The organism is Rhodopseudomonas palustris HaA2, from assembly GCF_000013365.1.
GTDB classification, from domain to species: Bacteria; Pseudomonadota; Alphaproteobacteria; order Rhizobiales; family Xanthobacteraceae; genus Rhodopseudomonas; species Rhodopseudomonas palustris_J.
The window spans coordinates 5219999-5331656 of record NC_007778.1 but is presented as its reverse complement, the minus strand read 5'-3'; the positions used below and the strand labels follow the sequence as shown (position 1 = coordinate 5331656).

The following is a 111658-nucleotide window of genomic DNA, read 5'->3' as shown; positions in this document are numbered from 1 at the left end:
GCGCGATTAGGCAGAGGCTCATCGTGACAATGGCAAGATTTTGAATCTGTGCACAGATTCGACGAGTGAACCGTGCGTGACAAATCCATCGCACGCCTAAAAGTTTTTCATGAATCCTTTACCTTTGAGCGCTGCGCGACCGCCTTTTCCAAGTGCTCGCTGCCGCTTTGTCGATAAGTGTCTCGCTGGCCGGGTTTTTTTGTGAGCGTTCCGACAGGGTAGCCGACGCGAAGTTGGTACTGCGTAGACTCCCGAGGCGCGGTCGCGCGTGTCGGTGCGATCGTTGTCGGGCAACGAGTTCCGGTTGTGCCGCAGGGCTTTTCTAAAACACGTCCAGATCGCTTGACAATGCGCGCAATGCGTCTCGCGCGTACCGCATCGCGCGAGCTCGCGCTGTCGACGGCGAGCATCGGCAACGCGTGCGCTGCGTTGACCGTGCTGCACGACATGCGTGGTGATTGTTTCGCGTCGCGTCGCGTCGCCGAGCGAAGCAGGCGGCCGTGGCGTTCGGCCCGATGTCGTCGCATCGCGTCACGTGTCATCGCATGCTGCGCAACCGCGCCGGCAAAGGATGCGATGCGTGTGCAACCGGCCGTGCCGGGTAAAAACAAGCGGTCGTGCCGGCAAAAAAAATGCCCGGCTGAGCCGGGCATCTGATTCTGTTCTGAACTTGAGAATTACTTCCCGAGTTGCGCGATCCGATGCGCGAGGCGCGACACCTTCCGGCTCGCCGCGTTCTTGTGAACGATGTTGCGCTGGGCGGCGCGCATCAGCGCCGGCTCGGCATTCGCCATCGCCTTCAGCGCGGCCTCGCGGTCGCCGCTGGCGATCGCTTCTTCGACGGTCCGAACCGAACCGCGCATCTGGGTGCGGCGCGACTTGTTGACCGCGGTGCGCCGGGCAATCTTGCGAGTCGCTTTCTTCGCCGAAGACGTATTGGCCATGTTCTCTCAAATCCTGCGGCGGCCTCCGCTGCGGAGGGCCGGGCTGATGACGGAGCCACGAATGATCGGAGCCTCGCCGTGTGTTCCGGATGTTCTGAAGCTTGTTCCTGGAGCCGGCGGGCCGAATACGCGACGCCGCTTCAAAGAACAGCGGCGGCAGGGAGACCCCACCGCCAATGCCGGCCTTATAAAGCCACAGCTTTCCAGCGTCAACGGCCGTGGCGGCCCAATGTCGGTTCCGGCCGGCTCCCTGTCGGCGGGCGGATGCGGCGCGCTGCCGCCCGGCGGGCCGGGACAAGTCGCTGGCGAGGTTGTCTTTTGCCCGCCCGCCCGGTAGATGCGGCCCTGGAGCTTGTCCGGTTCTGATCGAATCAGAGCCGGAGCTCCTGATTGTCGATTTGACGCGTTTTCGTCACGCGAACCGGTCTCCACGTCGCTCGAAAACGCGATAGGGGCGGTCAATTCCATCGGGGTGGACGATGATCCGCGGGTTCTTTCGACTGATCGGCTTGCTGCTGCTGACCGGAGGATTCATCTTCCTGGTCTATGACGGCGCCCGCTCGGTCGCCGACAGCTCCTTGCAATGGACCCGGCTCGGGGAATTTTGGAACGACGTCCATCAGTCCAGCCAGCAGACCTTCCGGGTCTGGATCGAGCAGGCCGCGCCCTGGGTCTGGACCCATGTCGTCAAGCTGCTGCTGGCGCAGCCGACCTTCGCGGTGCTCGGCGTCGCCGGCCTGGTGTTGCTGCTGCTGTTCCGGCGGCGCAAACCGCTGATCGGCTACGCCCGCTGAGGGCCGCTGCGCCTGGTTCGGCGTAACAACCCTGTCGGTTGGCGCGTAGCATCCTATATCCAGATTTCAGTCGAGAGAAGGTGGCGGCAGCGTTCGGCTGCCCGCCAGCATCATCCAGCAAACGGGCGCCCGGGCGAGCTTGACCGCCGCGGCGCGCCGGGAGGTGTCTATGTTCTTCACGCGCAAATCCGCCGCGATGCCGAGCGCCAGCGAAGCGCTGCCGGGCCGCGCCACGCCGATCCCGACCGCGCGCAGCCATTTCGTCAACGGCGCTCGCATTCAGCCGCCTTATCCCGAGGGGCTGCAGCAGGCGGTGTTCGGTCTCGGCTGTTTCTGGGGCGCGGAGCGCAAGTTCTGGGAACTCGGCGACGGGGTCTACACCACCGCGGTCGGCTATGCCGGCGGCCACACGCCGAACCCGACCTATGAGGAAACCTGCTCCGGCCGCACCGGCCACACCGAGGCGGTACTGGTGGTGTTCGATCCGACGAAGATCTCCTACGAGGCGCTGCTGAAGACGTTCTGGGAAAGTCACGACCCGACCCAGGGCATGCGCCAGGGCAACGATGTCGGCTCGCAATATCGCTCGGCGATCTACACCTTCGGCGACGCGCAGGCACGCGCCGCCGAGGCGTCGCGCGAGGCCTATCAGCAGGCACTCGGCGCCAGGCGCTTCGGACCGATCACCACCGAGATCGCGCCGGCCGGCGCGTTCTATTTCGCCGAGGACTATCACCAGCAATATCTCGCCAAGAATCCCGGCGGCTATTGCGGGCTCGGCGGAACCGGGGTGTCGTGCCCGGTCGGTATCGGTGTCACGGCCTGATCCGCCTGCGATCCGGCACGGCGCAACCTCTCCCGCTTGCGGGGGAGGTCGGATCGCGTCAGCGATCCGGGTGGGGGAAGAGCTCTCCGCGATGAGCAGGCTCAGTGCCCGGCTCGCCCTCACCCCAGCCCTCTCCCGCAGGCGGGAGAGGGGGCGGGCTGCGCGAGGCCCTGCCGCTGCGCCCTCGCGGAACTACGCACCGCGAACAATTTGTTAACCCTAACAGGGCATAAACGGAGCCGTCTCGTGGAGAGGGAATGGCTCCAGTGCGTTTGGACCACGCGTTTCGATTGTCGATGATTGCCGTAACGGCAGCGCTCGCGCTCGGCGGCTGCATGCGGCGGTCGGGGCCGGTCGCGATCCAGCCGTCCAACACCCTCGACAGCATGGCCTATGGTGGCGGCCCTGCCGGACCGGGTCCGGCTGCCTATGCGTCCGCGCCGATGCCCGGCCCCCGAACGGAATATCGTCTCGATGCCGGCGACCGGCTGCGGATCGTGGTCTACGGCCAGGAAGGTCTCACCAACAGCTACGCGATCGATGCCTCCGGCGCGATCACCATGCCGCTGATCGGCAGCGTGCCGGCGCGCGGCCGCACGCCGGCCGAACTCGCCGCCGCGATCTCCGCGCGGCTGCGCAACGGCTTCATTCGTGAGCCGTCGGTGGCGGTCGAAGTCGAATCCTATCGGCCGTTCTATATTCTCGGCGAAGTGCTGGCGCCCGGCCAATATCCCTATGTGCCGAACATGACGGTCGAAAGCGCGATCGCGATCGCCGGCGGTTTCTCGCCGCGCGCCCGCCGCGACAGCGCGACGCTGACGCATCCCGAGGGCGGCGCGATGGTGCGTGCCGTCGTCCCGCTCGGCACGCCGCTCAGCCCCGGCGACACCGTGATGGTCAGCGAACGCTGGTTCTGAAACTCACCCCGGCCTCGACCGTGATCGTGCGGCCTACGGCCACATCCAGTTGCGGCCCCAGTCGCCCTTCCAGCCGGTCAGCCGGCCGCGGCGGAATTGCAGATACAGCCGGTCGCGGCGGTTGAAGAATCCGCTGCCGCCGTGGGTGCGGATCGCCAGGAAGATCTCGTCGCCGGGCCGGCCGCTGACGTAGTTCAGCGGCATGCCGAGTGCGCGTTCCGCTTGCAGCGCGTCCATTCCGAACGCCAGCGGTGTGGTGTTGGACAGCGTCGCGATGAACGGCGGCGCGACGATGACCGCCGCCGGTTGCTGCGCCGAGGCCGGCCGCGCCAATGACGAGGCCGCGATCAGCATGACCAGCACGGCCATCGCGCGCCGCGCGGTGCCGGAGCCGCACGGCGCCTGCGGCCTGCCGTTGCGCTTGATCTTGGTCAGCGAGGGCTGTGGCATCGTCGTCCTTTCGATCCTCGGCTCATCGACGCGGCGTGGTCCCGAGCCCGGCGCGCGGCCGCGCGCTTCTGTACAATATCAGTCAAATCGAGGCGGAAAAAACATCGATCGTTAAGAACGCCCATTAAGCAGTGGGAACCGATTTCTCGGTTACGGGTGGCGGAGGCGTATGTCATTTCCAATCCGGTGATCCATGAACTCATTAGCCCGACAATCGGCGCCCCAGACCGAACCGCGGCGACGGCTGATCCTGGCGTCCGACCGCCGCGATCAGAGCGCGGATCTCGCGCGCATCCTCGCCGGCGTCGCCGAGGTCCAGATCGTCTCGACCGCGGAATTGCCGGAAGCCCCGTCGCGTGACCTGTCCGGGATCGTCGTCGATATCAATTTGCGCTCCGCCGACAGCGTGCAGCGCGTCAAACAACGGTTGCTCGGCGGCGGTTACCAGCCCTTCCCCCGGCTGTTCGTGCTGGCCGACGAACTGCATCACGGCTCGATGCAGGCCTGGGCGCTCGGCGCCACCGACACCATCGCCCGCCCGTTCGATTCGCGTGATCTGCTGGCGCGCATCCGCGCCGCGTTTCCGGATGCGTCGGAGATCACCGCCGACGCCCGCGCCGAGGCGATGAGCCAGGGCATCGCGGCCGCGCACGGCGTGCTGGTCAAGATGTTCGATCGGCTGCCGGCCGGCAAGCCGCTGACCTATCAGGACGTGCTCCGGGCCGAAGGACCGATCCTCAAGGCGATCCGGCGCAGCTCGCTGCGCGAATGGCTCGCCGCGGTCGGCCGCCACCACAACGAGAGCTATCGGCTCGCGCTGTTCGCGACCGGCTATGCGGTCGCCTTCGCCCAGCATCTCGGGATGCGCGAGGAAGACCAGCGCCGCCTGACCCGCGCCGCGCTGCTGTTCGACGTCGGCAAGGCGTTCGTCGACGTCGCCCTGCTCGACAATGTCGACGCCCTGCAGGGCGAACGGCTGCGCAAATTCCGCGAGCATCCGCGGCTCGGCTACGATGCGCTGGCCTCCGAGGGCAGCTTCCCGCGCGAGACCCTCGACGTCGTGCTGCATCACCACGAACTGCTCGACGGCTCGGGCTATCCCGACGCGCTGCACGGCGACCAGATCAGCGACATCGTCCGCATCACCACCATCGTCGACATCTTCACGTCGCAGGTGGCGCAGCGCAAGAACCACATCCCGTTGATGCCGCTGCGGGCGTTCTGCCAGATGGAGGAGATGGGCGACAAGATCGACCAGCGCCTGCTGCAGGCGTTCCGCCCGGTGGCGATGGGCGGTTAGTTTCCCCGGTCATTCCGGGTTCACGCGCGTTGCGCGGGTCCCGGAATGACGAGAAGGCCGCGACTACTCCGCCAGCATCTTGCGCAATTCCGCCTTCGCCACCTTCTCCAGCGTCGAGCGCGGCATGTCGTCGACCAGGCGCACTTCGCGCGGGCGCTTGAAATCGGCGAGCGACCGGCTGCACGCCGCCAGGATCTGATCGGCGAGGTCGGGCGCCGCCTTGTCGACGCCGGCCGCCGGGATCACGAACACCACCGGCACCTCGTCGAGCATCGGGTGCTTCTTCGCCACCACCGCGGCCTCGCGCACGCCCGGCACGGTGATCACCACCTGCTCGATCTCGGACGCCGCTACGTTCTCGCCGCCGACCTTGAGCATGTCCTTGGCGCGGTCGCCGAACCGGATCGCGCCGTGCTCCAGCAGCGTGACGCGGTCGCCGGTGATGAAGTAGCCGTGCTCGTCGAAGCTGTCGCGGGTGGCCTGCTCGTTGTGCAGATACTCCGCGAACAGCGACAGGCCCGGCACGCCCTTGATCAGCAGATTGCCGGTGTCGCCGACGGCCGTCGGCGCGCCGTCCTCGCCGACGATGCGGATCGCATATTCGGGCGCGGCGCGGCCGATCGACATCGGCGTGTTGGGCTGGTCGGCCTCGGCGATGATGCCGTGGGTGATGGTCTCGGTCATGCCCCACCAGCCGATGATCTTGATGCCGAACCCGGCGAAGACCGGCGGTTCGGCGACCGCGGTGCCCCACAGACGGAACGAGTGATCCTTCGGCGTCTCCTGATCCATCAGCGCCTTCAGGCAGAACGCGATGTTGGAATTCCAGGTGCAGCGGTGCTCCAGCGCCACCTTCCAGAACCGGCTCGACGAGAACCGCGGCTGCACCACGCAGGTGCCGCCGACCCACAGGCTCGCCAGCATCGAATAGGCCAGCGCGTTGGTGTGGAACAGCGGCAGGTAAGCGAGGTGGACGTCGTCGGCGCGCAGCGTCTGGTGGGCGGCGTTGATCTTGGCGCCCCACAGCGCGTTGGCGTGGGTCCACAGCACCGCCTTCGGCCGCGACGTGGTGCCCGAAGTGTACTGCACGCTGCACGGCGCGAACGGGTCGGTCGGCCGCCGCGGCCGGTTGGCGCTGTCGCCGAACAGGCTGTCGAACGACTCCGCCTTCGCCACCGGCTGCGCCGGCAGCGGCGAGCCGGGATCGTGCGAGATCACCGCGATCCAGCGCAGCTTCTTGCAGTTCGCCGCGACCAGTTCGGCATAGGCCGGCTGGGTGATGGCGGCGACGGCGTTGCAGTGGTCGGCGAAGTAATCGATCTCGGCCGCCGCCGAGCGGGTGTTGGTGGTCACCGCGAGCGCGCCGAGCTCGACGCAGGCGAACCAGGCGAGCAGGAATTCGGCGCAATTGTCGAGATGGATCAGCACCGCGTCGCCGGGCCGGACGCCGCGCGCGACCAGGCCGGCGGCGAGCGCGCCGACGCGGTCGTGGAATTCGCCGTAGCGCCAGACCCGCGCCGGGGCGTCGAACGGCGCCCAGATCACGAAGGGATGTTCGGGCCGCGCCTGCGCGTGCAGCCGCAGCAGCCATGGCACGTCCATGCCGGCGAACGGACTGACAATCCCCGGCGCTTCTCTGGGTTGCGGCATGGTTTCTCCCCTTTGTGCTGCGCTTTCCGCGCGTTCGTGCGCTTTCCGTGCGACGGCAATTGCCGCTGCATGGCGCGCATCCCTTTTGTTTCCGTCCCGCGCTTGTGCCACCGCCCGCTTCATCGCGCAATTCGGGCGGCGAATGTCCGGCATGCGCACGACTGCGACAACGCTCTCGGCCCGGCCGTCGGAACGTTGCCGGGAGTGCATCGTTGGTTGGACATGACGGCACTGTGACGTGCCGATGTCGAACACCGAAGGGAGAACCCGCGATGAAGACTCTGGCTCTGGCCGCAATGGCGCTCGGCGCGCTCGGCGCGACTCAATTGATCACCGCGAAGCCCGCCGCGGCGCAGGTCGAATACCCCTACTGCAAGCAGGGTGCTCACCAGGGCTATCCCGGCAACTGCAATTTCGTCAGCTTCGAATCCTGCCGCTACTCGGCGCAGGGCACCGGCGGCAATTGCGTGGCGAACCCGCGCTACAGCGCCTCGGGTGGCGGTTACGGCAATGCCTACGGCTACGCGCCGGCCTACGGTCAGTCGGACTACTGACAGGCGATCAGAGGCCGCGCTCTTTGCGGCTGAAATTCGACAGATGGCCCTCGCGCGCGGCCCGCGCGCGGGCGGCCTTGACCACGCCCTTGCTGCGGCCGGGCGGAGCCGGGCGCGAGATCAGTCGCTCCATCTTGCGGCTGCCGCAGGACGGACAGCGCGGCTTGTCGGCAAACCCGACCAGTAGCTCGCTGTCCTTGTCGCAATCCGTACAATGAAATCCGTAGAGCGGCATTGACGCATCTCCTGATAGGCGATCTGGCCATAAACTAAGCGTTTCCGCCGCGTCGGCCGTTCGGCTGAACCGATTGTCGGCGGCGATGCAGGAATTGAACCAGTCGCCGAAATTCGGGTGCGGGTCGCAGCGTCATGACGCCGCCTGGCACCGTGATACTCCTTCGCGGCCAGAGCCGGGGCCCCGGTGATCGGCGCAAAGCGGGGGCAGGGTTTCTGCGGAGCAGCACTGCGTGCTGCGCCGCGCCCGGGACGCGGATGCTGAGTGGCCGATGGCCGGCTAGCGCTTCAGCGCGGCGGGCGGATCGGCGCCGATTTCGGGATTGATCGTGAGCTTCGCCCCGGCGCTGCCGCCGGCCTCATAGGCCGTCATCGACACCGTCCGGCCGGTGCCGCGCGACGCGCGGAGCTTGAGGTCGAGCTTGCAGAACTCCTCGTCGACCACCGCGGATTTCAGCACCACGAGGCCGCGGCCGGCGCCGTCATTGACCTTGTCGCGCGCGGCCTTCATCGCCATCAGCTTGTCGCCGATCGACACCACCATGCCGAAGCTGAAGGAGGCGTTGGCGAGATGACGGTCCTGGTGGCGGAACCGGCGATAATCCGCACTGGTCTTGTAGCGGCCGAGTTCGGCGCGCACCGCGGCGTCGATCAGCTCGGTCAGATAATGCGCGACCTCGATGTCGGAACGCAGCCCGAAATACACGTAGCGGTTCTCGCCGGTGGGATTCTTCTCGCGCCAGACCCGGCAATCGCAAAAATGCGCGATCGCGCCGACGCAATCGTCGAGCGGAATCCGCTTCTTGCGAAACGTCTCGAAGCTGATCTGCTCGCACGGGGTCTCGCGGATCTCGACGTCGCTCAGCGACAGATCGTGCCGATCGAGCAGCTCGGCGACCTTGGCGGCCGCCGACAGGGCCTCCTCCTCGGTACAGCCATTGGCGATGGTCTTGCCGCGCAACGCCTGGATCCGGGTCTTGAGCTTGTCGAGTGCGGCAAGATGGGATGGGCTGGACACCGATACCCTTTCTCTGACAATCCGTGATCGCGGCGAGCGTCCGCGCGGCAGCCGGTTCAGCTGCCTGAGGCATTTACCAGGGCCAGCAATTCCTGGCCATAATGCTCCAGCTTCTTGTCGCCGATCCCGGGAATGCCGCGCAGTTCGTCGAGCGAGCGTGGGCGCACTGCGGCGATACCGTCCATGGTGGCGTCGTGCAGCACCACATAGGCCGGCACGCCGCGGCTCTTCGCCACCTCGGAGCGCCACGCCTTCAGCGCCGCGAACAGATCCGGATCGCCGGTCGATTCGCGCGGCGCGCCGCCGACCAGATCGCCGCGGCGGGATTTCGCCCGCGGCGGCCGGCCGCCGGTCTGCTCGCGCAGCATCACCTGCGCGTCGCCCTTCAGCACCGCGCGCGAACTCTCGGTGAGTTTCAGCGCGCCGAACGCCTCGCTGTCCGGCGCGAGGTGCCCGAGCGACACCAATTGCCGGATCACCGCCCGCCATTGCTTCTCGTTGAATTCGCCGCCGATGCCGAACACCGAGAGCTTGTCGTGGCCGAACTGGCCGACGCGCTCGGTCAGGCGGCCGAGCAGCACGTCGATCAGATGCTGGGCGCCGAACCGCTGCCCGGTGCGATAGGCGCAGGACAGCAGCTTCTGCGCCGCCACGGTGCCGTCGATCACCTTGGGCGGCGACAGACAATTATCGCAATTGCCGCACTGCGGCTCGAGCGCCGTCTCGCCGAAATAGCCGAGCAGCCGGGTGCGGCGGCAGGCGGTGGATTCACACAGGCCGACCAGCGCATCGAGCTTGCCCATCGACACCCGCTTGAAGGCGTCGGAGCCGGAGGATTCGTCGATCATCCGCCGCTGCTGCACGATGTCGGAAAGGCCGTAGGCCATCCAGGCATCCGACGGCTTGCCGTCGCGGCCGGCGCGGCCGGTCTCCTGATAATAGGCCTCGATGCTCTTGGGCAGGTCGAGATGCGCGACGAAGCGCACGTCGGGCTTGTCGATGCCCATGCCGAACGCGATGGTGGCGACGATCACCACGCCGTCCTCGTTGATGAAGCGGTCCTGATTGCGCGCGCGGATCTCCGCCGGCAGACCGGCGTGATAGGGCAGCGCGTCGATGCCGGCCTTGCACAGCGTGTCGGCGATGTCCTCGACCTTGGCGCGCGACAGGCAATACACCACGCCGGAATGGCCCATATGCTTGTCGGCGATGAACGCCTTGAGCTGCGCCGGCGCATTCTGCTTGTCGACGATGGCGTAGCGGATGTTCGGCCGGTCGAAGCTCGACACGAAGCAGGGCGCGTCGGTGAGGCCGAGCCGCTCGCTGATCTCGCGCCGCGTCAGTGCGTCGGCGGTCGCGGTCAGGGCGATCCGCGGCACGTTGGGGAATTTCTCGGCGATGGCGGAGAGGCCGACATATTCCGGCCGGAAGTCGTGGCCCCATTGCGACACGCAATGCGCCTCGTCGATCGCGAACAGCGCGATTTTCGCCCGCGCCAGCATCGCCAGGCAACGCGGTGTCAGCAGGCGTTCGGGGGCGACGTATAAAAGGTCGAGTTCGCCGGCGAGCAGCTGCCGCTCGATCGCGTCGGCCTCGGCGTAGCTTAGGCTGGAATTCAGCGCCGCGGCGCGCACGCCGGCCTCCAGCAGCCCCGCCACCTGGTCGCGCATCAGCGCGATCAGCGGCGACACCACGATGCCGCAGCCGTCTCTCAACAGGGCGGGCAACTGGTAGCACAGCGACTTGCCGCCCCCGGTCGGCATCAGCACCAGACAATCGCCGCCATGCGCGACATGGCGGATGATCGCTTCCTGATGGCCGCGAAAGCCGGGCAGGCCGAACACGTGATTCAGCGTCGACAGCGCGCGGGCATCGAGGTCGTCGGAGGCGTGGCGCGAGGCGGAGAGGGTCATGCGGATCGGTGGGCGAAGAAGAGCATGCGTACGGACATGTGAAGCCTATAGCCCAACGCGGCCGATTCTTCTCGGTCTTGCATCAGAATGTTTGCCGCAGAGGTTCCGCGCCCTCTGGAGCCCCGCAGCGCGCTCCCTCTCCCGCTTGCGGGAGAGGGTTGGGGTGAGGGCGAGCCGAGCACTGACGATGCGTTCGCGGAGGGGAGTTCCCTCACCCGGATCGCTGCGCGATCCGACCTCTCCCGCAAGCGGGAGAGGTTGCGCAGTGCGCGTTGCGCCGCTCACACGATCCGCGTTTCCTTGTTGCCCCAATATTTGTCCCGCAGCAGCCGCTTGTAGAGTTTGCCGGTCGGCAGCCGCGGCAGTTCCTCGAGAAAGTCGATCGAGCGCGGCACCTTCTGGCGGGACAGCGACTGCCCGCAGAACGCGATCAGTTCCTGCGCCAGGTCGACGTCCGGGTCGACGCCGGGGATCGGCTGGATCACCGCCTTGACCTCTTCACCCAGATCCTCGTTCGGCACGCCGAACACCGCGGCGTCGGCGACCTTGGGGTGGGTGATCAGCAGATTCTCGCATTCCTGCGGATAGATGTTCACGCCGCCGGAGATGATCATGAAGGTGGCGCGGTCGGTGAGGTGCAGAAAACCGTCGTCGTCGACATAGCCGACGTCGCCGACCGTGCTCATGCTGCCGTCGGCCGAGCGCGCCTCATTGGTCTTGCCCGGATCGTTGAAATATTCGAACGGCGTCGCGGTCTTGAACCAGATCTGCCCCGGCGTGCCCTTGGGGCAGGGCTGCATCCGGTCGTCGAGAATGTGCAGGTCGCCGAACATCACCTTGCCGACGGTGCCGCGATGCGCCAGCCATTCCTCGCTGTTGCAGGCGGTGAAGCCGAGGCCTTCGGTGGCGCCGTAATATTCGTGGATGATCGGCCCCCACCAGGCGATCATCTGTTCCTTGACCTGCGGCGGGCAGGGCGCGGCGGCGTGGATCGCGACTTCCAGCGTCGAGAGGTCGTATTTGTTGCGCACCTCCTCGGGCAGCTTCAGCATCCGCGAGAACATCGTCGGCACCAGCTGGCTGTGCGTCACCTTGTACTTCTCGATCAGCGCCAGATAGTGCTCGGGATCGAAATGCTCCATGATGATCACGGTGCCGCCGTCGCGGATGGCGAGGCCGACCGCGGCCTGCGGCGCGGAGTGATACAGCGGCGCCGGCGACAGATAGATCATGTCGTTGCGATACTTCCACAGCATGTTGAGGAAGTGGAACAGCGGCAGCGGCTGCGACGGCGGCTGCTCCGGCAGCGGCCGCAGGATGCCTTTCGGTCGGCCGGTGGTGCCGGACGAATAGAGCATCGCGGTGCCGAGGCTCTCGTCGGCGACCGGCGTGTCGGGCAGGCCTTTGGTGGCCTCGGCGAGCCCGACGATGCGCTCGCTTTCGCCGTCGCCGTCGGCCACTACGCACAGCGTCACGTTGGGGCACTGTTTCAGCGCCTCGCGGGCGATGTCGAGCTTGGCGGTCGAGGTGATCAGCGCCTTGGAGTCGCTGTTGGTCAGGATGTAGACCAGCTCAGGCGCGGTAAGATACGAGTTGACGCATGTATAGTAGGAGCCGGTGCGCTCGCCGGCGCCGCAGGCTTCGAGGTAGCGGTCGTTGTTCTCCATGAAGATCGAGAAATGATCGAGCCGCTTCAGCCCGTGCCGGCGCAGCAGATGCGCGAGGCGGTTGCTGCGCGCCTCGAGCTCCGCATAGCTCACGGCGGCGCCGGTCGAGGCCATGATGAAAGCGGGGCGGTCGGGATGGGTGTTCGCGAACTGTCCGGTGTACATCGTGTCCCTCGTGCTGATGCGTGCCTGAGTTGCTGATTGTCGAAGTCGATCCGTCCTCCACCGTCATTGCGAGCCGAAGGCGAAGCAATCCAGAGGCGCGTTGCACTGAGCTTCTGGATTGCTTCGCTGCGCTCGCAATGACGGAGTCATCGTTGTTCGTCCCGAGGGGAGCATGCGCGCGTCGCTTACGCCGCCAGCTCCAGGATCTCGCGCACCTGCGCGGGACCGTCGATCTTGCGGGGGTTGCGCGGCACCCATGGCGTGCCCATCGCCTGATCGGCGATGCGCTCGAAATGTTCGGGGCCGACATTCACCTCGCGGAGGCTGCGCGGCATCCCGAGCACGCGGATCAGCGCGTCGAGCACGTCGCCAGCGTCCTTGCCGGGGTGGCCCATCGCGGCCGCGACCAGCGCCTGGCGCTCGCGGTTGACCGACTTGTTCCAGCGCATCACCGCCGGCAGCATCACGCAGGAGGTGTGGCCGTGCGGCACGTCGAACACCGCGCCGAGCACGTAGCCGATGCCGTGGCTGGCGCCCATCGGCACGCCGGACGACAGCGCGCCCATCGACAGCCAAGTGCCGATCTGGCAGTCGAGCCGGGCGTCGAGATCGGTCGCGTCGGCTTTCACCCGCGGTAGTGCGCTGGCCAGCATCGCCAGCCCATGCAGCGCCTGCGCATCGCCGTAAGGATGCGCCTCGCCCGAACAGATCGCCTCGACGCAGTGATCGACCGCACGGATTCCGGTCGACAGGAACAGCCATTCGGGCGTGTGCACGGTGATCGCCGGATCGAGGATCGCGGCGCGCGGCATCACCAGCGGATGCGCGAATTTCTCCTTGACCCGCGTCGCCTCGTTGGTGACTCCGGCCATCGCGCTGAACTCGCCGCCGGAGATCGTGGTCGGCACGCTGATCTGCCGCACGATGGGCGCCACCGGCGACGGCCGGTTGGCGACGCGGTCCATCTCCGCCACGGTGCCGATGTCGTTGGCGAGGCAGATCTGCACCGCCTTGGCGCCGTCGGTGATCGAGCCGCCGCCGACCGTGACGAGCAGGTCGGCGCCGACGGCGCGGGCCTGATTCGCCGCGGCGATCACCGCCGAGCGCGGCGAATGCGCCGGCATCGCGTCGAACACCCCGGCGCAGCGCGGTCCGATTGCGTCGCGGATCTTGGCGATCTCGTCGGTGGTGCGGTTGAGGGTGCCGGAGACCATCAGCAGCGCGCGCTGCGCGCCGATCCGGTCGATCTGGGCGGCGATCGCTGCCGCCGCCGGCTGCCCGTAAACGACTTCCTCCATGGCGCCGAACACGACGCGTCCCGTTTGCACGTTTCTTCACTCCCCTTGGCCGCTTTTGCGAGGCCTTGGCGATGATCCTAGCAGCCGCGCGGCGATCGGGAACAAGAAAAATCGTCGCGCGTCGGGCCGCGGCTGGCGCGCGCCGTCGGTAAAATGAGACGTTTGTCGGATACGCCTGATATGGGGGTTGTCGGGCCACCGCGCGCATGTTGAATGCGCTCGGAACGACGCGGGAGACAGGGCATGACCAGGGCGGTACTCGGCATCATCGGCGGATCCGGCATCTATGATTTGCCGGGGCTGGAGGACGTCCGCGAGGAGGCGATCGCGAGCCCGTGGGGCGAGCCGTCCTCGGCGGTGCGGCGCGGCAACATCGCCGGCCTGCCGATCGTGTTCCTGCCGCGCCACGACAAGGGCCACCGGCTGTCGCCCTCCGACATCAACTACCGCGCCAATATCGACGTGCTGAAACGCGCCGGTGTCACCGACCTGATCTCGCTGTCGGCCTGCGGCTCGTTCAAGGAAGAGCTGCCGCCCGGCACCTTCGTGCTGGTCGACCAGTTCGTCGATCGCACCTACAAGCGCGAGAGTTCGTTCTTCGGCCGTGGCTGCGTCGCCCACGTCTCGATGGCGCATCCGGTGAGCCCGCGGCTGCGCATCCATCTCGCCGCCGCCGCCGAGGCCGAAGGCATCGCGTTCGCGCGCGGCGGCACCTACCTCTGCATGGAAGGCCCGCAATTCTCCAGCTACGCCGAGAGCGTCACCTACAAGCAGCTCGGCTATTCGGTGATCGGCATGACCAACATGCCGGAGGCCAAGCTCGCCCGCGAGGCCGAGATCTGCTACGCCACCGTGGCGATGGTGACCGATTTCGACTGCTGGCACCCCGACCACGACGCCGTCACGGTGCAGGACATCATCCGGGTGCTGACCACCAATGCCGAAAAGGCCAAGAGCCTGGTGGCGCGGCTGGCGCAGGACTTCCCGCGCGAGCACGAAGACTGCCCGATCGGCTCCGACCGCGCGCTGGACACCGCTCTGATCACCCAGCCCGACGCGCGCGATCCGGAACTGCTGAAGAAGCTGGATGCGGTGGCGGGGCGGATTTTGAAGGGTTAGTCACCACCGCCGTCATTGCCGGGCTCGACCCGGCAATCCATCCTCTTCAATGATGGATGCCCGGGTCAAGCCCGGGCATGACGAGTTGAGAAGTTGCGGTCTCATTGTCAGGCTAGTTGTTCTGAGGTGGCAAGATGAAAGTCGACGGCATTCATACCCGCTCCATCTGGCTCGAGCCCGACGGCTGGACCGTCGCGGCGATCGATCAGCGCCGGCTGCCGCATGAATATGTCGTGGCGCGGCTGACCAATTGCGACCGCGCGGCGGACGCGATCCGCGCGATGCTGGTGCGCGGCGCGCCGCTGATCGGGGCGACGGCGGCCTACGGCGTGGCGCTGGCGATGCGCGAGGACGCCTCCGATGCGGCGCTGGCCATCGCCTACAATAAGCTGATCGCGACGCGGCCGACTGCGATCAATCTGAAATGGGCGCTCGACGAGATGCGCCGTGCGCTCGCCCCGGTGAAGCCGGCCGACCGCGTCGCCGCCGCTTATCAGCGCGCCGCCGAAATCGCCGACGAGGACGTCGCCATCAACCAGGCGATCGGCGCCCACGGGCTGAAGCTGATCGAAGCCATCGCGGCCAGGAAGAAGCCCGGCGAGCGCGTCAACGTGCTGACGCATTGCAATGCCGGCTGGCTCGCCACCGTCGACTGGGGCACCGCGACTGCGCCGATCTATCAGGCGTTCGACAAGGGCATTGCGATCCACGTCTATGCCGACGAGACCCGGCCGCGCAATCAGGGCGCCTCGCTCACCGCCTGGGAGCTCGGCCATCACGGCGTCGATCATACGGTCATCCCGGACAACACCGGCGGCCATCTGATGCAGCACGGCATGGTCGACCTCTGCATCGTCGGCACCGACCGCGTCACCGCCGACGGCGACGTCTGCAACAAGATCGGCACCTACCTCAAGGCGCTCGCCGCGCGCGACAACAACGTGCCCTTCTACGTGGCATTGCCGTCGCCGACCATCGACTTCACCATCCACGACGGCGTGAAGGAGATCCCGATCGAGCAGCGCGACGCCGCCGAGGTCACCGACATGACCGGCCGCACCCATGACGGCCGGATCGAGACCGTACGGATCGTGCCGCAGGGTTCGAAGGTCGCCAATTACGGCTTCGACGTCACGCCCTCGCGCCTCGTCACCGGCCTGATCACCGAGCGCGGCGTGCTGAAACCCGACCGGGCGTCGCTGGCGGCGGCGTTCCCGGAGCGGGTGGCGCGCGAGCAGGAACCGTTGCCGGCGTCGTGAGTTCATCTCACGAACCCAGAAGAACCGCAGCCCGATACCTGTTGTGACGCCCGTCGCCCTCGCGCGGCCGAAGGTCACGCGCGGTTCTGACGAAACCACTCGCTCCCGTCGCCCAAGCGGCTATTCTCGGCGCTCGTGCCAGGGCAGCGACCCCGGCGCGCAAGGACGTTGCCCATGACCGACCAACCCAAACAGCCGGAGCAGCCGCGCTTCGAGCCCGAGATCATTCCGCCCGGCGAGTCGCACGACCCGCGCGGCACCCGGGTGTTCATCGACCAGACCACCACCGAGCAGATCTATGTCGGCAAGATCGGCCCGTTCGGCCTGTTCATGCTGGCGCTCGGGATCGGCGCGGTGATCGCCGTGGTGCTGGTGCTGTTGCTCGGCGCCTTCCTGCTGTGGATCCCGATCGTCGGCCTGTTGATCGCCGCCGGCCTGGTCGCCGGCGTGTTGCGGCCGCTGTTCGCGGGCAAGGGCCGCTGACGGCCGGACCCCGGCTTGAGCGATGTCAGCGAGCCGTCAGCCGCCCGGGCCGATGCTGCGCGATCGAACCTGTCTTTCAAACCCCTCGGAGTGGCGATGGTGCGGTTTCGTCCGCTGGTGGCCGGGCTGATGCTGGCGGCGATGGCCGGCGGCGCGCTGGCGCACGACCACGGCCACGATCACGGCCGCCACGATCACGACGAGGCGCGGCTCGCGGTGCAGCGCGGCGAGATTCGCCCGCTCGCCGAATTGTTGACCATGGTGCGTGACAAGCTCCCCGGCGAAATCACCGGCGTCGAAATCGAACGCCGGCACGGCCTATGGCTGTACGAATTCATCGTGGTCGACAAGAATGGGCGGCTGTTCGAGGTCTATGTCGATCCGCAGAGCGGCGAGATCCGGAAGACCAGGGAAAAATAGACCGATGCGGGTGCTGGTGGCCGAGGACGACAGCCGGATCGCGGCGGATCTCGCGCGCGGGCTCACCGAAGCCGGCTACATCGCCGAATGCGTCGCCGACGGCGAGGAGGCTTGGTTTCGCGGCGATACCGAGGACTACGCCGCGATCATTCTCGATCTCGGCCTGCCGCGGCTCGACGGGCTGACCATCCTCAAGCGCTGGCGCGAAGCCGGCCGCCGCACGCCGGTGCTGATCCTGACCGCGCGCGGCAGCTGGGCCGAGCGGGTCGACGGCATCGACGCCGGCGCCGACGATTATCTGCCGAAGCCGTTCCAGATGGAGGAGCTGCTGGCGCGGCTGCGCTCGATCGTGCGCCGCTCCGCCGGCCACGCGTCTTCGGTGGTCTGCATCGGTGACCTCACCCTCGACGAGCGCCAGATGCAGGTCAGCCTGCGCGGCCAGAAGGTGGCGCTGTCGCCGCTGGAATATCGGCTGGCGTCGTATCTGGTGCTGCATCGCGGCCGGGTGGTGTCGCAGTTCGAGCTCAACGAGAACATCTACGGCCAGGACGACGCGCATGATTCCAACGCCATCGAGGTGCTGGTCGGCCGTGTCCGCAAGAAGCTCGGCCCCGAGCTGATCGAGACCAGGCGCGGCTTCGGCTACATCGTGCCCGGGGACGGCACGTGACGCGACATTCGCTGCGGCTGCGGCTGATCGCCGGCGGCGCCGCGGCGATCCTGGTCGCGCTCAGCATCGCCGGCATCGCGCTCATCATCCTGTTCGAGCGTCACGTCACCCGCACCATCGCCGACGACCTCGACGTCTCGCTGAAGCAGTTGATCGCCGGCGTCGAGGCCGGGCCGGACGGCCGCCTGGTGCTGGCGCGGTCGCCGACCGATCCGCGCTTCTCCGAGCCGCTGTCCGGTCTGTACTGGCAGGTCGGCGACGACCACGACCGGCTGCTGCGGTCGCGCTCGCTGTGGGACGACCGGCTGAGCGTGCCGATCGACCAGCCCGGCCCGGGCGAGATGCATCATCACGACATCGCCGGCCCCGCCGGCGCGCGGCTGTCGATCGTCGAGCGCCAGGTGCTTCTCACCATCGCCGGCAAGCCGGTGCCGATCCGCGCCGCGGTCGCGGTCGATCTGGCCCGGGTCAGCGCCGCCGGCCGGGCCTTCGCGCGCGATCTGATGATCGCGCTCGGTCTTCTCGGCGCGGTGCTGGCGCTCGCCACGTCGGTGCAGGTGATGCTCGGGCTGCGACCGCTCGGTGCGTTGCGCGACGGCGTCGCCGAGATCCGCTCCGGCCGGCGGCATCGCCTGCCCGACGCGGTGCCGGACGAGGTGCAGCCGCTGGTCGAGGAGGTCAACGCGCTGCTCGACGCCCAGGCGCGCGAGATCGCCCGCTCGCGCGACCGCGCCGCCGATCTTGCCCATGGCCTGAAGACGCCACTCGCAGCTTTGGCCGCCGACGCCGCGCGGCTGCGCGAGCGCGGCGAGGACAAGCTCGCCCGCGACATCGAGGCGGTCGGCAGCGCGATGAGCCGCCATGTCGATCGCGAGCTGGCGCGCGCCCGGCTGCGCGGCGACGCCCGCCGCGGCGAAAGCGTCACCGTCGATCTGGCGCCGCTGGTGCGCTCGCTGGTGACGATCCAGTCGCGCACCCCGGCCGGCCGGCGCATCGCGTTCGACGCGCAGATCGCCGACTACGTCTCGGTGCCGCTCGACCGCGCCGATCTGGCCGAGGTGCTCGGCAATCTGCTCGACAACGCGGTGCGCCACGCCCGCAGTCGCGTCCGCATCGGCACCGCCTGCGATTCGGACGGCTTCCGCATCGCGATCGAGGACGACGGCGACGGCCTCGACGAGGCCGCTTGCGCCACGGTGCTCGGACGCGGCATCCGCCTCGACCAGCGCGGCGAAGGCGCCGGCCTCGGCCTCGCCATCGTGCAGGACGTGCTCGAGGCCTATGGCTGGACGCTGCATCTGTCCCGCTCCGACCTCGGCGGCCTGAAAGCGAGCTGCTGCACGGCGGTGGCGTAGTTGGTCGGACGTCTCGACGCTGCGCAGCGATGCGTCTCTCGTTCGTCATGCGCGGGCTTGACCCGCGCATCCATCGCGCGCAAAGCGCGCCGAATAAAGCGGTGTCGCGAAGAAGATGGATTGCCGGGTCAAGCCCGGCAATGACGGTGAGACAGGATCGCCGGATGCAGCGGCATCGACGCGAGAGGCAAATCACTCTTGACAATAATCCTAATATGATTATAGTCCGCGTCGTCCTGTCCGTGAGGGGCGCTTCGCGAGGCGTCGTACAAGCGGGACAGATCGACGGGTTGGGTAACCAGCCCGGAACGATGGTTCGATGAAGCCGGCGCTGTGCCGGTGGAATCGGATGGACGCGGCGTCCTGCGCGCTGTGCCTCGCAAGCACGCGTCCGGGAGGCTTCGGGGACCCGTCCGGGCCTACTACGAGGCTCCGCGACTTGTTAGTTCGCTGCACGGGGGCAGGTGAAGGCGGCGTAATCCGCCGGACCGTGGGGTTTCATTACCCTTGCCTGTCAACGGAAGCACGGGCCCGAAGACAAAAAAGCGCCGCGGTGGGCGCGCCGGAAGGCGATGCGCGATGGTTCGCAAAGCCATCGCGAGAACCACCACCAACCCGCGCCGACCGGCGCGCCCCCACCCCTCGCTGTGAAGCGACGGGTGCACAACTCGGACGCTTCGGCGCCGCGAGAGCAATTCGCCGTGGCTGTTCCGCAGGGCTGTTTGAAATTCGAATCTGTCGCGGCGTCCAGGTTCTCGACTTGCACTCCGTCATCCTGAGGTGCGAGCGCAGCGAGCCTCGAAGGATGGGCCGCACGCACGGTCCACGTATCCGCATCCTTCGAGGCTCGCCCTGCGGGCGAGCACCTCAGGATGACGGCACCGGGATGGTCGCAGCGCTCGTCTCATTGTCAGCCGTCATCGCCCGGCTCGACCGGGCGACCCAGTATTGCAGAGCGCTGGTTCGTTCGCTGGGCGTCGCCACAAGCACTCTGCAATACTGGATCCGCCGCTTTCGCGGGGGATGACAGCTACTAATGCTGCACCACGCATCCTCATAAACAGGCGTCATGCGCGGGCTTGACCCGCGCATCCATCGCGCGCGTAGCGCGCTGGTCCAAGTGCTTCTCGACGAAGAGGATGGATTGCCGGGTCGAGCCGGCAATGACGGTTCGGGTCGGCCGCGCCGTCCTGGCGCGCTGATTTGGAGGCAATCACCGTCTTGCCATCGTGCGCCCGCGCGCTATATCCGAGCTTTCCCCCTTCACCCTTGTTCAGGATCGAGCGTTCCTCATGACCACGATTGATACCGCCAGCGAGACGAAGCCGTTCCAGGCCGAAGTGGCCGAGCTTTTGAACCTGATGGTGCACTCGGTCTATTCCGAGACCGACATCTTCCTGCGCGAGCTGATCTCCAACGCCTCCGACGCGCTCGACAAGCTGCGCTACGAATCGATCGCCAATCCGGCGCTGATGGCGGACGGCGGCGAGCCGAAGATCCGGATCGTGCCGAAGAAAGCCCCGGATACGCTGACCGTGATCGACAACGGCATCGGCATGGACCGCCAGGAGCTGATCGACAATCTCGGCACCATTGCCAAATCCGGCACCAAATCGTTTCTGACCAAATTGACCGAGGCCAAGGACGGTGCCGGCCTGATCGGCCAGTTCGGCGTCGGCTTCTACGCCGCCTTCATGGTCGCCGACAGCATCACCGTCACCAGCCGCCGCGCCGGCTCGGCCGAGGCCTGGACCTGGTCGTCGTCGGGCGGCGCCGGCTTCGAGATCGCGCCGGCCTCCGAAGAGGCCGCGGCCCGTATCGAGCGCGGCACCGAGATCGTGCTGCATCTGAAGCCGGATGCGGCGAAATATCTCGAGGCCTATCAGATCGAGCGGATCGTCAGCGAGTACTCCGACAACATCCAGTTCCCGATCGAGCTGGTGCCCGAAGACGGCGAGCCGCGCCAGATCAATTCGGCCAGCGCGTTGTGGCAGCGCTCGAAGTCCGAACTGACCGAAGAGGACTACAAGCAGGCCTACAAGCAGGTCGCCGGCGCCTTCGACGAGCCGGCGATGACGCTGCATTATCGCGCCGAAGGCCGGCAGTCCTATGCGGTGCTGCTGTTCGCACCCTCGACGAAGCCGTTCGATCTGTTCGAGCCGGAGCGCAAGGGCCGCGTCAAGCTGTATGTCCGCCGCGTCTTCATCACCGCGGATGCCGATCTGTTGCCGCCTTATCTGCGCTTCCTGCGCGGCGTGATCGATTCGGAGGACCTGCCGCTGAATCTGTCGCGCGAGATGCTGCAGAACAATCCGCAGCTGGCGCAGATCCGCAAGGCGGTCACCGGCAAGGTGATCGGCGAACTCGACAGCCTCGCCGACAAGCAGCCCGAGCAATTCGCCAAGATCTGGGACGCGTTCGGCCCGGTGATCAAGGAAGGTCTCTACGAGGATTACGAGCGCCGCGAGAAGCTGCTGTCGCTGGCGCGCTTCACCACCACCGCCGGCGAGAAGCGCTCGCTCGCGCAATATGTCGAGGCGATGAAGGAGAACCAGACCGAGATCTACTATCTGGTCGGCGATTCGCTGGACCGCCTGAAGGCGAACCCGAAGCTCGAATCGGCCGCCGCGCGCGGCATCGAGGTGCTGCTGCTGACCGACGCGGTCGATGCGTTCTGGACTTCGGGCGGGCTCGATTTCGGCGGCAAGCCACTGAAGTCGCTGAGCCAGGGCGAGGTGAATTTCGACCTGATCCCGAAGCTCGACGCCGACAAGGCCGAGGACAAGCCGGACGAGGCCAAGGCCGACGAAGCCACCGTGATCGCCGTGATCAAGGATGCGCTCGGCGATCGCGTCAGCGACGTGAAGGCGTCGCAGCGGCTGACCGCGAGCGCGTCCTGCCTGGTCGCCGGCGGCTTCGGGCCCGATCGCGAGCTGGAGAAGATGCTGGCGCGCGCCAACAAGGGCGCCGCCACCAAGCCGGTGCTCGAGATCAATCTCGGCCACCCGCTGGTCGCAGCGTTGGCGGATACCAAAGCCGACAAGGCCGACGCCACCGACCTGTCGTTCCTGCTGCTGGAACAGGCGCAGATCCTCGACGGCGAATTGCCCGAAGACCCCGCCGCCTTCGCCGGCCGCCTCAACCGGCTGGTGCTGCGCGGCGTTGTTGCGCATGGTTAGCGCCTGACTAACAAACAGGGTTACCGGATTTTTAATCCCTGGGTTGCACACTGGCCGGCATCTGACGCCGACCAGTTGTGTGAACCCCATGCGTCTTTTCGCTTCGACCACGGCCATGCTGATACTGGCCGCCACAACCGCAGCCGCCGCCGATCTGCCGCGGTTGCCTTTGTCCCCGGCCGCGCCAGTGCAGTGGAGCTGGACCGGCCTGTATTGGGGCGCGCATCTCGGCGGCAGCTTCGGGCAGACCAGCTTCAGCGATCCCGCCGGTCCCGGCCTCTATGGCGGCCAGGTCCGCAGCCCGGCGGCGCTTGCCGGCATTCAGCTCGGCTACAATTATCAACCCAACAGGAACTGGCTGATCGGTGTCGAGGCCGATGTCAGCGCGATGAACGGCAACGGCACGCAGAGCTGCCTGGTCTCCTCCGGCCTGTTCATCTCGGCGAACTGCCGCGTCCGCCAGGACGCACTGGCCACGCTCACGGGCCGCGCCGGCTTCGTGACCGGCCCCGGCGGCCGAACGTTGCTCTACGCCAAAGCCGGCGCCGCCTTTCTCAGTGAACGGCTCGACATCACCATCGGCAATCCGATCGGATCGTCGACCGAGAGCACTGACGGCCGCTGGGGCTGGACCGCGGGCGCCGGCATCGAGCGGGCGCTGGCGCCGGCCTGGTCCGTCAAGTTCGAATACGACTACGCGAATTTCGGCAGCCGCGACATGGCGACGCCGTCGAGCTACCGGCTGGTGCCGGGCGTCGACTATTTCGCCACGCCGCAGGGCGTCAGCAAGGTCAGCCAGGACCTGCACGCCGTGAAGGTCGGCCTCAATCTCAAATTCGGCGGCGACGTCGACGCCCGCTTCGACGACTATCATCTGCGCGGCACGCAGGCGGCGGACGATCGTGTCGAGCGCGGCGCGGTCGAGGTCGGCGGCCGGGTCTGGTACTCTTCGGGCCGGTTCCAGAAAGACCTCGGCGCGACCGTCAATCAGGGCCAGCAGAACATCCTGATCTCGCGGCTGACCTATCAGAGCACGGCGGCGTCGGGCGAAATGTTCGGCCGCGTCGACGGACCCTACGACACCTTCCTCAAGGGCTTCGCCGGCGGCGGTACGCTCGTGAGCGGCAACATGCATGACGAGGACTGGATCGCCAATGACGGCATCCCGTATTCGAACACGCTGCACGACCCGGTGAAGGGCAGCATCGCCTATGCGACGCTCGACGTCGGCTACAATCTGCTGCGCGGGTCGGACTACAAATTCGGCGGCTTCGTCGGCTACAACTACTATCGCGAGAACAAATCGGCCTATGGCTGCGTGCAGACCGCCGGCGCGACCGCGTCCCAGATCTGCGGCTCGCCGATCTCGAATGCCGTTCTCGCCATGACCGAAAACGACACCTGGCATTCGCTGCGGGTCGGCTTCAACGGCGAGCTCGGACTCGGCCGCGGATCGAAACTCTCCGCCGACGCGGCCTATCTGCCCTATGTGAAGATGTTCGGAACCGACAATCACGTGATGCGCACCGACGTCACCGACACCGTCTCGCCGGAACAGGGAACCGGGCAGGGCGTGCAGCTCGAGGCGATCCTGTCGTATCAGGTCACGAACGCCTTCAGCGTCGGCGCCGGCGCGCGCTACTGGGCGATGTGGGCGACCACCAACGCCTACACCAACATCTTCGGCTCGGAGTGTCCCTGCCAGACCCTGCCGACGCGTACCGAACGCTACGGAACCTTCCTGCAGGCGGCCTACAAGTTCGATGCGCCGCGATAGCGACGATGCGGGGCGGCACGTAGTCCTGTCACAAAATCCCAAGAAAAATACACTGGGCAGTCGTCGGCTTCTTGAATAGTGTGCCGCCAACCAAGAAATTCCGGGAGGTCCACGATGAACGTCAAGCTGTTGTCCGCCGCGCTGGCGACCAGCGCCCTGTTCGCCATTGCTCCGGCGTCGGCGCAGGGCGTCAAGATCGGCATCCTCAACGATCAGTCCGGCGTCTATGCCGATTACGGCGGCAAGTGGTCGCTCGAAGCCGCCAAGATGGCGGTGGAGGATTTCGGCGGCGAGGTGCTCGGCCAGAAGATCGAGATCGTTTCGGCCGACCATCAGAACAAGCCCGACACGGCGGTTGCGATCGCGCGGAAGTGGTACGACGTCGACGGCGTCGACATGATCACCGAGCTGACCACCTCGTCGGTGGCGCTGGCGATCCAGGACCTGTCGAGGGAAAAGAAGAAGATCGACATTGTGGTCGGCGCCGCGACCTCGCGCATCACCGGCGACGCCTGCCAGCCTTACGGCTTCCATTGGGCCTATGATACGCACGCGCTCGCGGTCGGCACCGGCGGCGCGCTGGTGAAGGCGGGCGGTGATTCCTGGTTCTTCCTCACCGCGGACTACGCCTTTGGATATGCGTTGGAAAAGGACACCAGCGAAGTCGTCAAGGCGAACGGCGGCAAGGTGCTCGGCTCGGTCCGGCATCCGCTGAATTCGTCGGACTTCTCCTCGTTCCTGCTGCAGGCGCAGAGCTCGAAGGCGAAGATCATCGGCCTTGCCAATGCCGGCCTCGACACCGCCAATTCGATCAAGCAGGCCTCCGAATTCGGCATCGTCGCCGGCGGCCAGAAACTCGCCGGGCTGCTGCTCACGCTCGCCGAGGTGCACGGCCTCGGTCTCAAGGCGGCGCAGGGGCTGGTGCTGACCGAGGCGTATTACTGGGACCGCGACGACAAGTCCCGCGAGTTCGCCGAGCGCTTCTTCAAGCGGACCAGCCGGATGCCGAACATGATCCAGGCCGGCACCTATTCGGCGACGCTGTCCTATCTCAAGGCGGTGAAGGCCGCCGGCACCAAGGACACCGAAGCGGTGGCGGCGAAGCTCAAGAAGCTCCCGGTCGACGACGCCTTCGCCAAGGGCAAGGTGCTGGCCAACGGCCGCTTCGTCCACGATCTGTATCTGTTCGAGGTGAAGAAGCCGGAAGAGTCCAAGAAGCCGTGGGACTATTACAAGCTGATCTCGACGGTCGAGGGCTACATGGCGTTTCCGAGTGCCGCCGAGAGCGGCTGCCCGTTGACCAGGTAAGTCACCCGCCGCGTGCCGAGGCCGGCGTTCCGTGAGGCGCCGGCCTTCATGCGTGTGAACGGCGTCCAGCGGGAGCCGTCATTGCGAGGAGCGAAGCGACGAAGCAATCCAATGCAGCACATGCGGCCTCTGGATTGCTTCGCTTCGCTCGCAATGACGTGCAGAGGTTTTTACTTCCCCAGCATCTGATGCACGACGCCGTAGACCGCGCCGCCCCACAAGGCCGCGGCGGCGACCATCTGCACCGCGAAACCGGCGCCGCGCTTCGGCGCCGCATCCGCATAGCCGATCATGTACATCACCCGGCCGATGATCCAGACGCCGCCGATCGCGGCGGCGAAGGCGTCGCTGAGATAATACGCGAACAGCCACAGCGACGGCAGGAAGATCGGCATCCATTCCAGCGTGTTGGCCTGCACCCGGAAGACGCGTTCGAAATCGGGATGGCCGGAGATCGCCGGCGCCTTGACGCCGTAGAGCATTCGCGCGCGGGCGACGTTCACCGAAGTGTAGAAATAGAACATCAACGCCAGCAGGGTCGCGATCGTGGTGTAGTGAAACATCCCAGGGCTCCCAACGATATGATTCATTCTGTCCGGCTGAAGCCGCCGGTTGCCGCCAGCTTGAACTCAATAGCCGGTCATCTCAAGATATCCGTTGCCGCTCTGGCTACCGCTGAACGAAATCGGCCCCTCCCAATAGGGAAAGCTGGTGCCCATCCAGGCGTTCGGGTTGAGCGGTGCGGTCTCGATCGCAAGACCGCGCACCGGCACACGGACACGCCAGGATGTCGGCAGTTTGCGGCCGGCGGTGTCGGTGAAGCCGATCGGATCGAGCACGATGGCGTCCGGCGCGAGCTGTTCGGACCGCCCGTCGAGCCCGATCCAGTTGCCGGCGAAATAGGCGTTGCCGTCGCTCTGGCGCAGCCGGAACAGCATCACTTTCTCGCCGGAGGCGAGATGCAGCGAGAACCAGTCCCAGCCGGTCTGGTCCGACGCCAGCGGCTGGCTGGAGAATTCGCGGTCCATCCAGGCGGTGCCGCTGACCTCGATCGGCCGGCCGTCCAACGTCAGCGTCCCGCGCGCGGCGAAATAGGGCTGACTGTAATAATACGAGGCCTGCCCGCGCTCGGATTTGCGCGAATAGCCGGCGTCGCCCTGCAGCACCAGCGGCCGCTCGGCGGTGAGGCGCAGCCGGTAGCCGAAATCCGCACCGGTCGCGGTGACGTCGAGCGGCGACAGCGTCGCCGCGTCCATCGCGTCGCCGCCGGTCATCTGCCAGTCGTCGATGAAGGCGCGAAACGGCGCGGCGGACACGCCGGCCTGACCGATGCCGCCGCGGGAAAATTTCTCGGCGAAGCGATGCGTCTCGGCGCTGGAGAGCGCCGCATGCGCCATCCAGACCTGCTGATTGGCCCAGCCTTCGCGCTGCGGTCCCGGCGTCATCGCCTGCCGGAACAGCGTCCACTGCACGCCGTAGGGCTTGCCGTCCGCGCCCTGCAGATTCGCCGTCAGGTACCACCATTCGATGCGGAAATCCGGGTGGGCGCCGTGGTCGGCCGGGAAGCTCAGCACCCGTCCGGGAACGACGGGGGCGAATTCGCCGGCCTCGCTGCCGAGCCCCGCGAAGCCTTGCGCGAGCGCGCGCGATCCGCCGAGGCTGAGCGCGAGCAGGCCGCCGGCGACCGCACGGCGTGAGATCGGGTGGCTAGCGCTCATCGGCGAACACCTTCACCAGTTGCGCCGGCTGCATCCGCAGCAGCTTGAGGATCGGCAGCGCCGCCGCGATCAGCGATGCCAGCAGCGCGACGCCGAGCAGTTTCAGAAGCTCCCATGGAAACACCTCGAACGGCAGCCGCCAGCCGAACGCCTTGACGTTGACCACCGCGATCAGACACCACGCCACCAGCAGGCCGAGCGGCAGCGCCAGCAGCGCGGTCAGCGCCGCCATCGACAGCGTCTTCATCAATTCAATGAAGGCGAGTCGTCGGCGGGTGATGCCGATCGCCCACAACGGCGCGACCTGCGGCAGCCGCGAATTGCCGAGCGTCAGGAGACTCGTCAGCAGCGCCACGCCGGCGATGCCGAGCGTGAAAGCGTTGAGCGCCGCGGTGACCGCGAAGGTGCGGTTGAAGATCCGCTTCGATTCGGTTTTCAGCGTCGCCTGATCGGCGAGGCTGCGATTGTCGAGCTTGAACGTCGCGCGCAGATCGTCGACCAGCGCCGGCACGCGGGAAGGATCGACCCGCAGCCCGAACCGGGTCTGCGCCACCTCCGGAAAGCGCGCGATCAGCGCCCCATAGGCGACGCCGATCTGGCCGCGCGGATTGCCGTAATCGGCGTAGATCGCCGCGACGGTGAGCGGCCACGGGCCGTTGCCGGTCGGCACCGCGATGCGATCGCCGAGGCTGAGCTTCATCCGCCGTGACAATTGCTCGCTGATCAGCGCAGCGTCGCCGCGCGCGACCGCGTCCCAGACATCGCGGCTCTGTTCGAGCAACGGCCAGTGGTCGCGATAGGTCGGATCATCCGCAAAGCCGATGATCTCGGCCGGCCAGCCGTCGAGCTTCACCTCGGCGCGGGCGCCGGGCAGCAGCGCGGTGACTTCGGGGCGCTGCTTCACCCACGCCTTGATCTCGGTCGCCTGCGCATCATTGGCGGCGTTGAGATAGACTTCGGCCGTCAGCCGTCCGTCGAGCCAGCGCACGAAGGTGCGGCTGAAGCTCTCCACCATGGTGCCGACGCCGATATTGACGCCGAGCGCCAGCAGCAGCGCCATCAAAGCGAGCGATAGGCCGGAGAGCTGCAGCCGGTTGTCGGCCCAGAACCATTTGATCAGCGGACGCCGCGCGCCGCGTTCGCCGAGCGCGAGTATCAGGCCGAGCACGGCGGGCAGACCGAGCGCTGCGCCGAGCAGGATGGCGGCGAGCACCGCAAAGCCGGAGACCAGCGAATCGCCGAACCACAGCAAGCCGGCCGCGGCGGCGAACACCAGAACCGCGACGCTGCCCTGGATCAGCAGCCAGCGCTGCTGCGCCTGTTGCCAGGCGAACGCCTGCGCGGCGGCGAGCACCGGCATTCGCGCCGCCTTGATCAGGCTCGCGGCGGCGGCCGCCAGCGCGCCGAGGATGCTGATGGCGATGCCGGCCAGCCACCATTGCGGCCGCAGCGACAATTCGCCGGGAATCTGCGCGCCATACAGACCGCGGAGACTCGCGGCGACGTCGGGCAGCAGCGTCGCGGCGATCAGATAGCCGCAGACCAGCCCGATCAGTCCGGCGACCAGCGCGATCAGCGTCAGCTCGATCACCATCACGCTGTTGAGCATCCGCGCGGACGCGCCGCAGGCGCGCAGCGTCCGCAGCATCGGCCGCCGCTGTTCGAAGGCGAGCCCGATCGCCGAATTGACGATGAACAGCCCGACCAGGAACGACAGCAGGCCGAACGCCGTGAGGTTGAGATGGAAGCTGTCTGTGAGACGTTCGAGGTCGGTCTCGGTGTCGGGCTCGACCCGCTTGAGCTTGTCGCCGACGACGTCTTGCAGCGGCGTTCGCGAAGCCACGACCTTGCTGCCGATCAGGAGGCGCGACACCTGATCGGGCAGTCCGAGCAGCTTCTGCGCGATGCCGATGTCGACCACCAGCACGCCGGGTGCGACTTCGGCTTGCGGCTTCAGCGGCGGCAACTGGCCGCCATTGCTGATATACGGCGTGGCACCGTCGGCGAGCTTCAACGCGCCGAGCGTGTCGGGCGACAGCAGCGTCTGGCCGGGCGGCAGAATGAAGCCCTGCAGATTGGCGGTGCCGATCGCCGGCGCGGCGCTGGCTTCGACCGGCATCGACAGCGGCTCGATCCCGAGCAGCCGCAGGGTGCGTCCGCCGACCCGGACTTGGCCTTCGATCACCGGCGAGACCTGCCAGCCGGCGCGGCGCAGCTCGACGAACAAAGCTTGCGGAAAATGCTCGGCGTCCGGCGCGACCAGCGTCGCGGTGCGGGCGCCGCCGAGCGTCGCCGCGGCACGGTCGTAGCTGGTGCGCGCCTGCGCGTTCAGCGCCTGCACGCCGCTCCACAGCGCGGTCGCCGAGATCAGTCCGATCAGCAAAGTGGCGAGTTGCAGCGGATGGCGACGCCAATGGCTCAGCAGCACTGCGAGGATCCACAGCGCGCGCCTCAATGGATCAGCCCCGCATGCAGATTGACCCTGCGGTCGAGCATGGCGGCGAGCCGTTCGCTGTGCGTCACCATCAGAAAGCCGCAGCCGGTGCGGCGCACCAGATCTCGGGCGAGCGCCAGCACGTCGTCGGCGGTGGCCTCGTCGAGATTGCCGGTCGGCTCGTCGGCGAGCAGCAGGACGGGCTTCACCGCCAGCGCGCGGCCGATCGCGACGCGCTGCTGCTGGCCGCCGGAGAGTTGCTCCGGATAGCGCTTCTGCAGCGCGCCGAGGCCGAGCCGCTCGATCAGTTCGGCGTGCCATTGCGCGTCGTGGCGACCCGCCAGCCGCGACTGGAACGACAGATTGTCGGCGACGGTCAGGCTCGGGATCAGATTGAACTGCTGAAACACCAGGCCGAGCCGTTCGCGGCGGAAGGCGGCGCGTGCGGCGTCGGCGAGCCGCGAGATCGTCAGATCGCCGTAGACGATCTCGCCGCCATCGGGCTGGTCGAGTCCGGCGATCAGATGCAGCAGCGTGCTCTTGCCACTCCCGGATTCGCCAGTCAGCGCCACGCTTTCACCCGCAGCCAACGCGAAATCGACGCCGCGCAGCACGGCGACGCTGTCCTGTCCCGAACGATAGGATTTGGTCAAGCCGGAAACGGTCAACATCAGCCGATGATCCGGCCGGCTCGACACGTCAGTGCGCATGGTTGCATGGGCTGCGCAGCGTCTTCGTCCTGTGCGCTGCAAAACGCGCGGCGCTATGCGTCGTCGAACCGGTCATCATGATGTCCCAATGAACTACATCCGGCCGATATGGTGACCGCGCCTGCACGACTCAATAACCGGACGCAGGCTTGTTCGCACTGCACGCGGCTCAAAGCATCGCCCATGCGACATTCTGACGAATGCGTGATTGCATTCCCGCCCGATCGGCGGCAGCATCGCAACAGGTTCGCAATAAGAACCGGCAATGACGTCATCGGGAGGCCGCCTTGGACGGGCATTCCACGCCGAAGGGCGCCTGGAGGATCACCTTCCTCCTGTTCCTGTTCATGGTGGTCAACTTCGCCGACAAGATCGTCGTCGGCCTCGCCGGCGTGCCGATCACCCAAGAGCTCGGTCTCACACCCGAACAGTTCGGCCTGCTCGGCTCGTCGTTTTTCTTCCTGTTCTCGATCACGGCGGTCGTCGTCGGCTTCGTCGTCAACCGGGTCGACACCCGTTGGGTGCTGTTGGTGCTGGCCCTGATCTGGGCGGTGGCGCAGTTTCCGATGGTCGGCACCGTCAGCTTCACCACGCTCTTGATCTGCCGCATCATCCTCGGCGCCGGCGAAGGCCCGGCCTTCGCGGTCGCGGCGCATGCGATCTACAAATGGTTTCCCGACCACAAGCGGACGCTGCCCACCGCGATCCTGTCGCAGGGCTCGGCGTTCGGCGTGATCCTGGCGGTACCGGCGCTGAACTGGATCATCGTCAACCATTCCTGGCACTACGCGTTCGGCGCGCTCGGCATTGTCGGGCTGATGTGGGCGGCGGCGTGGCTCGCGCTCGGCAAGGAAGGCCCGCTGGTGCCGACCGCGGCGATGGCGGCGGCGGAGACTCGGATCCCCTATGCGCGGCTGCTGACCTCGCGCACCTTCATCGGCTGCGTCGCGGCGACGTTCGGTGCGTATTGGGCGCTGTCGCTGGGACTGACCTGGTTCACCACCTACATCATCAGCGGGCTCGGCTTCAGCCAGCACCAGGCCGGCCTGATCTCGATCACGCCCTGGGTGTTCGGCGCCGCCGTCGTGATGCTGACCGGCTGGCTGTCGCAGTTGCTGATGGGGCGCGGCGCGTCGAGCCGGCTGGCCCGCGGCGTGCTCGGCGCGGCCCCGCTGGTGCTCGGCGGACTGATCCTGCTGACGATGCCGTTGATCGACAATCCGACCGGGCGGATCGCCGCGCTGGTGATCGGCTCGGGGTTGTGCGGATCGATCTACGTGGTGTGCCCGCCGATGATCGCCGAGTTCGCCCCGGTGTCGCAGCGCGGCGCCGCGATCGCGATCTACGGTGCGCTGTACACGCTCGCCGGCATCGTGGCGCCGCTGGTGATGGGCAGCGTCGTCCAGCACGCCGCGTCGCTGAACGAGGGCTATCTCACCGGCTACGTGATCAACGGCGCGGTGATGATCGTCTCCGGCCTGCTCGGCCTGCTGCTGCTGTGGCCGAACACCGAGCGCGCGAGGCTGCTGAGCAGCTCGGACGTCGCGCCTGTCGGCCTTCGCAAGCCGGCGTGAATTCTCTTCCGTCATGGCCGGGTGTTCGTCCCGCCTGCACGGCCGAAGCCGCGTCGGAACGGCGAAGGCCGGGTATCGAGCCTCGCACCAGCGGCCTGCCGCATCGACCTGCACATCGTCATCCTGAGGTGTCCGACGCGTCGCGCTCATGCGCGGCGCGTCGGACCTCGAAGGATGAGCCGCGAGGTCCGTCTCGCATCCTTCGAGGCGCGCAAGGGCGCGCACCTCAGGATGACGTCCGTTCGTCGGCTCGTTAGTTCGTCGCCACCTTACTGGCTGGTCGCGTCGGTGTTGAACACTTCGCCTTCAGGCACCCAGCTCTTGCCGTCGAAACGGGCGATCTGCATCTGGGTGTAGGGCGCGTAGCGGTCCGGCCGCGTCGAGATCTTGACGCCCGGCAGTAGCAGCGGAGCAACCGTCGGCTTGATGTTGGTCGCCTGCTTGAGCAGGTTGTCGCGGGTGAGATTGTCGCCGCAGGCTTCGAGCGTCTTCGCCGTCATATAGGCCGAGATGTAGCCGATCACCACGCTGCCGTCGGCGATGTCGCCTTTCGGAAACCACTTGGCCAGGAATTCCTTGAATTCCTTGACGTCGGCATCGTTCTCGAACCGCGGGTCGGTCGGCGTCTTCATGGCGAGCGCGGTGAGCAACCCGGTCGAGGCTTCGCTGCCGGCGGGTTCGAGCACGCCCTTGATCGAGCTGGCGACGCTGACGACGAAGTTGAGCGGCTTCCAGTTCAGTTCGTGGACCTTGCGGATCGCTTGGGCGCCAAATTTCGGCGTCGCCATCGTGAACAGCGTGTCGGCGCCCGACGCCTTCAGCGCGACGATCTGCGAGTCGACGGTCGGATCGGTGACCTCGTAGGTGACCTCCTTGACGATCATCGTCTTGGCCTTGTCGCCGAGCCCTTCCTTCAGGCCCTTGACGTAGTCCTTGCCGGCGTCGTCGTTCTGCGAGAACACGCCGAGCTTGGCGTCGGGCTTGTTCTTGAGCAGGTACTTCGCGAAAATCATGCCTTCCATCTGATAGGGAGGATAGAGCTGCGTGGTCCACGGGAAGGTCTTCGGATCATCCCATTTTGCCGCCCCCGTGGAGATGAAGATCTGCGGCACCTTTTTGCCGTTGAGATATTTCTGAGTCGCGGAATTGGTCGGCGTGCCGACGGTGCCGACGATCGCCAGCACCTCGTCCTGCTCGACCAGCTTGCGGGTCTGCTCCACCGTCTTCGGCGGCGAATAGGCGTCGTCGAGGCTGATCAGGTTGATCTTGCGGCCGTTGACGCCGCCCTTCGCGTTGATCATCGCGTAGTAGGCGTTCTGGACATGGCCCTGCACGCCATATGCCGAAGCCGGGCCGCTGTAGGGCATGGTCTGCCCGATCTTGATTTCGGTGTCGGTGACGCCGGGGCCGTATTGCTTCTGGGCGAAGGCAGGCTGGGTTGCGGCGAGCGCAAATAGTCCGGCTGCAAGCAGCGCGTTGCGGGTGGACATGGCATTTCCTCTTCTCGTTGAAAGCCGCACTCTGCGGTGCGGGCTGGCACGTCGATCGTCCGGATTGTCGAGTCGTTGGCCGACGATCGGTCCGACGCTGTCACGAGCGACACGCGGATTCAAACGAATTGGACGCCGCCGCGCGCCACGCGCGGTCCCGCAACTGCGTAGATTTCATGCGGCGGGATTCGTGGCGCGGGCTGTTCGTCCAATCGCAACAAGACGCGCCCCGAGCGGACGTCGTCCATTCGCGGGACGCATGGCGGCGATCCCGTGACGATCGGCAGATCCGCTCGCGCGCAGCAAAATCGCTGCGTCGTCGCGCGGACTCCGGAAACGGCCCTCGTCAGACTCAGAGGTCGCGCTGCTCGTCGTCGCGATCGCGCTCCGGCGCGGCGATGTCGCCGGTGTCGTAGACGTCGTCGACCGGCAACCGGACCGGCGCCGCCTTGTCGGACGCATCGCCGGCCTTGTCCTTGCCGCCGTCGCCGTCCTTCTTCTTTTTTCGCCAGCCGCCCATCATGTCCGATCTCGTCGAAGCCGGATGGAACGCGCCGCGACGCGTTCCGGTTCCGGTCTGTCAGCTCCACAGCCGCCAGCCAACGGCGGCAGTCTAGTCGAGGATCAGGCGGGGGTTTGCAGCATTTTGCGCAAACCAGCCCGTCGCAACGCGCCGGGCCGAGATTGCGTCAGGTCCGGCGGCCGCCGCTCTGCTGCTCGGCCAGCCATTCGGACAGCGGCCGCGGCTTGTCGTCGGCCTTCCGGCTCGTGGTTCGTGCGGCGGCGGTCTTGCCGCCAGCGGCGCTGCGCTTGGCCTTGGCCGGCGCGCTGCGCTGCGGTTCGGCGGCCTCGCGGGCCAGTCGCAGCGCGCGCAGCCGGGCCATGTTGTCGCGCGCCGCCTTGGCCGCGGCTTCGCGCTCGGCCAGTGCGTTGGCGGTCTCCTGTGCGCCGGCGCGTGCGGCGGTGCGGGAATTGTCGTCGTTCGTCATTCGTCCAGTCGTTGATTGTCTTGGAATGGAAAGGTCGTGGATTGGGAAGGGCGGGGTGTAGCACGAAAAAGGCCCCGGAACAGCCTTTGCTGCCGGGGCCTGTCATGCACGATGTGATGAAGCGTGATGTCGTGTCAGAACGTCACGCCGGCCTTGACGAGATAGGTTCGTCCCGGCAGCGGATAGGCGCCGTAGCGTCCCGGCGTGAAACTGCTCGCCACCGCGTAATCGTAATATTGCGAGTTGAACAGATTGATCACGCTGGCCGACCAGAAGAAATGCTCGTAGGCGCCGCTCAGCTTGACATCGACCGTGCCGTTCGCCGGGATCTTGGTCTGCAGGTTGTTCTCGTCGCTGTCCATATAGCGGCTGCTCCAGTAGCGGGCGGTCGCATCGAACACGACGTATTTCTGCCAGACGTTCCAGGTCACGCCGGCATTCGCCGTATAGCGCGACACCAGCGGCACGTCGTTGCCGGAGAACGGGCCCTCGCGAAACGTCGCGCGGGTATAGGCGCCGCCGCCGCGCAGCAGCAGCGTATCGCTGACGCGGAACGAGGCGCTGGTCTCGCCGCCATAGCGCCGGGTCGGGTCGAGATTGGTGTTGTAGAAATTGACCGGGTCGTAATGAAGCTCGTTGTTGAGATTCATGTTGTAGGCGCTGGTCTGCATCTCGAACGGCCCCGATTTGACGCGGAAGCCGGCTTCGAAATCGACCGAGGTCTGGGTCTTCAGCGCGAAGTTGCCCGGAATCGGATTGAAGAACGCGTCGTAGGACGGTCCCGACGAGACCCGCTCGTCGACATTCGGGGTGCGGAACGCGCGCGCGGCGCGGGCGAACACGCTGAACACGTCGTTGAAGCGATGGTCGAGGCCGATATGCAGCGCGTGCTGGGTTTCGGTGCTGCTCAGCGGCAGCGCCTGCGCTTCGCCGAAATAGCCCGGCGCCAGCGGGTTCAGCCGATCGCTGGCCTCGACTTTGACGCTCTGCAGCCGGCCGCCATAGGACAGGTCGGTGGTCGGCAGGATGCCGACGGTCTGCTGCCAATAGCCGGCCAGCGTCTTCTGCGACAGGTTGTAGACGTGCACCGGCGGCGTGCTGCGATACTGGCCGCGGTCGGAATCATAGGTCGCGTCGTAATAGTCGAGACCGGTCAGGATTTTCGACGGCAGGCCGAACATCGCATGGGTGATGCTCAGCCGCGGCGTGATCGACCAGGTCTGCAGATGTGCGTCGAACCAGCTCGCGCTGAAGCTCGACAGCGGCACATTGCCGAAATAGCCGGCCTGCTGCCGCTTGTCGCGGACGCCGCCGTCGACGATCAATTCGGCGCCGTCCCACAGCGATTTGGTGAAGCCGGCGGTGATGTTGGCGCCCTGCTTGTCGCCGAAATCGAACGGCGTGTTGGTGCCGCGGCGATCGGTCTGGAGCTGGTTGACGCCGATCGAGGGATCCACGATCCGGGAACCGGGCAGGCCGAGATGCTGATTGTCGCCGGAGACGTTGACGAAGGCGCTGAGATCCGGCGTGGCATAGCGCAGCTCGCCGATCGCGTTGTTCTGTTCCAGCGCGTTGTTGGCGCGATAGCCGTTGGAGCGCACGCCGTTGGCGAACACCGAGGTCGACCACGGCCCGGAATTGTACGCCGCGGAAATCGATGCCAGCCGCTGGTTGAACGAGCCGAAGCCGCCTTCGGCCCGGAACGTCGCGGGCGGTCCGCCGGCGCCGGTCTTGGTGACGATATTGATGACGCCGCCGACCGCATTGTCGCCGTACAGCACCGCGCCGCTGCTGCCGCGGGTGATCTCGATGCGCTCGATCGATTGCAGCGGGATGCTCGACAGGTCGACGCCCTGCAGATCGAGGTCGTTGAGGCGGCGGCCGTTGACCAGGAACAGTGTGTTCGAGGTCGCGGTGGCGCCGAAGCCGCGCAGATCGATCGACGAGCCGGTGCCGTTGACGCCGCCATACAGCGTCCTGGTCTGCACGCCGGGCGTCTGCGCGATGATCTCCTGCACGGTCTGCGCCGGCGAATGCGCGATGTCGTCGGCGGTGATCACCGTGCTCGAAGTGCCGACGATGCCCTCGTAGCTGCGGGTCGCGGTGACGTTGATGGCGGGCAGCGTATTGTCCTGCGCCGACGCCGGCGCGACGCTCGCGAACAGACTGGACGCCAGAATGGTGGATGTCAGCAGCGCGCGGCAGCGCGCGGAATGATGCCGGCAATCGGCATCGGAACGAGACGGCATGGATGAACCTCGGTCGACGTTTGTGGCACGTCACAGCGAACGAGGTTTCATCGACATGCCTGCGCATCCGATGAAGCCAATGCCTGCAATTCCCGACCGGCACTCTCGCGTGTGACCACGGATGACGGCAGGTCTCCTGGCTCGCGGGGTTACCTTCCGTCGCCTTCCCAGGACCGAGTTTCCCAGTGGCATTCCGACGAAAGTCGAACCGCTTACAGTTGCGGGAACAGCTGCGGAGTTGGGTTTCCGAAGGCACCCGCACCGCATTCCCTTTTGATCCTCCGGAGAGGAACCGTCGCCTACAACTAAAAGTGTCAGAATGCGCAAAGTCAATTCGCCCTTGGCGGCGTTGCGGGCCGGCTTGGTTTGTCGCCGCCGCTTTGTTTCGCTATGTGGCTTGGAAGTGACAACGCGGCTTGCGTCAGATCAACGAGGAGCGGGGCGGATGGCTGACTATGTGGTCGAGTTCGGCAAGGACGGTCGGCCGGTCGAGCCCGACGGCCGGCTCGACGCCGCCGCCTTTCATCGCAACCAGCAGGCGATCTGCGAGGTGCTGGGCCGGCTGCTGCACGGAACAACGGGCGACGTGCTCGAGGCCGGCAGCGGCACCGGCCAGCACGTCATCGCATTCGCCCGCGCGCATCCCGGGATCGTCTGGTGGCCGAGCGATTGTCATCCGCAGCATCTGATCAGCATTGCCGCCTGGCGCGCTTACGCGGGGCTCGACAATGTGCGGCCGCCGCTGCGGATCGATCTGTCCGATCCGGCCTGGTGCGCGGAGATGACCGACGGGCGCGGTCCGGGGCCGCTGGCGGCGGTGTTTTGCGCGAATGTCGTGCACATCGCGCCGTGGCCGGTCGCGGAGGGGCTGTTCGCCGGCGCCGCGCGCACGCTGCGGCCGGACGGGCGCTTGATCCTGTATGGGCCGTTCAAGCGCGACGGCCACCATACCGCGATCAGCAATGCGGTGTTCGACACCAGCCTGCGCGCTGCCAATGCCGAATGGGGCGTGCGCGACGTCGACGAATTGCAGCAGCTCGCGGCAGGGGGCGGCCTGTCTCTGGCCGAAATCGTCGAGATGCCGGCCAACAATCTCATCCTGTGCTTCTCCCGAAGCGGCGAAACCTGAATGCTTCGCATAGGTTAGGTCCGGCCGCGGCAGTTGATCGCGGGCCGCTGCGGCCTATGATGCGGCGCGATCCTGCGGCCCGGCCGCACACGAACCGGGTGAAGGGCGAAACGACCAATGGTTGACGCGACCGCGATCGATGGATTCGCTGACGATGCGCGCGCACGCTCGAACGTGATGCGGCTGGCGGCGGCGCAGGCGCTGACCGGCGCCAATGCGGCGGTGATCTTCGCCACCGGCTCGATCATCGGCGCGCAGCTCGCGCCCAGCGTGGCGCTCGCGACCGTGCCGATCTCGATGTATGTGGTCGGCCTCGCCGCCGGCACGCTGCCGACCGGCGCGATCGCGCGGCGCTATGGCCGCCGCGTCTCCTTCATGATCGGCGCCGGCTGCGGCGCGTTCACCGGCCTGCTCGGCGCGCTGGCGATCCTGTACGGCTCGTTCGAGCTGTTCTGCGTGGCCACCTTTCTCGGCGGGCTGTACGGCGCGGTGTCGCAATCCTATCGCTTCGCCGCCGCCGACGGCGCCAGCGTCGCGTATCGCCCCAAGGCGGTATCCTGGGTGATGGCCGGCGGCGTGTTCGCCGGCGTGCTCGGTCCGCAGCTGGTGCAGTGGACCATGGACATTTGGCAGCCTTATCTGTTCGCCTTCAGCTATCTGGTGCAAGCCGCGGTCGCGCTGGTCGCGATGGCGGTGCTGTGGAGCGTCGACGCGCCGAAGCCGCAGCCCGCCGATTTCGCCGGCGGCCGGCCGCTGCTCGAAATCGTGCGGCAGCCGCGCTTCATCGCCGCGGCGATGTGCGGCGCGATCGCCTATCCGATGATGAATCTGGTGATGACGTCGGCGCCGCTCGCGATGCAGATGTGCGGGCTGCCGATCAGCGATTCCAATTTCGGCCTGCAATGGCACATCGTCGCGATGTATGCGCCGAGCTTCTTCACCGGCTCGCTGATCGCGAAATTCGGCGCGCCGCGCGTGGTCGCGCTCGGGCTGGCGCTGGAAGCTGCAGGCGCGTCGATCGGCCTGATGGGGATCACCGCCCCGCATTTCTGGGCGACGCTGTTCGTGATCGGGGTAGGCTGGAATTTCGCCTTCGTCGGCGCTTCGGCGCTGGTGCTGGAGACCCACCAGCCGAGCGAAAAGAACAAGGTGCAGGCGTTCAACGATTTCGTGGTGTTCGGCATGATGGCGCTGGGCTCGTTCGGGTCCGGGCAATTGCTGGCGAATTACGGCTGGGCGACCGTCAACCTGACGGTGTTTCCGCCGGTTCTGCTCGGCCTCGTCGTGCTCGCGATCACCGGCTGGTCGCGAAAACGGGTGGCGGCGGCCGCAGCCGCCGTGCCAGAACGCGGCATCTGATCGCGACGAAGAACAACAAGACGATCCGGCCGTCCGAGCCGGACGCAGGGGAGACGCCGATGCCGTCGCGTGCGACGAAGGCCGGTCGCCGCGGATGGTGAACCTTCCGCTGCGCGACGAGAGTTCGATTCGCTATGAAGGCTGGCGGATCGTCGCGATGTGTTTTGCGGTCGCGACCTTCGGCTGGGCGCTCGGCTTCTACGGCCAGAGCGTCTATCTCGCCGAGCTGACGCGGCTGCACGGCTGGCCGTCGTCGCTGATCGCGACCGCGACGACGTTCTTCTATCTCGGCGGCGCGCTGCTGGTCGCCTTCGTCGGCGACGTCATCCGCGTGATCGGGCCGCGCGCCTGTCTGCTCGGCGGCATCGCCGCGATGGCGCTCGGCACCGCGCTGCTCGGCCGGATCGATGCGGTCTGGCAGCTCTACGCCGTCTATGTGCTGCTCGCGGTCGGTTGGGCCGGCACCAGCCTCGGCGCCATCACCAGCACGCTCGGGCTGTGGTTCGACCGGCGCCGCGGCATGGCGATCAGCCTGGCGCTGAACGGCGCCAGCTTCGGCGGCATCGCCGGCGTGCCGTTGCTGGTCGCGGCGATCGGACATTTCGGATTTGCCGACGCGACGCTGGCGGCGGCGATCGCCGGGGTATTGCTGATGCCGGTCGTCGCGATCGTCGTCGGCCGCCCGCCGCTGCGCATCGCGGAGCATCCCGCCGGGCCGGGTGCGGTGCAGGCGCTGTCGTCGGGCGCGATCCGCCGCGATGCGTTCCGCGACATTGCGTTCCTCACCGTCACCATCGCGTTCGCGCTGGTGCTGTTCGCGCAGGTCGGCTTCATCGTGCACTTGATCGCCTATCTCGACCCGTTGATCGGCCGCGAGCGCGCCGCAGCCGCGGTGGCGCTGCTGACCACGATGGCGGTGGTCGGCCGCGTCTCGTTGTCGACCGTGATCGACCGGCTCGACCAGCGGCTGGTGTCGGCGATCTCGTTCCTGAGCCAGGCGGTGGCGCTGGCGATCGTGATCCTGTCGCGCGACGGCACGCTGCTATTGATCGCCTGTGCGCTGTTCGGCTTCTCGGTCGGCAATCTGATCACGTTGCCGGCGCTGATCGTGCAGCGCGAATTCCCGGCCGCCTCGTTCGGCGTCCTGATCAGCCTCGTCACCGCGATCAATCAGGTGACCTATGCGTTCGGCCCCGGCGTGATCGGCCTCGTCCGCGACCTCTCCGGCAGTTACACGCTACCGTTCGCCGGCTGCATCGTGCTGCAACTGATCGCCGCGGCGCTGGTGATGATGCGGGGACGAAGCTGAAACCGTTGTGTTCGTCATTCCGGGGCGCTCACGAAGTGAGCGAACCCGGAATCCATATCCCCTGGACTCGCGGTCTCGCACGGCACGGGCCACGTGCCTCACCGCCGAACGCGGTGGTTATGGATTCCGGGTTCGCGCTGCGCGCGCCCCGGAATGACAGCGAGGGGGGCCGTGCTACGCCACGCGCGTTCGCAGCAGGTCGTCGAGGTCGAGCCGCCGCGTGAACATCGACAGCGCGCCGTCGGCGCTGCGCGGCCACTCCGCCTCAGGGCGGTCGCGATACAATTCGACGCCGTTGTCGTCGGGATCGCGCAGATACAGCGCCTCGCTGACGCCGTGGTCGCTGGCGCCGTCGAGCGCGATGCCCGCTTGCAGCACGCGATGCAGCGCATCCGCCAGCGCTGCGCGGGTCGGGTACAGGATCGCGGTGTGATACAGCCCCGTCGATCCGGGCGGCGGCGGCGAGCCGCCTTTGCTCTCCCAGGTGTTCAGCCCGATATGGTGGTGATAACCGCCCGCGGAGATGAAGGCCGCCTGATCGCCCAACCGCTGCATCAGCTGAAAGCCGAGCACGCCGCAATAGAAGCCGAGCGCGCGCTCGAGGTCGGCGACTTTCAGATGGACATGACCGATCCTTGTGCCGGACGGGATGGGTGTCGCTGCTTCAGCAGCTTGCATGGCGCGGCTCCTTGACGGACGTCATCGCCGGGCTCGACCCGGCGATCCATCCGATATGAGAAGGATGGATGCGCGGGTCAAGCCCGCGCATGACGTTCGTACTTGTTGCTTACGCCAGTTCCGACACCTCGCCATCGGGCAGCGGGAATTCGTAGGCGTTCAGCGTCATCGACACCATGGTGTAGTAGCCGCACAGGCCGATGATCTCGACCAGGCCGCGCTCGCCTAGCAGTTGCGTCGCTTCGTCGTAAAGTGGCTGCGACAATCCCTTGGCTTCATGGAGCGATTTGGCGACATCGTAGATCACGCGCGCTTTCGGATCGTCGAAACGCGGCGTTCGCCGATCCCTGATGGCCTCGATGATCGCAGGATCGAGCCCGCCGTCGAGCGCCATTGTCTTGTGCGCGTACCATTCGAAATGCGCGGTCCAATGTCGTGCGGTGACGAGGATCGCCAGTTCCGACAGCGCCGGCGGAAACGACGTGTCGTAGCGCAGGACGGCGCCGAGCCTGGTCGCGTGCCGCGCCATGTCGGGGCTCGCCAGCCACGCCATCATCGGAGGCGGCGGGCTGCCACGCTTGCTGGCGACCGACTCGTCATAGATCGCCCGCTGATCGGGATTCATTTCGCCAGGCGAAAGAAGTGTCAGCCGCATGCTCGCTTCCTCTCGTTGCTCGTCGACCACTAGCATATCGACCGCGACAGGTGGGCTGCGATCCAGATGTTGAATTTCGCCCCGCGCGGGCTAAGGTCGCGGCCAACAAGAGCAACAGATCGCGCTTGCGATCGCCGGATGGAAACACGCCGATGCCAGACGCACAGAATCTCGATCAATTCCGCCGCGACACCCGCGCCTGGCTGGAGGCCAATTGCCCGGCCGAGATGCGCACGCCGATGCAGGGCGACGAGGACAATTTCTGGGGCGGGCGCAACGCCAAATTCGCGTCCGACGCGCAGAAGGTCTGGTTCGAGCGGATGCGCGACAAGGGCTGGACCGTGCCGGACTGGCCGACCCAATATGGTGGCGGCGGGCTCGATCCCGCGCAAGCCAAGGTGCTGCGCGAAGAGATGGCGGCGATCGGCGCGCGTTCGCCGCTGTCGAGCTTCGGCATCTGGATGCTCGGGCCGGCGCTGCTGAAATACGGCAACGAACAGCAGAAGGCGGAGCATCTGCCGAAAATTGCGCGCGGCGAAATTCGCTGGTGCCAGGGCTATTCCGAGCCGAACGCCGGCTCCGACCTCGCCTCGCTGCAGACCCGCGCCGTGCCCGACGGCGACGACTTCATCATCAACGGTTCGAAGATCTGGACCTCTTACGCCAACTACGCCGACTGGATCTTCTGCCTGGTGCGGACCGATGCCAGCGCCAAGAAGCACGACGGCATCAGCTTCATCCTGTTCGACATGGCCTCGCCCGGCGTGACGACCAAGCCGATCCTGCTGATCTCCGGCAAGTCGCCGTTCTGCGAGACCTTCTTCGACAACGTCCGAGTACCGCAATCGCACGTGGTCGGCACTGTCAACCGTGGCTGGGATGTGGCGAAGTATCTGCTGCAGCACGAGCGCGCGATGATCTCCGGCATGGGCGGCCGCGACGGCGGTCGGCCGCTCGGCCAGGTCGCGGCGGATTCGCTGGGCACCGACGATCAAGGCCGGCTCGACGATCCGATGCTGCGCGGCCAGATCGCTGCGTTCGATGTCGACGAGGCGGCGCTGGCCTGCGCGGCCGAGCGCGCGGTCGATCTGGCCAAGGCCGGTCAATTGCACCCGGCATTCTCGTCGGCGATGAAGTACTACGGCACCGAGCTGAACAAGCGCCGCCACGAGATCCTGATGTCGGCCGGCGGCATCGACGCGCTGGAGTGGGAAAGCGAGCGCAGCCACGACGGCGCCCGCGCCCGCGCCTGGCTGCGTACCAAGGCGAACTCGATCGAGGGCGGCACCAGCGAAGTGATGCTCGGCATCGTCGCCAAGCGCATCCTCGATCTGCCGGGGGCGTAAGTACACCTCTCCACGTCGTTCCGGGGCGCGAGCGCCGCTCGCGAACCCGGAATCCATCACCACCGCAGGGAGTATGGATTCCGGGTCTGAGCCCCGAGGGGCGCATCCCGGAATGACGAACTCTAAAGTTTTGTATCTCATCTGATATCTGATCGGGACTTATCACCATGGCACTCGTCCTCACCGAAGAACAAACCATGCTGCGCGATTCGGCGCGCGGGCTGATCGGCGACAAGGCTCCGATCGCGCATTTGCGCAAGCTGCGCGACGAACGCGACGCCACCGGTTTCTCCCGCGAGCTGTGGAAGAGCTTCACCGAGATGGGCTTCGCCGGCCTCCTGGTGCCGGAAGAGTTCGGCGGCTCCGGGCTCGGCTGCGTCGAGGCCGGCGTGGTGATGGAGGAGATCGGCCGCAATCTGACGCCGTCGCCGTTTCTGTCGACCGCGGTGCTCGCGGCCTCGGCGCTCGCCCGCGGCGGTTCTGACGCGCAGAAGAAGGCTTACTTGCCGAAGATCGCCGACGGCTCGCTGATCGCGGCGCTGGCGGTCGACGAAGGCGCCAAGCATCGGCCGACGAAGATCGCCCTGCAGGCGACCCGCGCCGGCAACGGCTTCAAACTGAAGGGTGCCAAGGCGCTGGTGGTCGATGGCCACGTCGCCGATCTGTTGATCGTCGCTGCGCGCAGCGCTGGCAATCCGGGCGATGTCGATGGGCTGACGCTGTTCCTGGTCGATCCCAAGGCGAAGGGCGTCTCGATCGAGCGCACCGTGATGGTCGATGCCCACAATGCGGCGCGGATCAGCTTGGATAATGTCGAGGTCGATACCGATCATGTGCTCGGCGAGGTCGATCGCGGCGGCGCGCTGCTCGAAGGCGTGCTGAACGTGGGCCGCGCCGCGGTCGCGGCCGAAATGCTCGGCGTCGCCGACGAGGCGTTCGGCCGCACCGTCGCCTACCTGAAAGAGCGCAAGCAGTTCGGCAAATTGATCGGCGAATTCCAGGCGCTGCAGCACCGCGCCGCGCATCTCTACACCGAGATCGAGATCGTCCGCGCCGCCGTGCTGAAGGCGCTGCAGGCGATCGACACCGATCCGGAGAATGCCGGTTTCGCCGTCTCGGTCGCCAAGGCCAAGGCGGGCACGGTGGCGACGCTCGCGGTGCAGGAGGGCGTGCAGATGCACGGCGGCATGGGCATGACCGACCAGTTCGACGTCGGCCTGTTCATGAAGCGCGCGCGTGTGCTGCAGGAGCTGTTCGGCGACGCGAATTACCACGCCGAGGCGCTGGCGGCGTGGAAGAAGTATTGAGGGCATTTCTGGTTTTCGTCGCCCTTCGAGGCGCGCAAGCGCGCGCACCTCAGGGTGACGGAAACCATCGCGATCGCTTCATCACCACACGCCCATCACCACACGCACGCCGCCGCACGCACATCACCACGCGAACGCCGCCGCACGCACAACGTCATCCTGAGGTGCGCGCCGTCTTCGGCGCGCCTCGAAGGATGGGCCACACAGCCGTCATCCCCGCCCGCCGTCGTCATCCCCGCGCATGCGGGGATCCAGTATCCCGGAGCGCTCGTTGCTGATCGCCGGAGCTCTGCAATACTGGGTCGCCCGCCTGCGCGGGCGATGACGACTGAATGTGCGGCAGCGCTTCGAAATGCGATCGCCTACCTGATCGGCGGCGCGTATTGGATGCCGCCGGCGCTCCAGAGCTGGTTCAGGCCACGCGGGATGCCGAGCTTGCCGACATTACGGTCGTAGACCTCGCCGTAATTGCCGACGTGGCGGATGATCCGCGCCGCCCAGTCCTTGCTGAGGCCGAGCTCCTCGCCATAGGCGCCCTCGGTGCCGACCAGCCGCATCACGTCCGGCTTCTTCGACTTCAGCGCCTCGTCGATATTCGCCGAGGTGACGCCGAGTTCCTCGGCGTTGATCATCGCGTAGAGCGACCATTTCACGATCATCATCCATTCGTCGTCGCGCTGGCGGACCACCGGCGCCAGCGGCTCCTTGGAGATCAGGTCCGGCAGGATGACGTGATCGCCCGGTTTGGCGAGCGTCTGGCGCAGCGCATAGAGCTGCGAGGCGTCGGCGGAGAAGGTGTCGCATTGTCCGCTGTTGTAGGCGGCGACCACCTCGTCGAGCTTGGGGAACTTGACCTCCTGATACTTCATGTTGTTGGCGCGGAAGTAGTCGGCAAGGTTGAGCAAAGTGGTGGTGCCGGCCTGGACGCAGACCTTGCTGCCGTCGAGTTCGAGCGCGGTCTCGATCTTGCGCGACGACGGCACCATGAAGCCCTCGCCGTCGTAATAGGCGACCGCCGGGAAGTACAATTCGTAGCCGGCCTCGCGCGACATGCTCCAGGTCGAATTGCGCGACAGGATGTCGACCTTGCGGCTCTGCAATTCCTTGAAGCGCTCGTTGGCGTCGAGCGGCACGAATTTCACCTTGTTCGGATCGTTGAAGATCGCCGCCGCCACCGCGCGGCAGAAATCGACGTCGAAACCGGTCCAGTTGCCTTTTTCGTCCGGCGTCGAGAAGCCCGGCAGGCCCTTGTTGACGCCGCACAGCACGGCGTCGCGGCGGATCGTGCGCTTCAGCGTCTTGGTGTCGTAGCGCTCGTAGGTGACGGCGGCGGCGGCGACCACGGCGGCGACGCCGAGGCCGATCAGCAGGCCCTTGCGGAATGACATCGAGAACGTCTTTCTGATTCAGATGACAATGAGAAACGGAGCGGGCGGGGCCGTCACAGCTCGGGGCGCTGCCGCACCACGACCTTGGTGCCGACCGGGACGCGTTCGTAGAGGTCGGCGACGTCGGCGTTGACCAGGCGGAAGCAGCCCGACGAGATCGCGGTGCCGATCGTGTCGGGGCGGTTGGTGCCGTGGATGCGATAGATGGTCGAGCCGAGATACATCGCGCGGGCGCCGAGCGGATTGCCCGGCCCGCCGGCCATGAAGCGCGGCAGATAAGGCTGGCGCTGGATCATTTCAGGCGGCGGCACCCAATCCGGCCATTCCGCCTTGCGCGAGATCTTCAGCAGGCCCTGCCACTGGAAGCCTTCGCGGCCCACGCCGATTCCGTACCGCAGCGCTCGATTGTTGCCCTGGACCAGGTAGAGATAGCGCTCGGCGGTCTGCACCACGATCGTGCCCGCCGGCTCGCTGGTGCGGAAGAACACCATCTGCTTGCGCAATTCCGGCGGCAGCTCGTAGTCGTCATTGGCGATCAGCCCGGGCTCGTCGCCGACGTCGGGTTGCTGCGCATGGCCCGGCGCGGCGAGCAGCAGCAAGGACATGGCCATGGACATCGCCATGGCGAGCCGGCCCAGCAGACGTGACATTCCGATCATCGATACCCCTCCCGACGCTGTCGCGCCGGGCTATTTATCATGTCAGCCCGGCGCGATCCACAACCGCAGGATCATCGACACCAGCACTACCGCACCGACGCCGCCGAGCCAGAGCGCTGCGAACCATAGCAACCGTCGCGACAGCGGGCCGGAAGGTTCAAAATCGGACATCAATGATAGCCGCTGTCGGGGTCGACCTTGCCGCGAAACACCCAATAGGCCCAGGCTGTGTAGACGAGGATGATCGGCACCAGGATCGCGACGCCGACCAGCATGAAGAGCTGGCTGCTCTCGGGCGCCGCCGCCTGCCAGACGGTGATGCTCCGCGGCACCACATAGGGCCAGATGCTGATGCCGAGCCCGGCATAGGACAGCGCGAACAGGCACAGCGTCAGCAGGAACGGCTGGTAGTCGCGGCGCTGCGTCAGCGCCCGCAGCAGCAGCGCGGTGACGATCGCCACGGCGAGCGGCACTTGCGCGGTGGCGAGCACGTTCGGCCAGGCGAACCAGCGTTCCGAATAGTCGTAGCTCAGGAACGGCGTCGCGGCGCTGACGGCGACGATCGCGATCAGCATCGCCAGCAGCAGCCAGCGGCTCAGCCGATAGGCCTGGTCGCGCAGTTCGCCGGTGGTCTTCATCACCAGCCAGGTGGCGCCGAGCAGCGCGTAGCCGGTCACCAGCGCCAGCCCGGTCAGCACGCTGAACGGCGTCAGCCAGTCCCACCATCCGCCCGCATAGGCGCGACCCTCGACAGCGACGCCTTGCAGGATCGCGCCGAGCGCGATGCCCTGCGCCAGCGTCGCGATCAGCGAGCCGAGGAAGAAGGCGAGGTCCCAGCGGTTGCGCTCGCGCAGGCTGCGCCAGCGAAATTCGAACGCGACGCCGCGAAACACCAGGCCGAGCAGCATCGCGATGATCGGCGTATACAGCGCCGGCATCAGCACCGCATAGGCCAGCGGAAACGCCGCGAACAGGCCGCCGCCGCCGAGCACCAGCCAGGTCTCGTTGCCGTCCCACACCGGCGCGACGCTGTTCATCACGACATCGCGGTCGCGCTTGGTGCGAAACAGCGGAAACAGAATGCCGAGGCCGAGGTCGAAGCCGTCCATCACCACATAGACGAACACCGCGAACGCGATGATGAGGGCCCAGATGGTCGCGAGATCGTAATCCATGTCAGCCCAACCTGCGGGTGGCGATCGCGGGCGCCGGCGTGATGCCGGCGGCGCGTGCGGGGGTTTCGCCGGGCGGCCCCTCCTCGCCGTGATGCGGCGGGTGCGCCATCAGCCGCAGGATGTAAACGGTGCCTGCGATGAACACGGCGAAATACACGATCACGAAGGCGATCAGCGACGACGCCACCGCGGGCGCGGCGAGCGGCGAGACCGAATCCACCGTGCGCAGCAGCCCGAACACGGTGAAAGGCTGCCGTCCGGTTTCGGTCGTGACCCAGCCGGCCAGCACCGCGACGAAGCCGGCTGGCCCCATCATCAGCGCGAACCGGTGCGTCGGCCGCGAGTCGTACAGCCGGCCGCGCCAGCGCACCCACAGACCGAGAAATCCGAGCGCGGCCATCAGCAGCCCGAGCCCGACCATGATCCGGAACGACCAAAAAGTGATCGGCACCGGCGGCCAGTCTTCACGCGGCACGGTGTCGAGGCCGGCGAGCGGCGCGTCGAGCGAATGCTTCAGGATCAGCGACGACAGTTTGGGAATTTCCAGCGCATAGCGCACCACCGCGGCGTCCTGGTCCGGCAGGCCGAACAGGATGAAGGGAGCGCCGTCGGGGTGGCTCTGGTAGTGCCCCTCCATCGCCATCACCTTGGCGGGCTGGTGCTCCAGCGTATTGAGACCATGGAGATCGCCGGCGAAGATCTGGATCGGGGCGACGATCATCAGCATCCACATCGCCATCGAGAACATCATCCGCGCGCCCGGCTGCCGTGAATTCTTCAGCAGATGGTAGGCGCCGACCGCCCCGACCACGAGCGATGTGGTCAGATATGCCGCCAGTACCATATGGACGAGACGATACGGAAACGACGGGTTGAAGATCAGCTTGAACCAGTCGGCGGCGACGAACTGGCCGTCGGCGTTGACCGCGTAGCCGGCCGGCGTGTGCATCCAGGAATTAGCCGACAGGATCCAGAACGCCGACATCAGCGTGCCGATCGCCACCATCAGCGTCGCCATGAAATGCAGCTTGGGGCCGACCCGCTTGAGGCCGAACAGCATCACGCCGAGGAATCCGGCCTCGAGGAAGAACGCCGTCAGCACCTCGTAGGCCATCAGCGGGCCGAGCACGGGCCCGGTCTTGTCGGAAAACACCGACCAGTTGGTACCGAACTGGTACGACATCACGATGCCGGACACGACGCCCATGCCGAACGCGATGGCGAAGATCTTCAGCCAGTAATTGAACAGGTTGATGAAGACCTCGCGCCCGGTCCACAGCCACAGCGCTTCGAGAACGGCGAGAAAGCTCGCCAGGCCGATCGAGAAGGCGGGGAAGATGATGTGAAACGAAACCGTAAAGGCGAACTGCGCGCGCGCCAGAACGACGGGGTCCAGGGATTCGAACATATGACTGATCCGCGGCCATGACGGGCGGACAACGCGAGACCACCCGAAACGATCCTATCGTTGCGACAGGATGATGCCTAGCTGTTACCCGATGACAGGGCCGGGACGCGCTAGGCCATATTGTCCTAGATCAATTCTGGTTCTCGTCGAATGAGAGCCAAAAAGAGATTGTCGATCTGACGCATTTACTCACGCCGACCGGTATCCACGTCGCTCGAGAGTTCGCCCGTTTGCAACAGGCTGCTGGTGGTGTCGGGATGATGACCCATGCGCGTGCCGTCGCGCGACTCCGGTGCAAAAAGCAAAACCCGGGCGGGGGGCATCCCGTCCGGGTCGCTGGAGGTCTGAGATGGTGACGCAACCTTTGAGAAACCTGCTCTCGAAATTCGGGCACCGTCTTGTCCGGCGCAGGAATCAATCTAGCAGCGAAATCTTTCCGGCAGATGTCATTGAATGTTTCAATTGTGTCGTTGCCGTCGATCGCTGCCGACAGGGCCGACATGGCATTGTCGTAGCATTGTCCAATGGGGCGGTGAATTCCGCCGAAAAAGATCTTCTCTAAACAAGCCGTTCGGCCGAGGCGGCGGCGGACCGCGCCGCTGACCGGATCAGGCCGCCGGATCAGGCGGCCATGGTCTCGACGCCGTGGCGCTTCAGCAGTTCGGCAAGCTGTTTGCGGGCATAGAACATCCGGGTCTTCACCGTGCTCTGCGGAATGCCGACGAGGCGGCCGACCTCTTCGACCGACTTCTCGTGATAATAGACGAGGTGGATGATCTCGCGATGCGCCGGCGACAGCTTGGCGATGCAGCTGCGCAGAATGTCGCTGGTGCGGCTGCGGTCGAGCGCGGCTTCGGGCGTATCGGCGCCGTCGGGAATCTCCAGCACGTCGTCCTGATCGATGTCTTCATGCTGGCGCTGGCGAAGCGCGGTGAGCGCCTTGAAGCGGGCGATCGACAGCAGCCAGGTCGAGACCTGGGCACGGCCTTCGAACTGCCGGGCGGTGCGCCAGACATCGAGAAAAACCTGGCTGACGAGATCTTCCGCCGTCGCGCCGTCACGCACCATGCGCAGGATGAAGCGGTAAACCCGCACGTTGTGACGGGAATAAAGCGTGTGCATCGAAGTCCGGTCGCCGGCGGCAATATTGGCCAGCAGCATATCGTCTGTGGTGGCCTGCGCGGCAGCAATGCCCTGGCGGCCTGCGTCGTTGATGGCAATGACGTTCTGCATGAATGGCTCCCGTTATCCGCCGCGCTCCCCCGCGGCGTCGTTGGGAGCTTTACTAGTCAGGCCGCATTTCAGGACGTCTGCGCGAACGGCCGAAAATGGTTTCGTGACCGGGAGAAATGTTTCGTCGCAATTGCGGCGAAGAAACATTGCGACAAAAAGTCCTGCAATTCCAGAGAGGTCGGGGTGCGTTCGCGCTCAGGGACGCTCGGCGGCCGGCGAGAACAAATAGCCTCCGCCGCGAATTGTCCGGATCACGGCCGGCTTCGTCGGATCCGGCTCGATCTTGCGCCGAATCCGCATGATCCGCAGGTCGACGGCGCGGTCGAACGCCTCCGCGTCGCGGGCATTGGCGAGTTCGAGCAGCCGTTCGCGCGACAGTACCCGCTTGGGATTGGCGGCGAACACCTTCAGGAGGCCGAATTCGGACGCCGTCAGCGGATGTTCGTTGCCGTCGTCGTCGCGCAGCGCCTGGGCCTCGAGGTCGAGCCATTTGGTGCCGAACCGCACGAGCTGCTCGGGGGCGGCTTTGGTCGGTGCCGCGGCCGAAGCAGGGGCTGCGGTGGGGCGCGGCGCCGAACGGCGCAGCACCGAGCGGATCCGGGCCATCAACTCCCGCAGCTCGCACGGCTTGGCGACATAATCGTCGGCGCCGAGCTCGAGGCCGACCACGCGGTCGATCGGGCTGGCGGTCGCGGTCAGCATGATCACCGGCACATTGGTCTTGGCCTTGAGGTCACGGATGATTGACAGGCCATCCTCCTCCGGCATGTTGAGATCGAGCACCACGAGGTCGGGGACCTTGGTTTCGATCTCGGCGCGCAGGCTCTTGCCGCCGTCGCACAGCGTCACGGCGAAGCCGTGCATGCGCAGATAGTCGCCGACCATTTCGCGGGCAGGGGCTTCGTCGTCGACGACGATGATGTGCGGGCTGTGGCTCATGATGCGGGCGATGCGGGCAGGGTGATGGTGAAGGTCGCGCCCTGGCCAGGGCCGGGGCTGTGGGCGCCGACATTGCCGCCGTGCATGTCGATGATCTTCTTGACGATCGACAGGCCGAGCCCGGTCGAGCTCTCGCCGGCGGTCGGCTTGGCGGAGAGGCGCTGGAACCGGCCGAAAAGCCGGCTCAGATCCTCCGGCGACAGGCCGGCGCCCTCGTCGGTGACGCGGACGACGGTGTTGGCGTCGTCGCCGTCGACCTGCAGCGCGATCTTGCCGCCGATCGGACTGTATTTGATGGCGTTGCTGACCAGATTGTCGATCGCCTCGCGCACCCGATCGGCGTCGCACATCGTCATCCGGGCGTCGGGGATCGACACCGAGATCGCCTGCTGCTTGTTCTGCGCCATCGGCCGGTTGGCCTCGGCCACTTCGGCGACCAATGCGGCGAGATCGACCGCCTCGCGCCGGATCGAAATGTCGAAGGCGTCGGCCATCGCATCTGAGATCAGGTGGTCCACCATCGAGGTCAGCCGCCGCGTCGCCTCGCGGATGTGATCGACCTGGGCGATGACGTTTTCCTTGGGCGAATCGGCGCCGATCAGTTCGGTCAGCATCTCGGTGCGGCCGAGGATGACGCCAAGTGGATTCTTCAGGTCGTGGGCGACGGTGCCGAGAATCTCGTTCTTGAAGGCGTTGGCGCGCTGCAACCGCATCCATTGCGTCGACAGCCGGCGATTGGCCTGGGTCAGCGCGCGGGTGCGCTGCGCGACCCGGTCCTCGAGCTGGGTGTTGGCCTCGTGGAGCTGCTTGTAGAGGATCACATTGTCGAATGCGATCGACAGCCGGCTACCGAAAATCTCGACCAGCGAGCGGTCGGTGTCGGTGAGTTCACGCTCGGCCTGCAGCAGCACCACGACCTCGCGCCCGCTGCCGGTCCGGACATACAGCACGGTGCGTTGATCGGCGAATTCGTGCTTGCGGCGTCGGAACGCCTCCTCGACCATTTGCCGCAGGTCCTGATCGAGCGGCCGGATACCGGCCGAACCGATGAAGCGGCTGTAACAGCCGGAGCCGGCCAGCACCGAAAAATCGTCGCCGGCGTCGCGCAGCACCAGGATTCCCGCGCAGTCGACATTGAGCAGCGAGGCGATCTGGGTCAGCACGCCTTCGGCCAGCCGCTGCATCGATTTGAAATCGTACAACGTGGAGGCGGCGTCGATGATGATCTCGAGCCCGCGCCGCGTCTGCACCATCCGCTCCAGTTGCTGGTAGCTGCGCAGTGCGGCGGTCAGCGACGTGAACAGCTTGTCGGCGGTGAGCTCGGTCTTGGCCTTGTAGTCGTTGATGTCGTAGTCGACGATCACCCGGCGTTCCGGCGCCTGGCCCGGCTGGCCGGTGCGCAGGATGATGCGAACGGTCTCGTTGCGCATCTCGTTGCGGATGAACTCGACCAGTTCGAGCCCGGCCGCGTCCGACTCCATGATGACGTCGAGCAGCACCGCGGCAATGTCGGGATTGGCCCGCATCAGTTCGCGGCCCTCGGCGCCCGAATAGGCCGAGAGGATTTCCAGGGTCTGGCCGTTGAGATTGTAGTCGCTGAGCGCGAAGCGGGTGCCCTCGTGGACGGCGGGATCGTCGTCGATCACCGCGATCTTCCACCGCTTGGTGTTCGACGGCTCGGGCCCGGGCTCGGTATCTTCGATCAGCTGGAGGATATCGTCCTGGTCGGCCATTTCACATTTCCGTCGATGGGCGTGTCGGCGTCGGTCGGCCCGCCGGTGGCGGTGCGGGGCATGATAATGCGAAAAGTCGTGCCTTGTCCCAGCCTTGATTCCAGCATCATCCGCCCGCCGAGCTGCTGGGTGACCAGATTGTAAACGATGTGCAGGCCGAGCCCGGTGCCGCCTTCGTTGCGGCGGGTGGTGAAGAACGGGTCGAACGCCTGGCGCTGCACGTCGGGGGTCATGCCGGCGCCGTTGTCGGCGAACACGATCTCGACGTCGTCGCCGCGTGGTCGCGCGGTGATGGCGATCCGGCCGGCGCGGCCGTCGGCGAAGGCGTGGTTGGCGGCGTTGAGGAACAGGTTGGTCAGGATCTGGCCGTAAGCGCCCGGATAGCCGTCGATCACCAGGCCGTCGGGCACGTCGATCGCGAGCTCGATCGGCGCCCGTTTCAGCACCGGCTTGAGGCTGGCGACGATCTGGTCGGTGGCCTCGTGCAGATTGAATTGCCGGCGTTCGGCGTGGGAGCGGTCGACCGCGACCTGTTTGAACGACTGGATCAGTTCGGCGGCGCGTTGCAGGTTGGCGACCAACTGCTGCGCGGCGTCGCGGGAGGAGCGGACGAATTCGTCGAGCTGCGACCGCCGCAGCGGCGCATCGCCTTTCAGATCCGCCTCGAACATCGTCGTCTTGCGGCTGAAGCTCGACGCTACCGTCAGGCTGATTCCGATCGGGTTGTTGACCTCGTGGGCGACGCCGGCCACGAGTCCGCCGAGCGCCGCCAGCCGTTCGGCGTCGATCAAATTCTGCTGCGCGGCATTCAATTCGAGCAGCGCGCTCTCGGCCTTCTCCTTGGAGGCGCGCAGATCGTCTTCGGCCCGGCGCTTGTCGATGGCGTTCTCGCGGAACACCTCGACCGCGCGGGCCATCGCGCCGACTTCGTCGCGGGCTTCGGTGCCGGCGACGCGGCGGCCGTAGTCGCCGGAGGTGATCGCGTGCATCGCCGCCAAAATCTGTTGCAGAGGCAGCCGAATGCTGAGCGCGATCAGGGTGCCGACGATCATGATCACGCCGATGAAGATCACCGCGATCCACAGCACCTTGCGCGAGATGCCGGTGAGCGTCCGGTCGAACGTCTCCTGCGCTTTCTGTTCGCGCTGGCGCATCTTCACCGAGAGCGCATCGATCGCGCCGATGGTCGAGGCCTGGCTGGCGTCGATCGCATTGCGCAGCAGATCGCTGCGGCTCGCGAGCTGATCCGACAGCGTCTGCAGTCCGTCGCGGAGGGCGGCGACGCGGGCTTTCAGCCGCTGCAGCGCCATCTTCTGCAGGTCGTTGTCGGCGAACTCGATCATCACCGGCACGGTGCGCTCGATCGTCTCGGTGTTGCGACGGGCGTCCTCGGCGGCCTGTTTGGACAGCGACAGATAGTACGAATTGGCCGCCACCAACATCGCCGTGAAGGCCTCGCGCGAGCGGCCGAGCGGCGGCCAGATCGCCGCATCGCGCCGCCCGGTCGCGCCCTCGATGATCGAATACAGCCCGGCGATGTCGCGCGCCGGCCCCTGCACCTGGTTTTCGTAGGTGTCCTTGATCTTGCCCTGCAGCGCGCGCAGGTCGCCGAAGCCGTTGAGGAAGCGTTCGGTCACGCGCTCGAGCTCGGCGACCGATCCCGACAGCATCGGGTCGGTCGATGCGCGATTGGTGAGCGTGCCCAGCACCGCCTCGCGCAGCAGCAGGATTTCGGCGAACAGGTCCGGGCTCGGCTGATTGATGTAGCGGTGGATCAGGTTCTGCAGCCGGCTGGTCTCGCTCTCCAGCAGCGCCAGGACTTTGTCGGATTCGCGGACCTGGCGGACGTCGTCCCAGGCCGAGCTCAGCACCCGCGCGCCGCTCCAGATCATGCTGGCGAGGATCAGCACCACCAGCGAGTTCAGCGCCGCGATCGACAGGATGCGCCAGCGGATCGGGACCGCGCGCACCAGCCCGACCATGCCGGACCGGCTCGCAAGGCTCGCTTGCGCGTCGCTGCTGTTGTCCTGGCGCTGGTCTACCGGGTCCAACTCATTCGGCCTTGCGGATGGTGAGCGCTGCGTTGTGTGAGACGACAGCACATGACGAGAGGGTGGCGAATGCCGGCCCGATCACGGCGGCGGCTGCGCTGGGCATCGCGGCTCGACTGGACAGCGGCAAGTTCGATCCCATAAGGTTGTGCCCCGCGACCGGGGCCGGAGAAGTCCCGACAATCTAGCAGACTGGCATAGGAAATGGCTATCGGGAGTGATCGGCGATGCGGACGAGCCAGGATCCTACTGATATCCGCGGTTGTTCTGCTTGCAATCGCCGTGGGCAACGCCCCCGCCCAGGCGGCGACCGAGATCGCATGGTGGCACGCGATGTCCGGCCAACTCGGCCGGGAGCTCGAAAAGCTCGCCGCGGACTTCAACACGTCGCAATCCGACTACCGTGTGGTGCCCACCTACAAGGGCAACTACACCGAGGCGGTGACTGCCGCGATTTTCGCCTTCCGCTCGTCGAGCCAGCCGGCGATCGTGCAGGTCAACGAGATCGCGACCGCCACGATGATGGCGGCGAAAGGCGCGGTCTATCCGGTCTACGAATTGATGCGCGACGAAAAGGAAGCGTTCTCTCCGTCGGACTACCTTCCCGCGGTCGCCGGCTATTATACCGATCTGGCCGGCAACATGCTGTCGTTTCCGTTCAACGCCTCGACCCCGATGCTGTACTACAACAAGTCGATGTTCAGAAAGGTCGGCCTCGACCCCGAGACGCCGCCGGCGACATGGCCTGACGTCGGCGCCGCGGCGAAGCGGCTGGTCGCCGCCGGGGTGCCGTGCGGACTCACCACGTCGTGGCCGTCCTGGGTCAATGTCGAGAATTTCTCCGCCTATCACAACCTCCCGCTCGCGACCCGGGCGAACGGCCTCGGCGGGATGGATGCAGTACTGGTCTTCAACAATCCCGTCCTGGTTCGGCACATCGCCGAACTGGCGGAATGGCAGAAGACCAGGGTATTCGACTATGGTGGCCGCGCCACCGCCACGGAGCCGCGATTCCAGCGGGGCGATTGCGGTATCTTCGTCGGCTCCTCGGCGACCCGCGCCGATATCATCGCCAATTCCAAATTCGAGGTCGGTTACGGCCGGCTGCCGTTCTGGCCGGACGTCGCCGGCGCGCCGCAAAACACCATTATCGGCGGCGCGACGCTGTGGGTGCTGCGCGGCCGGCCGGCCGACGAATACAAAGGCGTCGCCAAGTTCTTCGCCTATCTGTCGCGCGCCGACGTGCAGGCCGCCTGGCATCAAAACACGGGCTATCTGCCGGTGACGCGCGCCGCCTACGAACTGACGCGCGCGCAGGGATTCTACGAACGCAATCCCGGCACGGCGATCTCGATCGAGCAGATGACCCTGAAGCCGCCGACCGACAATTCGCGCGGATTGCGACTGGGCTCCTTCGTCCTGATCCGCGACGTCATTGACGACGAGCTCGAACAGGCGTTCAGCGGCCGAAAGCCGGCGCAGGCGGCAATGGATTCCGCGGTCGAGCGCGGCAACAAGCTGCTGCGTCAGTTCGAACGGACCCAACCATGAGCGGCATCGGCCGTTGGCCGCGTCGATCGATGGCGCCGGAATATCGCGGGCAGCGCGGGGTTGGATCCGTGCTGAAACCGCTGATCATCGGCTGCGGTAGCTGTCGAGAACAGATGGAATACGCAGTGGACGACAAGCGAAGACTCCCCCGCAGCGACATCGAGGAACCGGCCCATGTTTCGTTCGGCGGGACGAGCCTCGGATGTGTGGTCCGCAACATCTCCGCAGACGGAGCCGCCATCGAGGTGGCGAACGCCGCCTACATCCCGGAGCGTTTTCGCCTGGTGATGATCGCCGGCGACGTGCGCCAGTGCCGCCTGGTCTGGATCAAGCAGAACCGCATCGGCGTGGCGTTCGAGGGGTAGCTCAGTTGCGCTGAACTCGGCGCCACCAGCCGCTACTGAGCAAGCTCTCGCTTATCCACGGGTGGAGGTCGGATCGCGAAGCGATCCAAGGGGGAGGGCTATCCGCCCAAGGCCACTCCACTAAGGTCTTCCATCCTGACCTGCACTATAGTTCTTGCCTTACCTGCATCCTGAATTATGCTGCCACAAGGTTCGGGGCCTGGCGCGCTCGTGCGAAGGTGGCGATGTCGCTTTCGGACGGGATGCTCGGTCACAAGAACAAATCACCGAACGACACCATCAAGGGGAGAACGCCATGTCCACGATCCGACGTTTGCCGCCGCTATCCCGGCGTGCGCTGCTGACCGGCGCCGCGGGCGCCGCCACCATTGCAGTCGCGCCGCGCTTCGCCACGCCCGCCATCGCGCAGACCTCGCCGCTCAAGGTCGGGCTGATGCTGCCCTACACCGGCACGTTCGCGAAGCTCGGCCAGTTCATCGACGACGGCTTCCGGCTGCGCGTCGAGCAGGCCGGCGGTAAGCTCGGCGGGCGTGATGTGACCTTCGTGCAGGTCGACGACGAGTCCAAGCCGGAGGCCGCCACCGACAACATGAATCGCCTGGTCGGCCGTGAGAAGGTCGACGTCGTGGTCGGCACCGTGCATTCCGGCGTCGCGATGGCGATGGTCAAGGTCGCGCGCGATAGCGGCACGCTGCTGATCATTCCCAACGCCGGCGCCAACGACGCCACCGGACCGGCCTGCGCGCCGAACATCTTCCGCACCTCGTTCTCGAACTGGCAGACCACCTTCCCGATGGGCAAGGTGATGGCGGACGCGGGCATCAAGAATGTCGTCACCATCACCTGGAAGTACACCGCCGGCGCCGAAATGGTCGGCGCCTTCGCGGAGAACTTCACCAGGAACGGCGGCAAGATCGTCGAGGATCTGACGCTGCCGTTCCCGCAGGTCGAATTCCAGGCGCTGATCACGCGCATCGCGCAGCTCAAACCCGACGCGGTGTTCAGCTTCTTCGCCGGCGGCGGCGCGGTGAAATTCGTCAAGGACTACGCCGCGGCGGGCCTCAACAAGACGATTCCGCTGTATGGCGCGGGCTTTCTCACCGACGGCACCATCGAGGCGCAGGGCGAGGCGGCCAACGGGATCAAGACGACGCTGCACTACGCCGACAATCTCGACAACCCCGCCAACGTCGCCTTCCTCAAGGCGTTCAAGGCCAAGACCCAGAAGGACGGCGACATCTACGCGGTGCAGGGCTTTGACGCCGCCGCGCTGCTCGATATCGGCCTCGGCGCGGTGAAGGGCGATGCCGGCGCGCGCGACACGATGATCAAGGCGATGGCGGCGGCCAAGATCGACAGTCCGCGCGGGCCGCTGTCGTTCAACAAGGCGCACAACCCGATCCAGAATATCTATCTGCGCGAGGTGAAGAACGGCCGCAACGAAATGGTGTCGATCGCGCAAGCCGCTGTCGACGACCCGGCGCGCGGCTGCAAGATGACGTGACACCAAGTGCAGCGTCATGCGCGGGCTCGACCCGCGCATCCATCTTCTTCGGAAGATGGATTGCCGGGTCGAGCCCGGCAATGACGGGGGCACGGGAGAGGGGTTGGAGCGGCAAAGCAACTAACAAGCACCGTCATTCCGGGGCGCGCGAAGCGCGAACCCGGAATCCATACTCCCTGACGGTGGTTATGGATTCCGGGTTCGCGAGTTGCGCTCGCGCCCCGGAATGACGAACGCGAGCGGAGTAATCGTGCAGTTAGGCCTTAAGCCATGGACCTGATCACCTTCGGCGTGCAGCTCCTGAATGCCGTCCAATACGGCATGGTGCTGTTCCTGGTCGCCAGCGGGCTAACGCTGGTGTTCGGCATTCTCGGCGTGATCAATCTCGCGCATGGCGCGTTCTACATGCTCGGCGCGTATCTGGCCTATTGGATCGCGCTCATGACCGGCAACTTTCTGGTCGCGCTGGTCGGCGGCGTCGCGATCGCTTTCGTGCTCGGGCTGGCGCTGGAAAGCGTATTCATCCGCTGGCTGTACGGCCGCGATCATCTGGCGCAGGTGCTGCTGTCGTTCGGGCTGATCCTGGTGATCGACGAGGCGCGGCAACTGCTGTTCGGCAAGGACGTGCATTCGGTGGCGCCGCCGGACTGGTTGTCCGGCTCGCTCCAGCTCACCGACAATCTGTCTTATCCAGTCTATCGCCTCGCGATATGCGTGTTCTGTCTGGCGGTCGCGGCGCTGATCTTTTTCGTGATCACCCGGACCAAGATCGGCATGATCGTCCGCGCCGGCGCCGAGAACCGCGAGATGACCCGGGTGCTGGGCATCGACTACGACAAGGTCAACCGCCTCGTCTTCGCCACCGGCATTGCGCTGGCCGCCCTCGGCGGCATCGTCACCGCGCCGATGTCGACGGTTTATCCGGGCATGGGTGACGGCATGCTGATCCTGAGCTTCGTGGTCGTGGTGCTCGGCGGCATCGGCTCGGTTGCCGGCGCCGCGGTCGGCGCGCTGCTGATCGGCTTCACCGACACCTTCGGCAAGGTGTTCTTCCCGAGCGTGTCCGGCATGCTGATCTATCTGCTGATGGCGATCGTCCTGCTGTGGCGCCCGAACGGCATTCTGGGCCGGCGGGAGGTGTGAGATGAAGCGTCTCTCCGCCCCCGCCGTCATGCCCGGGCTCGTCCCGGGCATCCACGAATCGACGCCTGCTTCGACGCAAGAACGTGGATGGCCGGGACGAGCCCGGCCATGACGAACGAAAGGACGAGCCTGATCCGATCAAGCGCACTGCCGGCAATCTGTCTGATCGCCGCACTCGCGCTGCCCTTCGTCGTGCCGGTGTACTACGTACAATTCGCCAGCAAGGCGCTGATTCTCGGCGTGCTGGCGATGGCGCTCAATCTGGTGGTCGGGCAGGGCGGGCTGGTGTCGCTGTGCCATGCCGCATTCTTTGGCCTGGCCGGCTACGTGCTGGCGCTGATGTCACCGAAATACGACGCGGCGTCGTTGCTCCTGACGTGGCCTGCCGCAGTGCTGGCGGCGAGTTTTGCCGCACTGGTGATCGGGGCGTTGGCGCTGCGCACCCGCGGCGTATACTTCATCATGGTGACGCTCGCTTTCGGTGAAATGCTGTTCTACCTGTTTCACGATGCCGACTTCGCCGGCGGCTCCGATGGCGCCTTCATCAACGTCAAGCCGGAATTGGTGATCGCGGGCGTCCGTCTGCTCGATCTCGACAAGCCGCTGACGTTCTACTTTCTCGTGCTCGGCGTCACCGTGGCGGCGATCGCGTTGCTGGTGACGGTGGTGCGCTCGCCGTTCGGCCACGCGCTGGCGGCGGCGCGCGACAATGAGCGCCGCGCCCGCGCGCTCGGCTTCCCGATCTTCCGCATTCGCCTCATCGCCTTCGTGCTGTCCGGTGCGCTCAGTGGCGTCGCCGGCTATCTCGCCGCGGTGCAGTTCGGCTTCGTCGCACCGCAGATGCTGGGCTGGCATCAGTCGGCGACGGTGCTGGTGATGGTGCTGATCGGTGGGCTCGGCACCGTGACCGGGCCGCTGATCGGTGCGCTGGTGCTGCTCGGGCTCGAGGAAGTGCTGAAAGCGAGCTTCGAGCACTGGAAACTGATCGAGGGCGTGATCGTGATCGCAATCGTACTGCTGCTGCCGAACGGCGTCCGCCAGCTTTGGCCGATGCTCGTGGGCGATCGCGAGCCGAAGTCCGTGCACGGCAAACAGACCACGCCGGCTCCGCGCCCGGCATCGGAGACCGGCCATGCCTGAACTCGGATTGCGCGCCGAACGGCTCGGCAAACGCTTCGGCGGCGTTCGCGCGGTCGCCGACGTGTCGGTCGACATCAAGCATGGCGAAATCCACGCGGTGATCGGGCCGAATGGTGCCGGCAAGTCGACGCTGATCAATCTGCTGTCGGGCGAACTCACCGCCAGCAGCGGCGAGATCCGACTCGGCGACGCCGACATCACCGGGCTCGCGCCGGACCGGCGCGCCCGCGCCGGAATTGGCCGCGCGTTTCAGAAGACCACGATCTTTCCGCGCTTCAGCGTGCACGAAAACGTTCGGCTCGCGGCGCAGGCGCGGTCGCGCGCCCCGCTGCGGATGTTCGGCGGGGCTTCGGCTGATCCCGCGGTGCAGCGCCGCACCTTGGAGGCGATCGGAAAGGCCGGGCTCGCCGGGCGCGAGGCGATCGTCGCCAATGTGCTCAGCCACGGCGAACAGCGCCAGCTCGAAATCGCGATGGTGCTCGCGACTAACCCTTCGATCATCCTGCTCGACGAGCCGCTCGCCGGCATGGGGCAAGCCGAAGCGCGCAGCATCATCGCGCTGATCGCGTCATTGCGCGAGCGCCATGCGGTGCTGATCGTCGAGCACGACATGGACGCGGTGTTCGAACTCGCCGACAGACTCACGGTGATGCAGGACGGCCAGGTGATCGCCTCGGGTTTGCCGCAAGACGTGCGCCGCCATCCCGCGGTGCGCGCGGCTTATCTCGGCAATCATGGAGACGCGGCATGACGGCGCTGCTGCGGGCCGAGCGGCTCGAGGCGTTCTACGGCGCGAGCCAGATCCTGCACGGCATCGACCTGTCGGTGGCGCGCGGCGAGCAGGTCGCACTGCTCGGCCGCAACGGCATGGGCAAGACCACGTTGCTGCGCGCGCTGATGGGGCTGGTACCGACCTGCCGAGGTCAGCGGCTTTTGTACGGCGATGATATCGCGGGCATTCCGCCCGATGCGATCGCGCGGCGCGGCGTCGCGTTGGTGCCGGAAGGCCGTGGCGTGTTCGGCGCGCTGTCGGTGGTGGAGAATCTCACCATGGCGGCGCGGCCCGGCCGCGACGGCCGCGCCACCTGGACTCTGCCGCGGATCTTCGAGCTGTTTCCGCGGCTCGCCGAGCGCCGCGGTCATGGCGGGCATCAACTCTCCGGCGGCGAGCAGCAGATGCTGACGATCGGCCGCGCGCTGATGACCAACCCGGATCTGCTGCTGATCGACGAAGCCACCGAAGGCCTGGCACCGCTGGTCGCGCAGGAAATCTGGCGCACCCTCGGAATCATCCGCGGCGAAGGCGTCGCCACGCTCGTGGTCGACAAGGATTTCCGCAGCCTGTCGGCGATCGCCGACCGCATGGTGCTGCTGGCGAAGGGCGTTGTCGTGTTCGACGGCGCGCCGGCGAAACTCGCCGCGCAGCCGGAGTTGTTGGAGCGGCATCTCGGGGTTTAGTTGCACACCCTCTCCCCACCCCGCCGTCATCCTGAGGCGCCGCCGCGCAGCGGCGGCCTCGAAGGATGAGCCTCAATCGCAGTGCTGGCCGCCGCATCCTTCGAGGCTCGCCCGTGCGGGCGAGCACCTCAGGATGACGGCGCTGCTACTTGTAGCGTCTTACACCGCCTCGTTCTTCAATCCGAACGCACACGCATCCCGGCACAGCACCGGCGACACCATTGCGGTCAACTTCGCCGCGGCCGCCTCGACCGTCAGGCCGGCAGTGTCGAGCACGCCGGAGGCGCGGGCGTAGAGCGGTTCGCGGCTCTGCAGGATGGTGCGCAGCTCCTGCATTGCGGCGCGGTCGTCGGCCATCGGCCGCAGGTCGCCCTGGCCGCGCACCCGCGCCATGTGCTCCTCGGGCTCGGCCTTCAGCCAGATGGTGTAGAACGACGACAGGATCTGATCGAAAGTAATCGCTTCGGAGACGATGCCGCCGCCGGTCGCCAGCACCATCAGTTCCTTGCGCGCCAGCAATTGCGCCAGCGCCGCCTGCTCCATGCGGCGAAAACCTTCCTGGCCGTACAGCGCGATGATCTCCGCCACCGACAAGCCGTTTTGACGTTCGATTTCCTTGTTCAGCTCGACGAAGGCCCAGCCGATCTTGTCGGCCAACATCCGGCCGAGCGTCGACTTGCCGGCGCCGCGCAGGCCGATCAAGGCGATGCCGTGAAACGCGTGTTCGCGCCTGGCGCCGGCGCCGAGACGTCCCATGCCGGACAGCACGTCCTTGGCGTGCGCGATCTGCACCGGCGTGGCGCGGCGGACCAGGTCGCGGATCACCGGCCAGTCGATCGACGGATCGCCGCTCGGCAGCAGATCTTCCAGCGGCGTGGCCAGCGCGTCGGACACCCGGCGCAGCAGCATGATCGAGACGTTGCCCTTGCCGCTTTCGAGCTGGGCGATGTAGCGTTCGGAGATCCCGGATACTTTGGCCAGCACCTTGCGCGACATCCCGCGCAACCCGCGCAACGTGCGGACACGCTGCCCGAGCTCCAGCAGGAAGCTGGCGTCGGATTCGGCGGACTGGGTCATGTCTGAAGCACGCTCATGAGAAGTTGAGCGGAATCATAGTGCCGCTGAGGATTGACAGCAACCCGGTCCGGTGGCTTCCTATGCATTATAATTCTAATGAACTATAATTCTAAAACTCAGGGAGGGCGCCATGACGGATGGCGGAGCCGCACAATGCACGGCATGACCGGGGCAGGGTCGTACAATGCGGTGAGCTGGTTGCTCGACCGCAACGTCGCCGAGGGGCGCGGCGACAAGCTGGCCTATACCGACACGGTTTCCGAGCTGAGCTATCGCGCGCTGCAAACGCAGACCTGCCGCGCCGCCAACCTGATGCGCCGCCTCGGCGTGCGCCGCGAAGAGCGGGTGGCGATGATCATGCTCGACACGGTGGAGTTTCCAGTGGTGTTTCTCGGCGCGATCCGCGCCGGGGTGGTGCCGGTGCCGCTCAATACGCTGCTGACGGCCGAGCAATATGCCTATGTGCTGGCGGATTGCCGCGCGCGTGTGCTGTTCGTCTCCGAAGCGCTGTATCCGGTGCTGAAGGACATTCTGTCCGGCCTGCCGGACCTCGCGCATGTCGTTGTCTCGGGCGGCGATGCGCACGGCCATCTGAAACTCGCCGACGAGTTGGCGCAGGAAAGCGACGCCTGCGAAACCGCCGCGACCCATGCGGAGGAGCCGGCGTTCTGGCTGTATTCCTCGGGCTCGACCGGGATGCCGAAGGGCGTGCGGCATCTGCACGCCAACCTCGCCGCCACCGCCGAGACCTATGCCAGGCAGGTGCTCGGCATCCGCGAGGACGACGTCGTGCTGTCGGCAGCGAAGCTGTTCTTCGCCTATGGGCTCGGCAATTCGCTGACCTTCCCGCTGTCGGTCGGCGCCACCACGGTGCTGAATTCGGAACGGCCGACGCCGGCGGTCGTGTTCAAGCTGATGCAGCGCTACAATCCGACGATCTTCTGCGGCGTGCCGACGCTGTTCGCCGCGATGCTGAACGACTCCGCACTGAAGAGCGAGGCCGCCGGTTCGCGACTGCGAATCTGCACCTCGGCCGGCGAAGCATTGCCGGAATCGGTGGGGCTAGCCTGGAAGGCGCGGTTCGGCGCGGACATTCTCGACGGCGTCGGCTCGACCGAACTGCTGCACATCTTCCTGTCCAATGCGCCCGGCGACATCAAATACGGCACCTCGGGCAAGCCCGTGCCGGGCTACAAGGTGCGGCTGGTCAACGAGACCGGCACCGAGGTCGCCGATGGCGAGGTCGGCGAATTGCTGGTCGATGCGCCGTCGGCCGGCGAGGGCTACTGGAATCAGCGCAGCAAGAGCCGCGCGACCTTCGAGGGCAACTGGACCCGCACCGGCGACAAGTACATCCGCGATGCGGATGGCCGTTACACCTTCTGCGGCCGCGCCGACGACATGTTCAAGGTGTCGGGCATCTGGGTGTCGCCGTTCGAGGTCGAGAGCGCGCTGATCACGCATCCGGCGGTGCTCGAAGCCGCCGTCGTGCCGGACGCCGATTTCGACGGCCTCTTGAAGCCGCGCGCCTATGTGGTGCTGCGCGAGGGCGTCGCTCCCGACGGGCTGTTCGAGGCGCTCAAGGACCACGTCAAGCAGAAGGTCGGGCCGTGGAAATATCCGCGCTGGATCGAAGTCGTGCCAAGCCTGCCGAAAACCGCCACCGGCAAGATCCAGCGCTTCAAGCTGCGCGAGGGTGCGCAGTGATCCGGCAAACTGCGCGCAGCCTTAGCTCCAAGCTCCGCCGTCATCCTGAGGCGCCGTCGCGCAGCGACGGCCTCGAAGGATGGGCGACGAGTCGCGTGCGGCCGCATCCTTCGAGGCTCGCCGAAGGCGGCAAGCACCTCAGGATGACGACTGTGGGGACGTGGGACGTAAGTTGGTTGGGAAAGCGTTCGTCATGACTTCGCTCGCGCCGCAAGGCCATCTCACCATCGGCGAGCACCAGCTCGAATATCGCATAATCGGGCCGTCTCCCGACGAGGCACCGACGCTGGTACTGCTACACGAGGGCCTCGGCTGCGTCGGGCTGTGGGGCGACTTTCCCGATAAGCTGGCGGCTGCGACCGGTGCCGGCGTGTTCGTGTATTCGCGCGCCGGTTACGGCCAGTCGAGTCCGGCCGCGCTGCCGCGCAAGGTCGACTACATGCACCGCGAAGCACTCGACGTGCTGCCGCAGTTGCTCGATTCGATCGGCTTTCGTCGCGGCCTGCTGATCGGCCATTCCGACGGCGCCTCGATCGCGGCGATCTATGCAGGCGGCGTGCCGGATCATCGCGTTCGCGGTGTCTCGCTGATCGCGCCACATTTCGTCGTCGAGGACATTTCGGTCCAATCGATCGCGGAGATCAAGACCGCCTATGAGACCACCGAACTGCGTGCCAAGCTGGCGCGTTGGCACAGCGACGTCGACAACGCCTTCTATGGCTGGAACGGCGCGTGGCTCGATCCGGCGTTCCGCGCCTGGGACATTTCCGATCACCTCGCCTACATCCGCGTGCCGCTGCAGATCGTGCAGGGCGCCGACGATCAGTACGGCACGCGGCGGCAGATCGAGATCGCCGAGGCCGAGTGCTACTGCCCGGTCGAGACGGTGATCCTGCGCAACACTGGCCACGCGCCGCATCGCGAGGCCGCCGAGGCGACGCTGGGTGCCGTTGCGGATTTCGCCAATCGCCTTCTGCAGGGCCACGGCGAGGCCGCACACGGGCAAGCCGCTTGATCCAAAGCTGCAACAAAATGCATGTATTTGATGGCGGGCGCTAGACGCCGGCGATAATGTGCATTATAATGCACATCAATCAAGTCTAGGGAGGGACCGCATGGCCGGGGAGGATCGCGTTCTTGCGAACGGAGCGAGCCGGATCGACTTTCAGACCGATCCGTCGCGCTATCGGCACTGGAAGCTCGCGGTCGACGGCGAGGTTGCGACCCTCACTATGGACGTCGACGAAAACGGCGGCCTGTTCGAGGGCTATCAGCTCAAGCTGAATTCCTACGACCTCGGCGTCGACATCGAGCTTGCCGACGCGATGCAGCGGCTGCGCTTCGAGTATCCGCAGGTGAAGGTGATCCTGCTGCGCTCCGGCAAGAACCGGGTGTTCTGCGCCGGCGCCAACATCCGGATGCTGGCCGGCGCTACCCACGCGCATAAAGTCAATTTCTGCAAATTCACCAACGAGACCCGCAACGGCTTCGAGGATTCCTCCGAGCATTCCGGCCAGCGTAGCATCGCGGTGATCAACGGCACTGCGGCCGGCGGCGGTTATGAACTGGCGCTCGCCGCCGATCACATCATTCTGGCCGACGACGGCTCGGCCTCCGTGGCGCTGCCGGAAGTCCCGCTGCTCGCGGTATTGCCCGGCACCGGCGGGCTGACGCGGGTGGTCGACAAGCGCAAGGTGCGCCGCGATCGCGCCGACTTCTTCTGCACCATCGAGGAAGGCATCAAGGGCAAGCGTGCCGTGCAGTGGCGGCTGGTCGACGAGATTGCGCCGAACAGCAAACTGGACGGCATCGCCGCGGACCGCGCCAAGCAATTTGCCGCCTCGTCATCGCGCAACGCCACTGGCCCAGGCATTGCGCTGACGCCGCTGTCGCGCAGCTTCCACGATGCCGGCCTGCGCTACAAATTCGTCGGCGTCGATCTCGACCGCGACGCGCGCATCGCCACGCTCTCGATCGCGGGACCCGACGCTGCTCCGCCCGCCGACATCGACGGCCTGATCGAACAAGGCGCGTCGACCTGGTCGCTGCAGGTCGCGCGCGAACTCGACGACGCGATTTTGCATCTGCGCATCAACGAACTCGGCATCGCGATGCTGGTGTTCAAGTCGCACGGCGACAGCGAATTGGTGCTGGCGCACGACGCCTTCCTCGAGGCCAACAAGGCGCACTGGCTGGTCAACGAGATCCGGCATTACTGGAAGCGCGTGCTGAAGCGCGTCGACGTCACCTCGCGCACGCTGGTGACGCTGGTCGAGCCGGGCTCGTGCTTCGCCGGCACGCTGGCCGAACTCGTGTTCGCCGCCGACCGCTCCTACATGCTGATCGGAACGCGGCAGGGCGATAACCGCGCCGCGCCGCAGCTCACATTGAGCGCGATGAATTTCGGTCCCTATCCGATGAGCCACGGCTTGACCCGGCTGCAGTCACGCTTCCAGTCCGACGGCGATGAGTTGGCTCAGGCGCAAGCGAAGATCGGCGAGCCGCTCGACGCCGAAGCCGCCGACGAACTCGGTCTCGTCACCTTCGCGCTCGACGACATCGACTGGGACGACGAGGTCCGCGTCTTTCTCGAGGAGCGCGCCTCGTTCTCGCCCGACAGCCTCACCGGCATGGAAGCCAACCTGCGCTTCGTCGGCCCGGAGACGATGGAGTCGAAGATCTTCTCGCGCCTCACCGCCTGGCAGAACTGGATCTTCCAACGCCCCAACGCCGTCGGCGAGGACGGCGCACTGCGCCGCTACGGCACCGGCCAGAAGGCGCAATTCGACATGACGCGGGTGTAGCAACACGCTCTGCGTCATCCTGAGGTGCGCGCCGCCGTCAGCGCGCCTCGAAGGATGCGAGATGAAACGCGGTGGTCGCACCCTTCGAGGCCCGCGCCGGGTGGCACGGGCACCTCAGGGTGACGGCGTCAGAACGGCAAGCAGAGACCCAGGGAGCACGCCATGAACATCATGAACGTCGACTACTCGACCAAGATTCCGAATAACGTCGATCTCGCCTCCGATCGTCAGGTGCTGAAGGCCTTGGAAGGCTGGCACCCGGGATACATCGACTGGTGGAACGACATGGGCCCCGAGGGCTTCCAGCAGTCGCTGGTGTATCTACGCACGGCCTATTCGGTCGATCCGCGCGGCTGGGCGAAATTCGACTACGTCAAGATGCCGGATTATCGCTGGGGCGTTCTGCTGGCGCCACAGGAGGAGAACCGTAAGATCCCGTTCGGCGAACATTACGGCGAGCCGGCCTGGCAGGAAGTCCCCGGCGAGTATCGTGCGATGCTGCGCCGCCTGATCGTGATCCAGGGCGACACCGAGCCGGCCTCGGTCGAGCAGCAGCGCCATCTCGGCAAGACCGCGCCGTCGCTCTACGACATGCGCAACCTGTTCCAGGTCAATGTCGAAGAGGGGCGCCATCTGTGGGCGATGGTGTATCTCCTGCAGAAGTATTTCGGCCGCGACGGCCGCGAGGAGGCCGACGATCTGTTGCGCCGGCGCTCCGGCGACGCCGATTCGCCGCGGATGCTCGGCGCCTTCAACGAAGCGACGCCGGACTGGCTGTCGTTCTTCATGTTCACCTATTTCACCGATCGCGACGGCAAGATGCAGTTGCACTCGCTGGCGCAATCGGGCTTCGATCCGTTGTCGCGCACCTGCCGCTTCATGCTGACCGAAGAAGCGCATCACATGTTCGTCGGCGAGACCGGCATCACCCGCATCATCCAGCGCACCTGCGACGCGATGCGCGAGGCCGGCATCAGCGACCCGACGGACATTGCGAAAGTCCGCGCGCTCGGCGTCATCGATCTGCCGACGATCCAGAAGAAGCTCAATCTGCACTACACGCTGTCGCTCGATCTGTTCGGCTCGGAAGTTTCGACCAACGCCGCCAACGCCTTCAACTTCGGCATCAAGGGCCGCTACCACGAGACCCAGATCGACGATGATCACCAGCTCAAGAATTCGACGTATCCGGTGCTGAAATTCGTCGACGGCGAGATCAGGCGCGTCGACGAGCCGGCGCTGACCGCGCTCAACATGCGGCTGCGCGACGACTACTCGCAGGATTGCGTCAAGGGCCTGCTGCGCTGGAACAAGGTGATCACCACCGCCGGCTACGACTATGCGCTGACGCTGCCGCACGTCGCCTTTCACCGCGCCATCGGCGAGTTCAAGGACGTTCACGCGACGCCCGAAGGCATCCTGATCGACGGTGCGACCTGGGACAAGCGCAAGGACGAGTGGCTGCCGTCCACCGACGACGGCGACTTCATCGCCAGCCTGATGCAGCCGGTGAGCGACCCCGGCGCCTACGCCCCGTGGATCTCGCCCCCCAAAGTCGGCATCGACAACAAGCCCGGCGATTTCGAATATGTGAAGATCGAGACCTGAGCGCCTCGCGTCCCCGCCGGGGCGGCTGGTCTGCCGCCCCTCGGGCTTCATCGGAGGATTTGCCAGCGAAGTCTTGGAGGCGGGCGTCCGCGCGTTGCGGAGACACGAACGAAGCGCCCGCGCTCCAGTGGCAGATCCGGCCGTCCGCACGCGCGGGGAAAATGGCGCACCCGACACGATTCGAACGTGTGACCTTTGCCTTCGGAGGGCAACGCTCTATCCAGCTGAGCTACGGGTGCTTCGACTGATCCTGTAGCCGATCGTGGGCGGGACGGCAACGGGCGAGAAAAGCCGCCGGATTTCAGGGGCCTCGGACCACGGGCGGGCGGTACCGCCTGGCGAATCGTCCGAACGCTGCGTTGCCGGGCAGGAGGCGGGCGTGGCGGTGCGGCGTAGCCTGGCATGCGTCCGGTGTGCGCCGACCCGCTGGCCGGTCCGGGCCGGGTTCACGCCGGAACGATTTCCTTGCCGATCGGCCAGAGCGCGATTCCGGCGAGCTTCACGTGCGCCCAGGCGAACGGGATGCCGATGATGGTCACCGCGAGCAGGATCGCGGTGATCAGGTGCCCGAGCGCCAGCCACCAGCCGGCGAAAACCAACCAGATGATATTGCCGAGCAGACCCAGCGGGCCGGTGCCGACATCCTCGCGCCCTGTCACGGTTTCGCGCGGCACCGCCATCTGGCCGAACGGAAACAGCGTATAGGCGGCGATGCTGAAGGACGCCCGCGCCCATGGCAGCCCGATGATCGTGATTGCCATAATGATCGCGGCGATCGCCCAGCCTGCCGCCATCCAGAAGCCGCCGAGTGCGATCCAGAGAATGTTGAGAAGCAGAGAGACCGGCGACATCTGGCGGTTCTTTCGGGGCGGGCGGTGGATGTTGCGCGCGAGTGTCGCCTATTCGCAGGGACATCGTCCAGTCCATCTGCGGGCATCGATACAGCGAAGCCGCCCCGTTTGCGTTGGCCCTGCACCTTCTGCGCCTTCTCACCGTGCCGCGACAGCATGATCGAACGCGTTCACGGGCCGTCATGCGCGCGCCGCAAATGCTCCGACCTGCGCGGCATCGCGAAACGCAAATTCGCCATCGTGGCGGCGAATTGCGGTCAAAGCCGTCGGCCAGTCTGCGCTCACGAAGACAAAGGAACGTTCGCTTGCCCTATACTGTCACGGCGACCCGACAAGATGAAAAAATGCAGAGTGTGCGTAACAGTTCGCTGATCGCGCTCGCCAAGGCCCGGGTTTGGGAGAGCGAAGGCTGGCGCGTGATGATCGCGACGCCGGACGGCCGCCAACACGACATCGCGCAGCTCGACGAACTCACCGCATTCAAACCGGAGAAATTGACGGCGCTGTCCACGATCCTTCCCGCGGATGAGGCCGTGTCCCCCAAGGCCGACACGGTCGACCTTGCTGCGGCCGACAGCCCTGGGTTCCACATTGCGGAGATGCACGGGCCGTGGCCCGACGGGGTCCACGGCCCGTGGCGTCCCCATAGTCAGGACACGGCGACTGTACAGACGGAGGAACTGCTGTCTTCGTAACTGAGGACGTGGTCGCAGTTCCTGCAGCGAAACACCAAAACCCGCCGTCGATGTTGCAGACTCGGCAGACATCCGATCTGCGACATTGCTTCTGAGCAGTTGGGGCACACGGGAACGCCGTCGCGGTTCATGTCGGACAATCTCGGTAGTTGAAAGCCGCAGCCGAACCCTCGGCCGACCGAGTAGTTGAGTAGAACGCCGCGTAACAGCTGCGATCTCGTGGCCGCAATCATGCCATATCGAATCCGTCCATTTCATGTCGGTGCGGCCGCCCTGGTAGTCTCAACAGGCCGCCGCCCGCGTTGTGAATGAGCGAGCCTTATGCAGCCGCGCCTATGCCTCGGCGACCGCGTCACCCCAGGGTTGCGCGACTTCGACCGCGCCACTGTTCTCGGCACCTTCGCGCAGGACGACACTCGGGCAGGCGAATTTCATCGGGAAGGTCTGCCCCCGCGCTTCCTCGTAGTCGAAGCGCTGCGCCAGCGCGTCGCGTGTCGCCTGCGGCAGCCTCACGTCGCCGATCACGACCGCGCCTTCGCTGGCGTCGATCCGCGGCTGATGGATCGCCGCATCGAGATCCATGCCGTAGTCGATCACGAACGATAGCATCTGCGTCACCGCCGGCAGAATGCGCCGGCCGCCCGACGCGCCGAGCGCGAGCCTGCGGCCGTCGGCGGCCTGCGCCAGCACCGGCGTGTAGTTGGTGAGGCAGCGCTTGCCGGGCGCCAGCGAATTCGGGCGGCCCGGCTCGGGATCGAACCACATGATGCCGTTGTTCATCATGATGCCGCTGCTCGGCAGTTCGAATTTCGAGCCGAAGGTCGACAGCAGCGTCTGCGTCACCGCCGCCATGTTGCCGTGGCGATCGACCACCGAGAAATGCGTGGTGCAGGCCGGCGCCAGATGTTCGGCGCCGAGCGCGCGGCGGCCGTCGGCGTCGCCCATGTCGCGCAGCCGCTCGGCATAGGCCGATTGCAGCGCCAGCGCGTAGGTGGCATAGGCCTCCGCATCCGGGGCGCCGCCGTTGGCGTGCAGATTCTGCTGCAGCAGGCGCAGCGTATGCGCCAGCGTCGGACCGGCGGTGAGTTCGGGCGTGGCATACACCGTGCCGCCGCGATACGGGATCTGCAGCGGCTCGCGCAGATGCGCACGGAACGCGGCGAGGTCGTCGACGGTCAACGAGCCGCCATTGGCTTTGATGTCGGCGGCGATGCTGCGCGCCAGCTCGCCCTCGTAGAAATCGCGCGGACCTTGTGCCGCGAGTTGTGCCATCGCCGCCTGCAGCCGCTGCTGCGGCATCTGGACCTTCGCCTTGATGCCCCATGGCGCATGCGGCGGCAGGCCGTCGATCAGATAGGAGGCCGCGCTCGACTCGTAACGGCGCAGATCCGCGGCGACGCTGCCGATCATCAGCGTCGTCCACCAGTCGATCGCGAGGCCTTCGCCGGCGAGCGCGATGCTCGGCGCAATCAGTTCCTTCCACGGCAATTTCGCGTGGCGGCGATGCGCTTCCTCCATGCCGGCGACGACGCCGGGCACCGCGACCGAGCCCGGTCCGTGCAGGTTGCGATCATCCTTCACCCGCGGCCACGGAAACAGATCGGACGCGGCGCCCGCGCCGGTCAGCGGATAGTCCTCGGTGCGCAGGCTGAGAGGCGCGCACATGCCGTAGTCGATCACTTCGTATGTGTCCTCGGCGGCGCGATACAGCACCATGGCGCCGCCGCCGCCGATCCCGCTCATCCACGGCTCCAGCACACCCAGCGCAAACGTGGTCGCGATCACCGCATCGACGCAGTCGCCGCCCGCCGCCAGCACCTCGGCGCCGACCTCCGCCGCCTTGCGCGACTGGGCGGCGACGATGCCGCCCTTGGACACGACGGCGGGCTTGCGGAATTGCTGCAGGTTGCTGAACTGGTCGGCCATGGCGGGCTGTTGCTTTCGTTGATGTCTTCGAGGATGGCGAGGCCGCGCGCGCGGCGGTCCGGCATCAAACACAGCAACCAGCGCGCCGGCAATCCTCACGCGCGGAACCCTGCCTTGCGCGGAGACTCAGCCTGCGTCGCCGATCCGATAGCCGATGCCGGGCTCGGTCAGGATGATCCGCGGCTCGTCGGCATGCGCTTCGATCTTCTGGCGCAACTGGCCGATATAGACCCGCAGATATTGCGTGTCCGAGGTGTGCGCCGGTCCCCACACCGCTGCGAGAATCTGCCGGTGGGTGACGACGCGGCCGGCGTGCCGCACCAGGAAGGCCAGCAGTTCGAATTCCTTCGGCGTCAGCTTGATCTCGTCGCCGTCGCGGGTGACGCGGTGGCGAACTGCGTCGATCTCGATGCCGCCGACCGACAGCGCGGCGGGCTCGGCGTTGCGCTGCATCCGGTGGCGTAACGCTGCGCGCATCCGCGCCATCAGTTCGCCGGAGTTGAACGGCTTGTTGACGTAGTCGTCGGCGCCGAGGTCGAGCGACTCGATCTTCTCGGCTTCGCGCTCGCGCGCGGACAGGACCAGGATCGGCAGATCCGACCAGGCGCGGACCTGCCGGATGACGTCCTTGCCGTCGCCGTCGGCGAGGCCGAGATCGAGCAGCACAATGTCGGGCGCATCCGCGGCGACCCGCTTGATCGCCTCGGTGACGGTCGCGGCGTGCGAGACGTCGTAGCCGTTGGCTTCCAGCGCCGGCTTGAGAAAGCGCAGGATCGCCGGTTCGTCGTCGACCACCAGCACGCGCGATTTCACGCTCATGGCTGCGGCGTCTCCTGTGTCCTGTCGCGCATGAAGGTGAGCACGAAGCGCGTGCCGTGCCCGTTCGCGACGGGGCTGAGCGCGGACACCGCGCCGCCATGCGCTTCCATGATTCCCTTGGCGATGGCCAGTCCCAATCCGACGCCCTGGCCGCGACTCGAGGACGGCGCGGTGCCGCTGGCGCTGCGCACGAAGCGATCGAAGATGCGCGGCAGATCGGCCACGGCAACGCCCGGGCCGTCGTCGGTGACGCGCAGCTTCACCGATGACGCGTCGTTCTCGGCGTCGATCAGGATGTGCGACGTTGGCGGCGTGTGCGCAACGGCATTGGCGACGATGTTGCCGAGCGCCTGTTCGACCAGCGCCGCGTCGGCCCGCACCAGCGGACTATCGGCCGGGCAGTCGAGGTCTATGTGTTGCGCCGCGCCGCGCCGCCGTGCCGCTTCGATCACGCGTGCGGCGATCTCGCGCAGATCGACCCAGTCGCGGCGCAGTTCGAGCGCGCCGGATTCGATCCGGGTGATCGACAACAGGTTGCGCACCATCTCGTCGAGGCCTTCGGCCTCCTCGCGGATATTGGCGAGCAGGTCGCGGGTCGCGGCGTCGTCGAGCTTGTCGCCAAAGGTGGACAGACTGGTGGCCGAGCCGAGGATCGAGGACAGCGGTGTGCGGAAGTCGTGCGAAATCGAAGCCAGCAAGGTGTTGCGGACGCGCTCGGTCTCGGTCGCCGTCCGCGCCCTCACCATGTCGCGCGTCAATGCGGCGCGCTCCAGCGCGGCCGCGGTCTGTTCGGTGAGTGTATCGAGCAGTGCCTGGGCCTCGGAGTCGAGCGCAGCGCTGTCCTTCTTCTGCATCACGCCGATCACGCCGTAGGTGGTGGCGCCGGTGCGCACCGGCAGGAAACGCCACGGCACGATCGGCAGCGTGCCGGTGTCGAAGCCGGCGGGTTCATTGTGGGTGAAGGCCCAACGTGCCGCCATCATCGCCGCCTCGTCGAGTGCGTCCTCCGGCGGCCAGGCTGCGGCCAGCACCAGATCGTCCTCGCGCGGCAGCATCACCATCACCGGGCGGCCCAGGCTGGCGTGGATTTCGCTCGCCGCGCCTTCGGCGATATCATCGCTGGTGGCGAGCCCCGACAACCGGCGGGTGAACTCGTAGAGTCTCCGCATCGCCCGAACCCGGCCTGCGGAGATCCGCGCTTGATCACGCAGCCGGCCGGCAAGCGTCGCGGCGACGATCGCGACCACCAGATACATCAGCAGCGCCAGCAGTTCGTAGGGCTCCGCGACGGTGAAGGTGTAGAGCGGGGCGATGAAGAAGAAATTGTAAGTGAAGAACGACAGCACCGAGGCGAAGATCGCCGGGCCGACACCGGACTTCACCGCGCTGAACAGCACCGCCATCAGGAACACCACCGACAGGCTCGCCGTCGGGATCGCCTGTGCGAACGCCTTGCCGACCGCCACCGCGCCGGCGACCGCGACGGTCGCATAGACAAAATGCGCCGGCTTGGACGCATTCAGCCGTGCCGCGAGCGAGCGGCTGTCGCGTTCGGCGGGTTCCCCCTGCACCGGCACCAGATGGATGGCGATGTCGGTCGAGCGCTGCATCAATTGCTGCGGCAGCGAGCCCGCGAGCCATTGCCGCAGCGCGCCGCCGCGGGCGCGGCCGATCACCATCTGGGTGACGTTTTCGAAACGGGCGAAGCGCAGCAGCTCGTCGGGAATGTCGTTGCCGGTCAGCGTATGGGTCTCGGCGCCGAGACTCTCGGCGAGCTTCAGCGCCTCGTCGATCTGCCGGCGCGCCGCGGAGTCGGGATTGACGCCGGAGCGTTCGACCGTCACCGCGATCCACGGCGCGTCCATCAGGTCGGCGAGCCGCTTGGCGGTGCGCACCACGCCGGGCGAGCCGGTGTCCGGACCGACGCAGGCGAGGATGCGCTCGCCGGCGGCCCACGGCCCTTCGATCGCGTGCGCCTGCATCCGCTCGACCAAAGCGGCGTCGACCCGCTCGGCGGCGCGGCGCATCGCCAGTTCGCGCAGCGCGGTGAGATTCTGCGGCTTGAAGAAGCTCTCGACCGCGCGCGCCGCGGTGTCCTGGACGTAGACCTTGCCCTGGGCGAGGCGTTTCAGCAGTTCGTCCGGCGGCAGGTCGACCAGCACGATCTCGTCGGCACGGTCGAACGCCTTGTCGGGCACCGTCTCGCGCACGCGGATCTTGCTGATCTTCAGCACGACGTCGTTGAGGCTTTCGAGATGCTGGATGTTCAGCGTGGTCCAGACGTCGATGCCGGCGGCGAGCAGTTCGTCGATGTCCTGCCAGCGCTTCGGATGGCGGCTGCCCGGCACGTTGGTGTGGGCGTATTCGTCGACCAGCAGCAACGAAGGCTTGCGCGCCAGCGCGCCGTCGAGGTCGAATTCGCGCATCACCCGGTTGCGATAAACGATCGGGTGCCGCGACAGCACTTCGATGCCCTGCAGCAAGTGTTCGGTCTCGAGCCTGCCATGGGTCTCGATCAATCCCGCCACCACGTCACGGCCGCCATCCCGCTCGCTGCGCGCAGCAGACAGCATCGCATAGGTCTTGCCGACGCCGGGCGCGGCGCCGACAAAGATCTTGAGCCGGCCGCGCCCTTCCTTGCCGGCGAGGGCCAGCAGGGCGTCGGGTGAAGCGCGTGCGGTGGCGGTCGAGGTCGACATCAGGAGCCCGGCTGGTTCTGTGCCTGCATCTTATCGAGGGCCAGGTTTAATTTCAGTACGTTGACGCGCGGCTCGCCGAGGACGCCGAGATCGCGGCCGGTGGCCTGGCTTTCCACCAGGGCGCGCACCCTGGCTTCGGGCAGATTGCGGGCTTTGGCGACGCGCGGCACCTGGAACAGCGCCGCCTCCGGCGAGACGTCGGGATCGAGGCCGCTGCCGGAGGTGGTCACGAGATCGACCGGGACCGCCGCGCCGGGATTTTCCTGCTTGAGCGCCGCCATGTCGCTCGCAAGCCGGTCGGCGAGCGCCTTGCTGGTCGGGCCGAGATTGGAGCCCATCGAGTTGGCGGCATTGTAGGGGGCAGGTACCGACTTGGCCGGATCCTGCGGATCCGGCGCGGTGGTCGCAGACGGCCGGCCGTGGAAGTACTTGGGCTCGGTGAACGATTGGCCGATCAGCGCGGAGCCGATCACCTGGTTGTTCTGCGTGATCAGGCTGCCATTGGCCTGGGTCGGGAAGGCGACCTGCGCGATGCCGGTCATCGCCAGCGGATAGATCAGGCCGGTGAGGCAGGCGAGCGCTGCGAACGACACGATCGCGGGACGGATTTCTTTCAACATGGCGTCACCTTTTCGGGTTCAGGCGAGATGCAGGGCGGTCACCGCGAGATCGATGACCTTGATTCCGATGAACGGCAGCACCAGGCCGCCGAGGCCGTAGATCAGCAGATTGCGCCGCAGCAGCGCCGCCGCGCCGACGGGGCGATAGGTCACGCCCTTCAGGGCCAGGGGGATCAGCGCGATGATGATCAGCGCGTTGAACACGATCGCCGACAGGATCGCGCTCTGCGGCGTCGACAGCCCCATCACGTTGAGCGCGCCGAGTTGCGGGTAGAACGCCACGAACATCGCCGGGATGATGGCGAAATATTTGGCGACGTCGTTGGCGATCGAAAAGGTGGTCAGCGCACCGCGCGTCATCAGAAGCTGTTTTCCGATCTCCACCACCTCGATCAGCTTGGTCGGGTCGGAGTCGAGGTCCACCATGTTGCCGGCCTCGCGCGCCGCCTGGGTGCCGCTCTGCATCGCCACGCCGACGTCGGCTTGCGCCAGTGCGGGGGCGTCGTTGGTGCCGTCGCCGCACATCGCGATCAGCCGGCCGTTGGCCTGCTCGCTGCGGATGTAGCGCAGCTTGTCCTCGGGGGTGGCCTGCGCGATGAAGTCGTCGACGCCGGCTTCCGAGGCGATCGAGGCCGCGGTGACCGGATTGTCGCCGGTGATCATCACCGTCTTGATCCCCATCCGGCGCAGCGCCGCGAAGCGCTCCTTGACGTCCGGCTTGACCACGTCCTTGAGGTGGATGACGCCGAGCAGCCGACCGCCTTCCGCCAGTCCAAGCGGTGTTCCGCCGGCGCGGGCGATGCGGTCGACCGCCGCGCGGAACGCCGGCGGCTCGGCGATATCGGCGCCGGATTCGTCGCGGACGAATTTCAGGATCGAATCGACCGCACCCTTGCGCAGGTTGCGCCCGTCGAGATCGACGCCGGACAGCCGCGTCATCGCCGAGAACGCGATGAAACTCGCGGCGCCGGGCACCGCAACGTTGGCGAGGCCGTGCTTCTCTTGCGCCAGCGTCACGATCGAGCGGCCTTCCGCGGTCTCATCGGCCTGGCTCGCCAGCAGCGCGGCCTCCGCCGCCTCGGTGTCGCTGACGCCCGGCACCGGGATGATTTCCGAGGCCAGGCGATTGCCGAAGGTGATGGTGCCGGTCTTGTCGAGCAGCAGCGTATCGATGTCGCCGGCGGCCTCCACCGCGCGACCGGACATCGCCAGCACATTGAAGCGCACCAGCCGGTCCATGCCGGCGATGCCGATCGCCGACAGCAGCGCGCCGATCGTGGTCGGGATCAGCGTCACGAACAGCGCCACCAGCACGATCACCGAGATCGAGCCGCCGGCGTAGGTCGCGAAACTCGGAATGGTCACGGTGGCGAACACGAAGATGATGGTGAGGCCGACCAGCAGGATGTTGAGGGCGATCTCGTTCGGCGTCTTCTGGCGCTCGGCGCCTTCGACCAGTCCGATCATGCGGTCGAGAAACGACGAACCGGCCGCCGCGGTGATCTTCACGACGATGCGGTCCGAGATCACATTGGTGCCGCCGGTGACCGCAGAGCGGTCGCCGCCGGATTCGCGGATCACCGGGGCGGATTCGCCGGTCACTGCGGCCTCGTTGACCGAGGCGATGCCTTCGATGATGTCGCCGTCGCCCGGGATGGTGTCGCCTGCCTCGCACAGCACCAGGTCGCCGACCTTGAGATGTTCGGCGGCGACGCCCTCGTAGAGCTCGTGATTGTCCGGCATCAGCAGCCGCTTGGCGACCGTGGAGGCCCGGGTCTGGCGCAGGGTGTCGGCCTGCGCCTTGCCGCGGCCTTCGGCGACGGCTTCGGCGAAATTGGCGAACAAGATCGTGAACCACAGCCAGATGGTGATCTGAAGGTCGAAGCCGAGACTGCCGTTGCCGGCAACGATGTTGCGGATCGTCAGGATCGTCGTGAGCACTGTGACGACTTCGAGGACGAACATCACCGGGTTCTTGATCAGGGTCCGCGGATCGAGCTTGACGAAGGCGTGACCGATCGCGGGGAGCAGGATCGCCGGATCGAGCATGGCCGAGGCGGCGGTCCGTTTGCGGAGTTTCGCTTGCATGGATGTGTCTCCGGATTAGTAGGCGGTGCCGTTCAGCATCGCGAGATGCTCGACGATGGGGCCGACGGCGAGCGCCGGAAAGAAGGTGAGGCCACCGACGATCAGAATGACGCCGACGAGTAGCCCGACGAACAACGGGCCGCTGGTCGGGAAGGTGCCTGCCGTGGCGGCGACCGATTTCTTGCCCGCCAGCGAGCCGGCGATGGCCATCGCCGGGATGATCATCCAGAACCGCCCGAGGAACATCGCGATCGAGCCGGCGAGATTGTAGAACGGCGTGTTGCCGGTCAGGCCGCCGAACGCCGAGCCGTTGTTGGCGGCCTGCGAGGTGAAGGCGTAGAGCACTTCCGAGAAGCCGTGCGGCCCGGCATTGGCCATCGACGCCACCGCCGGCGGATACACCACGGCGATCGCGGTGAAGCCGAGCATCAACAGCGGCAGGATCAGGATCGCGAGCATCGCCATCTTGACCTCGCGCGCCTCGATCTTCTTGCCGACATATTCCGGCGTGCGGCCGACCATCAGTCCGGCAAGAAAGATCGTGATGATCACGAACAGCAGCATGCCGTAGAGTCCGGCGCCGACGCCGCCGATCACGATTTCGCCGAGCTCCATGTTGATGATCGGGATCATGCCGCCGAGCGCGGTGAAGCTGTCGTGCATCGCGTTGACGGCGCCGCACGAGGCCGCGGTGGTGATCGCCGCGAACAGCGCCGAGGCGGCGATGCCGAAGCGGACCTCCTTGCCTTCCATGTTTCCACCGGCAAGACCGGCCGCCTGCAGGATCTGCGTGCCGTTGGCTTCGGCCCAGTAGCAGACCGCGACGCCGGCGATGAACAGAACGCCCATCGCGGCCAGGATCGCCCAGCCCTGGCGCTGATCGCCGACCATCCGGCCGAACACATTGGTGAGTGCCGCGCCGAGCGCGAAGATCGACAGCATCTGCAGGAAGTTCGACAGCGCGGTCGGGTTCTCGAGCGGATGCGCGGCGTTGGCGTTGAAGAAGCCGCCGCCATTGGTGCCGAGCATCTTGATCGCGACCTGGGAGCCCACCGGCCCGAGCGCGATCGTCTGCCTGCCGCCTTCGAGCGTGGTCGCGTCGATAGACGGCCCCAGCGTCTGCGGCACACCCTGCCAGACCAGAAAGAGGGTGAAGACGATGCAGATCGGCAGCAGCACGTAGAGCGTGCAGCGGGTGACGTCGACCCAGAAATTGCCGATGGTCTTCGCCGAGGCGCGGGCGAAGCCGCGGATCAGCGCCACCGCCAGCACGATGCCGGTGGCGGCGGACAGGAAGTTCTGCACCGTCAGCCCGAACATCTGGGTGAGATACGACAGCGTGCTCTCGCCGCCGTAGTTCTGCCAGTTGGTGTTGGTGAGGAACGAGACCGCCGTGTTGAGCGCGAGATCCGGTGCCACCGCGCCTTGCTCCGCCGGGTTCAGTGGCAGCACCGCCTGCAGCCGCAGCAGCAAATACAGCAGCACGAAGCCGGCGGCGTGAAACAGCAGCATCGCCAACGTATAGGTCAGCCAGTGCTGCTCGCGCTGCGGGTCGACGCCGGCGAGGCGGTACAGACCGGTTTCGACCGGCCTGAGCACGAACGACAGCGGCGTGGTCTGGCCGTCGAAAACGTGGGTGAGATAGGCGCCGAGCAACGGCGTCAGCGCGACGATGATCGCGCAGAACAGCGCGATCTGGGTCCATCCAATCAGTGTCATCGCAGCCCCCTAGAAGCGTTCGGGGCGCAACAGCGCGGTGACGAGATAGATCAGCAGCGCGGCGCTGACCGATGCGGCGAGAACATAGTCGAACGACATCATTGCGCTCCTTCAGATTCGTTCGCACGCATAGGCGTAGCCGATGGTGACGGCGAACAGGCCGAGGCCGGTGAGGAGCATGAGAAGATCGGACATCGAAGCCTCCTGTGATCGGGCTTCGATCAGCTAGGCTTCTCGCCGTAAGGAAGCGATGTGGAATCGCTGGCGGCGGCATAAAGACGGTATAAAGATCGCCGCGGGGTCGGCCGCAGCGCCGCGCGTCAGGCGGCCCTGGTGGCGCGGCGCTCGGCGAGCAACATCCTGAATTTCGCCGCGGGCACGGCCGGGCTGAACAACCAGCCCTGCATCTGGGTGCAGCCGAGCCCGCGCAGGATATCGCGCTGCCGTACGGTCTCGACGCCTTCCGCGGTGGTCGTCATGCTGCGCGACGCCGCGATGTTGACGACGGCCTCGATGATCGCGGTCGATCCTTCGGTGGTGTCGATATTCTCGACGAAGGCGCGGTCGATCTTGATCTTGTCGAACGGGAAGCGCTGCAGGTAGCTGAGCGACGAGTAGCCGGTTCCGAAATCGTCGAGCGAGATCCGCACCCCCAGCGCGCGAAGCAGATTCAGCGTCGTCAGCGCCGCATCGTCGTCGTGGATCAGCACCGCCTCGGTGACTTCGAGTTCGAGTCGCTGCGCGGGCAATCCGGTCGACCCCAGTACCGAGGCCACCAGGAGCGCGAGCGTCGGTTGCCGGAACTGCACCGGCGAAATATTGACGGCCAGCGTGATGTTCTGCTCCCACTGCACCGCCTCGGCGCACGCAGCGGCGAGGGTCCAGCCGCCGATCTCATTGATCAAACCGGTGTCTTCCGCGACCGGGATGAATTCGGCCGGTGAGATCATACCACGGGTCGGATGTCGCCAGCGCAGCAGCGCCTCGCAGCCGGTGATCTCGTCGCTCCGCAGGTCGACGATCGGCTGATAGTGAATCTCGAAGCCGCCGTCGGCGATTGCGGTGCGCAGATCGAATTCGAGTTCACGACGCGCCCGCGCAATCGCGTCCATCGCCGGCTCGAAGAATCGAAAAGTGCGCCGGCCTCCCGCCTTGGCACTGTACATCGCCAGATCGGCGTTCTTGATGAGCTGGTCGATATCCTCCCCATCGCCGGGCGCGATCGCTATGCCGATCGAGGCGTCGGTCGACAGATGATGGCCGAGGCAGTGGTACGGCGCGCGGATCGTCTGCAGAATGCGCTCGGCCAGCGCGGTGGCCTGATCGCTGTCGGCGGCGCTGGTCGCGATCACCGCGAATTCATCGCCCCCGAGCCGGGCGACGAAGTCGCTGGCGCCGACGCATTCGCGCAGCCGGACGGCGACCTGCTTCAGCAGTTCGTCGCCGATCGGATGGCCGAGCGTGTCGTTGATGCTCTTGAACTCGTCGATGTCGATATAGAGCAGCGTGCACGCCGCACTGCCCCTGCCGGGGTGCAACTCGCGCTCCAGCCGCTGCCGGAACAGGCTGCGGTTGGGCAGATCGGTCAGGCTGTCGTAGTGCGCAAGATAGGCGATCTTCTCGCTGTCGCGAATTCGCTCGGTGATGTCTTCATGCGTCGCGACCCAGCCGCCGCCCGGAACCGGCACGCTCGAAATCTGGATCGAGCGGTCGTGGGAGCCGTGCACCGCCGAGGTCTTTTCGACGATCACGGCCTGGACGATGCGACCGCAATACTCGTCGACATCGCCCTTGAACGACCCCCGTGCATGCCGGTGAGCGATGATGTCGCGGAAGCTGCAGCCCGGCTTGACGATCTCCGGCGACAGTCCGTACATCTGAATGTAGCGCTGATTGCACACGACCAGGCGCTGCGCTGCGTCGAACAGCAGCAGGCCCTGAGACATGTTGTTGATCGCCGTGTTGAGGCGTTGCTTGTCCAGCGCCAGCCTCGCTTGTGTCGCTTGGTGCTGCTTGCCGAGTTGCCTGATGATCAGCAGCAGAATGACCGACACCACCAGCGCCGAGACGGTGGCGGCCGAAATCAGCAGCCGCGTCTGTTTGCGCCACGCCGCCAGCGCCTCGTCCGTGGTGGTGGCGGTGACGACGACAATCGGCAAGCTCGCGAGCGAGTACGAGGACACCAGCCGCTCCCGACCGTCGACCGGGCTCGTCACGGGCATGGTCACGTTCGATTCGAACAGTCCGAGTCGGGCCACCTCGTCCGAGCGCAGATTGAGCCCGATGCTGTCTTCGGCATGCGGATAGCGCGCCATCAGCACGCCGTTGCTGTGATGAAGCGAGATCGCGGAATCGCCGCCGAGCGACACCGACGCCAGGAAATATTCGAAATGCGCAGGCGTCAGCGATCGGCTGACGACGCCGACGAATTCGCCGCGCGAATTGTCGAGCCGCTGCGCCAGCACGATCGCCCAACCGCCGGCGAGGGTGTTCTGCACCAATTCAACCGTAGTTCGCGGCGCGATGCCGGCCTTGTGGGCCTGAAAATAAGAGTGTTCGGCGATCGACAATTCGGGCACGGGCCAATGCGACGAATTGTTGATCAAATTGCCACGATCGTTGAAGATCGCGAGGCCGGAGAGTTCCGGCGCGGTCCCCGCCTTGGCGCGCAGCATCTGGTGGGTGTCCAGCGTCGCCATCTGGCCGCTGAAGGCGTCCGCGGAGTCGAGCTGGGCCTGTCTCACCAGCGCGACCACCTCGGTCTGGATCGCGAGGAATTCCTCCAGTTCGCGATTGTAGTGATGCGCCAGCAGCATGGCCGTATTGGCCAGCTCCCGCTCGCTGTTCTGGAGGGCTTTGGTGCGAAAATCGCCGACGATCATCGTCGTCACGATCGCGATCGCGGAGATCAACAGCAGCCCGCATCCCATCAGCAGCGCCACGGGGCGGTGGTTCAGCATATTTCCGATGGCGAAGCGCTCGGACGGGTCCGACGCATCCGTGTCACCGGTGGCGCTGTTCGAGGTAGTGCTCATTTAGACAGGAATAACTACCAGTGATGGAAACCAAGTTAGCAATCACGGTAATCAAACCTTAAACGAATGCCCAAACCGGGCGCGTCGTCGGCAGCTCTGGACAACGGCGCCGCCGGGATCTGGCGTTCGGCAAACGATAAAGGGCCGGCGGCAGATGCCGCCGGCCCGAGATCGTCTCCCCGAATTGGGTTTCGGGTGTGAAAATCGGTGCGTCGCCGATCAGTTGATTCGGTTTCCGGGCCGGGTCGCCGCCGAACTGGTATTTCGATACACTTCGAAGACCCCGAGTGCGATTGCGGCCAGGAAAATGAAGACGACGAGATTGCGTGGCAGCAGCATCGATGCCGCGATCAACGCAACCGAAATGGTGCAGGCTTTGACGAGCTTCTGCTCGTCGGCAAAAAGCGCTTTGAACCGGTCGATATTGTCCTGCTTCCACAACGGTGGCGACAGCGACTGCAATCCGAATTTCTCCCACGCGCCCTTGAAGCCGAGCTCGCGGGCCCACAGCAGGAACAGCGCGATCACAAAAGCGAGCAGGGCGACGAGCGCCCCGGGCGGGCCACCCGCGTAGCCGATCACGACCACAAGAGCGACCGCAAATGCAGCGAGCCAGAATTGCATGTGATGTACCTATGTTCACCCGGTTCTCGGGTGCCTTTTCGGGTTCGTCCACGCACGCATGATCGCGAGTGGAGGGAAAGGACGCCAAGCACGCGGACGCAAGAGCAGAGGTCGTCATCGGGGACTGCGTCCACGATCTCGTAAGGCGAAGCGAACCGGCGCGTCCCGATGCCAGCTCTGTTCGATAAAACAAACGAGGAACGGTCGCCAGTCAGGCGAATTGCTGACAGCGTCCATTGGACGAAAGTCATCCGCCGACGCTGCGCGAGGCTCGCGCGGAACGGGATCGTTTTGGTCGCGCTGCGGTCGATTGTCGCGTGGTGCAGGAGGCCATCTGATGACCGGCTGTGCATCGGTCCGGTGCGTCTTCGCATCGCCTGCTGGCCCGGCGGTCGGTATTCGTACGAGCCCCGAATTTAATCTCTGCGTAACGACGTTCCCCGAATAGTCCGCATCATGGAGATCAGCACCATGATGATGCAAATGCTCGAAACGACCGATGTGAAAGAAGCCCGACGCTCGCGGATCGCCCAGTTCAGCGGCCGCGCGGCGACACTCAAAGTCGGTGGCTCCTCGATCACTGGTATCGTTCGTGCGGTCAAGGAGGATACCACCGGCGAAACGCCGCGCTGGATCGTGACCGTGATCGAGAAGCAGCCTCGCGCCTGATCAGCCGCCGAGCAGGGCGTCCGGCGGGACGAAGTGGTGGGCATTGCGGCCGGCCTGGGCCTTGGCCGACGCCAGCTCCGCCCGCGCGACGACGCGCAGATGCACTTCGTCCGGGCCGTCGAGAAAGCGCATCGCCCGTCCCCACGTCCACAGATAGGACAGCGGCGTATCCGGTGTCAGACCCATCGCGCCGAACACCTGCATGGCGCGGTCGACGATTCGCGTCTGCAGCCGTGCGGCGACCAGCTTGATCGCCGAGACGTCGACGCGAGCCGCCGCATTGCCTTCGCGGTCCATGCGATGCGCCGCCTTCATCACCAGCAGGCGCGCCTGATCGATTTCCAGGCGCGACTCCGCAATCCAGTCCTGGATGTTGGCGTAGTCGGCCAGATGCCTGCCGAACGCCTTGCGTTCCAGCGCGCGCTCACACATCAGTTCGAGCGCGACCTCGCACTGCCCGATCGTGCGCATGCAGTGATGGACCCGGCCGGGGCCGAGCCGGTCCTGCGCCAGGCGGAAGCCCTTGCCCTGTTCGCCGAGCAGAGCCGTGACCGGCACCCGGACGTCGCGGAACAGAAGCTCGCAATGCCCTTCCGGAGAGTGATAGTGCATCACCGGAATGTTGCGGACGATGCTCAGCCCGGGGGTGTCCATCGGCACCAGCAGCATCGAATGCCGTTCGGTGGAATTCGGGTCGAGGTGATCGCCGGTGACGCCCATCACGATCGCCAGCTTGCAGTTCGGATGCGCGGCCCCGGTGATGAACCATTTGCGACCGTTGACAACGTAGTCGTCGCCGTCGCGGGCGATGGTGGTGCGGATGTTGCGGGCGTCGGACGAGGCGGCGTCGGGCTCGCTCATCGCAAAACAGGAGCGGATCTCGCCGATCAGCAGCGGCTCCAGCCATTGCCGGCGCTGCTCCGGCGTCGCGGCGAGCTGCAGCAGTTCCATATTGCCGGTGTCGGGCGCGCTGCAGTTGAACACTTCCGACGCCCAGTGAATCCGGCCCATGATTTCGGCCAGTGGCGCGTATTCGAGATTGCTCAGGCGCTGGCCGGGATCGTCGTCGCCGAGGCTCGGCAGAAACAGATTCCACAAGTCCTCGGAGAAGGCGCGAGACTTCAGCCGCTCGATCAGCGCCGACGGATAGCGGCCTGCGGCGACGTCGCGGTGCCAGGCGACATTCGCCGGTTCGACGTGAAAGCGCATGAAGTCGGAGAGCTGCGCGCGTAGCCGTGCGACCTTGTCGCTGTCGTCGAAATCCATGGCGCGGCCTTCAGCAGGATGGGCCGCGGCGCGGCGGGGCGGATGGCGGGGAATGTCCGCAGCGTCCCGCGCGACGCATCAGTCGCGCTTGAGGCTGAGGATGTAGCGCACGATCTCGTCGGCCTCGCTGGGCGCGATGACGAGATTCGGCATGTCGGAGTGGTTCGACCGCAGGAACACCTTGAGCGACAATTCGGTGGTCGACGGCATGTTCGCGATGCGCACGAATGCCGGCCCCTTGCCGCTGAGCACGTCGTTGCGCTCGACGGCGTGGCATTCCTTGCACCAGTTCACCGCCAGCCGATGTCCGGCGGTGACGGCTTCCGGCAAGGTCGCTCCTTCGGCGCGGTGCAGCCGGATCACCAGCAGCACCGCGACGATCAGAAGGATGGTCGCCAGCAGACGGATCCAGCCGTGCGACATCACGGCAGTCAGTGACGGGCGGACAGAGGCGGGGTATTCGCCAGCTCTTCCGCCAGCGCGTCGAGCGTGACCTTGTTGGCGCAATAGGCCTGGTAGTGCTGCGCCAGCGAGCCGTCGGCGATGTCGTGGTCGCATTCGCTCTTGTGGCGGCACAGCGCGCAGACGCGTTCGAGGTCGCGCATCACCAGCGGCTGGGTTCGCGCGATCGCCTCCTCGCTGATGCCGAGCGCCTTCAGGAGTTGCGGCAGCTCTTCGACCTTGTGTGGGCCCTGGCGGACCAATTCGTCGAGGTCGGTCGAGGTGACGCCGAGATCATGAGCGATGCGGCTGAATTCGGCGGCGTCGAACTGGCACATTTCGGACACGTCGCGCCGGTGCTTGAGCCACTCGGCGAAGGTCTCGATCAGCCGATCGACGAAGGGGTAGGGGCGAGAATGGGCAGGCATGACGCCCTCCAGATGTGTCGGGGATGCCGCGACCATCGCCGATGATTTGCTAGGTCACATTGCGCCAGATCAAGCCGAACAACTTCATATCGGATCGTGGGCGGGGCTCAAAGTCGTCGGCAATCAACGGCTTGGGAGAAATACGAGGCCGGCTCTGCGGGAGCTCTGCGTCCCGTGCAGATAGCTCTGCGCGGACTAACTGCGACCGGCATTGGTGCGCGAAATCACCGGTCGCGCCTGGTCGATCTGGCGACCTGACTCGCGTGGACGCCCGCCCTCGAAGCCTTGCGCCGAGGGCTTCAACTCCTCGAGGAACACCGGCTTTGCGAAATAATAGCCCTGTGCGTAGCGGATCCGGGTCATAGTCTGCAGATAGGCGAGTTCTTCGAAGGTCTCGATGCCTTCGGCAATCACCGTCATGCCGAGCGCCTCGCTCAGCGACTCGATCGCCCTGAGGATGCCCTGGCTGCGCGGCCGCTTGTGGATGTCCGTGATGAAGGATCGATCGATCTTGATTTCGTCCGCGGTGATGTCCGCCAGCGCCGACAGTGACGAGTAGCCGATGCCGAAATCGTCGATCGAGATGCCGACGCCGATCTCGCGCAGCATCGGCAGAATTTCGCTCTGGAAGTGACTTTTCGTGACGAAAGCGTCTTCCGTCACCTCGATGATGAAGCGCGACGGGCACTCGGTCGCCGCGAGCGCTGCCGCAAACGACTGCATGAAATGGGAATTGCCGGCCTGCTTGGCCGCGACGTTGATGCTGATGCTGGCGTGGGTGCCGAATGCGTCATTGATCAGGTCGATCGATTTCATGATCTCGGCGAGGACCAGGTGGGTGAGTTCGTCGATCAGCCCGAGTTCGACCGCCAGATCGACGAAAGTGCCTGGCGCCTGGATGACGCCGTCGTCATCGCGCAGCCGGACCAGTGCCTCGATCCCCTTGATCTCGCGGGTCCGGATGTCGACCTTGGGCTGGAATGCGCAGCAGAAACGCCTGTCGAGGATCGCCTGGCGCAGTGACTGCTCGATGCGCATGCGTTCCAGCGCCTCGCGCTCCATCGCGACGTCGAACATCGCGGCCGCGCCCTTCGTCGCGATCTTGACCCGGTACATCGCAATGTCGGCGTTCTGGCGCAAGGCGTCGAAGGTGTGGCCGTGCTCGGGATACAGGCTGATGCCGGTCGAAGCCGAAGCGAACAATTCCGACCCGTCGATGTAGAACGGCGCCTTCAGTCGCTGCAGCAGGAAATCGATGTGGTCGGCGACCTCGGCCGGGCTCTCGATCGGATTCAGCAACAGCAGGAATTCGTCGCCGCTGATGCGCGACAGCATGTCGGTCTCGCGCAGTTCGAGGCCGAGCCGTTTGGCGACCCCGACCAACAATGCATCGCCGACCGCGTGGCCGTAATAATCGTTGATGTGCTTGAAATTATCGATGTCGAGGAACGCCAGCGCGAACCGGCTCGGCGTTCCCCCGGCGCGCAGCAAGGTGTCGGCGCGATGTTCGATCACGCTGCGATTCGGCAGCCCCGTCAACTCGTCGAAATAGGCGCGGCGAAACAGGTCGTCCTCGATCGCCTTCTGTTCGGTCATGTCGAGGGAGCTCGACAGCAGCAGCCGGCGCCCGCCGATCTCGATCGGCCGATGCGCGGTCAGGAACGTGCGCGCCGTCGCGCCGTCGCCGGCGCGTTCCTCGCAGATCGCGCCGCGGCCGGTGGCGAGCAAAGCCAAGCCGTCGGCACGGCGCTGTTCGAGCGCGACGCAGGGCGTGGCGGTCGCGCCTGGACCGGCCGGCCGGTTGAAGCGGGCGGCGGCGGCATCGTTAACGATCAGAAACTCGCCCTGGTGATCTTGTACCGTGACCAAGGATGGGAGCCCGCGGACGATGTCTTTCAGAAGCTGAAAGTCGATGTCTTCGGCAAACGCCGGCAGATCCCCACCGGACGCAGTCCCTGCGGAGGCGCTGGGCTCCGATTCGGTCGCGTCGCCGGACATTTCGTGGGGGGCTGCACTGGACATCGCGGCGAAGCATGGCAAGCTTGGTTGTAATAAATGTTAAGTTCCACGCGCAAAGGTTGCCGCAAATCTGCGCCCTACTCGATTTGAATTGCGACACTGCGATTTATCATTAACAGAACGTCAATCAACAAGCCGAGCGCAGTGGAAACTGCGCCGCAACAGGGGAGACGAGACGATGGGACGGCTGAACGGCAAGGTCGCGGTGATCACCGGCGCGACCAGCGGGATTGGTCTGCGCACGGCCGAGGTCTTCGTCGCCGAGGGTGCTCACGTCGTGATCGCCGGCCGGCGTGCCCCGGAGGGAGAGGCGCTGGCGGCAAAGCTCGGGCCGTCCTGCATTTTCAGGCAGACCGACGTCACCGCAGAGGATCAGATGAAGGCGCTGATCGGCCAGGCGATCGACTCCTTCGGCCGGATCGATTGCCTGTTCAACAATGCCGGCGGCCCGGCGCAGACCGGCGGCATCGAAGGCCTCGAGGCCGACCGGTTCGATGCTGCGATGGCGACGCTGGTGCGCAGCGTGATGCTCGGCATGAAGCATGCCGCGCCGCACATGAAGAAACAGGGCTCGGGCTCGATCATCAACAACGGCAGCATCGCCGGCCGGCTCGCCGGCTTCTCGTCATCGCTGGTGTACGGCGCCGCCAAGGCGGCGGTGATCCATCTCACAAAATGCGTCGCGATGGAGCTCGGCGAGTCCGGCGTCCGGGTCAATTCGATCTCGCCCGGTGCGATCGCGACCGGCATCTTCGGCAAGGCGCTCGGCCTGACCACCGAGGCCGCGGAGAAAACCTCGGCGACGATGCGCGAAATCTACAAGACCGCGCAGCCGATCCAGCGTGCAGGACTACCCGAAGACATCGCGCACGCCGCGGTGTTTCTCGCCAGCGACGAGTCGGGCTTCATCAACGGCCACGACCTGGTGATCGACGGCGGCATCACCGGCGGCCGCAACTGGACGCAGCAACAGCAGGGCTACGTCGCGCTGCGCAAGGCGTTCGATCACGGCGAGGGGTGAGCCGTCGTGATTGCGCGCTACTGCAGGGGCGCGATCCGCACCCGCAGGCCGTCTTTCGGCTTCGGGATCGGCCACATCTGCCACGACGATTGATAGTTCGGCGGCAGGTCGAGGCTGAGGTTCTGCAGCAGGTGCACCGCGAAGCACTTCGCCTGCATGTAGGCGAAGTTCAACCCGAGGCACATATGCGCGCCGCCGCCATAGGCGACCCAGGCGAAGCGGTGGCGGCCACGCTGCGCCTCGTCGGTGAAGCGCAGCGGATCGAATCTGTCCGGGGCGGGCCAGATCTCCGGCATGTGGTGCGTGTACAGCGGATTGATCGCCACCATTGTGCCGGCCGGAATGGTGTAGCCCTTGAAGCTGAATTCGCGGGTGGCGCGGCGTGGCAGCGACGGCACCGGCGGCCGCAGCCGCATCGCCTCCTTGAATGCCATCTCGGTCAGCGGCAGCGCGTCGAGCTGCTCGAACGCGATCGGCTCGCCCGGCTTCAGCCCGAGGCCGCCGATTTCTTCGCACAGCCGTCGCTGCCATTCCGGAGCCGCGGCGAGCGCCGCGACGAACGACGTCAGCGACGACGTCAGCGTGTCGTGCGCCGCCATCATCAGGAAGCTCATATGGTCGACGATGTCCTGCGTCGACAGCAATGCGCCGTCGTCGTGGGTGGCACGGCACAGATGTGAAAACAGGTCGTCGCCGCCCTCGGCGCGGCGGATCGGGATCTGTTCGGAGAAGTAGGCGACGATGCGCTGGCGGCCGCGGACGCCGCGTGCCATCGCGGTGCCGGGCCAGGGCTTGCGGATCGGCGCGACCGAGGCCGCGACCATGTCGACGAAGGCGGCGTTGACCTCGGCGGTCTCGGCGCCGATCGCGGTTCCGAGGAACGAGGTCGCGGCGAGATCGAGGGTGAGTTGCTTCATCGCCGGATAGCACAGCATCTCGCCGGGCTGCGCCCGCCACTGCGCCACCTGACGTGCGATGCCCGAGTTGAGTTCGGCGAGGTAGGACTGCATCGGCCCGGCCTTGAACGCCACCGACAGCGCCTTGCGGTGCAGCCGGTGCTCGTCGAAATCCAGCATCATCAGTCCGCGTGGAAACAGCAGTCCGAGAATCGATCCCCAGCCATGGGTCGAGGAGAACAGTTTGGTGTTGTCGAACAGCACCAGCTCGTTGGCCTCCGGCCCGAGCAGGGTGATGCTGGTCTCGCCCAGCACCCGGCTGCGATACACCGGGCCGTACAGCCGGCCCATCATCTCGACCTGCCCCTTCGGGTCCGCGAGCACGTGCAGGGTGCGACCGATGATCGGCCAGCCTTCGTCCCCGGGAATATGGGCGAGCGCACTGCGCGGCGGCGGCGCCAGCGTGGCAACGAGCGACGAATCCGCGACCTGGATCGACATGGAGTTCCCTCGGCGTTTCCGGACAGCCTTCGCGGAGGTGGACCTCCGTCTTGCGGCCTGTTGCAACTGAAAATAGGAGGCGGGTGATCGGCTTGGCAAGCGCTAACTCGGCAGGCACCCAGTCATGATGCCGCTGTTTGCCGGCGAGAACGTCGACCGGCGCAGGGGCGATCGGTCCGCGACGCGGCTGGCGATCGCTTTGCCGCGGCAAGCCGCGACGCGCTGCCGCACAAGACGATCTTGTTCGAAACCAAAGAGTTACCATCTCACGGATGCGTGACCTGCTCTACCGGAGCGGGACGCAGGAGGAGGACCATGAGTTACTTCAAAACCGCGATGTTGCTCGCCGGTATGACCGCGCTGTTCATGGGCGTCGGCTACCTGATCGGCGGCGCCAGCGGCGCGATGATCGCGCTGGTCGTCGCTGCGGCGATGAACATCTTCACCTACTGGAATTCCGACCGGATGGTGCTGTCGATGTACGGCGCGCAGCAGGTCGACGAACGCTCCGCGCCGGACCTGGTGCGGATGGTCGCCGAGCTGGCGGGTCGCGCCGGCCTGCCGATGCCGCGCGTGTTCATCATGGACAACCCGCAGCCGAACGCGTTCGCGACCGGCCGCAATCCGGAGAACGCCGCGGTCGCCGTCACCACCGGCCTGATGCAGTCGCTCAGCCGCGAGGAACTCGCCGGCGTGGTGGCGCACGAGCTCGCGCACATCAAGAACCACGACACGCTGCTGATGACCATCACCGCGACGATCGCCGGTGCGATCTCGATGGTGGCGCAGTTCGGCATGTTCTTCGGCGGCAACCGCGAGAACAACAACGGCCCGGGCCTGATCGGCTCGATTGCACTGATGATCCTGGCACCGCTGGGCGCCATGTTGGTGCAGATGGCGATCAGCCGGACCCGTGAATACGCCGCGGACGAAATGGGCGCGCGGATCTGCGGCCAGCCGATGTGGCTCGCTTCCGCGCTCGGCCGGATTGAAAACGCTGCGCATCAGGTGCCGAACTACGAGGCCGAGCGGGCGCCGGCGACCGCGCATATGTTCATCATCAACCCGCTGTCGGGTCAGGGCATGGACAATCTGTTCTCGACCCATCCAGCGACCGCAAACCGGGTCGCTGCATTGCAGCGGCTGGCCGGTGAGATCGGCGGCGGTGGCGCGAGCTTCGGCCGGCCGACCCCGTCACCGCGCGGGCCGTGGAGCGGTGCGCCGCGCGGCAGCGGCGAGCCCCGCGCGCGCGGCCCGTGGGGTTGATGCGCCGGCACCGACCGCATTGCAGCATGAGAGAGCGAAGGCCCCAGATCACACCGGGGCCTTTTTGCTGACCATTGTTCGCCCCCCTTATTGCGAGAGCGAACGACGAAGCAATCCAGCAGCGCCGAGTACCGAGGCGCTGGATTGCTTCGTTTCGTACGCAATGACGGGGAAAGGTCGTTGACAGATGGCCGGCGGCTTCGTCAGATTAGTCACATCCATTTCTGCGGAGCGACCTGCGGGCCGTTTCGTGACGCTGTTTTCGAGCTGTTTGCATTTTCCGATCGCCGCCCGATGGCGACGATGTCCCCATTCATTCCGGTTACCTGCCGGGTAATCGACCCGATGACGACGGGCTGCGACGCTCCGGCTTCCGCAGCCGTTTGCCCAGGATCGTCGCCATGGATCAGACCCTCGCCGTCACCACGGCTTCTTCGCGCCGCTGGCGGGTGCTGGCGATCGTGGTCGCCGCGCAGTTCATGTTCGGCGTCGATTCCTTCATCGTCAACGTCGCGATTCCGACGATCTCCGTCGAGCTGAACGCCTCGTCGTCACAGCTCGAGGCGGTGATCGCGATCTATCTGATCGGCTATGCGACACTGATCGTCACCGGCGGCCGGCTCGGCGATATCTACGGCACCAAGACGGTATTCCTCGCCGGTGTGATCGGCTTCACGTTGACTTCGCTGTGGTGCGGGCTGGCGCGCTCCGGCACCGAACTGATCCTGGCGCGGCTCGCGCAGGGCACCACCGCGGCGCTGATGGTGCCGCAGGTGCTGGCGACGCTGCACGTGCTGTTTCCGGACGCCGCCCGCGCCAAGGCTTTCGCGATCTACGGAATTGTGCTCGGGCTCGCCGGCGCCGCCGGCTTCGCGCTCGGCGGGCTATTGGTGACGCTCGATCTCGGCGGCTACGGCTGGCGCGCGATCTTCTTCGTCAATGGTCCGGTCGGGCTGATCATCTTCGCCGCGGCGGCGTGGGTGGTGCCGCAGGCGCCGCGCCGGCCGGGCACGAGGCTCGATCTGCCGGGCGCGGTGATCCTGTTCACCGGCTTGCTGTGCGTGATCGGCCCGCTGCTGTTCGGCCGCGAAGTCGACTGGGCGGGCTGGATCTGGGTGGTGATGGCCGCCGGCGTCGCCATCGTGCTGATTTTCCTGCGCTACGAACGCGGTGTTGCGGCGCGCGGCGGGATGCCGCTGATCGATCTGGCGCTACTCGCCGACTCCGCTTTCATGCGCGGCCTCGGCGCGGTGTTCTGCTTCTTCTTCGCCAACCAGTCATTCTATCTGGTGGTGACGCTTTACATGCAGATGGTGCTCGAGATCCCGCCGCTTCCAGCCGGCCTGGTGTTCCTGCCATTGGCGTTGGCCTTCGTGATTGCGGCCCGGCATTCCGGCGCGCGGGCACGGCGCCGTGGCACCCTGGTGCTGATCGAGGGCTGCCTGCTGCAGATCGCAGGTCTCGCTCTGGTCGCGCTGACGGTCGCCATGATCGAGGCGCCGACGCCGTTCGTGCTGGCGCTGGTGCTGATCGTGGTCGGCTACGGTCAGGGCCTGGTGATGGCGCCGTTGTCCGGCGCAGTGTTGTCGACGGTACAGGCGGCCAGCGCCGGCTCCGGCTCCGGCCTGTACGGCACCGCCACGCAGATTTCCTCGGCCGCCGGTATCGCTGCGATCGGCTCGCTGTATTTTTCGCTCGACCATGCGATCTCCGGGCAATTCGCGTTCCTGGTCGCATTGTCGGTGATCGCAGGCTCGGTCGCCGGCAGCATCATCCTGCTGCACTGGATGCGGCGGGCGGCCTTGGTCCCAACGTAGGGATGTTTCGCTCTTGCCCGGTGCGTTAAGCCTCCGATGCCGCGCGTCGGGGGACCGCGCGGTCTATTGCTGCACGGCGTCGATCTTTGACGGCTTCCGCATCACGACCCCCTTGAATTAAACGAGCGGTTGGTGAATTTTACCTGCCGCAGCGAAAACCGGGCCGTTCAAGTGCCCGGGTCGCGCCGGGGGAGGACGCGTGGACACCACGATATTCCTGTTTCTCTTGCAGGACGGCATCATCAACGGTGCGGTCTATGCGTTGGTCGCCATTGCGCTGGTGCTGGTGTTCGCGGTGACGCGCGTCATCCTGGTGCCGCAGGGCGAATTCGTCGCGTTCACCGCGTTGACCATCGCGGCGCTGGAGAACGGCGTCGCGCCGGCGACGCCGTGGCTGCTGCTGGCGCTCGGATGTCTCGCGGCCGCGTCCGAGCTGATCCGCCATTTTCGCGATCTGACGCTGCGCCGCGTCGCCCGGATCATGCTGTTCGACCTGGCGCTGCCGGTCGCGCTGCTGCTGCTCACGCAGGCTCTGGCGCCGATGAAGATCGGGCAGGTCGGCAGCATCCTGCTTGCGATCGCCCTGATCATGCCGATGGGCCCGATGCTGTACCGCATCGCGTTCGAGCCGATCGCGCATGCCAGTGTGCTGGTGCTGCTGATGGCGTCGTTCGGCGTGCATTTCTCGCTGATGGGGCTGGGGCTGTTGTTCTTCGGTCCGGAAGGCACCGGCACCACGCCGCTGTCGTCGCAATCCTTTTCGCTGGGCGAATTGCTGATCACAGGCCAGAGCGTCGCGGTGCTGGTGGTGACCGCCGTGCTGCTGGCGATGTTCGCCTTGTTCTTCGGCCGGACGTTGCTCGGCAAGGCTCTCAAGGCGTGCTCGTCGAACCGGACCGGCGCGCGGCTTGTCGGCATCCCGATTTCGGCGGCGGGGCAGATCGCCTTCGCCCTCGCCGCGCTAATCGGCGCGGTGTCGGGCGCGCTGGTCGGGCCTCTGATGACGGTGGCTTATGATTCCGGCTTCCTGATCGGGCTGAAGGCGTTCGTCGCCGCCATCCTCGGCGGGCTGGTGAGCTATCCGCTGACGGTGCTGGCGGCGCTCACGGTGGGATTTGCAGAGGCGCTGTTTTCGTTCTGGGCCAGCAATTTCAAGGAAGTTCTGGTGTTCACGCTGATCATTCCGGTGCTCGCCTGGCGTTCGATCGTGGCACCGCATGCCGAGGAATCGGAATGAAGCTCCCCGCGCCCCGGCTCGTCAGCGCGGCGATTGCCGTCGCTCTCCTGATCCTTCCGTTCAGCGGGCTGATGCCGGACTACTGGATCACGCTGTTCAACTATATCGGCATCTCCAGCCTGGTGGCGATCGGTCTGGTTCTGCTCACCGGCGTCGGCGGCATGACCTCGTTCGGCCAAGCGGCGTTCGTCGGCTTCGGCGCCTACACCACCGGCGTGCTGACCGTGTATTACGGCATTTCGCCCTGGCTGACGCTGCCGGCTTCGATCCTCGTCACCATGGTGGCGGCGCTGGCGGTCGGCGCGATCACGGTGCGCCTGTCCGGTCACTATCTGCCGCTCGGCACCATCGCCTGGGGCATCGCGTTCTTCTATCTGTTCGGCAATCTGAGCTGGCTCGGCGCCCATGACGGCCTGCCGGGAATCCCGGCGCTGAAGATCGGCGACTACGCCCTGATCGCGCCGCGCGATTATTTCGTCGTGGTGTGGATCGCCGTGGTGCTGGCGGTGATCGCCACGCAGAATCTGCTGAGCGGCCGGGTCGGCCGTGCAGTGCGGGCGCTGCGGCGCTCGACGCGCGCCGCCGAGGCGTTCGGCGTCAACACCGCCGGCGCCAAGCTGATGGTGTTCGTCTATGCGGCGATGCTGGCGGGTCTCGCCGGCTGGCTCTACGCGCATTTCCAGCGCTCGGTGTCGCCGGGCCCTTTCGGCATCACCGCCGGAACCGAATATCTGCTGATGGCCGTGCTCGGCGGCGCGGGGCGCGTCTACGGCGCGATCCTCGGCGCGGCTGGCATCACCTTCCTGCGCGATCAGTTGCAGGATTGGTTGCCCCGGCTGCTCGGCCACACCGGCAATTTCGAGATCATCGCTTTCGGCGCGGTGCTGGTGCTGCTGCTGCAGACCGCGCCCGGCGGGCTGTGGCCGATCCTGTTCGGTCCGCCGCCGGCCCCGAAACTGCCGCCGCCGGACGAGGGGGACCGCCTGCCGACCCGTGCACTGCCAGCGCCCGGCACGAAGCTGCTGCAGGCCGATCAGGCGCGCAAGAGTTTCGGCGGCCTGGTGGCGGTCAACGATGTGAACTTCGAGGTCGACAGCGGCCGGATCATCGGCCTGATCGGGCCGAACGGCGCCGGCAAGAGTACCACCTTCAACTTGATCACCGGCGTGTTGCCGCTGACATCGGGGCGGATCGCGTTCGAGGGTCATCCGTTGCAGGCGCAGACGCCGCAGCGCGCGGCAACGCTCGGGCTCGGCCGTACTTTCCAGCATGTCGAGATCGTCGCCGACATGAGCGTGATCGAGAACGTCGCGCTCGGCGCGCATTTGCGCGGCCGGGCGGGTGTGCTGCGCGCGATCCTTCGGCTCGATCGCGCCGAGGAGGCGCTGTTGCTCGACAGTGCGATGCGCGCGCTGGCGCGGGTCGGCCTCGCCGATGTCGCGTACGAGCCGGCGGGTACGCTGGCGCTCGGGCAGCTTCGCCTCGTCGAGGTCGCGCGTGCGCTGTGCCTCGAGCCGGTGCTGCTGCTGCTCGACGAGCCGGCCGCGGGGCTGCGTGTCGGCGAGAAGAAGGCGCTGGCCAAGCTGCTGCGCGAGGTCCGCAGCGAAGGCATGAGTGTGCTGCTGGTCGAGCACGACATGGACTTCGTCATGAGTCTCGCCGATCGGCTCGTGGTGCTCGATTTCGGCACCAAGATCGCCGAGGGGGCGCCTGTGGCGATCCGTCAGGACCCCGCCGTACTCGAGGCCTATCTCGGAGGCGTGTCGTGACCGCGGCCCTCCTCGACGTGCAGAACGTCAGCGTCGCGTATGGCCGCGCCGAGGTGGTGCACGACGTTTCGCTCAAGGTCGAGCAAGGTGCGCTGGTGACCGTGATCGGCGCCAATGGCGCCGGCAAGACCACCCTGCTCAACGCCATCATGGGCCTGCTGAAAGCGCGCGGCCGGATCGGCTTCCGCGGTGAGGACGTCAGCAGCGTCATGCTGGAATCGCGGGTCAAGGCGGGACTTTGTCTCGTACCGGAGCGGCGCGAGCTGTTCGCCGACATGGCGGTCGAGGACAATCTGCTGCTCGGTGGCTTTCGCAGGAGCCGCGCAGAGCGCAAGACAACGATCGAGGAGATCTATAGCCGGCTGCCGCGGCTGAAGGAGCGACGTGTGCAACTCGCCGGCACGCTGTCCGGCGGCGAACGGCAGATGCTGGCGATGGGGCGGGCGTTGATGGCGCGGCCGACGCTGCTGATGCTGGACGAGCCGAGCCTCGGGCTGGCGCCGCGAATTGTGCGCGACGTGTTCCACATTCTCACCGATCTGCGCACGACCGGCGTGTCGATCCTGCTGGTCGAGCAGAATGCCCGCGCCGCGCTGGAAGTCGCGGACTACGCCTACGTCATGGAGCTCGGCGCCATCACCAAGCAGGGCTCTCCGGCGGACATCGCCCAGGATCCGAGACTGGTCGAAAGCTATCTCGGCCTCGGCGGGCACGAGTACTGACGACACGACGATTACCAAAGAAGAACCAACGGAGGAGGACGTCAATGCAACAGACCAAGACTCTGATCGTCGCGCTGGCGACGATGCTGGCCGGTGTGACTGCGGCGCAGGCCGAGATCAAGATCGGCATCACCATGAGCGCGTCCGGCCCCGGCGCCGCGCTCGGCCAGCCGCAATCCAAGACGGTGGCGGCGCTGCCCAAGGAAATCGGCGGCGAGAAAGTGACCTACTTCGCGCTGGACGACGAATCCGATCCGACCAAGGCGGCGCAGAATGCCCGCAAGCTGCTGTCGGAAGAGAAGGTCGACGTGCTGATCGGCTCGTCGCTGACCCCGGTGAGCCTGCCGCTGATCGACATCGCCGCCGAAGCCAAGACGCCGCTGATGACGATGGCGGCGGCCGCGATCCTGGTCGCGCCGATGGATGAGCGGCGCAAATGGGTCTACAAGGTGGTGCCGAACGACGACATCATGGCGGAGGCGATCGGCAAATACATCGCCAAGACCGGCGCCAAGAAGGTCGGCTATATCGGCTTCTCCGACGCCTACGGCGAAGGCTATTACAAGGTGCTCGCCGCCGCGGCGCCCAAGCTCGGCTTCGAACTCACCACCCACGAGGTCTATGCGCGCAGCGATGCCAGCGTCACCGGCCAGGTGCTGAAGATCATCGCCACCAAGCCCGACGCGGTGTTCATCGCCTCTGCCGGAACGCCGGCGGTGCTGCCTCAGAAGGCGCTGCGCGAGCGCGGCTTCAAGGGGGCGATCTATCAGACCCACGGCGTCGCCACCGAGGAATTCATCAAGCTCGGCGGCAAGGACGTCGAAGGCGCGATCTTCGCCGGCGAGGCGTTCTCGGGCGCCGAGGATATGCCGGCCGACAGTCCGTTCCGCAAGGTCAAGGCGCGCTTCGTCGACGCCTACAAGGCCGCCAATGGCGGCGCGGCGCCGACCATTTTCGGCGTACATCTGTGGGATTCGATGACGCTGGTCGAGAACGCGATTCCCGCGGCGCTCAAGGCTGCCAAGCCCGGCACGCCGGAATTCCGCGCCGCGATCCGCGACCAGATCGAGAAGTCGAAGGACCTCGCGCTCAACAACGGCCTGTCGAATATGACGCCCGACAACCATAACGGCTATGACGAGCGCTCCGCATTCCTGATCGAGATCCGCGACGGCGCGTTCCGGTTGAAGCAGTAAAGAAGAGGGCTTAGTAACCTCTCCCCGCTCGCGGGGAGAGGCCGGATCACCGCGTAGCGGTGATCCGGGTGAGGGGGCGTCTCGACAAGGTCGAGAGTTCGCGACGCGCGTCGCCCCTCACCCCACCCCTCTCCCCGCAAGAGCGGGGCGAGGGAGCCTGCCGTGCGCGGGGCGAGTCAGCAGGCCGAACTTCCTTCGGAATCTACGCCGGCACGCTTTCGGCCAGATAGCCGATCGCGGCGGCGACGCCGCCTTTGCGGTGCGGGATGTCGAGGGCGGCCAGCGCCATTTCCACGACGCCGAGCGTGCCGAGCAGCATCGGGGCGTTGACGTGGCCCATATGGGCGATGCGGAAGGCGCGGTTCTGCAGTTCGCCGATGCCGACGCCCAGCACCACGCCGCATTTGTCCTTGCAATAGCGGTGCAGCGCGAACAGGTCGTGGCCCTCGGCGGCGCGCACCGTGGTCACCGTGTCGGCGCGCTCGGCGGCATCGGCGATATTGAAGCTGAACACCTGGCCTTCGGACCACACCGCGACGGCGCGGCGCACCGCTTCGGCGAGCAGCCGGTGGCGTGTGAAGGTGTTGTCCAGCCCTTCTTCGAACAGCATGTCGAGCGCCTTGCGCAGCGCGAACAGCAGATGCACCGGCGCGGTGCCGGCATATTTCTGGTAATGCTCCGGCCCGTCGCGCTGGGTCCAGTCCCAATACGGCGTGCGCAGGCCGGCGGTCTGGTGCGCCGCGCGGGCGCGATCGCCGACCGCGACGAAGCCGAGGCCGGGCGGCGACATCAGGCCCTTCTGCGAACCGGACATCGCGACGTCGATGCCCCATTTGTCCATCGCGAACGGCATGCAGCCGAGCGAGGCGACGGCGTCGACCATGAACAGCGCCGGATGCCCTGCGGCCTTGATCGCGCGCCCGATCGCTTCGATATCGTTATAGGCGCTCGATGCGGTATCGACCTGCACCACCATGATCGCCTTGATGCTGTGGTCCTTGTCGCGGCGCAGCCGCTCCTCGACCTCGTCGGGCCGCACCGCACGACGCCAGTCGCCCTTCAGCACCTCGACCTCGCAGCCCATCGCCTGCGCGGCATTGCCCCAGCCCAGCGCGAAGCGGCCGCTCTCCAGCACCAGCACCTTGTCGCCGCGCGACAGCACGTTGCTGATCACCGCCTCCCAGGCCCCGTGGCCGTTGGCGATGTAGATGTAGGACTTGCCTTTCGTCGCAAACAGCCGGCTGAGGTCGCTCAGCAAGCTGTCGCTGAGCTCCACCATCTGCCTCGAATAGATGTCGAGCGCCGGGCGATGCATCGCCTGCAGCACCTCGTCGGGCATATTGGTGGGGCCGGGAATCGCGAGGAATTCCCGTCCGGCGCTGACGGCCATGATGCTGTCCTCTGGAGATTGAAATGCTGCGGAACCTTGCCGCCGCGCGCGATCGAATTCAAGCGACCAGGGCGCGAGTGGGCCGGGTCAGCGTCGGGTCTCGCGGCAGCCGGCGGCTTCGGCTTCTTCGACCGAGCAGAACCAGCGCGTCCCCTTGCTGATCGTCATCTTGATCTTGGCATACCAGCGGCTGGTCGGCTTGTGATAGATGCACTCGCCCGCCGTGTTGACGTTGCCCTTGATGGTGCAGTCTGGTGACGGCGCGACGGGGCCGGAGGCCGAGGCGAGCAGAATTCGGCGCGCATTCTTCGGCGGCCTGGTCGCGCCGAGAACGGCGGTCTTGCTGTTGCGCACCCGCCAGTCCCACGGCGCGATGAACGCGCCCTGCCACAATCCGGCGCGTGCCGCGCGCGCCAGTTTCTCGTCGGCGTCATAGGTGCGCGCGACGCGAACGTAAGACAGCGCCCAGCCGTTCTTGACCATCCATTGCTGGATGTCCTCGCCGTCGACCTCGCATTTCGCGATCGAAAGGCCGTTCTTCTCCGTGCGCGTAACGCGGCAGGTCCAGCTCTTGCCGCCGACGTGGGCCGCCAGCGCGTCGCGCGCGGCGACGCCGCAGGTCCATCGCTCGCCCTTGGGGTTGAGGCACAGCTGATCGAGTGAAGGCGCGTCGATGCCCGCCAGCCGGATACGGGCGCCGCCGATCGTGACATGATCGCCGTCGCGGATCTTCGGAACGCCGGTGACGTCGGCAGCCTGCGCCGTCACCGGCAACAGCAGGACGAGACAGAGCGGAAGCAGGAAGGTCTTCAGCATGGGTTGGCCGATCTCGATCGGGATGTTCACGGCTGGTGCGCCAGCGTGCCGGGTCGATGGAGCAAGGTCTGCCGATTGTGATGGTTATTTGACGGTCGGGCCAGCGCGATGCGCGGACAGAGGCTTCAACTCGGCGCGAGAGTCCGTCGGCTCTGCTTCAGCCGTTGCGTGGGCGCTGCAGGATCGCCTTGCGCGCCAGCGCCAGCCCCATCAGCACGAAGGCCGAGGTGACCTCCGGTCCGCCGACCAGGATGCGGGTCGGGGTTTTCATCTTATTCCATTCATAGGCCTTGAACGGGCCGCGCCGCCCGCCCTCGCCGAGGTGATTGAGGACGCAATGCAGCGCCGGCGTGAAGTGCGCGAGGTCGCCGTCGAGATGGCCGAGCGCGATCAGCGCCAGCGCGGCGTCGAACACGTTCATCTCCTTCGCCACCAGTTCGTCCGCGACATAGGCCAGGACGCGCTCGCGGATGAATTCGAACACGCCGTCAGGATCGATCGCGCGTCTGGCACCTTCGTCGAGGGCGCGGAAGGAGGCGTAGCAGCGGCCGAAATAGGCGCAATACAGTTCGGGCAGATAGTAGACGTGCGATTTCGGCTCGGCGAAGGCGCCGCTCGCCACCAGCCGGCGCTGGAAATCGACGATCCGTCGCACCGTGTCCAGGCGCGACGGCGTCTCGACGATGGCCCAGCGCGCGCAGTTGCGGAAGCTGACTTCGAGCACGTCGAGATTGAGCGTCGGATCGAGGTCGTTGCCGAACGGCCGCTCGCCGGAAATGCTGTCGATCCAGGTGGCGATGCCGCCCTCATAGTCGACGTTGTCGTTGAGCGGGACGGTGACCAGCGGTTCGTTGGCTCCGGCTCGCACCTGATAGCCAGCGTAGAAATCGATCAGCGGCCGGTCCAGGATCGGATCGGTGGAATTGGCCTGGGTGGCGGCCGAGATCGCGCAGGCGGTGGTGTCGCAGTCGGGGACGTAGACGCCGAAGCCGAGGTTCTGCTTGATCTGGGTGAAGAAACGGCTGAAGCGAGGATGCGGCGGCGGCGCCAGCGCCGTGATCACATCGAAGCTCTCGCCCTCCGCCGACCGCACGCGTTCGCGGCTGGTCTCGATGCAGAACTGGACCATGTCGGCGACGATCCGGCGGGCCGCCCGAACGTCTTCGGGCGTGCCGAGTCCGGTTTCGATGAAGCTCAGCAGCGCTTCGACGTAGAAGGCGTCGTAATAGGCCGAGCGATGCCGGATTTGCACCGGCGCCCAGATCGGCTCGGCGATGCCGCGCCACGGCGGGTTGATCAATCCCGCGGCCGGCGATCGGGCGATGAACACCCGCGCCAGATTGAACAGCAGCGTCGAATTCTTGTAGCTGCGCGCATTCAGCCCGGTGAGCGCCGCGAGGAACGCCGGGCTGCCGAAATCCGGATCGCCGATCAGGTTGAAGGCGGCGTAGGTCGGAATGAAGCCGTTGTGTTCCCACGACCGCAGCAGATGGTCGCTCGTGGCCCGGATCGCGCTGTCGATGTCGGCGAGCCGAGGCATTTGGGTCGGCGCGATGGAGGCAGGCGGGCGCGGATGCTGCAATTGGACGCTGTCGATCAGTTCGGCGATCGGACGGCCGATCGCGGTCCAATCCGGATCGGCCTCGTCTCGCGCCGCGATCAACGCGTCGCGGATGGCGCGGAACCGGACCGGGTCATTCAGCTCCGGCAGGCCGGCCTTGCGCAACAAGGGGCGCAGCGCCGGATTGCCGAGCGCCGTCCGGTAGAATTTAGCGATGTGCGGATCCCCGTGCTTGCGGCCGAGGAAGACCGGGTCGCACAGGTCGTAGAGCGACGGCGCCTGTTTGCGGGCGGTCAGCGCGCGGTAGGCCGCGCCGGCCATCTTCAACTTGTCCATGCCTTCGTCCCGCCGTTCCGAACCGTCAAGCCATTGAGAACTCGCACGGATCGGTCCGATTGACAAATCGGCGGCCGGCGGGGCGAACAGCCCTGGCGGTTTGCGGTCTGGCTCCAGAATCTGCTGAACGGAAGATCCGGCTCCGACGACCAAAGCAGCGTCCCGGATGATCTTGCGTTCCAAGGCCTGTCCAAGACTAACGCTGGATCGCAAGATTAGCCCCGGGGCACAAAGTCACGCCGTGCAATATTGGCTGATGAGACGTGATCGGTTCCAAGAAAATCCGTGGTCTAGGAAGGGAAGTGCCTTCGGGTTATACGGTCGCCAGATTGTGGGGTTGCCCGAAAGCCTTGAAACAGCTAATGCTTTCTTATGGTGCGATGCCGCAAATTGAGCGCAATTTTCCCGCACTGGATTGGTTCATCCTTCACAGACAAATGTCTCCGGCGCGAACGATGTCGCGTGGATAAGGAAGACTGAGATGACGTTTCGTGTACCCGGCCTGTCGCGCCGCTCGATCACCACCATCGCCGCTTTGATCGGCGTGGTGTCGCTGGCGATCGGGGCGCATGCCGCGCTGAACAAGCGCGTCGGCGATCCGAACGGCAGCAAGGATGTCGCCCGGATCGACGGCTCCGGCCCGGCCGCGTCGCGTTTTGCGCTGGTGATCGGCAACGGCCGCTATCCGGATGCGTCGCAGCCGATGGTGCAACCGATCAACGATGCGCGCGCGCTCAGCGGAGCGTTGCGTCGCGAGGGTTTCGACGTCGACATGATCGAGGATGCCAACCGCGACGATCTGCTCCAGGCGATCGAGCGGATGAAGTCCCGCGTCACCAAGGATTCCACCGTCGTGCTGTTCTTCGGCGGCTATGGCATCCAGTCCGGCCGCGAGAGCTACATGATCCCGGTCGACGCCCGGATCTGGAACGAGGCCGATGTCCGCCGCACCGGTATCAGCATCGAATCCGTGCTCGGCGCGATGCAGGAGCGCGGCGTGCAAGCCAAGCTCGCGATCGTCGACGCCTCGCGCCGCAATCCCTATGAGCGCCGCTTCCGTGCCTATTCGCATGGTCTTGCGCCGATCAATGCGCCGGCCAACGCGCTGGTGCTGTCATCGTCGACGCCCGGCAAGGTCGCCGAGGACGGCGACGGCCAGAACAGCATCCTCGTCGGGGCGCTGCTCGGCTCGATCTCGTCTCGCGTCGTCAGCGCCGAAGCCGCTTTCACCAAGGCGCGGCTCGCCGTCACGCGCGCGACCAACGGCGCGCAAGTGCCGTCGCTGTCGTCCTCGCTGGTCGACGACGTCACCCTGGCGCCGGTCACCGCCGATGCAACCCCGGCGAGCGGCGGCTGACCACAGCAGCAACCACGTTCAGAGTTCAGCGAAAAGACCCGAGCCGGACAGCGGCTCGGGTCTTTTTGTATCTGCGATGCGCGTTGCGGTCGCTCAGTTCGACTGCAGCACGAAGCGGCGGTTGTCCTTCTGCACCGGCCGCGCATTCATCGGATACAGCTTGGCGAAGGCGGCGATGTCGTCGGCCGCCACGGTGATCGGACTCGCCAGCACCATCCAGTCGACGATCTCGGAGCATGGCGGCGTCGTCAGCGAGCCTTCGTAGCGGTAATAGTTGCGGGTCTCCGGCAGCAGCGCGTTCGGATCGATCGCCGGGTCGGCCTTTTTCGCCGGTCCCTCGCTCTGCGGCATTGTCGCGACGATCTTGCTGAAGGCGGCGTTGGCCTTGCCGGGCTGCATCAGAACGCCGACCACGCCGAGCGTGCCGGAATCCGCGCGATGAACGAAGTGCACTTCCATCGGGAAGTTCTTGCCGTCGATCAGATGCTCGCTCGGATGATGGAAATGGAACTGAACCAGCTTGAAGGTCACGCCGCCGAGCTTCAGGTGACTGCCTTCGGCGACGTTGAGCTGGATGGTGTGGCCGTTGTTGACGATGGTGTCGGCCGTGTCCGCCCAACGGATCTCGATCGGGTACAGATTGGCTCCGATCGTCGTGCCGATATCGATCGGCGATTGCTGCACGCCGACACTGCAGAACTGGTTGGCCGGATCGAGCTCGCCCCACTTCGCCGGTCCGCCGTCGCCTTCATAGCCCCAATGATGCCCGCCTTCCCCGGCAACGCCGGCGCTGGCGCAAAGCGGACAAAGGGCGAGGCCCGCGAAGGCCTTGAGGATAGCGCGACGGTCCATCGGTCTGTGCTCCGGGATGAGGATGGGTTCCATCATCCGTCACCCCGGGAACTTTGTGAAGTCCCGACGAACAGCTAGGACTTACAGTTGGTTACTGGCTGGCCCAGACGATGCGTGCGATCCACTCGACGTCCGCCGGTGCCAGCGTCCGGTCCGGATGGCTGGGATTCAGGGAGGCGAGTTCCACGATTTTAGTGGTGCGGCGCTTCAGCTCCTTCACCATCACCTCGCCGCTGGTGGTCTTGACCACCACGCGGTCGCCGCGCCGGATTGCAGTGCCTGGAGACACCACGATGATGTCGCCGTCGCGATAGGCCGGCTTCATCGATTCGCCGGAGATTTCCAGCGCATAGGCGTGCTCGTCGTTGATCGACGGAAGGCCGATTTCGTCCCAGCCCTTGCCGGCCGGAAATCCGCCGTCGTCGAAGAAGCCACCGGCACCGGCCTGGGCGAGACCGAGCAACGGCACCGACTGCACCACCCGCGGCCGATCGGTGATGAGCTGCACGAAGGTGTCGATCGCCGTGTTGGTGGCGGCGAGCGCCTTCGCTACCGATTCGGTCGATGGCCAGCGCTCACGGCCGTCATTGGTGATCCGCTTGGACTTGTTGAAGGTGGTCGGATCGAGACCGGACTTCTTGGCGAGTCCGGAAGGAGAAAGGCCCGAGCGCTCGGCCAATCGGTCGAGTGCGGTCCAGATCTGGTCGTGCGTCAGCATTTGCATCGCGGCCACCCCCTGGCGAAGCCCGGCGCGGCCGGGCGGCAGAAAAAGCTTGACAACTAGGAATTATTACCTCAACGCGCGGCGTTCCGCAATCCCGTCTTGCGACAAAAACGCGGCGCTTGCAGTGCACCGAGGCCACCGATACGGTCAATGCCGAGCCCGGACGATTTCCAGGCAACCGAACGCGCGCCGGTCCGCTCTGGGGGGCCTGTTCTGCGATCAGGACGTACGCAAAGTATTGTTTCCGCGGATGTTGTTTCGGTTGCCGGCGGTCGCGGGTTGCATGATCGATCCGCTACAACAACCAGCCGCAACGGGAATCCGGGCCTTTGCGCACGATTTACAAGATCTGTGACGCCTCGGCATGGCGTGAGGCCGAGGAGGCCGGCGTCTACCGTGGCAGCGCCGACGACGGCCGTGATGGCTTCATCCATTTCTCCACCGCGGAGCAATTGGCGGGGACGCTCGCCAGGCATTTTGCCGGCCAGACCGGCCTGAAGCTGATCGCGGTCGATGCGGAAGGGCTGGGGCCGGCGCTGCGTTGGGAGCCGTCGCGTGGCGGCGAGCTGTTTCCGCATCTCTACGGCGAACTCCATCTCGGCGCCGTCACTGGCATTCGCGACATCGCAACCTTTGCCGACGGTCGCCACGATCTCACGGAGGTCGCGCTGTGATCCGCGCCTTCGACGCGTTCTCGCTCCCGCTGCTGCGTCTGCTCGACGCCGAAGACGCCCACCGCCTCGCCATCCAGGGGTTGCGGCTGCTGCCGCAGGTGAAGCCGCGCCCGGACGATTCCAAGCTCGCGGTGCGCGCCTTCGGGCTGAACTTCCCCAATCCGGTCGGCATCGCCGCCGGTTTCGACAAGAATGCCGAAGCGCCGGATGCGCTGCTGCGGCTCGGCTTCGGCTTCGTCGAGATCGGCACGGTGACGCCGAAGCCGCAGGCCGGCAATCCGCGGCCGCGGTTGTTCCGGCTGGAGCGCGACGAGGCTATCATCAACCGGATGGGCTTCAACAATGACGGCGCCGAGGCCGTGCTACGCCGGCTTGCGGCGCGGGCGCAGCAGGGCGGCATCGTCGGCGTCAATGTCGGCGCCAACAAGGACAGCACCGATCGCGTCGCCGACTACGTGTCGCTGATCGAGACCTTTGCGCCGGTGGCGAGCTATTTCACCGTCAACGTGTCGTCGCCGAATACGCCGGGCCTGCGCAATCTGCAGCAGGCGGCGGCGCTCGACGATCTGCTGGCGCGGGTGATCGAGGCCCGCGAACGGGTCCGCGCCAGCGCCGGCGACACTCCTGTGCTGCTGAAGATTGCGCCCGACCTCACGCTCAGTGAACTCGACGACGTGGTGCACATCGCCCGCTCGCGCCGGGTCGACGGCATGATCGTCGCCAACACCACGCTGTCGCGCTCCCCGATGCTGCGCGAACGGACGCGGCTGAACGAGCAGGGCGGCCTCAGCGGCCGGCCGCTGTTCCGGCTGTCGACCCGGATGGTGGCGGAGACCTATGTCCGGGCCGAGGGCGCATTTCCGCTGATCGGCGTCGGCGGCATCGATTCCGGCGGCGCGGCGCTGACCAAGATCCGCGCCGGCGCCAGCCTGGTGCAGCTGTATTCGGCGCTGATCTACAAGGGCCTCGGCCTCGTCGACAGCATCAAGGCCGATCTCGCCTCGACGCTGCTGCGCACCGGGCGTGACTCGCTTTCCGAAATCGTCGGTGCCGACGCGCCGACCATCACCGCGGAAGAGTGGCCGGTGTAAGGGCTGTCAGATCGTCGTCATTCCGGGGCGCCGCGGAGCGGCGAACCCGGAGTCTGATACGAGCAGAGCATCTCGAGATTCCGGGTTCGCGCCTGCGGCGCGCCCCGGAATGACTACAACTCCACGATCAGTCCGTCGCTCGCGGCCATATGCGGGACGGTGTCGAGCTTGTGCAGCACATCGTCGCCCATATGGGTGAGGATCAGCCGCTTCGGATTGATCTCGGGCAGGTGGGTCTCGAGCGCCTTCAGGCTGAGATGGTTCTTCACATTGCGGTCGTAGGTGTAGGCCTCGGCGATGAACAGATCGGCGTCGTGCGCCGCGGCGACCAGCGTATCGGTCCATTGCGTGTCGCCGCTATAGGCCAGCGTGCGGCCTTCGGCTTCGATGCGATAGGCATAGAATGGCCCGCCGGAATCGCCGTGGATCACCGGAAACGGCGTCGCCGTCACTGCGCCGAAGGTCCGCGGCACGGTCGGGTCGAGCGCGATCACCTGCAGATCGAACGTCGGCTGGGTCGCCGAGGAATGTTCGAACAGCGCCTCCATCACCCGCGTCAGGCGGATGTCGATGCCGGGCGGCCCGGCGATCACCAGCGGTCGCTTGCGCTTGGCGGATTTCGCATCGAGCAGCAGAAACGGCAGGCCACCGAAATGGTCGCCGTGAAAGTGGGTGATCAGCACCAGGTCGAGCGCATCGCGCGAAATGCCGTAGCGCTTCAGCGCGGGCAACGATGTCGCGCCGCAGTCGATCAGGAAGTTGACGCGCTCTCCCGCGACGTGGAAGCAGGTGTTGAGCCGGCCGCCGGAGCCGAGCGCATCGCCACAGCCGACAAATCGCAGTTGCATCGCTGATCCCTCGGCCACGGCAGTTGCCGGGCCAGGGCACCTCTACGCTGGGGCGAAGGCGAGCGGAAGCCCAACCATCGCCGGATTGCACGCGCCCCGATGTCGCGTCGATCGACACGTGGCGGATGGACGCACGATAGCGCCGCCATCCGACGCGCGCCGGATCGCGCCGGAGAGGCGAGGGGCTTGTCGCCGAAGTTACACCAGCGTGACCTTGCCGCTGGCCAGATCATAGACGCCGCCGACGACTTTCAGTTTGCCGGCCGAGACCATGTCCGCCAGGATCGGCTTCGATTGCTGCAACTGCTGCACATTGCTGCGGACGTTCGCGATTACCGCTCGCTGCGGCAGGTCGTCGCCGGCCTGCTTGAGGGCGGGCTCGATCCCGGGCTTCATCGCGCGCACCAGATCGCCGATGTGACCGGGCAGGTCATTGCCCTTCTGCAGCGCGCCGATCGTGGCGTTGACCGCGCCGCAATTGCTGTGGCCGAGCACCATGATCACCTTGGTGCCGAGCACCGCGGCGCCGTATTCGAGACTGGCGAGCCCGTCCTGCGTGACGAAATTGCCCGCGACGCGAACGACGAACAGACTGCCCGGCCCCTGGTCGAACGCCAGTTCCGGCGCGATCCGGGAATCGGCGCAGCCCAGGATCGCGGCGAAGGGCGATTGGCTTTGCGTCCGGGCAACCCGGCCGGACGAGAAATCACGCTCGCGTAGTTCGTTGCCGACATAGCGCGCATTGCCCTGCATCAGCTTGTCGAGCGCCGCCTCGGGCGTATCGCTCGGCTCTTTCGCCTGCGCATGGGCTGCCAGCGGCAGCGATGCCGCGGCGAGTAGTCCGAGCCCGCCTTGAAACAGTTTCCGACGAGACAGGGCATTGTTGGGGCAAGCGCCGCACATTTCAGCTCTCCTTTTTGCGATCCTCGGAGAGATGGTATTTCGGTGACATGGATTTCGCGAAGAGCTGTTTTGACCGCAACTCATTCTGTCGTGAAATCCGAGCTAATCCGGTGCTGTCAATTTTAGGAAAGTTGAACCGGCCGTCGCAGCCGGAAACGAGGTGCGTAGCATCGCCGGATAGCGCAGCGCCTGCAGCCCGCCGCGCCAGACGTAGTGCAGCAGCAGCGCGATCCACAGCCCGGTGTTGCCGAGCGGGCGCAGTGCCAGCCAGCTCGCGAAGAACAGCACCAGCGACAGCAACATCAGATTGCGCATCTCGCGCGCCCAGGTGGCGCCGATGAAGATGCCGTCGAACGCGAAGGCGAACACGCCGAGCACCGGCGCCAGCGTCACCAGCCAGAGATAGTCGCGCGCGGCGCGGCGCAGTTCTTCGTTCGACGTCATCACGTCGATCAGCATCGGGCCGGCCAGCGCGTAGGTCGCGCTCACCACCAGCGCGAAGCCGAAGCCCCACAGGATCACCAGCCGCGTCGCCGCGACGAAGCCGGCGCGGTCGCGTGCGCCGAGCGTTCGGCCGCAGAGCTGCTCGGCGGCGTTGGCGAGGCCGTCGAGAAAGAACGCGCTGACCATCAGGAAATTGTTGAGCACCGAGTTGGTGGCGAGCACGACGTCGCCGTCGCGGGCGCCCTGCGCGGTGAAGAACAGGAACACCGCGATCATCGCGGCAGTACGAATCATGATGTCGCGGTTGACCGCGAACATCCGCTTCAACTTGTCGGAGTCGAACAAGGCGGCGCGCGACGGCCGCGGCACGCCGCGGAACAGCCAGATCGCGACCGCAAGCCCGACGACCAGCCCCGAGCCCTCGGCGATCACCGCCGCGATCGCCGCGCCGGCGATGCCGAACTCGAACCACAGCACCAGCGCGATCGTCGTCGCGATATTGATCAGGTTGATCGCGACCTGCACGCCGAGCGCGAGCTTGGCGCGCGCCTGCCCGACCAGCCAGCCGAGCACGGCGAAATTCGCCAGCACCAGCGGCGCGGACCAGATCCGGATGGAGAAGTAGGCCTTCGCCGCCGCGCTGACGCCGTCGCTGCCGCCCATCGCGCCGATCAGCGCGGCTGCCATCGGCGCTTGCAACGCGATCAGCGCCAGCCCGATCAGCGCGGCGACGATCAGGCCGCGGACCAGATGAGCGGGCACTTCGCGGGTGTCGCCGGCGCCGAGTGCCTGCGCGGTGAACGCCAGCGTGCTCATCCGCAGGAAGCCGAACAGCCAGAACAGGCAGTCGAAGATCACCGACGTCATCGCCACGCCGCCGAGCATGGTGGCGTCGCCGAGTCGTCCGATCGCCGTGGTGGCGACCACGCCGAGCAGCGGGGTCGTCAGGTTGGCGACCATCGCCGGGCCGGCGATGGCGAACACCTGCCGGGAGGTGACGAACGAGGCGGGAGGCAAAATTCCGATCCGCGCGGATTATCTCCCGCGCGGCGTGCCGAACAGGCGAGTCAGCAGCCAGATCGGGATCACGATCCCCGCGCCGAGCAGGAAGTAGCGCCACACCCCGCTGATCGCGTCGAAGCCGAGAT

94 protein-coding genes, 1 tRNA gene, 1 pseudogene and 1 riboswitch (1 of these 97 only partly in view) are annotated in these 111658 nt (G+C 66.3%); of the genes and pseudogenes, 43 read left to right on the top strand and 53 right to left on the bottom strand.

Annotation, left to right across the window (positions count from 1 at the left end; translation table 11 throughout):
- Positions 1–677: 677 nt before the first annotated feature.
- On the bottom strand, positions 678–944 hold the full coding sequence (rpsT, locus tag RPB_RS23710) for a 30S ribosomal protein S20 (RefSeq protein WP_011443577.1): 267 nt from the start codon (positions 942–944) through the stop codon (positions 678–680).
- A 479-nt stretch (positions 945–1423) separates the two neighbouring features.
- Here rpsT and RPB_RS23705 point away from each other — a divergent pair, with 479 nt between their 5' ends.
- The 3 genes from RPB_RS23705 to RPB_RS23695 all read left to right on the top strand — a co-directional run bounded on the left by RPB_RS23705 (position 1424) and on the right by RPB_RS23695 (position 3481).
- Entirely contained in the window at positions 1424–1738 is a 315-nt protein-coding gene (locus RPB_RS23705; RefSeq protein ID WP_011443575.1) for a hypothetical protein, read from the top strand.
- A gap of 169 nt (positions 1739–1907) precedes the next feature.
- Positions 1908–2564, top strand: coding sequence for a peptide-methionine (S)-S-oxide reductase MsrA (gene msrA / locus RPB_RS23700; RefSeq protein ID WP_011443574.1), 657 nt, complete (start codon positions 1908–1910; stop codon positions 2562–2564).
- 257 nt (positions 2565–2821) lie between these two features.
- On the top strand, positions 2822–3481 hold the full coding sequence (locus RPB_RS23695; protein ID WP_011443573.1) for a polysaccharide biosynthesis/export family protein: 660 nt from the start codon (positions 2822–2824) through the stop codon (positions 3479–3481).
- 33 nt (positions 3482–3514) lie between these two features.
- Here the strand turns inward: RPB_RS23695 and RPB_RS23690 are convergent, their stop codons facing one another.
- Entirely contained in the window at positions 3515–3931 is a 417-nt protein-coding gene (locus tag RPB_RS23690) for a hypothetical protein (RefSeq protein ID WP_011443572.1), read from the bottom strand.
- Between the two features lie 193 nt (positions 3932–4124).
- On the opposite strand from RPB_RS23690, the gene RPB_RS23685 reads away from it, so the two are divergent.
- Positions 4125–5231, top strand: a complete 1107-nt coding sequence (locus tag RPB_RS23685) for an HD-GYP domain-containing protein (protein WP_011443571.1) — start codon at positions 4125–4127, stop codon at positions 5229–5231.
- A gap of 63 nt (positions 5232–5294) precedes the next feature.
- Here RPB_RS23685 and RPB_RS23680 read toward each other — a convergent pair whose 3' ends face one another.
- Entirely contained in the window at positions 5295–6881 is a 1587-nt protein-coding gene (locus tag RPB_RS23680) for an AMP-binding protein (protein ID WP_011443570.1), read from the bottom strand.
- Between the two features lie 272 nt (positions 6882–7153).
- Between RPB_RS23680 and RPB_RS23675 the strand changes: the two genes are divergently transcribed.
- Complete coding sequence (locus tag RPB_RS23675; RefSeq protein ID WP_011443569.1) at positions 7154–7435, top strand: DUF3551 domain-containing protein; 282 nt, start codon at positions 7154–7156, stop codon at positions 7433–7435.
- Between the two features lie 7 nt (positions 7436–7442).
- Here RPB_RS23675 and RPB_RS23670 read toward each other — a convergent pair whose 3' ends face one another.
- The 5 genes from RPB_RS23670 to RPB_RS23650 form a co-directional block, all read right to left on the bottom strand.
- Positions 7443–7670, bottom strand: coding sequence for an FmdB family zinc ribbon protein (locus RPB_RS23670; RefSeq protein WP_011443568.1), 228 nt, complete (start codon positions 7668–7670; stop codon positions 7443–7445).
- Positions 7671–7949: 279 nt separating this feature from the next.
- Positions 7950–8687: a DUF7168 domain-containing protein gene (locus tag RPB_RS23665; protein ID WP_011443567.1), complete on the bottom strand. Its 738-nt coding sequence runs from the start codon at positions 8685–8687 to the stop codon at positions 7950–7952.
- 56 nt (positions 8688–8743) lie between these two features.
- Positions 8744–10600: a DNA helicase RecQ gene (recQ, locus tag RPB_RS23660; protein WP_011443566.1), complete on the bottom strand. Its 1857-nt coding sequence runs from the start codon at positions 10598–10600 to the stop codon at positions 8744–8746.
- 281 nt (positions 10601–10881) lie between these two features.
- Entirely contained in the window at positions 10882–12432 is a 1551-nt protein-coding gene (locus RPB_RS23655; RefSeq protein WP_011443565.1) for an AMP-binding protein, read from the bottom strand.
- Between the two features lie 185 nt (positions 12433–12617).
- Positions 12618–13730: an iron-containing alcohol dehydrogenase gene (locus RPB_RS23650; protein WP_041799030.1), complete on the bottom strand. Its 1113-nt coding sequence runs from the start codon at positions 13728–13730 to the stop codon at positions 12618–12620.
- Between the two features lie 243 nt (positions 13731–13973).
- On the opposite strand from RPB_RS23650, the gene RPB_RS23645 reads away from it, so the two are divergent.
- The 9 genes from RPB_RS23645 (at position 13974) to RPB_RS23605 (ending at position 25300) form a co-directional block, all read left to right on the top strand.
- The gene (locus tag RPB_RS23645; protein WP_041798457.1) at positions 13974–14849 is read left to right on the top strand and encodes an S-methyl-5'-thioadenosine phosphorylase; all 876 of its coding nucleotides are present in this window, start codon (positions 13974–13976) and stop codon (positions 14847–14849) included.
- Between the two features lie 134 nt (positions 14850–14983).
- A complete protein-coding gene (mtnA, locus tag RPB_RS23640; RefSeq protein WP_011443562.1) occupies positions 14984–16108 on the top strand; it encodes an S-methyl-5-thioribose-1-phosphate isomerase in 1125 nt (374 codons plus the stop codon).
- A 174-nt stretch (positions 16109–16282) separates the two neighbouring features.
- Positions 16283–16591: a hypothetical protein gene (locus RPB_RS23635; protein ID WP_011443561.1), complete on the top strand. Its 309-nt coding sequence runs from the start codon at positions 16283–16285 to the stop codon at positions 16589–16591.
- A gap of 96 nt (positions 16592–16687) precedes the next feature.
- Positions 16688–17011, top strand: coding sequence for a PepSY domain-containing protein (locus tag RPB_RS23630; RefSeq protein ID WP_011443560.1), 324 nt, complete (start codon positions 16688–16690; stop codon positions 17009–17011).
- Between the two features lie 4 nt (positions 17012–17015).
- Entirely contained in the window at positions 17016–17681 is a 666-nt protein-coding gene (locus RPB_RS23625) for a response regulator transcription factor (protein WP_011443559.1), read from the top strand.
- Positions 17678–19036: a sensor histidine kinase gene (locus tag RPB_RS23620; RefSeq protein WP_011443558.1), complete on the top strand. Its 1359-nt coding sequence runs from the start codon at positions 17678–17680 to the stop codon at positions 19034–19036. The genes RPB_RS23625 and RPB_RS23620 overlap by 4 nt, the downstream gene beginning before the upstream one ends.
- 1292 nt (positions 19037–20328) lie before the next feature.
- The gene (gene htpG / locus RPB_RS23615) at positions 20329–22215 is read left to right on the top strand and encodes a molecular chaperone HtpG (RefSeq protein WP_011443557.1); all 1887 of its coding nucleotides are present in this window, start codon (positions 20329–20331) and stop codon (positions 22213–22215) included.
- A 115-nt stretch (positions 22216–22330) separates the two neighbouring features.
- Complete coding sequence (locus RPB_RS23610) at positions 22331–23992, top strand: outer membrane beta-barrel protein (protein WP_041799029.1); 1662 nt, start codon at positions 22331–22333, stop codon at positions 23990–23992.
- Positions 23993–24106: 114 nt separating this feature from the next.
- Complete coding sequence (locus RPB_RS23605) at positions 24107–25300, top strand: ABC transporter substrate-binding protein (protein ID WP_011443555.1); 1194 nt, start codon at positions 24107–24109, stop codon at positions 25298–25300.
- A gap of 170 nt (positions 25301–25470) precedes the next feature.
- On the opposite strand, the gene RPB_RS23600 is transcribed toward RPB_RS23605, so the two are convergent.
- The 4 genes from RPB_RS23600 to RPB_RS23585 all read right to left on the bottom strand — a co-directional run bounded on the left by RPB_RS23600 (position 25471) and on the right by RPB_RS23585 (position 30123).
- The gene (locus tag RPB_RS23600; RefSeq protein ID WP_011443554.1) at positions 25471–25863 is read right to left on the bottom strand and encodes an MAPEG family protein; all 393 of its coding nucleotides are present in this window, start codon (positions 25861–25863) and stop codon (positions 25471–25473) included.
- A gap of 66 nt (positions 25864–25929) precedes the next feature.
- Complete coding sequence (locus RPB_RS23595) at positions 25930–27018, bottom strand: lipocalin-like domain-containing protein (RefSeq protein WP_011443553.1); 1089 nt, start codon at positions 27016–27018, stop codon at positions 25930–25932.
- The gene (locus RPB_RS23590) at positions 27008–29473 is read right to left on the bottom strand and encodes an ABC transporter permease (protein WP_011443552.1); all 2466 of its coding nucleotides are present in this window, start codon (positions 29471–29473) and stop codon (positions 27008–27010) included. The genes RPB_RS23595 and RPB_RS23590 overlap by 11 nt, the downstream gene beginning before the upstream one ends.
- On the bottom strand, positions 29470–30123 hold the full coding sequence (locus tag RPB_RS23585; RefSeq protein ID WP_041799028.1) for an ABC transporter ATP-binding protein: 654 nt from the start codon (positions 30121–30123) through the stop codon (positions 29470–29472). The genes RPB_RS23590 and RPB_RS23585 overlap by 4 nt, the downstream gene beginning before the upstream one ends.
- 386 nt (positions 30124–30509) lie before the next feature.
- Here RPB_RS23585 and RPB_RS23580 point away from each other — a divergent pair, with 386 nt between their 5' ends.
- Positions 30510–31736, top strand: a complete 1227-nt coding sequence (locus RPB_RS23580; protein WP_245258381.1) for an MFS transporter — start codon at positions 30510–30512, stop codon at positions 31734–31736.
- Positions 31737–32005: 269 nt separating this feature from the next.
- Here RPB_RS23580 and RPB_RS23575 read toward each other — a convergent pair whose 3' ends face one another.
- The 4 genes from RPB_RS23575 to RPB_RS23565 all read right to left on the bottom strand — a co-directional run bounded on the left by RPB_RS23575 (position 32006) and on the right by RPB_RS23565 (position 36464).
- Positions 32006–33226, bottom strand: a complete 1221-nt coding sequence (locus RPB_RS23575) for an ABC transporter substrate-binding protein (RefSeq protein WP_011443549.1) — start codon at positions 33224–33226, stop codon at positions 32006–32008.
- Between the two features lie 352 nt (positions 33227–33578).
- On the bottom strand, positions 33579–33749 hold the full coding sequence (locus RPB_RS24780) for a hypothetical protein (RefSeq protein ID WP_011443548.1): 171 nt from the start codon (positions 33747–33749) through the stop codon (positions 33579–33581).
- A gap of 166 nt (positions 33750–33915) precedes the next feature.
- On the bottom strand, positions 33916–34215 hold the full coding sequence (locus RPB_RS23570) for a hypothetical protein (protein WP_011443547.1): 300 nt from the start codon (positions 34213–34215) through the stop codon (positions 33916–33918).
- Positions 34216–34349: 134 nt separating this feature from the next.
- Complete coding sequence (locus RPB_RS23565) at positions 34350–36464, bottom strand: TonB-dependent receptor (RefSeq protein WP_011443546.1); 2115 nt, start codon at positions 36462–36464, stop codon at positions 34350–34352.
- Between the two features lie 109 nt (positions 36465–36573).
- A riboswitch (cobalamin riboswitch) is annotated at positions 36574–36776 on the bottom strand.
- A 133-nt stretch (positions 36777–36909) separates the two neighbouring features.
- Here RPB_RS23565 and RPB_RS23560 point away from each other — a divergent pair.
- From RPB_RS23560 to RPB_RS23550, 3 genes are all read left to right on the top strand, one after another.
- Entirely contained in the window at positions 36910–37593 is a 684-nt protein-coding gene (locus RPB_RS23560; RefSeq protein ID WP_011443545.1) for a DUF938 domain-containing protein, read from the top strand.
- 117 nt (positions 37594–37710) lie between these two features.
- Positions 37711–38952, top strand: a complete 1242-nt coding sequence (locus tag RPB_RS23555) for an MFS transporter (RefSeq protein ID WP_011443544.1) — start codon at positions 37711–37713, stop codon at positions 38950–38952.
- A 94-nt stretch (positions 38953–39046) separates the two neighbouring features.
- Positions 39047–40261, top strand: coding sequence for an MFS transporter (locus RPB_RS23550; RefSeq protein WP_011443543.1), 1215 nt, complete (start codon positions 39047–39049; stop codon positions 40259–40261).
- Positions 40262–40435: 174 nt separating this feature from the next.
- Here RPB_RS23550 and RPB_RS23545 read toward each other — a convergent pair whose 3' ends face one another.
- The gene (locus tag RPB_RS23545) at positions 40436–40939 is read right to left on the bottom strand and encodes a VOC family protein (protein ID WP_011443542.1); all 504 of its coding nucleotides are present in this window, start codon (positions 40937–40939) and stop codon (positions 40436–40438) included.
- 109 nt (positions 40940–41048) lie between these two features.
- Positions 41049–41594 (bottom strand): carboxymuconolactone decarboxylase family protein, encoded by a 546-nt coding sequence (locus tag RPB_RS23540; protein ID WP_011443541.1) that lies wholly within the window; start codon positions 41592–41594, stop codon positions 41049–41051.
- Between the two features lie 152 nt (positions 41595–41746).
- Between RPB_RS23540 and RPB_RS23535 the strand changes: the two genes are divergently transcribed.
- Together RPB_RS23535 and RPB_RS23530 are read left to right on the top strand one after the other, a co-directional pair.
- Positions 41747–42940 (top strand): acyl-CoA dehydrogenase family protein, encoded by a 1194-nt coding sequence (locus RPB_RS23535; RefSeq protein ID WP_011443540.1) that lies wholly within the window; start codon positions 41747–41749, stop codon positions 42938–42940.
- Between the two features lie 167 nt (positions 42941–43107).
- Complete coding sequence (locus RPB_RS23530) at positions 43108–44247, top strand: acyl-CoA dehydrogenase family protein (protein WP_011443539.1); 1140 nt, start codon at positions 43108–43110, stop codon at positions 44245–44247.
- A 362-nt stretch (positions 44248–44609) separates the two neighbouring features.
- Here RPB_RS23530 and RPB_RS23525 read toward each other — a convergent pair whose 3' ends face one another.
- The 9 genes from RPB_RS23525 to RPB_RS23490 all read right to left on the bottom strand — a co-directional run bounded on the left by RPB_RS23525 (position 44610) and on the right by RPB_RS23490 (position 54764).
- Positions 44610–45635: an amino acid ABC transporter substrate-binding protein gene (locus RPB_RS23525; RefSeq protein ID WP_011443538.1), complete on the bottom strand. Its 1026-nt coding sequence runs from the start codon at positions 45633–45635 to the stop codon at positions 44610–44612.
- Positions 45636–45688: 53 nt separating this feature from the next.
- Positions 45689–46294, bottom strand: coding sequence for a L,D-transpeptidase (locus RPB_RS23520; protein WP_011443537.1), 606 nt, complete (start codon positions 46292–46294; stop codon positions 45689–45691).
- 42 nt (positions 46295–46336) lie between these two features.
- Positions 46337–46465, bottom strand: coding sequence for a DUF2474 domain-containing protein (locus RPB_RS24430; RefSeq protein ID WP_198135144.1), 129 nt, complete (start codon positions 46463–46465; stop codon positions 46337–46339).
- On the bottom strand, positions 46465–47469 hold the full coding sequence (gene cydB, locus RPB_RS23515) for a cytochrome d ubiquinol oxidase subunit II (RefSeq protein ID WP_011443536.1): 1005 nt from the start codon (positions 47467–47469) through the stop codon (positions 46465–46467). The genes RPB_RS24430 and cydB overlap by 1 nt, the downstream gene beginning before the upstream one ends.
- A gap of 1 nt (position 47470) precedes the next feature.
- On the bottom strand, positions 47471–48877 hold the full coding sequence (locus RPB_RS23510; protein WP_011443535.1) for a cytochrome ubiquinol oxidase subunit I: 1407 nt from the start codon (positions 48875–48877) through the stop codon (positions 47471–47473).
- Between the two features lie 621 nt (positions 48878–49498).
- Positions 49499–50110 carry a sigma-70 family RNA polymerase sigma factor gene (locus tag RPB_RS23505; protein WP_011443533.1) on the bottom strand — a complete coding sequence of 204 codons (612 nt, stop codon included), beginning with the start codon at positions 50108–50110 and terminating at the stop codon, positions 49499–49501.
- 195 nt (positions 50111–50305) lie between these two features.
- On the bottom strand, positions 50306–51049 hold the full coding sequence (locus RPB_RS23500; RefSeq protein ID WP_011443532.1) for a response regulator: 744 nt from the start codon (positions 51047–51049) through the stop codon (positions 50306–50308).
- Positions 51046–52782 carry an ATP-binding response regulator gene (locus RPB_RS23495; protein ID WP_011443531.1) on the bottom strand — a complete coding sequence of 579 codons (1737 nt, stop codon included), beginning with the start codon at positions 52780–52782 and terminating at the stop codon, positions 51046–51048. The genes RPB_RS23500 and RPB_RS23495 overlap by 4 nt, the downstream gene beginning before the upstream one ends.
- Positions 52752–54764, bottom strand: a complete 2013-nt coding sequence (locus tag RPB_RS23490; protein ID WP_011443530.1) for a sensor histidine kinase — start codon at positions 54762–54764, stop codon at positions 52752–52754. Before RPB_RS23490 ends, RPB_RS23495 begins: the two co-directional genes overlap by 31 nt.
- 273 nt (positions 54765–55037) lie before the next feature.
- Between RPB_RS23490 and ugpB the strand changes: the two genes are divergently transcribed.
- The 7 genes from ugpB (at position 55038) to RPB_RS23455 (ending at position 61994) form a co-directional block, all read left to right on the top strand.
- Positions 55038–56384 carry a sn-glycerol-3-phosphate ABC transporter substrate-binding protein UgpB gene (ugpB, locus tag RPB_RS23485; protein WP_011443529.1) on the top strand — a complete coding sequence of 449 codons (1347 nt, stop codon included), beginning with the start codon at positions 55038–55040 and terminating at the stop codon, positions 56382–56384.
- Positions 56381–56749 carry a PilZ domain-containing protein gene (locus RPB_RS23480; RefSeq protein ID WP_245258283.1) on the top strand — a complete coding sequence of 123 codons (369 nt, stop codon included), beginning with the start codon at positions 56381–56383 and terminating at the stop codon, positions 56747–56749. The genes ugpB and RPB_RS23480 overlap by 4 nt, the downstream gene beginning before the upstream one ends.
- 295 nt (positions 56750–57044) lie before the next feature.
- Positions 57045–58253: an ABC transporter substrate-binding protein gene (locus RPB_RS23475; protein WP_011443527.1), complete on the top strand. Its 1209-nt coding sequence runs from the start codon at positions 57045–57047 to the stop codon at positions 58251–58253.
- Positions 58254–58523: 270 nt separating this feature from the next.
- A complete protein-coding gene (locus tag RPB_RS23470) occupies positions 58524–59396 on the top strand; it encodes a branched-chain amino acid ABC transporter permease (RefSeq protein WP_011443526.1) in 873 nt (290 codons plus the stop codon).
- Between the two features lie 108 nt (positions 59397–59504).
- On the top strand, positions 59505–60536 hold the full coding sequence (locus RPB_RS23465) for a branched-chain amino acid ABC transporter permease (RefSeq protein WP_011443525.1): 1032 nt from the start codon (positions 59505–59507) through the stop codon (positions 60534–60536).
- Complete coding sequence (locus RPB_RS23460; protein WP_011443524.1) at positions 60529–61287, top strand: ABC transporter ATP-binding protein; 759 nt, start codon at positions 60529–60531, stop codon at positions 61285–61287. Before RPB_RS23465 ends, RPB_RS23460 begins: the two co-directional genes overlap by 8 nt.
- Complete coding sequence (locus RPB_RS23455) at positions 61284–61994, top strand: ABC transporter ATP-binding protein (protein ID WP_011443523.1); 711 nt, start codon at positions 61284–61286, stop codon at positions 61992–61994. Before RPB_RS23460 ends, RPB_RS23455 begins: the two co-directional genes overlap by 4 nt.
- Positions 61995–62153: 159 nt before the next feature.
- On the opposite strand, the pseudogene RPB_RS23450 reads toward RPB_RS23455, so the two are convergent.
- A pseudogene (locus RPB_RS23450) lies at positions 62154–63083 on the bottom strand (helix-turn-helix transcriptional regulator); the annotation flags it as partial.
- Between the two features lie 141 nt (positions 63084–63224).
- Between RPB_RS23450 and RPB_RS23445 the strand changes: the two are divergent.
- The 4 genes from RPB_RS23445 (at position 63225) to boxB (ending at position 69190) form a co-directional block, all read left to right on the top strand.
- Entirely contained in the window at positions 63225–64778 is a 1554-nt protein-coding gene (locus tag RPB_RS23445; protein WP_011443521.1) for a benzoate-CoA ligase family protein, read from the top strand.
- A gap of 193 nt (positions 64779–64971) precedes the next feature.
- Entirely contained in the window at positions 64972–65793 is an 822-nt protein-coding gene (locus tag RPB_RS23440) for an alpha/beta fold hydrolase (protein ID WP_011443520.1), read from the top strand.
- A gap of 100 nt (positions 65794–65893) precedes the next feature.
- Complete coding sequence (gene boxC / locus RPB_RS23435; protein ID WP_011443519.1) at positions 65894–67582, top strand: 2,3-epoxybenzoyl-CoA dihydrolase; 1689 nt, start codon at positions 65894–65896, stop codon at positions 67580–67582.
- Between the two features lie 171 nt (positions 67583–67753).
- Positions 67754–69190 (top strand): benzoyl-CoA 2,3-epoxidase subunit BoxB, encoded by a 1437-nt coding sequence (gene boxB / locus RPB_RS23430; RefSeq protein ID WP_041799020.1) that lies wholly within the window; start codon positions 67754–67756, stop codon positions 69188–69190.
- A gap of 162 nt (positions 69191–69352) precedes the next feature.
- Here the strand turns inward: boxB and RPB_RS23425 are convergent.
- A tRNA-Arg gene (locus RPB_RS23425) sits at positions 69353–69429 on the bottom strand.
- Between the two features lie 207 nt (positions 69430–69636).
- A complete protein-coding gene (locus RPB_RS23420) occupies positions 69637–70041 on the bottom strand; it encodes a YccF domain-containing protein (protein ID WP_011443517.1) in 405 nt (134 codons plus the stop codon).
- A gap of 305 nt (positions 70042–70346) precedes the next feature.
- On the opposite strand from RPB_RS23420, the gene RPB_RS24425 reads away from it, so the two are divergent.
- Entirely contained in the window at positions 70347–70736 is a 390-nt protein-coding gene (locus RPB_RS24425) for a hypothetical protein (protein ID WP_041798454.1), read from the top strand.
- 333 nt (positions 70737–71069) lie between these two features.
- Here the strand turns inward: RPB_RS24425 and RPB_RS23410 are convergent, their stop codons facing one another.
- The 9 genes from RPB_RS23410 to RPB_RS23370 form a co-directional block, all read right to left on the bottom strand.
- Positions 71070–72662: a gamma-glutamyltransferase family protein gene (locus RPB_RS23410; protein WP_041798453.1), complete on the bottom strand. Its 1593-nt coding sequence runs from the start codon at positions 72660–72662 to the stop codon at positions 71070–71072.
- 126 nt (positions 72663–72788) lie between these two features.
- Positions 72789–73481, bottom strand: coding sequence for a response regulator (locus tag RPB_RS23405; protein ID WP_011443514.1), 693 nt, complete (start codon positions 73479–73481; stop codon positions 72789–72791).
- On the bottom strand, positions 73478–76180 hold the full coding sequence (locus tag RPB_RS23400; protein ID WP_011443513.1) for a sensor histidine kinase: 2703 nt from the start codon (positions 76178–76180) through the stop codon (positions 73478–73480). The genes RPB_RS23405 and RPB_RS23400 overlap by 4 nt, the downstream gene beginning before the upstream one ends.
- On the bottom strand, positions 76180–76800 hold the full coding sequence (locus tag RPB_RS23395; protein ID WP_011443512.1) for a K(+)-transporting ATPase subunit C: 621 nt from the start codon (positions 76798–76800) through the stop codon (positions 76180–76182). The genes RPB_RS23400 and RPB_RS23395 overlap by 1 nt, the downstream gene beginning before the upstream one ends.
- Positions 76801–76818: 18 nt before the next feature.
- Positions 76819–78888: a potassium-transporting ATPase subunit KdpB gene (gene kdpB, locus RPB_RS23390; RefSeq protein WP_011443511.1), complete on the bottom strand. Its 2070-nt coding sequence runs from the start codon at positions 78886–78888 to the stop codon at positions 76819–76821.
- Positions 78889–78903: 15 nt separating this feature from the next.
- Complete coding sequence (gene kdpA, locus RPB_RS23385) at positions 78904–80607, bottom strand: potassium-transporting ATPase subunit KdpA (protein WP_011443510.1); 1704 nt, start codon at positions 80605–80607, stop codon at positions 78904–78906.
- A gap of 9 nt (positions 80608–80616) precedes the next feature.
- A complete protein-coding gene (gene kdpF / locus RPB_RS23380; RefSeq protein ID WP_157038890.1) occupies positions 80617–80706 on the bottom strand; it encodes a K(+)-transporting ATPase subunit F in 90 nt (29 codons plus the stop codon).
- Between the two features lie 221 nt (positions 80707–80927).
- On the bottom strand, positions 80928–83642 hold the full coding sequence (locus RPB_RS23375) for a bifunctional diguanylate cyclase/phosphodiesterase (protein WP_011443509.1): 2715 nt from the start codon (positions 83640–83642) through the stop codon (positions 80928–80930).
- A gap of 219 nt (positions 83643–83861) precedes the next feature.
- Entirely contained in the window at positions 83862–84266 is a 405-nt protein-coding gene (locus tag RPB_RS23370; RefSeq protein ID WP_011443508.1) for a hypothetical protein, read from the bottom strand.
- Between the two features lie 456 nt (positions 84267–84722).
- Between RPB_RS23370 and RPB_RS23365 the strand changes: the two genes are divergently transcribed.
- Positions 84723–84935 (top strand): hypothetical protein, encoded by a 213-nt coding sequence (locus RPB_RS23365; protein WP_245258282.1) that lies wholly within the window; start codon positions 84723–84725, stop codon positions 84933–84935.
- On the opposite strand, the gene RPB_RS23360 is transcribed toward RPB_RS23365, so the two are convergent.
- The 4 genes from RPB_RS23360 to RPB_RS23345 form a co-directional block, all read right to left on the bottom strand.
- Positions 84936–86201, bottom strand: coding sequence for an acyl-CoA dehydrogenase family protein (locus RPB_RS23360; RefSeq protein WP_011443506.1), 1266 nt, complete (start codon positions 86199–86201; stop codon positions 84936–84938). It abuts the gene before it with no gap.
- 78 nt (positions 86202–86279) lie between these two features.
- Positions 86280–86624 (bottom strand): c-type cytochrome, encoded by a 345-nt coding sequence (locus RPB_RS23355; RefSeq protein WP_041799017.1) that lies wholly within the window; start codon positions 86622–86624, stop codon positions 86280–86282.
- Between the two features lie 8 nt (positions 86625–86632).
- Complete coding sequence (locus RPB_RS23350) at positions 86633–87070, bottom strand: hypothetical protein (RefSeq protein ID WP_011443504.1); 438 nt, start codon at positions 87068–87070, stop codon at positions 86633–86635.
- 195 nt (positions 87071–87265) lie between these two features.
- The gene (locus RPB_RS23345; RefSeq protein ID WP_011443503.1) at positions 87266–89092 is read right to left on the bottom strand and encodes a putative bifunctional diguanylate cyclase/phosphodiesterase; all 1827 of its coding nucleotides are present in this window, start codon (positions 89090–89092) and stop codon (positions 87266–87268) included.
- 175 nt (positions 89093–89267) lie between these two features.
- On the opposite strand from RPB_RS23345, the gene RPB_RS23340 reads away from it, so the two are divergent.
- On the top strand, positions 89268–90110 hold the full coding sequence (locus tag RPB_RS23340; protein WP_011443502.1) for an SDR family NAD(P)-dependent oxidoreductase: 843 nt from the start codon (positions 89268–89270) through the stop codon (positions 90108–90110).
- Positions 90111–90127: 17 nt separating this feature from the next.
- Here RPB_RS23340 and RPB_RS23335 read toward each other — a convergent pair whose 3' ends face one another.
- Positions 90128–91507: a cytochrome P450 gene (locus tag RPB_RS23335; protein ID WP_011443501.1), complete on the bottom strand. Its 1380-nt coding sequence runs from the start codon at positions 91505–91507 to the stop codon at positions 90128–90130.
- 315 nt (positions 91508–91822) lie between these two features.
- Here RPB_RS23335 and htpX point away from each other — a divergent pair, with 315 nt between their 5' ends.
- The 6 genes from htpX to RPB_RS23305 all read left to right on the top strand — a co-directional run bounded on the left by htpX (position 91823) and on the right by RPB_RS23305 (position 99514).
- Positions 91823–92773, top strand: a complete 951-nt coding sequence (gene htpX / locus RPB_RS23330; RefSeq protein ID WP_011443500.1) for a zinc metalloprotease HtpX — start codon at positions 91823–91825, stop codon at positions 92771–92773.
- Between the two features lie 401 nt (positions 92774–93174).
- Positions 93175–94590, top strand: a complete 1416-nt coding sequence (locus tag RPB_RS23325; protein WP_011443499.1) for an MFS transporter — start codon at positions 93175–93177, stop codon at positions 94588–94590.
- A 199-nt stretch (positions 94591–94789) separates the two neighbouring features.
- Positions 94790–95827, top strand: coding sequence for a branched-chain amino acid ABC transporter permease (locus RPB_RS23320; protein WP_011443498.1), 1038 nt, complete (start codon positions 94790–94792; stop codon positions 95825–95827).
- Complete coding sequence (locus RPB_RS23315) at positions 95824–97596, top strand: branched-chain amino acid ABC transporter ATP-binding protein/permease (protein ID WP_011443497.1); 1773 nt, start codon at positions 95824–95826, stop codon at positions 97594–97596. Before RPB_RS23320 ends, RPB_RS23315 begins: the two co-directional genes overlap by 4 nt.
- A complete protein-coding gene (locus RPB_RS23310) occupies positions 97593–98318 on the top strand; it encodes an ABC transporter ATP-binding protein (RefSeq protein ID WP_011443496.1) in 726 nt (241 codons plus the stop codon). Before RPB_RS23315 ends, RPB_RS23310 begins: the two co-directional genes overlap by 4 nt.
- 44 nt (positions 98319–98362) lie before the next feature.
- On the top strand, positions 98363–99514 hold the full coding sequence (locus RPB_RS23305) for an ABC transporter substrate-binding protein (RefSeq protein WP_011443495.1): 1152 nt from the start codon (positions 98363–98365) through the stop codon (positions 99512–99514).
- Positions 99515–99716: 202 nt separating this feature from the next.
- On the opposite strand, the gene RPB_RS23300 is transcribed toward RPB_RS23305, so the two are convergent.
- From RPB_RS23300 to RPB_RS23290, 3 genes are all read right to left on the bottom strand, one after another.
- Complete coding sequence (locus RPB_RS23300; protein ID WP_011443494.1) at positions 99717–100904, bottom strand: pyridoxal-phosphate-dependent aminotransferase family protein; 1188 nt, start codon at positions 100902–100904, stop codon at positions 99717–99719.
- A gap of 87 nt (positions 100905–100991) precedes the next feature.
- Positions 100992–101720, bottom strand: coding sequence for a thermonuclease family protein (locus RPB_RS23295; RefSeq protein WP_011443493.1), 729 nt, complete (start codon positions 101718–101720; stop codon positions 100992–100994).
- A gap of 157 nt (positions 101721–101877) precedes the next feature.
- Positions 101878–103617, bottom strand: a complete 1740-nt coding sequence (locus RPB_RS23290) for a hypothetical protein (RefSeq protein ID WP_011443492.1) — start codon at positions 103615–103617, stop codon at positions 101878–101880.
- Positions 103618–104098: 481 nt separating this feature from the next.
- On the opposite strand from RPB_RS23290, the gene RPB_RS23285 reads away from it, so the two are divergent.
- Positions 104099–104974 (top strand): caspase family protein, encoded by an 876-nt coding sequence (locus tag RPB_RS23285; RefSeq protein ID WP_011443491.1) that lies wholly within the window; start codon positions 104099–104101, stop codon positions 104972–104974.
- A gap of 93 nt (positions 104975–105067) precedes the next feature.
- On the opposite strand, the gene RPB_RS23280 is transcribed toward RPB_RS23285, so the two are convergent.
- A complete protein-coding gene (locus RPB_RS23280; protein WP_041798451.1) occupies positions 105068–105826 on the bottom strand; it encodes a carbonic anhydrase in 759 nt (252 codons plus the stop codon).
- A 91-nt stretch (positions 105827–105917) separates the two neighbouring features.
- Positions 105918–106550, bottom strand: a complete 633-nt coding sequence (locus RPB_RS23275; RefSeq protein ID WP_011443489.1) for a S24 family peptidase — start codon at positions 106548–106550, stop codon at positions 105918–105920.
- A 329-nt stretch (positions 106551–106879) separates the two neighbouring features.
- Between RPB_RS23275 and RPB_RS23270 the strand changes: the two genes are divergently transcribed.
- Positions 106880–107224 carry a DUF952 domain-containing protein gene (locus tag RPB_RS23270; RefSeq protein ID WP_011443488.1) on the top strand — a complete coding sequence of 115 codons (345 nt, stop codon included), beginning with the start codon at positions 106880–106882 and terminating at the stop codon, positions 107222–107224.
- Complete coding sequence (locus RPB_RS23265) at positions 107221–108315, top strand: quinone-dependent dihydroorotate dehydrogenase (protein ID WP_011443487.1); 1095 nt, start codon at positions 107221–107223, stop codon at positions 108313–108315. The genes RPB_RS23270 and RPB_RS23265 overlap by 4 nt, the downstream gene beginning before the upstream one ends.
- A 113-nt stretch (positions 108316–108428) precedes the next feature.
- On the opposite strand, the gene RPB_RS23260 is transcribed toward RPB_RS23265, so the two are convergent.
- The 4 genes from RPB_RS23260 to RPB_RS23245 all read right to left on the bottom strand — a co-directional run.
- Positions 108429–109163: an MBL fold metallo-hydrolase gene (locus tag RPB_RS23260; protein WP_011443486.1), complete on the bottom strand. Its 735-nt coding sequence runs from the start codon at positions 109161–109163 to the stop codon at positions 108429–108431.
- 198 nt (positions 109164–109361) lie between these two features.
- Positions 109362–110066, bottom strand: a complete 705-nt coding sequence (locus RPB_RS23255; RefSeq protein WP_011443485.1) for a carbonic anhydrase — start codon at positions 110064–110066, stop codon at positions 109362–109364.
- Between the two features lie 102 nt (positions 110067–110168).
- A complete protein-coding gene (locus tag RPB_RS23250; RefSeq protein ID WP_080507890.1) occupies positions 110169–111470 on the bottom strand; it encodes an MATE family efflux transporter in 1302 nt (433 codons plus the stop codon).
- A gap of 75 nt (positions 111471–111545) precedes the next feature.
- Positions 111546–111658 carry the 3' portion of a DUF6460 domain-containing protein gene (locus RPB_RS23245; protein ID WP_011443483.1) on the bottom strand. It continues 190 nt past the right edge of the window, so only the last 113 of its 303 coding nucleotides appear in the window; its start codon lies beyond the right edge, outside the window — the gene reads right to left on this strand; the stop codon is at positions 111546–111548.

Excerpts from the sequence above, each read along its gene's own strand:
- rpsT (WP_011443577.1), bottom strand. The coding sequence starts at position 944 with ATGGCCAATACGTCTTCGGCGAAGAAAGCGACTCGCAAGATTGCCCGG.
- RPB_RS23705 (WP_011443575.1), top strand. The coding sequence starts at position 1,424 with ATGATCCGCGGGTTCTTTCGACTGATCGGCTTGCTGCTGCTGACCGGA.
- msrA (WP_011443574.1), top strand. The coding sequence starts at position 1,908 with ATGTTCTTCACGCGCAAATCCGCCGCGATGCCGAGCGCCAGCGAAGCG.
- RPB_RS23695 (WP_011443573.1), top strand. The coding sequence starts at position 2,822 with ATGGCTCCAGTGCGTTTGGACCACGCGTTTCGATTGTCGATGATTGCC.
- RPB_RS23690 (WP_011443572.1), bottom strand. The coding sequence starts at position 3,931 with ATGCCACAGCCCTCGCTGACCAAGATCAAGCGCAACGGCAGGCCGCAG.
- RPB_RS23685 (WP_011443571.1), top strand. The coding sequence starts at position 4,125 with ATGAACTCATTAGCCCGACAATCGGCGCCCCAGACCGAACCGCGGCGA.
- RPB_RS23680 (WP_011443570.1), bottom strand. The coding sequence starts at position 6,881 with ATGCCGCAACCCAGAGAAGCGCCGGGGATTGTCAGTCCGTTCGCCGGC.
- RPB_RS23675 (WP_011443569.1), top strand. The coding sequence starts at position 7,154 with ATGAAGACTCTGGCTCTGGCCGCAATGGCGCTCGGCGCGCTCGGCGCG.
- RPB_RS23670 (WP_011443568.1), bottom strand. The coding sequence starts at position 7,670 with ATGCCGCTCTACGGATTTCATTGTACGGATTGCGACAAGGACAGCGAG.
- recQ (WP_011443566.1), bottom strand. The coding sequence starts at position 10,600 with ATGACCCTCTCCGCCTCGCGCCACGCCTCCGACGACCTCGATGCCCGC.
- RPB_RS23655 (WP_011443565.1), bottom strand. The coding sequence starts at position 12,432 with ATGTACACCGGACAGTTCGCGAACACCCATCCCGACCGCCCCGCTTTC.
- RPB_RS23650 (WP_041799030.1), bottom strand. The coding sequence starts at position 13,730 with ATGGAGGAAGTCGTTTACGGGCAGCCGGCGGCGGCAGCGATCGCCGCC.
- RPB_RS23645 (WP_041798457.1), top strand. The coding sequence starts at position 13,974 with ATGACCAGGGCGGTACTCGGCATCATCGGCGGATCCGGCATCTATGAT.
- mtnA (WP_011443562.1), top strand. The coding sequence starts at position 14,984 with ATGAAAGTCGACGGCATTCATACCCGCTCCATCTGGCTCGAGCCCGAC.
- RPB_RS23635 (WP_011443561.1), top strand. The coding sequence starts at position 16,283 with ATGACCGACCAACCCAAACAGCCGGAGCAGCCGCGCTTCGAGCCCGAG.
- RPB_RS23630 (WP_011443560.1), top strand. The coding sequence starts at position 16,688 with ATGGTGCGGTTTCGTCCGCTGGTGGCCGGGCTGATGCTGGCGGCGATG.
- RPB_RS23625 (WP_011443559.1), top strand. The coding sequence starts at position 17,016 with ATGCGGGTGCTGGTGGCCGAGGACGACAGCCGGATCGCGGCGGATCTC.
- htpG (WP_011443557.1), top strand. The coding sequence starts at position 20,329 with ATGACCACGATTGATACCGCCAGCGAGACGAAGCCGTTCCAGGCCGAA.
- RPB_RS23610 (WP_041799029.1), top strand. The coding sequence starts at position 22,331 with ATGCTGATACTGGCCGCCACAACCGCAGCCGCCGCCGATCTGCCGCGG.
- RPB_RS23605 (WP_011443555.1), top strand. The coding sequence starts at position 24,107 with ATGAACGTCAAGCTGTTGTCCGCCGCGCTGGCGACCAGCGCCCTGTTC.
- RPB_RS23600 (WP_011443554.1), bottom strand. The coding sequence starts at position 25,863 with ATGTTTCACTACACCACGATCGCGACCCTGCTGGCGTTGATGTTCTAT.
- RPB_RS23595 (WP_011443553.1), bottom strand. The coding sequence starts at position 27,018 with ATGAGCGCTAGCCACCCGATCTCACGCCGTGCGGTCGCCGGCGGCCTG.
- RPB_RS23585 (WP_041799028.1), bottom strand. The coding sequence starts at position 30,123 with ATGTTGACCGTTTCCGGCTTGACCAAATCCTATCGTTCGGGACAGGAC.
- RPB_RS23580 (WP_245258381.1), top strand. The coding sequence starts at position 30,510 with ATGGTGGTCAACTTCGCCGACAAGATCGTCGTCGGCCTCGCCGGCGTG.
- RPB_RS23575 (WP_011443549.1), bottom strand. The coding sequence starts at position 33,226 with ATGTCCACCCGCAACGCGCTGCTTGCAGCCGGACTATTTGCGCTCGCC.
- RPB_RS24780 (WP_011443548.1), bottom strand. The coding sequence starts at position 33,749 with ATGATGGGCGGCTGGCGAAAAAAGAAGAAGGACGGCGACGGCGGCAAG.
- RPB_RS23570 (WP_011443547.1), bottom strand. The coding sequence starts at position 34,215 with ATGACGAACGACGACAATTCCCGCACCGCCGCACGCGCCGGCGCACAG.
- RPB_RS23565 (WP_011443546.1), bottom strand. The coding sequence starts at position 36,464 with ATGCCGTCTCGTTCCGATGCCGATTGCCGGCATCATTCCGCGCGCTGC.
- RPB_RS23560 (WP_011443545.1), top strand. The coding sequence starts at position 36,910 with ATGGCTGACTATGTGGTCGAGTTCGGCAAGGACGGTCGGCCGGTCGAG.
- RPB_RS23555 (WP_011443544.1), top strand. The coding sequence starts at position 37,711 with ATGGTTGACGCGACCGCGATCGATGGATTCGCTGACGATGCGCGCGCA.
- RPB_RS23550 (WP_011443543.1), top strand. The coding sequence starts at position 39,047 with ATGGTGAACCTTCCGCTGCGCGACGAGAGTTCGATTCGCTATGAAGGC.
- RPB_RS23545 (WP_011443542.1), bottom strand. The coding sequence starts at position 40,939 with ATGCAAGCTGCTGAAGCAGCGACACCCATCCCGTCCGGCACAAGGATC.
- RPB_RS23540 (WP_011443541.1), bottom strand. The coding sequence starts at position 41,594 with ATGCGGCTGACACTTCTTTCGCCTGGCGAAATGAATCCCGATCAGCGG.
- RPB_RS23535 (WP_011443540.1), top strand. The coding sequence starts at position 41,747 with ATGCCAGACGCACAGAATCTCGATCAATTCCGCCGCGACACCCGCGCC.
- RPB_RS23530 (WP_011443539.1), top strand. The coding sequence starts at position 43,108 with ATGGCACTCGTCCTCACCGAAGAACAAACCATGCTGCGCGATTCGGCG.
- RPB_RS23525 (WP_011443538.1), bottom strand. The coding sequence starts at position 45,635 with ATGTCATTCCGCAAGGGCCTGCTGATCGGCCTCGGCGTCGCCGCCGTG.
- RPB_RS23520 (WP_011443537.1), bottom strand. The coding sequence starts at position 46,294 with ATGATCGGAATGTCACGTCTGCTGGGCCGGCTCGCCATGGCGATGTCC.
- RPB_RS24430 (WP_198135144.1), bottom strand. The coding sequence starts at position 46,465 with ATGTCCGATTTTGAACCTTCCGGCCCGCTGTCGCGACGGTTGCTATGG.
- cydB (WP_011443536.1), bottom strand. The coding sequence starts at position 47,469 with ATGGATTACGATCTCGCGACCATCTGGGCCCTCATCATCGCGTTCGCG.
- RPB_RS23510 (WP_011443535.1), bottom strand. The coding sequence starts at position 48,877 with ATGTTCGAATCCCTGGACCCCGTCGTTCTGGCGCGCGCGCAGTTCGCC.
- RPB_RS23505 (WP_011443533.1), bottom strand. The coding sequence starts at position 50,110 with ATGCAGAACGTCATTGCCATCAACGACGCAGGCCGCCAGGGCATTGCT.
- RPB_RS23500 (WP_011443532.1), bottom strand. The coding sequence starts at position 51,049 with ATGAGCCACAGCCCGCACATCATCGTCGTCGACGACGAAGCCCCTGCC.
- RPB_RS23495 (WP_011443531.1), bottom strand. The coding sequence starts at position 52,782 with ATGGCCGACCAGGACGATATCCTCCAGCTGATCGAAGATACCGAGCCC.
- RPB_RS23490 (WP_011443530.1), bottom strand. The coding sequence starts at position 54,764 with ATGGTCGGGCTGGTGCGCGCGGTCCCGATCCGCTGGCGCATCCTGTCG.
- ugpB (WP_011443529.1), top strand. The coding sequence starts at position 55,038 with ATGGCTATCGGGAGTGATCGGCGATGCGGACGAGCCAGGATCCTACTG.
- RPB_RS23480 (WP_245258283.1), top strand. The coding sequence starts at position 56,381 with ATGAGCGGCATCGGCCGTTGGCCGCGTCGATCGATGGCGCCGGAATAT.
- RPB_RS23475 (WP_011443527.1), top strand. The coding sequence starts at position 57,045 with ATGTCCACGATCCGACGTTTGCCGCCGCTATCCCGGCGTGCGCTGCTG.
- RPB_RS23470 (WP_011443526.1), top strand. The coding sequence starts at position 58,524 with ATGGACCTGATCACCTTCGGCGTGCAGCTCCTGAATGCCGTCCAATAC.
- RPB_RS23465 (WP_011443525.1), top strand. The coding sequence starts at position 59,505 with ATGACGAACGAAAGGACGAGCCTGATCCGATCAAGCGCACTGCCGGCA.
- RPB_RS23460 (WP_011443524.1), top strand. The coding sequence starts at position 60,529 with ATGCCTGAACTCGGATTGCGCGCCGAACGGCTCGGCAAACGCTTCGGC.
- RPB_RS23455 (WP_011443523.1), top strand. The coding sequence starts at position 61,284 with ATGACGGCGCTGCTGCGGGCCGAGCGGCTCGAGGCGTTCTACGGCGCG.
- RPB_RS23445 (WP_011443521.1), top strand. The coding sequence starts at position 63,225 with ATGCACGGCATGACCGGGGCAGGGTCGTACAATGCGGTGAGCTGGTTG.
- RPB_RS23440 (WP_011443520.1), top strand. The coding sequence starts at position 64,972 with ATGACTTCGCTCGCGCCGCAAGGCCATCTCACCATCGGCGAGCACCAG.
- boxC (WP_011443519.1), top strand. The coding sequence starts at position 65,894 with ATGGCCGGGGAGGATCGCGTTCTTGCGAACGGAGCGAGCCGGATCGAC.
- boxB (WP_041799020.1), top strand. The coding sequence starts at position 67,754 with ATGAACGTCGACTACTCGACCAAGATTCCGAATAACGTCGATCTCGCC.
- RPB_RS23420 (WP_011443517.1), bottom strand. The coding sequence starts at position 70,041 with ATGTCGCCGGTCTCTCTGCTTCTCAACATTCTCTGGATCGCACTCGGC.
- RPB_RS23410 (WP_041798453.1), bottom strand. The coding sequence starts at position 72,662 with ATGGCCGACCAGTTCAGCAACCTGCAGCAATTCCGCAAGCCCGCCGTC.
- RPB_RS23405 (WP_011443514.1), bottom strand. The coding sequence starts at position 73,481 with ATGAGCGTGAAATCGCGCGTGCTGGTGGTCGACGACGAACCGGCGATC.
- RPB_RS23400 (WP_011443513.1), bottom strand. The coding sequence starts at position 76,180 with ATGTCGACCTCGACCGCCACCGCACGCGCTTCACCCGACGCCCTGCTG.
- RPB_RS23395 (WP_011443512.1), bottom strand. The coding sequence starts at position 76,800 with ATGTTGAAAGAAATCCGTCCCGCGATCGTGTCGTTCGCAGCGCTCGCC.
- kdpB (WP_011443511.1), bottom strand. The coding sequence starts at position 78,888 with ATGCAAGCGAAACTCCGCAAACGGACCGCCGCCTCGGCCATGCTCGAT.
- kdpA (WP_011443510.1), bottom strand. The coding sequence starts at position 80,607 with ATGACACTGATTGGATGGACCCAGATCGCGCTGTTCTGCGCGATCATC.
- kdpF (WP_157038890.1), bottom strand. The coding sequence starts at position 80,706 with ATGTCGTTCGACTATGTTCTCGCCGCATCGGTCAGCGCCGCGCTGCTG.
- RPB_RS23375 (WP_011443509.1), bottom strand. The coding sequence starts at position 83,642 with ATGAGCACTACCTCGAACAGCGCCACCGGTGACACGGATGCGTCGGAC.
- RPB_RS23370 (WP_011443508.1), bottom strand. The coding sequence starts at position 84,266 with ATGCAATTCTGGCTCGCTGCATTTGCGGTCGCTCTTGTGGTCGTGATC.
- RPB_RS23365 (WP_245258282.1), top strand. The coding sequence starts at position 84,723 with ATGGAGATCAGCACCATGATGATGCAAATGCTCGAAACGACCGATGTG.
- RPB_RS23360 (WP_011443506.1), bottom strand. The coding sequence starts at position 86,201 with ATGGATTTCGACGACAGCGACAAGGTCGCACGGCTACGCGCGCAGCTC.
- RPB_RS23355 (WP_041799017.1), bottom strand. The coding sequence starts at position 86,624 with ATGTCGCACGGCTGGATCCGTCTGCTGGCGACCATCCTTCTGATCGTC.
- RPB_RS23350 (WP_011443504.1), bottom strand. The coding sequence starts at position 87,070 with ATGCCTGCCCATTCTCGCCCCTACCCCTTCGTCGATCGGCTGATCGAG.
- RPB_RS23345 (WP_011443503.1), bottom strand. The coding sequence starts at position 89,092 with ATGTCCAGTGCAGCCCCCCACGAAATGTCCGGCGACGCGACCGAATCG.
- RPB_RS23340 (WP_011443502.1), top strand. The coding sequence starts at position 89,268 with ATGGGACGGCTGAACGGCAAGGTCGCGGTGATCACCGGCGCGACCAGC.
- RPB_RS23335 (WP_011443501.1), bottom strand. The coding sequence starts at position 91,507 with ATGTCGATCCAGGTCGCGGATTCGTCGCTCGTTGCCACGCTGGCGCCG.
- htpX (WP_011443500.1), top strand. The coding sequence starts at position 91,823 with ATGAGTTACTTCAAAACCGCGATGTTGCTCGCCGGTATGACCGCGCTG.
- RPB_RS23325 (WP_011443499.1), top strand. The coding sequence starts at position 93,175 with ATGGATCAGACCCTCGCCGTCACCACGGCTTCTTCGCGCCGCTGGCGG.
- RPB_RS23315 (WP_011443497.1), top strand. The coding sequence starts at position 95,824 with ATGAAGCTCCCCGCGCCCCGGCTCGTCAGCGCGGCGATTGCCGTCGCT.
- RPB_RS23305 (WP_011443495.1), top strand. The coding sequence starts at position 98,363 with ATGCAACAGACCAAGACTCTGATCGTCGCGCTGGCGACGATGCTGGCC.
- RPB_RS23300 (WP_011443494.1), bottom strand. The coding sequence starts at position 100,904 with ATGGCCGTCAGCGCCGGACGGGAATTCCTCGCGATTCCCGGCCCCACC.
- RPB_RS23295 (WP_011443493.1), bottom strand. The coding sequence starts at position 101,720 with ATGCTGAAGACCTTCCTGCTTCCGCTCTGTCTCGTCCTGCTGTTGCCG.
- RPB_RS23290 (WP_011443492.1), bottom strand. The coding sequence starts at position 103,617 with ATGGACAAGTTGAAGATGGCCGGCGCGGCCTACCGCGCGCTGACCGCC.
- RPB_RS23285 (WP_011443491.1), top strand. The coding sequence starts at position 104,099 with ATGACGTTTCGTGTACCCGGCCTGTCGCGCCGCTCGATCACCACCATC.
- RPB_RS23280 (WP_041798451.1), bottom strand. The coding sequence starts at position 105,826 with ATGGACCGTCGCGCTATCCTCAAGGCCTTCGCGGGCCTCGCCCTTTGT.
- RPB_RS23275 (WP_011443489.1), bottom strand. The coding sequence starts at position 106,550 with ATGCAAATGCTGACGCACGACCAGATCTGGACCGCACTCGACCGATTG.
- RPB_RS23260 (WP_011443486.1), bottom strand. The coding sequence starts at position 109,163 with ATGCAACTGCGATTTGTCGGCTGTGGCGATGCGCTCGGCTCCGGCGGC.
- RPB_RS23255 (WP_011443485.1), bottom strand. The coding sequence starts at position 110,066 with ATGTGCGGCGCTTGCCCCAACAATGCCCTGTCTCGTCGGAAACTGTTT.
- RPB_RS23250 (WP_080507890.1), bottom strand. The coding sequence starts at position 111,470 with ATGGTCGCCAACCTGACGACCCCGCTGCTCGGCGTGGTCGCCACCACG.